Consider the following 115,343-nt stretch of genomic DNA (forward strand, 5'->3'; position numbering starts at 1 on the left):
TCATCTGGACTCCACACAAGCCCGGCATGATCACGCGGTGGCCGCTTCGCGTCGCGTCACCACGCCGACCATCACGAAGTCCGGCTGTCGTACTAGGAGCCAGTTGCGGGAGGTATCAATTTGCCAGCGCTGAATCTATAGTCGGGACTGGGGGTGCTGAAGTGTGCGTCCCGTGCAGGTGCGAGGTCCCATGAACCAGCAGGGCGACGACACGACTCGATCTATCACATCGGCATCACTGTGTGTTGATTCGGGCCCCGCGCTGGGCACGATCATTTCCGTGCCCGTGGAGCCTTTAATTCTCGGCAGGACCGGCGGCGTATCGTTCTTGCGCGCCGATCCTGAGGTCTCCCGCCGGCATGCGCAGGTTCGAGCTACCCGTGATGGGCACATCGAGGTCGAAGATCTGGATTCTGCGAATGGAACCTACGTAAATGACAAGCGCGTGTGGCAAAGCGTGCGCCTCAATGATGGTGACACCCTAATAGTCGGGTCTACCCATCTGACGGCGCTGTTGCCTCAGCGGACGATTCACGGCGTCGACTGGCTTGCGGAGGGGCAACGGCTGCTTGAAGGCGCTCAGCCAGTCGCGAGCAGGCAAGCGTTCAGCCGGGCACTCAGCGACTCAGGCGATCCCGCCGGCGCCCACTACGGGCTAGGAATGGTCGCATTGGTCGAGGGTGACGTGGCCGCCGCCGCGAACTCCTTCAGATCGGCACTCACGATCCACCCTCGCCACAGCAACGCGCTTTACCAACTTGGCGCGATCGCGGAACGGCAGGGCGACATCGAGGCGGCTCGGCAGCTGTATCGGTCCGCGATTGAGGTGAACGCATCGCATGCCGGCGCGCAGTCCCGGTTGCGGGCTCTCGGGCTACCCGCTGCGGTGCAGTCTGGCCCTCCGCCTGCCGAACAAATCAGCATCGATCCCATCGAGCCCGGGGTCCTTAGTCTCCTGAAACAGGACCCGAGCCTGATCTCACGGCAGACGGTGGAACTAATATCTGAGCTGGAGGACGAGGTCAGTCCGAGATTCGCAGCGTATGTCGGCAGATACTTCGTCCAAATCGGCTGCGTTGCCGCGCTAGGGGGCATCCTCGCTGCCTTCGTGCTCGCTGACCCCTATAACGGTGGGGGACACTCCAGCGGTCTAGAAGATTCCAGCGGTTCGGCAGGCGGGCTATTCGTCGTAGCCCTATTTGTCATGGCGGCCGTCGCTTTAGGTTGCTACGCATTGGTAAAGACAACGCGTGTGCGTATCGCACAAGGCCGTCTCCAGATCGAGCGCGGCATCCTTCACAGACGTCTCGATAACGTTGACCTCTGGCGAGTCCTTAACGTGAATCTGGACCGCACGCTCGTTAACAGGCTCACGGGCGACGGAACGCTTGAATTTACGCTTTCGCTGGACCAGTCGGACGAGTCCCGGCGCGGACGAAAGAATGACCGAATTGTGAAGGTCACCGGAATCGCGGAAGGTAAAGATCTGGTAGAGCTGCATCAAAGGCTGCTGAACCTCACCTTTCTTCTCCGTGGAAATCCCATCATCAAGGGCATCATCCAATGAACCACCGCTCTCAGAACCGGATCCCTCGGAACGGCAAGGACGCGCGCTCAAACAGAGAGGGTGACCGGGCTTGCGTCGGGTCCCGAGCCGTTGCTCGTCCGTCAAACTCCTCTGAACTTGACGTTCCTGATTCGCGGCAACCCCATCATCAATGGCATCATTTAGTAGGAGGCGTGGGCCGGTGCTTGAGAACAACGATCTTGCTTCGGAGCTAGGACCGGCGAGCGATCCCGTAGCCGAGGCTGCGCGCGCCGACGTAATCGCTGGAGTGCTCGCCGAGATTGTGACCGAAGTGGCGCAGGAGAAGGCCCCACCAGGCGCGAAGGTTGTGGTAGGAATCAAATCGGTCGAGCACGAGATCGGGTATGGACGCGATGAGGCCCTCTATCACTTTGAAGGTAGGGCCACGCTTATCCCCCTCGCTCCCGGGCGGCTGGATGGTGACGTCCCGCCGCCCTCACCGGCAGTGCCTCTGCTCCCCTCTCCGCACGAACTGGAGGAACTTCGTGAGCAAACATCCCTCCTGCCGCAGGTTACGGATCAGCCCGCCAGTCCCCCTTCACAAGAGGCGCCCATCTACGGCGTTCCGCAAACTGTGACGTTCTGGTTCGGCGGTGTCAACTTGCGGACTGGCGAGATGTTCTCAACTCCTGAGGCGCTCGAAAAAGGGGTCGATGACCTTGCCGGCCGGTTCGTGCCCAAGCTACCTCTTGGACTTGAGTCCCCCTTAGTGGAGCCGCAGGACTTCTTTTCGCTGGGAAAGGCGCTGAACAGCGGAAAAGACATCGCTGCCGCGGTCGCAGGCGCGCTGTTTCGGGAAGGCATGCAGAAGTTGGGTGAGGATTCCATCGAGGCATGGGGCAAGAACTGGTTCGGCGCCAAGCCTGAAGGACGCGCACCGCTCGATCGGCACGACGTTGATGCGGTCAAGGTTCTCGCGGACGTGGTCAAGGCTCTGCGTGAGTTGGGTGAGGACACTTTCAACGAAGCCGCTAAGGAACTACGCGCATCCCGAGAGGAGAGCGAGGCACCCGAGGACAGCATCCCCGCCCCCGCCCTGGTGAGTACCCCGACATGGGTCACAGACGCAGAATTCTTCGGACCATCCACGCCCGAACCGACCGCACCCACCGACACTCCTCCAGACCCGTCTCCCACCCCCGCTGGTTCACAAGACCGTGCACCACAACGCTTCGACGTGGCAGAGGAGGTTCGCCAGAACGAGCTGAACCTTGAGGTAGAGGCGAATCGGGAGTTCAATCTCGTTGAGACTGCAGGCACACCCGGCGAGGCGCAACCGGGTGTGCAAGGCTCGGAAGGCGTCCCGATGGGCTTTGATCCGTCGGGAGGGGCGCCCGATGCGATGGGAAGTCCTGTGGGGCCGATGGGCTTTGATCCGTCGGGAGGGGCGCCCGATGCGATGGGAAGTCCTGTGGGGCCGATGGGCTTTGATCCGTCGGAAGGGTCGCCCGAGATGTCAGAGTCGTTCAATCAAAGCCCTTCGGATGCGCTCCCGGGGACCGAAGCTGGTGCCGATATGAGCGGCGACTCACCGGCCGGTGCCGACGCGGATTGAGCCTGCGAGTCCGCAGCATCGAGGACCACGGTCGCCCACGGCAACGGCTCCCGCGCAACGCTGTTCCACCGAGGAGGTCGGCCGCCCGGCACGCCGCCGACGGCCGGCAACATGACCTGTGACCAGCGCGCTGACCTGCATGTTCTTCCTGTAGGGAGGCGGGACTCGAACCCGCGGCCCAGGGATTATGAGAGCTGTGAGGATCATGGCGTGCTGTCCCGGATCGCGGTTTGACCCGTATGAGAGCAGAGCGCAGTGTCCTGGCTTGGATCTGTCGGCTGTGGTGCGGGGCAGTGCTTGCCGTCACCGGTCCGGCGGGGCGTGTCCCAATAGGGGCCTTGCCGTGAACAAGGCGCCATCACAGCTTTGACCGCCCCTGCCGGCCCGGTGTTGGCCATCGTGTGCCCGTACCGAACAGGAGTCCGACAGCCGTGACCAGCATGCCTCAGGCGGTAGCGACCGACCAATCCGACACCTGCGCCGAGGAGGTGGTGCTCGGAGTGGATACCCACAAGGACACGCATGTCGCCGCCGTGGTGACGGTGCTGGGCGGGGTGATCGAATGCAAGGCTTTCCCCACCACCACGGCCGGGTATCGGAGTCTGCTGGCCTGGGCGCGCGGCCTTGGCCTGGTGCACCGAGCCGGGGTGGAATGCACCGGCTCTTACGGTGCCGGGCTGACCCGCTACCTGCTCGGCGAGGGTGTCGAGGTGGTGGAGGTCAACCAGCCTGACAAGGCAACCCGCCGTCGACGGGGCAAGACCGACACCATCGACGCCCAAGCCGCGGCGCAGGCAGTGATTTCCGGTCGCGCCACTGCGACCGCGAAGACCTGCGATGGGCCGGCGGAGATGACCCGGATGCTCAAGCTGGCCAAGGATTCCGCGGTTAAGTCCCGCACGCAGGCGATCAATCAACTCAAGGCCGTGCTGGTGTCGGCCGACGCCGGGCTGCGGGACTCGCTGGCCGGGCTGAGCACCCCGATCTTGATCCGCCGCTGCGCGGAACTGGCCCCGGCCGATCGCGATCACTGTGCCGATACTGCGGGCGTCGCCCGCTACACCCTGGCGCTGCTGGCCGAGCGCATCCACCGGTTGGCCGAGGAGATCCGCGAACTGAACCACCGATTGACCACCGTCATCAACGCACACAGGCCGCAACTGCTCCAGCGGGTGGGCATCGGCCCGGACAACGCCGCCGCCTTGTTGATTACCGCCGGCGATAACCCCGACCGGCTCGGCAGCGAGGCGTCCTTCGCCGCCCTGTGTGGTGCCAGTCCGGTCGAGGCGTCCTCGGGGAACACCCAGCGCATGCGCCTCAACTACGGCGGCGACCGGCAGGCCAACGCCGCGCTGTATCGCATCGTGCTGACCCGGCTGCGCTGGCACGCCCCCACCCGCACCTACCTCGAACGCCGCCTCACCGAAGGCAGGACCCGCCGCGAAATCATCCGCTGCCTCAAGCGGTACGTCGCCCGCGAGGTCTACCCGCTCCTGCGGCCAGCTCCTGCTGTCGAACACGCGGCTCAAGCGGCGCCATGACCACTTGACGAACATAGGGGCATCCACGCCAGTTGTCACTCCGGTTGACTTCAGGCTGCAGGAGTACAGGACTCGGCCGCTCTAACCGGCTCTGTCCACTCTCTTAGACGCGATTTCATGGCACGAACCATGGCACGCGATGGCGGTGTGGTCCGATGTCGAAGGCGAAACGGCCGGCGAGGAACAGCTGGTCGACGCTCGCGGGAGTCAGCGACCTATTGGCCAACCAAGGCCTAGCACTGGCCGCCCCAGGGTGGCCAGTGCTGACGTGCACCGATGAGAGACAACCTCGCATCGGCGTACGTCGTACAGCGGGCTACTTGGCTGCAGCGATCGAATCCCGGGTGTGCTGCGCACCTTGTCGACCGGTCCGGTGTCGCAGGCTCCCACCGAGGCGACTCGTCTGTGCGCCACAGGGTGGCTCGGTCGCCGGCGTTGTTCGCAGCTCCTCAAGCCGGCAGTGCGGGGCCGGTTGGTCCCGAGATTGCAGAGCGCTGTCGAGTCCGTCAGCACGGCCCGGGCAGTCTTTGCGTGAAGCCCACATCGCAACAGGCGTGGGCCACGGACACTGCGTCGATGTCGCTGCTGGACCATCGATGTATTGGGCCATGGATGATTGCCCGTCTTGATGCCGATCGCGACCTGAGTCTCGCAAATGGGCACCGTTCTTCACCGGCGGCGTCTTGCCCTTGACACTCTCTGCAGCTTGGGCGGACCCTCAAGTAATGCGGGAGTCGCGGCCCGATCGCACCTGACCTAGCTGCGCTTTCGCGGGGGTGAGTTTTGCGATGACCGTACTCGCGAGTCATGTTTACTACTTTGAAGTGGGCGCCGGCGTGTGGCGGGGGAACTTTACGTTCCACGTAACGTCCTGGCGACGCCTCACACAGAGTCGTGTCGGACTCAAGCATCAACTGCTTGTGTTAGCAATGCATGTCACCCAGCGGATCGGTGGCGCGGCTCGTCTCGATTCCACCATCCTCCCGCAGCCAACGGAGGGTGAGTTCGGTGTCGCAGAGAATACCGTAAAGATCTCTAAGCTCGGCTTCCCGCTGTACCTGCTTCGGGAGCGTTACCTGCTGTCCGGTGACGGCGTCGGAGTCACAGTCGAGGCAGCGGAACAGTTCGGTCCGCTGCCTCGATTCATGACACGTACCTTCGTCTATCAGGCGGAGATTCGCGATGGAGGAATGGCGTCGATCTACTTCATGCCATTGCTGGGCGACGAATGGACGGCGACGTATCACGTCGGTTCGGACAGGAAGACTCTCAAGGGTGACTTGGTTTGTGACTGGGCGAGAGCAAAGGAGGTCGCGCAGCGTGTGGGGGGCGACAGTACGTGACGAGTCTCCAGAATCAGTCCGCTGCGGAGAGGGTCGCGCTGATACGAGAGAGACTCGTTGACTATCTCGCCAGGTACGAGCAGGCCCACTATCCAGAAGCCGTCTTCGCCTACGAGTATCTACTACTGACGAAGAAGCTAGAACTGGCCCTCGCAGAGGGAGAACCAGCCTTCCTCGATCCGCCATGGGTAGCAGACCTCGCCACATCCTTGGCGGCGGAGTACTTCTCAACGATGGACGCGATCGATCGTTGGGTCGCGTCCAGTGGAGACAGCCGACAGTCGAAGGTGGTGCCTAACGACCTGCCCGAGGTCGTCCCTGAGCCGTGGCGCGAAGTGTATGTAGCCTCAAGGGGTAGTCGTTCATACGTTCTTGAAGATGCGCTGTTTGCGATGATGGCGCACATCTCGTATGACCTTCCGATTGCCCTGCTACACATGGCCGATCGCATGGACGTGAGCGTGCACATCGCGGACTTCCATCGAATGAACGACGTACTCGGGACAGCGATAGACGGAATACAAGATGACCTCGCATCTCGGTATTCATGGGCATTGGCAGATCTGGACCTGTTGTTCACCGGTCAGGACGAGTTGTTCAGCAACTATGGGATCCGGTTGTCACGTGGAATGGCGTGGTACAACTTTGAACGGCTCACTGACCCGCTGGCCCGCGCGGCCGCAGAGGAGTCAATCAAGAGAAGCACAGGTGCGCTCATTAAGCAGCTGCGCGAGCCAGACGACTGGAAGCTTCGCATGGCGCTACGCATGGCCCGTCTCCTGATTCCGGAGAGGCGGCAGTGGCCATCACGTCCTCTCAAGTGACCGGTACCAGAAGCGCCGATGGGCGAAGGCCTCGGCCCGGGAGCGATCGCAGCCGGGCAGGATCGTCGCCTTCGGCCCTGGAGGCGAGGTGTGGTATCTAGCGGTGGGGCGGTGGGATGGAGGCGTGCCTCGCGTTCTTGGGCAGAATGGCGTCGGGAGCACATCCCATCGAGAAAGGGAATCATGGCCGAACCCGGCGTGACCCGCGTTGCCGTCTACATCGACTTCGACAATATCGTGATCTCGCGCTACGACCAGGTGCATGGTCGTAGCCAGTTCCAGCGTGACAAGGTGCGGGCGTTCGACCGGGCGGAGACGTCGGCCGAGCCCGACATCGCAGACAAGCTCAGGCGCGCCACGGTCGACATCGGCGCAGTCATCGACTTCGCCTCATCGTTCGGCACGCTCGTCCTCACGCGCGCCTACGCGGACTGGTCAGACCCCGTCAACGCCGACTACCGCGGGCAACTGGTCAGCCGCGCAGTGGACCTGGTGCAACTGTTTCCCGCCGCCGCCTACGCCAAGAACGGTGCCGACATCAGACTGGCCGTAGACGCGGTAGAAGACATGTTCCGCCTCCCGGACCTGACCCATGTCGTGATCGTGGCCGGAGACTCCGACTACATCGCCTTGGCCCAACGCTGTCGACGCCTTGGCCGCTACGTCGTGGGCGTGGGGGTGGCCGGATCGACCAGCAGATCGCTCGCCGCAGCCTGCGACGAGCTCGTGACCTACGATGCGTTGCCCGGTGTCATACCCATCGACACCGCCCAGTCGGCGACCGAACAACCGGAAACCCCCAAGGCCGAACCCGACGGGCGGGCCGGGACCTCCTCCCAACCCGGCTCGCGACGTACCAGGCGCCCGGGCGCCGCGGTGCCCAACGAGGCCGATCCCGACTCCGAAGACCCCCAGCAGTTGGCAACGAGTCTCCTCGAACGGGCGCTGCGCCTGGGACACGAGAAAGACGACGCAGACTGGCTGCACAGCTCCGCGGTGAAGAGTCAGATGAAGCGCATGGACCCGTCCTTCAGCGAGAGGGCACTCGGCTACCGATCGTTCTCGGACTTCGTGAGGTCACGGGAAGCCGTCGCCGAACTCGACGAGACAACCACCGCACGGCTCGTACGGCTCAATCCGACGCTGGCCGAGCGGTAGCGGATGACGCAAACCGGACCAACGATCTAGGCCAGCGACGCCTCGCCGCCACACGAAGGCGGCCACACCCACGGTCGCTACCCCCTGCGATCGAACATCCGACCGCTCGAAGGCCTGACCTGCGGATTAAAAGCCCGACGGCCGTTGCCACAGCGGTCGACTTCAGGCTCCGGGAGTTCGTAGCCTGACCCGATCTGACCCCTTTGCCAACACTATTTGACTCCAGTTGGCCCCACGACTGGCCCCACGTCATCGGCACCTGGCGAGTACTCTCCCACCGACGTGGGCAGCTCAGCACGGTGCCGATAGCCGCCGCTATGTCCTGGGTTCAGCACAGGTTTCCATGCGACTGAGGCGGCGGATGGGGTGAGCCGACCGCCGAGTCGAAGATGATGTTGGTCTTCGCGTCTTTGTGCCTGCGCTCTTTCGAAGTAGCAAGCCTGTCTGGTTGCCCTCGGCTTGGTGTCGTTCCAACCACCTCAGACTTCTAGTTGGTGGCTCGCGCGGGGCATGGTTTCGTGCCGGCCTGGCGCTAAGGCTCGGCCGGCCTTCAGAGTTCGCCGCCGAGTGCATCGACGAGACCCTCTCGGGTCACGCCGAGGCGGAAGAGCAGGTCAGCGTCCGCCTCGTTGTCAGGGTCGATCTGATCTGGCAGCTGTCCTGCGATCGAATCGGCAAGGTCGGGTCCGTAGGCGCGGCGAATGATCGCAAGCGCCTCGGCTTTCGTGTGAATCGCCATGGCTCCTCGCTTTCAGAGTCTTGGACGTGATCGCCCACCTACCATTCGACTCCTCGGCGATCTCAACGGGAAGCCGTGTGGAGTCGACCTCGGCGGCCGACTCATCGCAGTCATCCTGGCGTCCAGCTGTGGCGACGCCACCTGTCTGCGCATTGGTCAGCCCTGCCGCTCTCGCGCATGGCTCGTCGCCCACTCGAGCGCGTAGTCGGCCACTTGCTCCCAGCCAGGCTCGACACCGGTGAAGTGCGAGCGGTCCGGAAACTCGTAGGTCTCAGTCAGCGCCTCGGAATTGCGGTACTTCTTCGCGTTCGAACGGATCACCGAGGGCGGCATCAAGTGGTCTTGGCCGCCAATGATGAACAGCAGCGGAGCACGGTCGTCCAGGTCGTAGTCGACCCAGGTCTCCTGGTGACCCGGCTTCCAGTTGGCTATCAGGCCGTACGCCCACACCCAACTGCCGGGCGCCGGGATGTGGAGAAGGTCGTATGCCGCGTCGGATTCCTCCCGGCTAACCGTGTTGGCAAAGGCATAGTGGAACTGCTCCTTGGTGAAGCCCACCGCGCGGTGCCGGTTGGCCGGGTTCTTGAGGACCGGGAACAGGGACTTGATCTGGGACGGCGGGTTCACCCGCACGCCCTCGGGTGGCGCCGAGTCGATCACCACGGCGGCCGCGCCGATGCCGCGGTTGACCAGGAGTTGGGTGAAGGTCCCGCCGAACGAGTGGCCCATGATGATCGGCGGACGTTCCAGGCGCTCGACCACCTCGCTGAGATGGTCGAGCGTTTCGGTCACGGAAGCCTCGGCGATGATCTCGGGCTTTTCACGCAAGGCCTCCACCTCGATCTCGAATCCGGGGTACGACGGCGCGATGACTTCATGTCCCTTCGCCCGGTAGTACTCCACCCAGCGGTCCCAGCTTCGGGCAGTCATCCAAAGCCCGTGGATCAGCACGATCGGCAAGGCATTGCTCGTCTGCTCGCTCATGATGCTCCTTCTGATGGGGGATGCAGCCATCGTCGAACCCTCGGGCAGCGGTCGCAAGACTCCGCAGGGATCAAGTCGCGGCCCAGAGAGGTGACCCTCGGCTCGTCGGATCCGCCAGCCAAGGGCGAAGAATGGATTATGAGCGGTACGCGGTGACGGCGCGAGGCGCACTCATCACGGCGGCGATGCGTCGTACGACGCTGACTTATGGCGAACTCGCTATGGCTTTAGACCTTCCCGACGACGTTCCGCTACCGCATCACGTCAACGGAGTTCTACGCCGTGTCTCTGCAGAGTGCATCGCGCGGGGCGAGCCATCCTTAGCGGTGATCGTCGTCAACCGCCAGACTGGCAAACCCGGGGAGGAGCGGCGGGCCCTTCAATTTGCGATTGACGTGATCAAACCGGGCGGCGCTGTCAGGGCAGGCATCGGTTGCCCGACATCGTCGGCCGCGAGCGACCATCCAACGAGCGATGGGCGCTCAGCGAACACGCAGGAACGGAGGAACGACTACTCCCGCCACGCCAGAGTCGAGGTCCTGAGGGCCGCGTCGGCAACACGCATAGCGAACTCGGTCTTGAGTGCCGCACGGGACGAGTCAATCCAGTCTTGGATCTTCCTCGCGCCGACATCGCCGTATTCCACGGCTTGGATCAGGCACTCCAGCTTGTCGGCGTCCTTCGCGCAGATCGCTTCGATCGTTCCCTGGGCCTCGTATTCGGCCACGGCCTCAATGACCGATTGGGCCGAACGGCTTGGCAGACCAGCGACTTGATCGGCCGTGATCGCCTCGTTCGGCCGGGCAGTCACGTATGGCTTTGCGCTGTGGGGGATGTCGCCGATGCGGGTCTCCTGGGAGTCGTGCCACAGCCCGAGATAAGCCGCGCGGGCGGGATCGCCTCCTTCCTCCGCGGCGATAAGAGCAGCGAGTTGGGCTACGCGGAGGCTGTGTTCGGCGACCGACTCGGGGTCGCGGATGCCGGCGTGCCACCAACCCGAACGCCGAAGCCGTTTGAGTACGCCCATCTCGTAGGCGAACGCTGCGGTTCCTGTCGCGTCCTGGTCGTACGACTCGGTCATATGATCGCCCTTCCTTGCTAGCGGCCGGCCAACTGAGCCGCGAACCGTAAGTTTGCCAGTTCCGTCCGAGCGTGGCGGCTGAGGGCCGGGGTGTCGGCCTGCTCGATGACCTCGAACATGCGATCGCGGAGGGTCGCGCTGGACTCGAGGAGGTCGCGGCGAGCCATGACGAGGCCCAGCAGGCTGTGGATGTTCATCTCGGCGTTCTTCGGATCGGTGAGGTGGCCTGTCAGGTGTTCGATCAATCGGCGGCCTGACCAGAGGTCGGACCCAGCGGTCAGCATCGCCTGGTCGTCGGGGTATGTCTCGGGAATCTCACCCAGCCAGTACGCCCAGTACGTGAGCGTGCCAAGGAGTTGCTTGTTCTCCGTGAGCGTTCCCTGGATGAAGTGACGGATTGGTTCCGGGTCTCCCTGTCGAGCCAGGGCCAAGCTAGCGGATCGTGTCGCGATGCCGCCCGGGACGTCGCGGAGGTCTACTGCTCGGATCGCGATGCGTCCGTGCTGGTCTGCGAGCCATGTGGCTGAGGAAGGCCGGTTGTCGAAGCCCAGCATGTAAGTGGCCTGCCGGCGGATCAGTTGGGTGCGGTCATCGGCTGCCTCGGCAGCAACCAACATCTGGTCGAAGAACGACCGTTGTTGGACCGAGGTTAGCTGAGGACGGTCTGCGACAGGTCCGCGCGACTTCGGCAAGGGAAGGTCGCGGACAACCGATGGCACCACACCCGTGAAGGGCCAAGTTGCGAAGGCGACGAAGTCCCGGCGGTGGACGGCGTGGCCGAGCGGGTTATCTCGCACCGACATCAGTGTCCCGCCCGCATTTATGCAGGTGGTGAGAAACTCGTCAGCCTCGACCGCCAGGGGCAACTGCGAGACAGCCCCCACTGGTGCGCCAAGCGAGGCGAGGGCGCGTCCAAGGCGAAGCAGATCGGAGCCCTTCAACGCGCAGAGCGGCCTGCGCCCGCTCTCCCAACCTTGAATGGTGCTGTCGTCAACGACCAGCTGTTCAGCCAGCTCGACCTGAGTTAAGCCGAGCGAGCCCCGGAGCAGCTTCAGTAGAAAGCCTGCAACCGCCCCGCTCTCCGGGCCTTCTGGGAAACCCTGCACCCCAGTCAGAGTTCGCGCTCTCACCACCGCGTCAGCTGCCTCCCCGATTGTGCTGGCGGACGGTTGAACCCGCACTAGCAGTCAGTTCCTCGCTGGTCACCACCAGTATTCACTAGTTCGTATGGAAGCAGAGAGCAACAAGAGGGGGTGCGAGTGTCATCCGCGGTGGTTGTCGTTGGTTTGCAGACGTTCCTCGACAACCGCGAGCCGGCGTTCGAGGTTCTCTACGGTCTCGCGTAAGGCGATCAGTTCGTCTGCCGGCCGCTCCGTCCCGGCGGCAGCCACGAAGACGCCCCGTCCCTGCTGTGAATACACGAGGCCTTCGTCCCGCAGCAGATCAACGGCCTTCTGCAAGGTCATGAGCGCCACACCCCACTCGCTGGCTAGCTCGCGGCCCGAGGGGAGTCTGACCCCGGGGGCAAGGTCGCCAGACCGGATCGCCGCACGGAGCCCGTCAGCAACCTGCACGTAGGGCGGTCTGGGGTCGTTGATGTCCACCGTCATATCTCAACGGTAGTCGACCTAGATAACTAGATCGGTCTACAGGCGAAGTCTTGCACGCCCAAGTGACCTAGGTTAACCTAGGTCAACCTAGTTAACTCTTGATAAGGAGAGCCGCAGTGAGTGAAGTCACGAAGCCCAGTGAGGCCATCAGGAAGTTCCTCAGCGTGGCTGCAGCCGCCGAGGTGCTCGGGCTGTCCGAGATGACCCTCTACCGGGTGATCCAGGCGAACTCGTTCCCGGCGGTCCGAGTCGGCCGCAGGTTGTTCATCCCGAGCCAGGCCCTCGACGACATGGCCACCGCGGCTATCGCCAGTGGGGGAGTTGTCGATGCGGCCGAGTGGCGGCCCGCGCAGGTCGCGGGATGAACCGCGGAGCCGCGCAGCAACAGCACGAGATTACGGACCGGCCCCGCACGGGCGCCAACCAGAACAGGGCCGGTTCTCCCATCACTCAGGTACGAGTTCGAGAGGTCTACAGCATGACTGACGCAGATCCCGCCGGCACGGACTGGGTGCCGAGGCTTGGATCGTTGCAGGTGCCGCCGCAGCGCGCGGCGCTGATTCGTAGCTTGTTCGAGTTCGCGGCGTTCGTGGCAGATCATCCCGAGTTGCCGCTGCCAACGGTCAACGCGCTGATGATTCCTGGCGGTGAGCGCTTCTCCGAGGGCATGCGAGAGGTTGAAGCGACCGCCACGGCCCTGGGTGTGACCCCGGCCCTGGCCGCCGATGGTGCCTACGTCGCGTCGCGGAGGATCGGTCTGGTGTGGGTGCGGTGTGTGGTGAGGCCAACCCCGTACGGAACTGATCGTGACGAGACCTTGAATGCGCACGCCAGCACCGGGCGGCTCGGTCACCGGACCGCGGCGGACACCGCCCGCGAGTACGGCGCCGGAGGTGCGCGATGAGCAGCGGCACGGAGCTTGACCTTGCATGGCGGATGCACGACTCGGCCGCTGCGGCGGTTGACCGGGCCGACACGAAGGCCGGTTTTGCCGCGACGGTGGAGACTGCTGCGGCGGCGGTGGTTCTGAACCTGCTGTCGCAGGCGCACGGCGCGCCGCTCGCGGTGCGCGTGCTGTTCGGCTTGTCGTTGGTGGTGCTCGCAGTCGCGTTGACCGCTGCGATGCTGGTTGTCACTCCTCGCTTGCATGCCCCGGGCGACACGCTGGTGCCGGGGGAGTTCTTGTACTTCGGTGCCGTGCGGCTGCGGTCGATTGACCAGCTGCGCAAGCATCTGGCTCCGAAGAACTACGGCGAGACGGTCGCGGAGCCGTGGGAGGCGATCAGCCACCAGGCCAAGCGGCTGTCGGAGATCGCGTGGGCCAAGCACCGGCTGGTGCGGGTGTCGTTCACGGCCGCTGGGGCCGGCGCTGTTCTGGCGGTCGTTGCGGTGGTTCTGGGTGGTGGTTCGCGATGAACCGGCGGCCGACTGCTCGTGAGGGTGTTGTCATGCCGAGGTTCGCGGCGGTGTCGGTGGTCGTGACGGCGGCCGGTTTGGCGCTGGCCTTCGGCGCCCAAGCGCCACTGGCCGTCCAGGTGGGTACGTGGCTGGCGGCCACTGGCGGCGTCGGGGTCGCGACCTCGGCGCTGCTGTTCTGGCGGGTCGGTCCCGGTCTGCTGCTCGCGCTGCCGCTGTGGCTTGGACTGGCCGGTGCAGTCGCGTCTGCGACTGGTGCGCCGGGTGACGCGGGCCGGTGGCTGATCGCCGCGGGTTTGCTGGCGGGTGCGTCGGTGTGCCTGGTCGCGGTGAATCGCCCGATCGGCGGCGGCCTCACGATCGCCGGGTGGTCGCTCTATGCCGGGCTCTTGCTGCGGGCTCTGCCGGAGCAGGTCGGCGCGCACAGGTATTGGTGGCTGCTGGTCGCGGCCGGCGCTCTGATCTGCACGGTCACGGTGGCCCAGGTGGTGATGTCGCGCTCGAGTTCGCGGGGTTTGCTGCGACGGCTTGGCCGGGCCGGTCGCGAGACCGATGGCCTGGCGTCGATGTGGGACGTATGGTGCGGGTCGTCGGCGCGAGTGCTGCGGAAGAAGGCCCCACAGGTCCGGCCGAGCCTGGCGGCGGTGTCGCGATGGAAGCGCCGCAACGTCGCGTTGACCCAGCTGGGCGTCAAGATCGCCCGGGTCGGGCTCATCGGCGTGTGGTCGTCCGCGGAGGACCACACGATCACCTTCGGTGGCCCGCGCAAGGGCAAGACCCAGCTGATCATGAACTGGGCGCTGGACGCGCCCGGTGCTCTGATCACCACGTCGACCAAGCTCGACGTACTCGCACTGACGTACCGTCGCCGGTCGCGGCGGGGACCTGTGTGGGTGTTCGACCCTTCCGAGGTCATCCGGCCCGCCTCGAAGCAGGCAGACCAGCTGGAGGCCGACGGCGTCACCTACGTGCGGTTCAACCCGCTGGTCGGTTGCGAGAACGCAGCGGTCGCGATGGACCGCGCCGCGGACCTGATCGACGGCATCGGCCGGTCGAAGAACGACGGGCAGGGCGAGCGGTGGGACGGGTTCGCCAAGCAGACCCTTCAGTCCCTGCTACACGCCGCCGCGCTCGGCGCGTACTCGATGTACGACGTGCAGCAGTGGGTCGCGCACCCGTCGGAGGCCGCGGAGCGCGCGGTGTTGTACGAGCTGAAGGACGCCGGCCCTGCGGCCGCCGGCATGCATCAGGAAGCCAAGCAGTTCTTCCGCAACAACCCCAACACGCAGTCCAGCATCAGCACGACGATCATGCCCGCGCTGAGCTGGCTGTCGGTTCCGACCGCTGCCGCCTCGGCCGCGGCCGGTGGGCAGCAGTTCGACGTCCAGCAGTTGCTCGACCAGACCGGCACGGTCTACCTGATCGGCGCGGAGGACAAGAAGACCGCGCCGCTGGTCACCGCTCTGACTGCCCAGATCGCTCGGCAGGCCAAGGCGATCGCGGCCGGGATGCCGGGCGGGCGGCTCGACCCGTTCCTGTCGATGGTGCTCGACGAGGCCGCGCTGATCTGCCTGATCCCGCTGGACCAGTGGTCGGGCGACTTCGGCAGCCGCGGGATCTGCATGCACATCGTGGCCCAATCGCGGGCGCAGATGCGAGAACGGTTCGGCGACGCCGCGACCGGTGCCTTGCTCACCAACACCGGCACGAAGATCGTCTTCGGCGGGACCGGTGACGCGGAGGATCTGCAGTACTGGGCAACGCTAGCCGGCGAGCGCGAAGAACCCGCGATCACGAAGGACCGGGGGACCGGTTCGCGTTCGGAGAGCACCCGCAAGACGCAGGTGCTCACCCCGGGCCAAGTCTCGCAACTGCGGTCGAGGCAGATGCTGGTCATCGGCAACGGAATGCCGCCCGCGATCGTGAAGGCGCGCATGTTCTACCAGCGGTGGGACGTGCGCACCGAGCGGCTCGCCCGCAAGGCCGAGCACGCCCACGCCCGGGTAGCCAGGTTCGCGCACTGGGTCGGTCAGCGGCGCCCGATGCTGGCCGTGACGCGGACCTCGACAGCGGTCGAAGACAGGCTCGGCGCGTGGATGGTCGAGCAGTTCGGGTGGATGCTCGCCCCGTTGACCGGTGACGCCCAGGTCGCCGCCGGCGGCGAGGTCATCGAGCCCGCGCCGACCCGCCGGCGACCGACCCGCGGCGCCGCGCTGCGGCGTCCCTCGGGCGTGCTCGCTCGGCTGGAAGCGGCCGACCCGGTCCGCGAGTTCGTGGCCCGGCTGCGCCTCAACAACGCCATGTGCAAGGCCCGCGCCGCGCTGGCTGCGCGCACAGACCGCCCGGTGGACCGGGAGGTACGCCGATGAAGTGGCCAGCAGCAACCAACATCCAACCGTTGACCGGCACGGTCGTGACCATCTGCGGATCGACCCGCTTCCGCGCCGACATCGCCCGCGTGAACCGCGAGCTGACGCTGGCGGGATACATCGTGCTGGCGCCCGGTGTCTTCGCCCACGACGGCGACGAAGTCACCGACCAGGACAAGGCACGGCTCGATCGACTGCACCTGGCCAAGATCGACCTCGCGTCGTACGTCTACGTCGTCAATCCCGGCGGGTACGTCGGGGAGTCGACCCGCCGCGAGATCGACTACGCGACCCGGACCGGCAAGCCGGTCTGGTACCTCACCGGGGCCGTCTCATGACGGGCCCTGGCGTGGAATGGGTAGAGCTGTGGGACGGCCGCCGCTGGCCCGGACGGGTCCGCGACGGCGTACCGGAGTTCGGTTTCGGGATGGCGCCGCCGGGGCTGTCGACCCGGCGCCAGCTGCGGGACCGCGGCCTGTGCCGAGGCGGGCAGGAACCCTTCGCGCGGCTGGTGTGGAAACGCGACCGCCGTTTCGCCTGGCTGTACGTCGACGCACACGCCAAGCCGAAGCGCACCGCAACGGACGCCCAGTTGACGGCGGTCGGCAAGGCGCTCGCGGCACGGAAGCTGTGCGCCGAGTGCGGGCCGGTCGACCACTTCGTGCGCACGACCGACCAGCTGTGCGGCGACTGCCACGAGGCCGGAGTCACACCCCCCGGCGACGAGGCCGCGACATGGCGGGTCCTGCACGAGTGGCAGAGCGACACCGACGCGAGCGACGACGTGGCCCCGGCGGTCGACCGCGCCGCCGAGGCCGCCGCCCGCGCCGCGGCGCAGACCCGGCACACCGAGCAAGCAACAGACGACGCCACGCGGGACGAGCAATTGGCCCGCTGGCACCCCGACGACCACGCCGAGCACGGCTCCGGCGACGACGACCACACCGGAGCGGATCGCTTCGGCGCGATGGAGGCAGGTGCGGCATGACGACGAACTTTGGGGCCGCAGGCAACGAACTGCGGGCGCGGTGGAACTGCCAGGAACTCGCCGACCGGTACGGCCTGGACGCAGTCCCCGCCTACGACCAGGACGGCAGCGCGACCGGCTGGATCGCCGTCGACCCAGCCGCACTGGAGGACCATCTCTACGCCTACGCCGAGGAAGGTGACGAGATCGACGACGGCCAGGGCGACGGCGCAGAGGAGGACCAGGAGTGAAGCACACCGATCACGGCGACCCTGAGCAGACCGCGAAGAAGGCGGTTGCGGCGCTGGCCCGTACCGTCGACCAGCTGTCGCGCGATGTCCAGGCGCTCAAGGGCGGGATGCAGCAGACCGCGGCCAAGGCCGAGGTGACCCGGCTGGCCGGCGTGGTGACCGAGCTCGGCGAGACCGTCATGCAGGTCACCGGCCACTCCGGCGGCCAGAAGACCGCCGACGTGGAGCCAGTCCGGTCGTGGCTGCGGCTGCCCGAGGACGAGGCCGCTGCCGAGACGGTGCTGAGCGAGCTGGTGCCGTGGCTGCAGACCGTCTATCTGCGCTACGGCGACGCGCGCGAGACGCTGCCGCCGTGCTGGCTGTGGCATCCCGACATCGTCGAGGAGCTGCTGTGGCTCATGGACGCGTGGACCTCTGCGTTCTACGGCCCGGACGCGTCGCTGCGGCTGGTCGGGGACTGGCACGACCGGCAACGCCCCGGCGTCATGCGACGGGTCGGCATCTACGCGGGCGGCTGCGACCTGCCGACCCACCGCGACCACGCGGGGGAGACCGCGGCCGTCGTGCCGCTGATCGACGACCTTGACGGGTTCGTCAAGTGGTGGGCCGCGGACCGCGACAACAACGGCCCGGAGCCCACGCGGGAGCAGATCCAGGCCGGTCGCCGCGGCGGCCTGGCCGCCGTGCCGGACCAGGACGGAGGCTACCGATGAACACCTTCACCAACCTGCTCGACGCCCTGACCCGCGGCGAGAGCCTCACCGCGCCCCAGAGCGCGGTCGTTCTCGCGACGGGGCTGATGACGGTCGCTGCGGTTGCCGGCTTGGCGCTGATGATCCACCGCGCGACACGTGCTGTTGCCCGAGGTAACTGGACAGGTCGCCAGGTGCTGATCGTGCTAGCGATCCTGGTGGCGTTCACCGTCGCCGGAATCGGCGGTGTGCAGTCGTTCCGCGCCGTCTCGGAGAAGTTCGACAGCGCGCTGGTTCCGCTGGTCGCCGACGGCATGGTGATCGCCTGCACCGCGCTGCGGCTGGCCGCGTTGACCCGCGGATGGCGGATCCCGGGCGCGCTGCTCACGACCAACGTGTTCATCGGCGGCACCGTCAGCTTGAACATCGACGCCGCCAACGGCCAGGCAGACAAGGCGATCGCGCACGCACTCGCGCCGCTGGCCTACGCGGTGCTAGTCGAGATGCTCGCGCACATGCTGCGGCTGCACCTGAAGCTGTCGCAGCCGGCCCGGGCGAAGCTGTCGGCGCTGACCTGGTTCACCTCACCGGTCATCACGACGCGGGTCTGGTTGCACCTGTCCCGCACGGGCGCGACCGACCCGGTCCAGGCCCGGGCGCTGGTCCAGCAGGTCGTCCGCATGTCGTCGCGACTGAACACGATCTGCCCGAGCCGCCGCGGCTTCCCGCTCGACTCGGCACGCGCCGCGCGGTCGGCGGCGTTGCAGACGATCCGCGACGGCCTCCTGACCGCAGGCGAACTCGCCGCGCTGCTGCCGACCACGGGCCGGATGACCGCAGGGGAGCTGCTGGCGATCGTCGATTCCGCGGCCCTCGGTCTGGCCGTCGACGACCAGCAGTCGCGGGCCGAGTTTCCGGCCTGGCTGGTCCTGTACCTGCTCGCCGCACACCGCGACCAGATCGACCCGACTCCGGTCGACTCGGCAGACGACGAGCCGGGCGAGAACGCCGAGCCCGAGCTTCTGCCTGCGTGGGCCGTCGGGTACGTGTTCGGAGCGCTCCACCAGCAGAGCCTCACCCGCACCGTCGACGAGCAGAGCACCCCCACCAGTGCACCGCTCCAGGCCCGGAACGGTGCACACGCACCGCACCACGACAGCCGCACCAGTGCACCCACGCCAGTGCAGCCCGCACCCCGCTCCGGTGCACCTGCTCCGGTGCAGCACTCGACCTCACCGGAGCAGGCCGGTGCATCGGTGATCAGTGCACCTGTCGCCGAGTCTGCACAGAGCGGTGCGGGCGGTCGAGGCAAGCGGTCCGACGAGAGCTACGTGGCTGAGTTGCTGGAGCTGTCGCGCACCAAGCACGGCGGCAAGGCGCTCACCCAGCGCCAGATCACCCGCGAGACGGGTGTCGGGTTCCCGAAGGCCCGGCGGCTCGCCGAGCTCGCCGGGTGGGTCGAGCCCGCCGACGGCGTTGCTTCCGGCGCACCCGTCGTCAACGACCACGACGACACGACCGGACCCGATGCCAACGGCAACGACCAAACCCCGGAACAGCACAACACGACACCAGAAGAAGCCCGCGAACTCGAAACGAGCAGCAACCGATGAAGCACACCACCCAGCGGCACCCGATCCACAGATCAAGCACCCGGATGAGGACCATCCAGCAGTCAGTAGGCACCTACAGGATGAAGAACCTCGATACACACCATTGCATCACGATCAAGTGGAGTCCTCACTCCGTTTGGACCGGTGGTCTCCGCGTGGCCCGGACAGCGGTTCCGCCCGCCGCCCCGCGGCACGGTACGGCGGGCGGTGGTGCCGCGTGATGAGCGTGCACGCCGGCCACAGCGCCGACTACCTGACCGGCGCGGTGGCGGCCGGTCGGGAGAACTACTACACCGGCGCTACCGCCGCCGGCGAGCCGCCCGGCCGCTGGTACGGCAGGGGTGCGGCGGCCCTCGGGTTGCAGGGCGAGGTCGACGCGCAGGACATGAACGCGCTCTACGAGCGCTACATCGATCCGCGGGACTCGCGTTTCCGCGACCCGGCGCTGTGGGACGAGGCCGAGAACCTCGGCCACACCGGCCGCGCCTACAAGACCGAGGCCGAGCTGTATGCGTCTGCACTGGCCAACGAACCCGGTGCAGACGCGGAGCGCCGCGAGCAGTTGCGGGGCGAGGCGGGCCGGAAGGCGCAGAAGAACGTCGCGTTCCACGATGCGACGTTCTCGGTGCAGAAGTCGGTCACGGTGCTCCACACCGCGTTCGAGGCCCAGGAGGTGCGTGCCCTGCGGGCAGTGCAGCAGGCGCGCAGTGCACTGGACGAGGCCAGGGACAGCGGTGCAGGGGCGGCAACGGTGCACCGGTTGGAGCAGGCAGTGCACCGCACCGAGACCGAGGCCGCGACCTGGACGCAGCACCGCAAAGCGGTCGAAGCTGCGATCTGGGCGGGCAACAACGCGGCCCTGGAGTACCTGGCCGACAAGTCCGGATACGTCCGGATCGGCCACCACGGCGGCGCGTCCGGCCGCTACGCCGACGCGCACGACTGGACGGTGGCGTCGTTCTTCCAGCACGACTCACGCGATCACGACCCGCAACTGCACATCCACAACGCGATCCTCAACCGCGTTCAGGGTGCCGACGGCAAGTGGCGCACCCTGGACGGGCAGGGCCTGTACAAGTACAAGTCCGCCGCCGGCGCGGTCGGTGAGCGGGTCATGGAGCAGCACCTGACCCGCTCGCTCGGGGTCGAGTTCAAGCTGCGACCCGACGGCGAGGCCCGCGAGATCGTCGGGGTCGACCAGTCCGTGATGGACCTGTTCAGCTCGCGCCGGGTCGCGATCACCAAGAAGACCGCCACGCTCGTCGCACAGTTCCGCCAGCGGTTCGGGCGCGAACCGAACGCGCTGGAACTGGAACGGATGCAGGAGCGCGCCACGAAGGCGACCCGGCGGGCCAAGTCCCACGACGGAGAGACCGCAGAGGCACGGCTGGACCGGTGGGACCAGGAGCTGCGCGCGGAGGTCGCCGGAGGACTGGCCACGGTCGCCGACCAGGTGCTCGCCAGGCGACAGCGCCAGCAGGACCCGACCCGCTTTGACGAAGACGAGGTGCTCGACATCGCGCTGGCCTCGGTGCAGGACAAGCAGGCCGAGTGGCGCGAGGCCGACCTGACCCGGGCGATCAGCCTCGCCCTGCCCGACGCGCTCGGCGAGCTGGGACCCGAGGAGATCACCGAGCAGCTGGAGCGGCTGACCCGCAAGGGCCTCGATCGCGCGGTGCAGCTCGGGACCGCCAAGCCCGGCGCGGACCAGTTGCCCGCCGAGCTTCGCCTGGCCAACGGCCAGTCCTCCTACGAAGCGCCCGGGCGAGCCACCTACGCGACCGCGGGACACCTGAACGCCGAGCGGAAGCTGGCCCGCGCAGGCTACGAGCGCGGCGCGCCCTGCATGGCCGAGCAGCAGGCCCGGGCGTTCGTGAAGGATCTCGCCGCGATGGGTCTGCGGCTCGGCGACGACCAGGCCGCCGCCGTACGCGGGATCTTGTGCTCCGGTGCCACGACCGAGGTTCTGATCGGTCCGGCTGGCACCGGGAAGTCCCGCGTGGTCGGCGCCCTCGCTAAGGCATGGGCCGACCCCGTGCCGTGGCACGGCGTACCGCGGCGGGTGGTCGGGTTGGCGTCGTCGCAGATCGCAACCGAGGTCCTAGCCGCCGACAACGTGCCGGCGCTGAACGTGTCGCGGTGGCTCGCCGCGCAGCAGCGGCTTGCCAACGGCGCCTATGCCGCTGCGGATCGCCAATGGATCGTCGGCGAAGGGGACTTGGTGGTGCTCGACGAGTCAGGGATGACCAGCACACAAGACCTCGCGGCGATCCGGGAGACCTGCGACCGGCTCGGCGCGAAGTTGCTGCTCGTTGGCGACCAGCGCCAGCTCGCCGCCGTCGGCGCCGGTGGCGGCATGGATCTCGTCACCAGCCAGGCCCTCACCCACGAACTGACCGAAACCCGCCGGTTCGACAACGCGTGGGAAGGTCCCGCGTCGCTACGGCTCCGGGCCGGTGACGAATCCGTGCTGGCCGAGTACCACCGCCGGGGCCGGATCATCGACGGCGGCAACGTCGAGCGCGCCGAGGCACTCGCCGGGGACGCCTGGCTGTCCGATCGCATCCTTGGATTGCACTCCATGCTGCTGGTCGACACCAATGACCAGGCCGCACGCGTTTCCGCGCAGCTGCGGGCGCGACTGGTGTCACTCGGAATGGTCGGCGACGCCCGCACCGTCCGACTCGGGATGCAGGGCACTCGAGCTGGAGCCGGCGACATCATCCAGGCCCGTAAGAACGACCGGAAGCTCGCAGGGCAGTCGGGGAATACGCGCGCGGTCATCAACCGCGCGCTCTATCGCATCGACGAAGTCCTGCCCGACGGCGGGCTGCGCGTGACGCCGCTCGAGACCGGGTCCACCGGCGAAGTGCCGGGCGAGACGATGATCCTGTCCGCCGGATACGTCGCCGAACACGTCAGCCTCGGCTACGCCTCCACCGTCCACGCGGCACAGGGTCTGACGGTCGACACCTCCTACGGTGTGGTGACGTCCAGCACGTCGCTGAACTCGCTGTACGTGCAGGCCAGTCGCGGCCGGTCGATCAACGCCGTGTATGTGGTCACGCAGTCCGCGCCGCGCGACGCCGAGCCCGGCGAGACCAGGCGGGCGCTGCACCGCTCGCCGCGCGCGGTGCTGACCGAGATCATGGACGCCGCCGCCGAGCACCGGCAGCGATCGGCCACTGAGGCCCGCGACGCGTCCGCTGCCGAAGCGGTCCGGCACCGGACCCCGGCCGAGTTGCTGGCCGACGCGATCGGCATGGCCACCGCGACCCGGGCCGCGCAATGGCTCGACCGGGCCGCCGCAGACGGGGCGCTGACGGTCAAGCAGCGCGCCAAGCTCGCCGCCGAAGCAGGCGCGGCGACCCTGACCGCGTTGCTTCGACGTGTCGAGCTGGCCGGACACGACCCCGAGGCGGTCCTGTCGGACGCGATCAGCCGCCGCGATCTGGGCAACGCACGCGAGCTGTCCAACGTGATCCACGACCGGATCACCAAGACGACCCGGCTCGACCCGGTCGGTGCCACTTACAGCGAGCGGCTGCCCGCGGTCGCCGACCCCGCCTGGGGCGACTACCTGGACCGTCTGGCCCTCGACGCCGACACCGCAGCCCGGGACCTGGCGTTCGATCTGGCCGAAGAGCAGCCCGCGTGGCTGGTCGAGCAGCTCGGCGAGTGCCCGGACGATGACGCGGACGCCGCCGAGGCGTGGATCGGGCGAGCCGCAGCGGTCGCCGGCTACCGCGACCTGGCTGCCTGGGACTCCGACACCAACGCGATCGGCCCGGCGCCGAACGCGGGCCAGACCGAGGCCTACGCTGCGTGGCGCGCAGCGTGGGACGCGCTCGGCCGACACGACGATCACCGGGCTGAGGCGGAGATGACGGTCGGTCAGCTCCGGGTCCGGGTCGCGGCCTACCAGCGCGAACAGGCATGGGCGCCGCCCTACGTCGGCGAGGAACTCGCTGCGACCCGCCAGGCCGCCGACAAGGCCCGGCAGCAGGCCGCGCTGCGCGACGCCGAAGCCGAAACCACCAGCGCCCACGAGGCCCGTGAACGCCTGCGGGCCGAGGCCGACGACGCGCGAGCACTCGCGAAGGCCCACGACGCACTCGTAGCCGAGCTGGCCGAGATCGACGAGGCCCGCGCCGAATGGCTCGCCCACACCGCCGCGACGAGAGATGCGGCTGCCCGCGCCCGCTCCGAGCTCAAAGAGCGTGGTGTGCAGGTCGTCGATCGCGCCGAGACCGACCACGGGACGACCTCGGCTGAGTGGCTGGCCGCCGAGCGCGAGCACGACGACTGGAGAGTGCTCGGCGAAAACGACCTGACCGAGGTCGCCGACGCCCGCGATCGCGACACCGCCACCGCACAGCCAGGAGACGAGTTCGTCGAGGCCGAACTGGTCCACGACCAGCTCACCGCCGCCGAGGAGGGCGGCGCGGTGCAGGTCGACGAGATCCCCGACGCCGAGGTCGTCGACGCGCACACCGACGACACCGGCCTGACCGATGCGGACGACGAAGCCACGGAGCAACTCGAGGCGCAGGCCCCGGCGGACCTGCGCACCGTGGCTTCAGCCGAGCCGCGAGTACTCGAAGCCGACGCCCTGCGCGTGCCGACCGCCGACGAGACCGCCGAGGCGGTTCGCCGCGCGCAGCGTGCCCTCATCGAGGTCCGCCAGCGTGACCAGGCCGACGCCCGGCGCGCCGCCGAAGAAGCCGCACGGCGAGACGAAGAACTCGCCCACTGGCACAACGACGACCACGAACAAACCCAACTCGACGCGGAACAGCCGCTCGAACTCACCTGACCCAGGAAGGACGATCACCATGCCGAACGAACCATGGCTCGACGAACTCGTCAGCAACGTTTTCAACGACCTCGCCCGTCGCCTACCCGGCGGCGACGTCGAACGCCCGCGCGACCTCGCGGTATTCCACGAGCGCCTCGATGAGCTGCGCACGCTCGCGGAAACGACGTCCGACCAGCTCCGCTCCGACAACTACGCGTGGCTGTGGCGCACCATGGGCGACGAACTTGGCTTCGTGGTCGACGACCTCGGCCGCGGCCGGATCACGCCCGAAGACCTGTCCGCAGCGTACGAGCAGTGGAGCGAGCTGGGACGCAGCTACGTTCGCACGATCACCGACAACGGTGACGCCGACGCCATCTTCACCACCGCGCCGTCCACAGCCGAACTGGCACACGACAGCTCATCGGACCATCTCGGCGTCGACCCGATCAAAGCCCACCTCGAGCAGCGCCGAGCCGAAGCCCTGGCCGCCGGCGATCCCTCCCGCGCGGACGAACTCGAGCACACCCTCGTCATGATCGGCGCGACCACCAAGGACTTTGCGTGGCTGGCCGCGCAGAACGAGCAGCCTGAGACCGACCTTGAGACGCAAAGGTCGAGCGAACGCGCGCGATTGCACTACGCGATCCACGAGTACGCGTTCCAGTACGACATCGACGTGCCGCACGGAATGCTCGACGAACTGCCTGCAGGCAGAACCCCTCATTGGCTCCGCGATGACGACGATTTGGAGGCCGACACTCATCCTCTCAACGCCGACGCCAGTGACACTGACGAGGTCAACACCCAAGAGGCTGGGGTGGGTGGCGAGGACCGGCGCTCGTCCACGGGTGCTGCAGACGAGACGTGGCCGAGCGCGGCCGAGGTCGACGACAGTGGCGGCGACCTGACTGATGAGGACATGCGCGGTTTGACTGCCGAGTTGGCCGTCGACCCCTACGACGATGTCGTGTGGGGCGGCGTCGTGATGAGTCGCGCCGACCTGGATCTCGAACTCGAAGAGTGCACCGAGTTCGGCGACCTGGCGGATGCCGCCGATGTCGCAGTGGACGACAGCACGATCCAGTCCGAGACCACCGGGGCGCCCGGCCAGGCACCTAATGGCGATGCGGTGACGGCAGAGCCGGAGCTGCACGACTCAGCCGGCACTGACGAGGTGTCCGCCGCGGTCGAGACCTCGGCGTGCAGCGTCGCGGTCAGCCGCGCATCGGCAACGGTCGAGACTGCGGCGTTGGTCGTCGAAGAGGCCGCGGGCAACGACCGCGCCGACCAGTTGGCTACCTGGCATGACGACGACCAGGCCGCACAGCGACAGGTCGAAGACCAGGCCAGCAAGGCCAGCACCACCATCGGAGACGGCACGGCGCGCTGACCCGCCGTGCAACGGCCCGCCCCTGCGGGGGCGGGCCACCCCGGCACAAGTGCCGGGCAAATCCCTTCTGCGGCTGAGGTTGGTGGGCGGCTACCAGACCGGCCCCCTCCACCCGAAGCGGTTCCGAAAGTTCTCGCCTGATGGACGGCGGCGCTTCGCTATTTCCTTGTCCACCAACCGAGAACTTTCGGAACCGCTTCGCGCGGAGCCTCTAGCCGGTCCGGTAGGCGGCAGTAGCCGGCAGGCCCCAAAGGACGGGGCTGCCGCCACACAAGCCCACCAGCGGGCAACCAAACGGACCAGTCGCAAGGAGACAACCGTGAACAACCGGACCCAGACATCTCACCTGGACCTCATCGAACCCGTTGCTGCGTGCAACGACACCGGATGGCCCGCACACCGTGACGTGACACCGGCACCCCAGCCGATCGCGAACGGCAAGGTCGTGAGCATCTGCTCGTGCGGCAGGAAGTTCGTTGGTATCGACCCTGACCACGCGGACTGGCAGCTCAACGACCACATCGACAGCACCAACTAACCCACCGGCACGGGGAGCGTCGTGGTGAAGGACCACGCACCCACGGCGCTCCCCGCACCACTCCTTGGAAGGGAGATGCACTGATGACTTTGAGTATGACGGATCTGTTCTGCGGTGTCGGTGGTTCAACGTTCGGCGCGACGCTCGTGCCGGGTTTCCGGGTTGCAATGGCCGCCAATCACTGGCCGCTGGCCGTGCAAAGCCACAACGCCAACCACCCCGACACCGACCACGACTGCGCCGACCTGACGCTGGTTGACCCGCGCCGGTACCCGCGCACCGACGTGCTGTGGGCGTCACCGGAGTGTACGAACCACTCGCAGGCCAAGGGACGCAAGCGCAACGTCGACGCGATGCCCGACCTGTTCGGCGAAACCCTGCCGGACGAGGCGGCCGAGCGGTCCCGGGCGACGATGTGGGACGTTGTGCGGTTCGCCGAGCACCACCGCTACGCCGCGATCGTGGTCGAAAATGTCGTCGACGCCGCGCTGTGGGTGCTGTGGCCCGCGTGGCGGTCCGGGCTCGACGCCCTCGGCTACTGCACCCACGTGGTGTACCTCAACTCGATGCACGCCCAGGCCGGGGGACTTCCGGCGCCGCAGTCACGCGACCGGCTCTACGTGGTCGCTCACCAGCGCAAGACCGGCTGCCCAGACCTGAACCGGTGGACCCGCCCACTGGCCTACTGCACCGGCTGCGACCGGCAGGTGCGGGCGATGCAGGCATGGAAGAACCCCGAGCGTGTGTGGGGCCGATACCGCGCCCAGTACGTGTGGCGCTGCCCGAATGTCGACTGCCGCAATCAGGTCGTCGAGCCGGGGTGGCTTCCGGCGGCAGCCGCGATCGACTGGTCGCTGACCGGCACACGCATCGGTGACCGGACCAAGCCGCTGGCCGACAAGACGATGCAACGCATCCGCGCCGGACTTGACCGCTACGTGCGCCCCGAGCTTCTGATCCCGGTCGAGGGCCGCGACGGCAAGACCGCCGCGTCGGCATGGGACGCGATGCGCACCATGACCACCCGCAACGAGACCGGGCTGCTGGTTCCGGCCGGGGGCACGTGGAACGAGACCGCGACACCGCTCAGCGAGGTCATGCGGACCCGCACGACGACGGAGTCCGAAGCGCTGGTGATCCCGCTGCGCAACAACAACACGACCAAGCGCGTTGCCGAGCCGTTCGACACGTTCGCGGCCAACGGCAACCACCACGCCCTGCTGATGCCCTACTACGGCAACGCCACAACCAGGGAGACCCGTGACCCGCACGGAACCTTCACCACCCGCGACCGTTACGCGCTGATCATGCGCAACAACGGATCCCGCTACTCCGGTGCAGAGATGTGCACGCCTGCCACCGAGACACTGAGGACGCTGACCACCGCCGGTCACCAGTCGCTGCTGGAGGCGCACAGCGTTGCGGTCGAGGACTGCCTGTTCCGGATGCTCGAACCGCACGAAGTCTCCGCCGGTATGGCGTTCGCGCCGAGCTACATCGTGTTGGGCAACAAGCGCGAGAAGGTCCGCCAGCTCGGCAACGCGGTCACGCCACCGGCAGCACGTGACCTCCTGGCCGCCGTCGCTGAATCCCTCGGGCACGAGGTCGCCGATCAGACCGCTGCCTGAATCCCGACCCTGGAGGGGGCACTGCACGTGCCCCCTCCGCACCACCCAAGCGGAGGAAGAGAAGCATGAATGCCACCCACAGCTCGACGAATAGACCCACGAAAATCTGTCCTCAAGGAGGCCCTCCCGACCGGCTCGCGCGTTCGGCGCACTGGCACGCGGCACGTGGCCTGGCTGTGTTCCCGCTGGCCCCGGGCGGAAAGGTGCCAGCGGTGGAGGACTGGCCGCATGTCGCCACGACGGACCCGAACCAGATCACGCAATGGTGGAGCGAAGCGCCGTACAACATCGGTATCGCCACCGGCCCGTCCGGGCTGCTGGTCATCGACCTAGACCGCCCGCGTACGCCGGACCAGACCCCGCCGGCTAATGTCCACGGGCCGACATGGGGGCGCGATGCACTCGACGAGCTCGCAGCCGAGGCAGGGGAGCGGTTGCCGAGGACATGGAGCGTCAGCACATCCAGCGGAGGTCAGCACCTGTACTTTCGGCAACCCGCAGATGTGGAGCTGGGCAACAGTGCCGGGCGGCTGGGCTGGAAGATTGACACCAGAGGTCACGGAGGATACGTCGTCGCCGCCGGATCGGTCATCCGCGGCCAGCGCTACCGCGCCGACGTGATCCGCCGCCCCGCAGCCCTACCCGAGTGGATCACCACCGCCCTCACACCACCCCCACCAGCAATCACCGACCACACGCCCCGGCAAGCGTCCGCCGCCTACGGGCTGGCCGCGCTGTCCTCCCACCTCGAGAAACTGCTGGCCTCAACCGAAGGTCACCGCAACGACGACCTCAACTGGGCCGCCTACGCCCTCGGACAGGTCGCGGCCAGAGGTGCGATGGAGCCGCAGACCATCCGTGACGAACTCCTGTCCGCCGCCGGACAGATCGGCCTCGGCCGACGCGAGGCAGAACGCACGATCGAGTCCGGACTTGCAGCAGGTCTGCGCAGCGCCAGGCTTCGGCACCTATAACTAGTCGTCGGTCAGCCGCGCGTCGGGTGTCGTTGGCAACGTGGTGAAGTACTCGGCGGCTGTTGCCGCTGCCTTGGCTCGCATGTAGGAGGCGAGGTGCTCGCTGCGAAACAGATAGCGGCCGCGGGCGTCTTGGTCTGAAGGGATCAGGCCGGCGCGGGCGAGCTGCCTAACCCGATCGACTCCAAGGCCGAGCACCTCTGCAGCACCTCGGGTATCAAGCTGCCCGGCCCGGCCGAGGGAAGGCGAGCCCGGTGGGGGTGGCGGGTGTTCCTGGGCGTAGCGCTCGACCTCAGCCTGAAATACTGGCCACTTCGGATTCGAGAACGATCTGAGCTCGCCAGCGGCGATCAGGGCGCGAACGAAGCTCGGCGAGCGGCCCAAGAGACGCGCTGCGACCGTCAGCGAGATCGCTGGTCCTCGTCGCTGGGCGGCCTCGACCGACTCACGGCGAAAGTTGGGACGAACGTACCGACCGCGGGTCTCGAGTTCGCCGCGGTCGACCATGCGGAAGACCGTCCGCCGACTGACGCCGAGAATCCGTGCGGCCTCGGCGCCGGAGACCCACGCGTCACCAGCGGCAATCCCGCTCTGCATCGGACGACGCTGCGACGACACAGCCAGCTAGCATGCCACGACTGCGACAAGATTGCCCACCAACGCTCTGCGGTCATGGATCCGGCTTGTCGCCGCAGATTGTTTGGCTGGATCACTTGATCCAGAAGCGCGTAGGGAGCTCGATGGTCTGTACGTCGGACCAGCTGTCGCCGTCGATGGTGACTTCGCAGCGCAGCCGGACGTCCTGTCCCTCGGCCGCTGAGGCGTTGGTGATCCACAGCCCCTTGGTGGCGCTGGCACCGGCCTTCAGCGCCGACAACGTCACGGCTTCGCCGAAGTTGAAGACCTGTTCGTCCGGGCTGGCGCCGAGGCCTTTGATCACCCGGCGGTCCCATCCGTCGACGAGGCTGATCGAGCCGGAGTCGATGTCGCGGTCGCAACTGAACTCCAGCGGATAGCCCTCCTCGTCGCTCGGATCATCATGCAGCAGCAGTGTGATGTGCGGTTTCGCTTGGCGATGCCAATCGGCGTACTGGATCTTGCGCGCCTGTCGGGCCTCTTCCAGCGCCTGGTCCGCGATGCCGTTGGCGCGACTGTTCTCCTCGACGGCGCTCGAGGCGATGCTGTTCGCGGCCTCGGCCGCGGCGGCAGAGCGCTGAGCCTCAGCCAGGGACCGTCGGGAGATGTCGTTGGCCTCCGCCGCTCGGCTATTGGCCCTGACGGCGGCACGCCAGGCCAGTACGGCGGGCACGAGGCCAATCAGGGCGCCGGCCAGCGCGCCAATCATGCCGTCCCACAGCTGCAAGTCTTCCATCCGGCCAGGGTGGGGCATCACTGCGGTTTGAGGCCAGCGTGCGTCCTGATGAGCCATCGATGGAGGCGGCGATGGGACAGACTGATCCTTCTGTTGGATGGGTGCCTGGTGGAGGATCATTGCGCCGGAAGAACAACGATGTGATCGGAGGGATCCGTGGCCACCGAAATCGAGGGGCACGCAAGTGACCTGCTCGAAGCGCTTTACGAGGCAGAGAGGGCCGGGACGGACGAGGACGAGGCGATCGCCACCTACCTTGAGCAGGCCGGTCTCGACGCCGCGTCGTACGGCTTCACCGTGGTCGACTTCCTCGCCGATCACGGCATGGTCGAGCGACACCACGGGTTTGGGAAGCCGCGTGGGAGGAGCACGCCTGCGGGGATGCACGCAATCCAGAAGTTGCACGTCGATCGCGCGAACCCGAAGATCCGGGCGGCCGCGCTGCGCACGGAGATGATCACCTGGCTCGACTCCCAGGAGGAACGGGGCACCGAACCGACCAGCTTCCAGGAGTTCGCCGACAGCCTAGAGTCCGCCGAGGACGGGGACTCGTACAGCGAACGGGAACTGCGTGGCGCTGCCGAGTACCTCCAACGCCACCAACTCACTGAGTCGGTGCATGTCGAGGAGTCATCAGAGGGCTGGATTCGACCGCGGCTGACTGTCGAGGGCCGGGAGTGCATCACCGACCACGCCGGTGACGTGGCCGAGTACATCCGCGAGCGGCGAGGCGGTGGGCCGACGACCCACCACAAGACCACCGTCCACATCAGCGACAACAACGGCAACCTCGTCATCAATGGGGACCGGTTCACCCAAATTACAGCGCCGGTGTCGATATCGCCGAGCTTCTCGACTTCGCGGGCGGCGTTCGCCAGATGCTGCCGGTGCTCGGACTCGAGGCCTCGGCGGCGGGAGACCTTGCAGAGCTGGCCGATGACCGGCATGCCGAGGCCAGTTCACCAGCGCCAGACCGTGATCGACTGCGTCGGCTGGTCAAGCGGCTGCTTGTCGGTCTCAACGATGCCGCCCCAACGGTCGCGAAGACGATGCTGCTCGCGGCCGGAGAAGCTGCGCGGAAGGCAATCACCGGCGGTTGAGCACTGCCGGTCGCCGGCCCGAGGCGGCTTCAGAGCGATGTGTCGCCGCGCCTTTGGATAGGACGGCGATGGATGGCGCGGTCGCGCCGTGCTCGGCGGGCGCGGCGGACCAGCTCGATCTGGTCAGGGTCGAACCACCATTGACCGTCTTGGAAGGCTGCGGGCAGCTTCTCTTCGGCGGCGAGCTGGCTCACGTAGGGACCGGTGAGGTCAAGGTGGTGTGCGGCCTGCTTGGTGTCGAGGTAGCCCGGCGGACCGGCGGGTCGGCGGATCGACCATTGACTATGCGTGCGGGCGATGGCGGCGACGTCGGCTGGGTAGACCAGCGACTTCGTGCCGGGAACGAGCGGCAGGTGCCCGTCGGCCACGAGCTCCCTCGTGGCCTCCAGTGATCGGGACAGCTTGCGGGCGGCGTCTTTGAGGGAGATGGGTTCGCCCTTGGCGTGGAGGGCTTCGACTTCGGACAGCAGCAGGGGCCGGAAGTTGTTCGCTGGCCCGTGCCGCGGCAGGCGTCCTTGGGTTACGAGCCGGCGGACCTGCACGACGGTCTTGCCCAGGACGGCTGCGCCCTGGGCCAGCGAGATTCGCGGGTCGTCGACCATCCTCGGCTGCCCGAGCAGCGGATCGACGGCCGGTTCGCCGCCGTCAGAGTCGCCGGTCATGTCACCGACCCCGGGCACCGTGGCCGCGCCGCGTGGTCACGACGCGGGCAGCGGGTCGAGCAGGTGCGGCCCGTTGTTGCGGCGCACGTCGTTGACGGCCGTCGACACAGCATAGATTTCGAGGCCGACCGGGGGAGTCATGAGCGGGCGCAGCTCGTCGGCCTCTTTCACGTTCGGGTCCAGCCACTGTGTCCAGTTGTCGGCGCTGACTGCCATGGGCATCCGGTCGTGGATGCGGCCGATCTCGTCGGTCGCGGTCGTCGTAATGATCGTGTACGACCACAGCAGCGCAGCGGGGTCGTCCTCGGGCAGTGACTTGTCCTTCCACACCTCGTACACGCCGGCCAGCGCGAGCGCGGAGCCATCGGTGGGCCGGAACGCGATCGGCTGCTTCAACGGCTTCTTCGTCTTCTCGCTGATCTGGTCGGTCTCGAACCATTCGTAGAACGCGTCGACCGGGATCAGGCAACGGCGCGACTTGAAAGCCGCCCGGAACGCCGGCTTCTCATGCACCGTCTCGGACCGGGCGTTGGCCATCCGGTTCGCGATCTTGGCATCTTTCGCCCAGAACGGCACCAGACCCCACTTGAACAGCCGCAACTGCCGCACCGGGTCGGCATCCTTCGGACCATCCGACGGGGCCCGGGCGATCACCACCGGCGCGACCTTGGTCGGCGCGACGTTGTAATCCGGCCCCTTCAGCTCGGCCGCGTTGTCCTCGTCGACATCGAACTGTTCGAGCAGCCTCGCCCGGCTGGAAGTTGACGCGTAACGACCACACATGGTCCAAGCCTGCCACGGGCAGCCGTTCGCAGGTGCGCGATCACGCAGTGCAACTGTGGTTGGCGGTGGGTACCGGTGCTGAAGGCAACTACGTTCGACGGAAGGAACGACCTATGTCTGAGGCGACGTCGAGCCGTCACAGTGGCGAGGAATGGACCGAGGACGACGTCAGCAACTGCGCGACCTGGCTGCAGGCAACACCCCCGTCGGTGTCATGAGCGTGCGTCTCGGACGGACCGAGGACGCAATCCGGTCCAAAGCCCAGACGGAGGGCATCGCGCTGTCACCGCCGAACCGGTCGCCGTACGGCGACATGAGCTGAGGACCAGGCGCATGCTGGTGCCGTGGCCGGACAGTGGCGGTGCGGGAAATGCCTCGGGGCGAACGTCCCGGAGCACCACCGGTACTGCCCTGAGCGCGATCCGGCGCTCACCGTGAAGCGAGTGGTGATCGTCGTGTGGCCGCCTTTCCACCGCCCCCGGCGCGGGATCGGTGATGGCCACGGCACGCCGGCGCACTGAACCGCCGGTACGGATTCCGCTAGACCTGGCGGGACCGGTCGAGCTTGCGCTGGCCCGCTCGGTCGACCAGATCCCCGGCCCGCATGCGTTGCCGGGCGGCTCGCGCTACGAGGTGAAGTGGGACGGCTACCTTCACTGAACAAGTCAACCGATGGCCTGCGCGCCTGAGGTACTGATGGTGGGCCGATCCGCGGATCAGGTCCTTGAGGTCGTCGGCAGAACCATGAAGCTGACGGAGGATCAGTCCCTCGCGATCGACAAGCTGCTCCGCCGGCCCGGGCCCGCCCTCGATGTAACCTCGGCGATCATGAGGACCGTAGAGCTGCCCCGCCAAGTAGTGGATAGGCTGGATCGAGCCTCGCGGTTCTGCTCCGCTTCGGCGGGATGTGACAGAGTGTCTCGGCCGTGAGGTGGTTGGATGAGGGATCGCCCGCAGCGATCGCCGAGGCGCTGAGGCAGGTCGCGCCCGCGCTGGGCGAGGACTCGATCGCCGTTCGGGAGTCGGCGAGCGAGGATGACCCCTTGTGGTGGTCAGCGAGTGCGGTCGTGGGCGAGCGATTCGTCGCGAAGTTCGCGTGGTCACGTCCTGCCGCGCTCCGGCTGGCGTACGAGATCGCCGTGCTGGAGGCGTTGGCGCGCGAACCGGCGATTCCGTTTCTGCCGGACGTGGTTGCCAGCAGCACCGATCCAGTGCTCTTGGTGACCAGGCTGGTGCCGGGCAAGGCACTGTTCGACGTCGTGGATTCGCTTGACCGGGACGATGTGGGTCGCCAGTTGGCCCACTTCATGGCGGAGTTGAACCATCCGGTGACCCTGGAACGCGTCGAATCCGTAGTCGGTGACGTTCCGCCTGTATCGCTGCAACCTGTAGCGACCGACGCTGTGCGCGCCGGGTTCGGGAAATGGGTTCGTCCGGATCAGCGTGCCGCTGTCATGCGGTGGTGCGACTGGGCGGACGACGTGCTGGCGACGCCGCAACGGAGTGTCCTGGTGCACGGTGATCTGCATGGCGGAAATCAGGTCTGGGACGGCGGAGACCTTCGCGTAGTCCTCGATTTCGAAACTGCCGGACTCGCCGACGCCGAGTACGACCTGCGGACTTTCCCCGGAACGGGTCCGGGTATCGAGTTATTGACCGCCACCATGCGCCACTACCGGCAGATCACCGGCCGCGAACTGGTAGCTGAGCGTGTGATGGCCTGGCATCTGCGCACGGCCCTCAGCGATGCACTTTGGCGCAGTGAAGCAGGCGTCCCGCTGCCGGATCACCGAACACCGTCAGCCTGGGTCGATGACCTCGCCAAGCGATTCACCGCATTGGGCATCAACCCGGATGTGCTACCACCTGGGACATCGTGAAGCAGCCGTGATGACAGGTCCTAGCGAGGTCGACACCCTTACCGCCAACTGATCACTTGATCCGGCCTGCCGCCGTCGCCAGTTGGTTTTCGGCCTCAGCGCGCCGCTGCCGAAGGTGCTTCAGCGACTCCTCCAAGGCCGCAACTTCGCCCAGCCAGGCCCTGTCCTGTGCCTCGGCCAGGCGCGCTTCGGCGTTGCAAGTCATCTCCTCAATCCGGGGCAGTTGGGCGGGGTCGACGCGCAGGAACCGGCACCGGCTGCAGGCGTGCTCGTGCACGCACGGTGTCCCGTAGGGGCGGTGGCAGTCGCCGAGGGCGACCTTGCGCAGCAGGAAGTGCTGCTCGAACTCGTCCCATTCCTCCCCGGACGCCGGTCGCAGCTCCCCGAACGGGCGCAGGGCGCGGCGGCGTTCGATGAAGAACTGGTGCGCGGCGATGACCTCGTCGGGGAACACGGCGGTGTAGCCGCGGGTGGTGTCGAGGTTGAGATGGCCGAGCAAGGTGGCGGCGATGTGCAGCGGCAGGCCGCTGGAGACCATCTCGGTTGTGAACAGCCGCCGGAAGTCGTGCGGGGTGAACCGGATCGGCTGCCCGGCATCGGACAGGCCTGCATCGGCGGCAAGCTCGCCCAGGAGGCGTCGCACGACGGCGTAGGAGATGACTTCTTGGCGGGTGCCGATCCGGCGTGCGAACAGGTGCGGGAACGGTTCGCCGTGGATCCGTTCGTGCGGGTCGTAGCGCACCGACAGCGGCACGTGCGCTCCGCCGGCCTTCGCGCGGCGCTGCACCGCGAGCAGCACCGTCACCAGCTCCGGGCTCATGGGGATCAGGCGCTCGGCGTCGGTCTTGCTGGGCACGATGTGCAGCAGCGGCACGAGCGTCCCGGTTGTTTGCGAGGTGTAGTGGCGAAGCGACAGTTGGGTCAGCTCGAGCAGCTCTTCGATCCGGACGCCGGTGTGGCGCAGCGTGTCGACGATCGCCCATGCCCAGAAGCCGTCGGATTCGGCCTGGGTGACGTTGACGACGCCGTACTGCAGCCGGATCGCCGGCCCGGAGGGTGCTGGTGAGACGAGCTCGGCGCGCAGCTCGCTGGCGACGTCGCGCGGCGGCCGGGCCCGCGGTTCCGTCCGGCGAAACGTCGCCCCGTCGACGGTGAAGATCTCGCCCGGGCCGGCGGCCAGGGTCGCGGCGTGGAGCCGCTCGGACCAGTCCTTGCGCCGTGCTGCCTCGGCCACGAGCGCTGGCAGCAGCGGCATCAGCATTCGAGTGCGGCCCTGGGTGCGGGATTTCTGTTGGCGCTTCACCTTCGAGGCCAGCTTCGACTCACGGCGGGCCACCGGACAGGGTGCCACCCAGCTGCCCCAGCGGACCGGTTCGTCGTGTGACCATTCCGCCAGATCCCGGTAGAAGCCACGGACTGCGAACAGGATCGAGTGGATCTCGCGCCGCGGCAGCCCATCGGTGGTGACCGCCAGCCGCTCTCGCCAGGTTGGCTGCGGAGGTTTCGTCCGACACCGCTTGTTGGCGAGTTCTGACACCGCCGGGCACGTGTCGGTGCCGCGGATGTTGGTTTGCGTCGACACCGCTTCCGCGCCCGACGGGTGTCAGGTTGTCCGCTGCCTTGTGGCTTGGGCCAGACGGTAGGAGTCGGTGCCGGTCTCGAGGATGGTGCCGCCGAAGGTGAGTCGGTCGACGATGGCTGCACATAGCCGGGGGTCGGTGAAGGTCTTGGTCCAGCCGCCGAAGGACTCATTGGACGCGATCGCGACCGAGGCCTTCTCCTCACGCTCGGTGAGGACCTGGAAGAGGAGTTCCGCGCCGCGGCGGTCGAGTTGCATGTAGCCGAGTTCGTCGATGCACAGCAGGTCGACGCGGCCGTAGCGGGCGATGGTCTTCGCCAGCGTCATCTCGTCGGCGGCCTCGACGAGCTCGTTGGCAAGCTGGGTCGCCAGGGTGTACTTGACCCGGTAGCCGGCCATGGCGGCCTCGGTGCCGAGTGCGATCAGCAGATGGGACTTGCCGGTGCCGGAGTCCCCGATCAGACACAGCGGCTGTCCCTTCTGGACCCATTCGCACTTGGCGAGGGTGTGGATCACGGCGGGATCGATGTTGGGGTTGGCGTCGAAGTCGAAGGCCCGCAGGGACTTCTCGCGGGGGAACTTGGCGGCCTTGATCCGGCGTTCGGACCGGCGTCGGGCGCGATCGTCGCACTCGGCAAGCAATAGTTCGGCGAGGAACCCGCGGTAAGACATCTGCTCACGCCCTGCCCGGTCGGCGTAGTCGGTGAAGGAGTTGCGGATGGTGGGCATTCGCAGCATCCGGCACGCTTGGTCGATCGCGGCGTCGGCTGCTTCTTCGGTCATTCCACGGCGCTTGGTGGTCACGGTGCGGCTCCTTCGTTCGGGGTGTCACGTCGGCTGGCCAACAGCTGGTCGTACTTCTCCACGCTCGGCAGCGGCCGAGTGTCGGCCGGGATGTGGGCGCGGAGCCGGCGCTCGGTCAGCGATCGCACGGCAGGGATCTCGCCTTCTCCGCGTGCCCTGTCGCCGCTCATCAGGGACTGGTGGTCCGCTGTCGTGTCGTCGGCTCCGCCATCTGCTGTGTCGTTGTACTTGCGCGCTTCCAACGCGACAGCGTCCGCGGTGAGCGCGCCTGCACGCAGCGCCGTCGCGAGTCCGGCGACGACGTGGTCGTGTGGAAGGTGCCGGTGCATCATCAGGACCTCAATGAGGGCACGGGTGCCGTCAGCGTCACCGTGGGCCTTGCAGGCCGCGGCCCACCAGGCGTCGTGAACGGGCGTGAACCGCCCGGATGCCCTGGCCTGCTCCAGCGCTTTCGCACCGGGTAGCGCGCCCGGTTTGCGGAGGAGGACCTCGAGATAGTGGTCCAGGTCGACCCGGGTCGAGCCCTTGGTCATGAGCCGTTCGTGGCGGGCGATCTCGGTCCTGCCGTCGAACACGACCAGGTCGCTGGCGTTCAGGAGCACCCGGGCTTGACGGCCGACCATGCGCGCGGGCACGGAGTACTTGTTCATCCGGACCGTGACCTGGGCGTACCGGTCCACGCGCGGGGTGAACCAGCGGCCGGTCTCGAACGGCTCGGTCGGAAGGGGCGCGAAGAGTGGCTGCTCGGTGGCGAAGTGTTCCCCGACCGTGCGGGCGCGGGACCCGATCCGCCGGGCGTCGTCGGCTTCGTCCCAGGCGTCGACCATAGCGTCGAGCTCGGCGAGGGAGTCGACTTCTGGGATGGGGACGAGGTGGTTGCGTCGGAACCAGCCGATCTGCCCCTCGACGCCGCCCTTCTCGTGCGCACCTTGGATTCCGGGCTGGCAATAGAAGGCTTCGATGCCATAGTGGGAACGGACGGCGGTCCACCTGTCGGCCTCGACCCGCTGGCGGGAGAACCCGATCACGCTCGCGACGGCGGCCTTGAGGTTGTCGTAGCGGATCTTCCCGGTCGGCACCCCGCCGAGCACGTTGAAGGCGTGGACGTGACCCTCGAAGAAGGCTTCCTGCCCAGCCGAGGCACTGACCCTGTGCACGGCCTTGCCCGAGTAGGAGAGCCGAAGGCTGAACAGCGCGCAGGTTACGAGCTCGCCGCGCAGGCGGATGGCGACGTCGCCGAAGTCAACCTCGGCCTCGCGGCCCGGGAGGTGCTCTTGCGGGATGAACGCGTTGGCAGGTTCCCGTCCGACCTCGACGCGAATCTCACGGCGTCGGGTGGCGACGTACTCGCGGACCATCCAGTACGACACCACCCCGGCCCCGTCATGTTCGTCAAGCAGTCGATCGAAGATCCGCTTCGCCGTGTGTCGCTGCTTCCGCGGCGCGTCGAGGTCCGAGCGCAGCCAGTCGTCGATCACCACTCGGTACGCGTCAAGCCGTGAGCCGCGTTTGGGCGGTTGCTTTCTCTCCTTCGGCCATGCAGATTCCAGCGCCGCTGTCACGGTTCGGAAGCCGACGCCGTGCTTGCGCTGCAGCGCGCGGTTGGACATCCCAGATCGGGCATCCCGTCGGATCGCCGCGTACAGGTCGACCCGGGAACGCGGCTGCGTCATCGGTGGCACTCCTGACGTGAGCACGCCATGAGCACGCCGTGGGCACGACTTTCGGCACCGGGCCACCGCCCGGGAACGGTGACCGCATGCGACCACAGCCCGGAATCACTGGCCCTACCGAGGTGCCTGGTCATGTGCTGCGCAGGGCTTCGGTGGGCGGTACTGAGTCGGCCCGGAGTGGAGGGTACGACCGACGACGGAGCCGATGAGCAGCGAGTAGGCCAGGTCGAGTCCCACTGAAGCCCAGGTCAGTACGACGGCCCGGCCTTGCGTGGTGACGAAGACGTTGGTGACGAGCACGCCCAGGATCAGGCCTGTGATGCCGCCGACGACATCAACCTCGACACCACCTGTCCGCCCCGTGTCCCTGGCGCGACGAAGATCTGCTTGCGCGGTGCCTAATCGGTCTTCCCGCAACACCTCGCAGGCCCCTCAGTGTTCGCTGCTGAAGAACCGTAGCAACAGCGGGCCGACGGTCTGTGGGTCGACGACGTGATCCGGCCCCTCGAGGGTCTCCCGTTGAGCGTGGGGTAATTGGTCTGCAAGCTCGTCGGCTGCGCGGTCGAAGAAGTCCGAGGGCAGGCCTGCCATATAGGGGACCGTGATCGGTCCTCCGGTGGTGACCAGGACCGGTTGGGTGACCGTTGCCAGTCGATCGGCCGGCAATTGGTAGCGGTTGAGGAAGACGCTGTCGTGGACCAGCGTGGGCGCGAGGGCGACCGAATGCGCCCAATGCGCCGTCTGCTTGCCTGCCGCTTTCCTGGCCGCGATGTTGTCGTCGGAGGCGCCGCTCAAGCGCATGAACAGTTCGAGAACCTCCTCGTCTCGCCCGGCGTCGAAGGCGCGTCGGGTGTCCGCGACGTACTCCTCGAATCGCTGGCGGATGTCGTCCCCGACCGCGTAGGGCACCTCCCACACGGCGATCGTGTCGATGGCTGACCCGGCCGCGGCCGCTTCCAGCGCCAGCGCGCCACCAGAGGACGCCCCGAACAGGTGTGCCGAGCCGCCCGCCTCCGCGATCAACGCATCCAGGTCCTCGATCTCCCTCTCCACGGCGTACGGCTCGGTGAAGCCGCTCGCGCCGCGTCCCCGACGGGCATAGTTGTAGACCGTGAAGTGCTCGGCGAGAGCCGGCGCCAAGGGAGCGTTCTCCACCCCCTCGTCGAGTGCTCCGCCCACCAGAATGACGGCCGGACCGCTTCCCTTCCGGTCGTAGGCGATGGTGGTGCCATCGTTTGATGTCACGCGAAAGGCCATCTCGTTCATCTCACATCTCCGTTCGAGAGGTTTGTCTCAGCGCCTGAGCAGCGTGCCGACGACGGCCTCGGTGCGCGACCACCGCGTCCTTGCGATCACGGCCGCCACGATGAGTAAGGCGAGCGGCAGCCAAGGGCTCTGCTCGAGCACGAACTGATCGGTGATGACAGCACCGGTCAGCAATGCCGCCAACCCGAGACTGGCCAGGCCCGCCAGAGCCGGGATCAGAAGTCCAACCCCTCCCGCGACCTCCAGCGCTCCGACCAGGTACCGGAGCCACTGGCCAGCCCCGATGTCGGCGAACATGTCCACCATGACCGGGTCGCCGGCGAGCTTCGAGATTCCGCCGCCGGCGATTATCGCCGCCAGCACGACGTGCAGAATCCAGACCCCGATGCTGCTCGCCCGCCCGGGCGTGTGCGCAACGGTTTCCGAGTTTTTCTTGGGGATGGTGCTCATTCGGCTCTCCTTGTCGTGTCCGGGTCTGGTAGCGGTGATGGCTTTGGCCGAGTGGGCCGGGTTGTCGGAGTTGATTTCGACCAAGTGCTCGCGGTAGCGGCATCTACTTCTTGTTGCGGTAGAGGACCATGGTGATGGGACCGAAGACCGCGACGAGAAGTACGGACGAGACGAGCACCCAGCCGATTTCCCCGGCGGGCACCGAGCCGTCCATCAGGCCGCGTACCACGGTCGCCAGGTGGGTGATCGGGTTGACCTCGACGACCGCCTGCATCCACCCGGGCATCGTCTTCGGGTCCACGAAGATGTTGCTCACGAACGTCAGCGGGAACATCACCATCATGCTGACCCCCGCCACCGAGTTCGGCGTGCGCAGGATCAGGCTGAGCATCGTCCACAGCCACGACAGGCAGAACGAGAACACCAGCAGCAGCACCACCGAGAGCACCACGCCGACGGCGCCACCCTCCGGCCGGAACCCTAGGACCAGTCCAAGCGTGATCACGATCGCCGACCCGATCGAGTAGCGCACCACATCGCCGAGCAGGGCGCCGACCAGCGGCGACGGTCGCCACACCGGAAGTGACCTGAACCTGTCGAACACCCCCTTCTGGATGTCGGTGTTCAGCGTTATGCCGGTGTTCATGGTGATCATGACGTTCGCCTGCACCAGGATCCCGGGCAGCAGGAACTGCAGGTACTCCTGAGTCGACCCGGCGAGCGCGCCACCGAACAGGTAGGTGAACATCAGTGTGAACATGATCGGGAACATGGTCACGTCGACGAGCTGCTCCGGGACGTGTTTGATCTTCAGCAGAGCGCGCCAGCCGAATGTCAACGAGGTGCGCACCGGGCCGGGGCGAGACGGCCGCTCACCGGCCAACAGCACGCTGCGCAGCGCGTCCTCAGTGACCGGCGCCGACCCCTGCTCCGCGGACGTGGCGGTCATGCGGCATCCTCCTCGGGTGTCTCCTCGGCGGCGTGTCCGGTCAAGGTGAGGAACACCTCGTCCAGGCTCGGCTGACCGAGCGCGAACTCGGTGACGTCGATGCCGCTGCGGGACAGCTCGGCCAGGGAACGGGCGACCCGCTCGGGGTCGGAGATCCGCGCGGACAGCGCGGCCGGGTCAGCGGACGGCTCAGCCGCCACCTCGAGGACGCCGGCGAGGACCCGCTCTGCCTCGGCCCGCTGCTCGGGCGCACGTAGCCGTACGTGCAGCGAGCCGGCGCCGACCGATGCCTTGAGCTCGCCGCTCGAGCCCTCGGCGATCACCTTCCCGTGGTCGATCACCGCTATCCGGTCGGCCAACTGGTCGGCCTCGTCGAGGTACTGCGTGGTCAGCACCACGGTGGCGCCCTCGGCGACCATGCCCCTGACGATCTCCCAGACCTGGTTCCTGCTGCGCGGGTCGAGCCCGGTCGTGGGCTCGTCGAGGAAGATCAGTTCGGGGGTGACGACCAGGCTCGCCGCGATGTCGATGCGCCTGCGCATCCCGCCGGAGTACTTCTTCACCTGCCGGTCGGCCGCCTCGGCAAGACCGAACGCGTCGAGCAGGTCGGCCGCCCGCTCCCTGCCTCGGCGGCGTGAGTAGCCGAGCAGCCTGGCGAGCAGCAACAGGTTCTCCACCCCGGTGAGGTCTTCGTCGACCGACGCGAACTGCCCGGTAAGGCCCACCCTGCTCCGCACCGCCCGGGCGTCACGCACGACGTCGTAGCCGAGCACTTGCGCCTCTCCGGCGTCGGGGCGCAGGAGCGTGGCCAGCATGCGGATCGTGGTGGTCTTGCCCGCCCCGTTCGGACCGAGCACGCCGTACACGCCCCCGGCGCTCACGGCCAGGTCCACACCGGCGACCGCGTGGGTCGTGCCGAAGCTCTTCTTCAACCCTCTCGTCTCGATCGCGAGCTTTCCCATGGGTTCGATTCCTTCTCTCGGCGTTGCGAACGGATTGGTGAGCTAGTCAAGTTTGACTACTTGGCCAGAGCAGACAAGGACGAAACGTCTAGTCAAGTTGATTAGACGCGCATCTTGAGGTGATCGGGGACCGTTCGCCACGAACCCGGATCATCGGCCATGGCGTAGGCGCCCTCAGACAGTCGTTTGCTCAGGCTCTTCGCCCACTCCAGTTCGGTGCGTGCCTGTCCCGCCCACAGTTCGGCCTGATCGCGGACGTGCTCGGGGGTGTCCCGATTGGGGTGCTCCCGCCACTCGGCCTGCACTACGAGCTCCGCTTCCAGTCGCGCGACCCGCTCGTTAACCTGCGCGATGGCATCTGTCCTGGTCAGCATGGGCAACATGGCGATGGACGCGTTGAGCATGTCCGGGTCGTGGGTGCGCCGCAGACCGTCGCGGACCAGTTCGACCATCTCGTCACGTCCCCGAGCTGTCGCGCGGTACAGAACGCGCTCCGGCCCGGAGTTGCCCGGCTCGGCGTGTTCGGTGAGGAGGCCATCAGCCGCCGCCTTCTTCAGCGCGTGATAAATCGAGCCGGGCTTGATCTTGGCCCAACTCTCCGCACCCCAGCTCTGCAGTTCGGACCGCACCTGGTAGCCATGCGCGCCGCCGGAGAGGTGCACGATACCGAGTACCAGGAGCTTCGTCGCCGACATGCGCCCACCTCCGCTCAACCCTCTCGTCTCGATCGCGAGCTTTCCCATGGGTTCGATTCCTTCTCCCGTGTTGCGAACGGATTGGTAGAGACTAGTCCAGTTTGACTACTTGGCCAAAGTACACGAGGAAGAAACGTCTAGTCAAGGTTGATTAGGCGCGCATCTTGAGGTGATCGGGGACCGTTCGCCACGAACCCGGATCATCGGCCATGGTGTAGGCGCCCTCAGACAGTCACTTGCTCAGGCTCTTCGCCCACTCCAGTTCGGTGCGTGCCTGTCCCGCCCACAGTTCGGCCTGATCGCGGACGTGCTCGGGGGTGTCCCGATTGGGGTGCTCCCGCCACTTGGCCTGCTCTACGAGCTCCGCTTGCGCGCCCGCCAGGGTGGTGTCAACTCCCACCAACACTAGGGTGCCCTCCTGGTCCGGGTGGTGTCAGCACTGACCTACAAACGGTGCTGGTGGAGACCTCCAAAGCCACCAGGTCGCGGCTGTCACCGGAGCGAGCCGCAGATCCTTCTGATCCGGGTTGATCTGCAGCACCTCCCACCAGAACAGCCGCGCAAGCCGGTAGGCCAGGCCTTGCAGTGACCCGTAGTCCATCCCCGCTTTGATCTCGCTGAGGTAGTCGACCAGCACGTCCCGCACGCCCGAAGGCGGGATGCCGTACCGGTCGACGAGCGTTGCCGCGGAGTGCTGGCGGGTGTTGCCTTTGGCCGACCACGCCGCCCGCAGCGTCGCCGGCTCACCCGCGAACGGGCCCAAGGCGACCATCAGCTCCCACGCCAGGTGCTCGCGGCGGTGCCGCCCTGACGTCTTCACGACGTCGGCATAGTGGAGCAGTTGCTCGCCTTCCAGCTGGTCCAGGCGCCGCCCGGTCCGGATCATCACCCGCGACAGGCAGCCCTCGGCGTCGAACTGGTGCCGCAGCAACGCGTCGCGGTAGGTCGGGAGAGCCCGAAGCCGTGCCGCGGCCTCGGGGTCGTTGACCGTCAGCATCTTGGCCGGCAGGTGCGCACCGGCTCGCGATTCCAGCTGCCACCCGTACGACGGCCGCAGCACGCGACCGGCCATCAACGCGTTCGCCGCGTAGCCGATCTTGCGCTGCAGGGCCTCGTCCGAGCCGACCACCGCGCTGCGCCAGGCCCGCGGTGCCGAGTCTGCGCCGCTGGACAGCCACCGCTCTTCCCAGCTGTCGCCGGGAAACTGCTCCAGCCACTCCAGAACCCTGCGGATTGCCGGCCGCACGGGCTTGATCCGGAACGAGTCGCCGAGGTGACCCAGCACGAAGCCGACCGTCGCGTCCCGGTCCAGCCCCTGCACCAAGTGGCCCGCAGCGTCGCCGGGCAGCAGCGGTGGCGGCGACCCCAGGTCGTAGGCGCGCGTCTTCACAATCCGGCCGTTGGCATCGACACGAGGATCTGGCGCGACAGTGCCCAGCGACAGCAGTTTGGTCGACGGCCCAGCGGCCTTGCGGGTCTGGTTCGCGCGACGCCGTGACTCCAAGATCGCCTTACCGCCGCCCCGAGCTGCGCTCTGGCCCGTCACGCGCCGATCCCCAGCAGCTCCAGGACGGCCGCGGCGTCGTAGGCCGGCCCGATCACCGGTCCGTCGACCCGGGGCCGGGCGTAGTGTTCGAGGACCTTTCCGACGAGCTCCTCCAGGCGCGGCTGAGCGTAGATCTGGGTCGTCGTCACGCTCACGTGCCGGAGGACCGTCTGCACGTCGAACAGCGTGAACGCCGGATCAGACAGCATCCGCGCCGCCGCGGTGTGCCGGAAATCGTGCAGGGTCCAGTTCGAGCCCAGCGCTGCGTTCGCGCGCTGAAGCACCGCCCGGGCGGCGTGGTATGTCAGAGGGCGTGGCGTTCCCTGCCGGGTCCACCACACTGGGCCACCCGGCGTGACGGGCGGTCGTTCTTCATTCAGATAGAGCGCGAGCCAGACGAATGAGTCGACGCTGGCCGGGATCGTCTCCCGCAGGCGGCTGCCCTTGCTAGTCACCGTGATCGTGTTCGCGCCCGCGTCCACATCGCCGTCGTGCTTCAGCCCCACCAGCTCGCTCGCACGGGCACCGCTCGACAGCCAGAACGACACCAACGCGCGGTCGCGGTGACTGCGAAGCGTGCCGAACAGCGCTTCGGCCGCCTCGTCGGGGATCGCCCGCCACACCGGCCGAGGTGTCTTCTGCCGATACGTGGCCCGCCGGTGTACCACGAAGTTCTCCATCGGATTGTGGTGCGCATGCAGCCGCTCGCCACCGCGACCGCGCTGCGCCGGCACCGGGTTCACCAGCGGTCCAGCATCAGTCGAGCAAGCCCACTCGTAGAAGCCGAACAAGACACTCAGCTGATGATTGATCGTGCGACTGGCGTACGTCGCCGCAAGCACCGGCTTGCCGGTCACCGGGTTCACCGAACCCGGCGGCGGCGCGTCGGGCCGGCGCCGGACTCGCTGCGGGTTCGGGGCCTGCTGCAACCACTCGACGAACGACCGCACATCCAGCCGCTCTGCCCGCTCCCACGGCGTGTACTGGCGATGCAGGAATCTGAACCAGCGCAACAGATCGAACGCGTAGCTGCGCAGCGTCGCCGGACTGCAATCCGAAGCCGCCAGCTCACGGAGATACCCCGACGCCGCCACATGCTCGAGCTCGGGGAACAACACCCGCCACCGCAGACCCGACTCAAACCCCACCACGCGACCCGGCTCAGCAACTGGCACGCCACACCCTCTCCCGACACCTGCGGTAGCACCAACTGATGCTCAGAAGAGTTCAGTCAACTAGCCGGGTCGCCGTGGTACGCCGTGGCAGCACGGCGCGGTTGTGGACCCGTAACCGCAACGACATCAGCGACCGGTTCCCCGACATCGTCGCCGCCGCAGAGAAGCAGCTCCCCGACGGATCGGTCCTGGACGGTGAACTGGTCATCCTCGGTGCAGACGGCCGGCTCAGCTTCGATGCTCTCCAGCAACGCCTCGTCACCAGCCCGGCCAAGGCCCGCGCCAAGGCAGCCCAGCTACCTGCCGCCTACGCGGCCTTCGACCTGCTGGCGATCGGCGGAGTCGATCTACGCACGCAGCGTTGGACAGCTCGCCGCCAGCGACTTGAGCAACTGGCCGCAGGCTGGGCGCCGCCGCTGCAACTGACTCCCGTCACCAGCGATGTCGACGACGCGAGGCAGTGGTTTGAGGTGCTGCCCGCCGCGATGGGAGTGGAAGGGCTCGTCGTCAAAGGCGCCGCCACCCGCTACACCCCCGGCCGCAGAGACGCCTGGGTCAAGGTCAAGCACCGCGAAACCCGAGAGGTGATCGTCGGCGGCGTTATCGGCCCGATCGATCGTCCCGAGGTGGTGATCGCCGGCCGATACCGGGCCGGCGAGCTCGTGATGGTGGGGCGGACGGTGCCGCTCAGCGTCGCGGATTCCCACCAGCTCGGCGCCGTCCTGCGTCCCGCGACGCGCGGGCATCCGTGGCCGGACGAGATCGCGTCGGTGCTCTGGGGTGGCAAGGACTCGAAGAAGCCACTGACAAAGGTCCGCCCTGACGTCGTGGTCGAGGTCCTGGCCGACGCAGCGATGCAGGCCGGCCAATGGCGCCACGGCCTGCGGTACGTACGGTACCGAGCAGACATGCAGCCAGACGACGTCCCGACACTCTCTGAGCCCAGCGAGGCTGGCTGATCATGGGCCCCAGACGGACCGCGGCGCTCGACCAGTGGCTTGGGAGCTGCCAGCTCGCGCCGTTCAGGTATGTCTGAGCTTGGAGGGCCACACCTGGTGCTCTGGATCCCACCAAAGCACGTGGAACACGTGGTCCACCAGAAAGCCGTACAAGCGATTCTTGCCGCTCAGTTGGAATCGAACAAGCTGGGTGAGGTCTGCCCTGTTGATGTCCGTCAAGCGCTTCTGTGCGTGCGCTGGCATCTTCTCGACCTCGTACTGCTTGGCCAGGATGTTGTCTGGAGCTAGCAGCTCTTTCCAGGTCATGGACTCGATGTTGCCTAGTTTGCCGAGCACCTCGATGAGCTTCGCCGTTTCCATGCTGTCAAAACACCAGTCGCCGTCGTGATCGACGTCGGCGAACGCCCAGTGGGGCTTGCGCTCTCGCCATGCTGGATCATCGGGGTCCGCGAGGCGGCGGGGCTGCTTGTCCGCCGCAGGTGATTGGTATGAACCAGGCTTCTTCGTAGCTGGCGCGTATGGTGCGGATCGAGGTTGCTTGTTGCCCTTGCCGCCTTTATTGCCGGGCGCCATCGGTCAGTCAGTGCTCGCGGAGGTCAGGCCGTCGTAGTACTCGTGCATATCGGCTTCGAGGATTTCCGCCGATGACCACTCTCCCGGGCGGGCGTGCGCTCGCTCGCGAGCTGCAATCCAGGGACCCTCACGATGCGTCAGCTCGCTGAGCTGGTGGGCTGTCATGGGTGCGTAGTAGTCGAGGACTGCGTCGATGGACTCGCGCTCGCCTTTATCGAGCTGCTTCGGGTCACCGCTCGGCCACTCCGAGACCGTGAACAGGCCACGGTGATTGCGGTATAGATCCCGAACCACCGGTCCGTTCGCCCAAGCCTCAATGCGCTCGGAGAAGAGGGAGCGCTCTTCCCACACGAGGTGCCAGGCTTTCGAGTAGTAGACCAGCTTCTCAAGCTTCATAGCGCTCATGCCACCGAGGCGATCGAGGATGTACGCCGCTACATCATGCGCAGTAGCCATACTTACCCCCTTCTCCGACCGCACGAGTTATCCACAGGTTGTGCACAGGTTCCCCACACGTTGTCCACCGTAGCGCACGTCCATGCCACCGACGACCGCGAACGGCTTGGCGCCGATCACGTTGTTGCGTCGATTGGGCGCGATGGATACAGTCTATCGAACAGGTGTTCGATTGTCGACCTCATGCGATGTCCACCGTACCCGCGCTCATTCCACGGAGCGTTCGGGCTTGCGATGCGCATTTGCGCGTCGGGACCACTGGGTGGCCCGCTGGTCGGTCCCGATGATCGGTTGGCGTATCGGCTGGCCGCTGGACGAGTTTGTTCACTAGGCTGACGCGGCTCGCTCACCTCATGAAAAGTGGTCGCCAATGCTCTCCGACGCCGAGCTCCTTCTGGGTCTGGGCCGCCACCTGTCGGCCTACGAAGTGTCGCCCTCGCATGCTGCCCTCGACTCGTTGCAGTTCGCCGGCCAGGTCTACGAGTTGGCGTGGCGCTTGCGGAACTCCCAGGTCTCCACCGGCAATCGGATCGAGGCGATCGCCATCGAGGCCCGCGTCGGAACGCGGCAGCTTCACCGCGACGTTTTGCCCACCATGGAGCAGCTGGGCTGGGTCGAGTGCCGCCGCGACGCAGAGAACCGGCTGGTCAGCGTCGAGGCACTGATCCCGCCGAACGAGGTCCTCATCGCCGACGCGTCCCGGCTCCTGGACATCCTGCTCGTCAGCTCTGTCCAGCGCGCGGCGCTCGAGCTCATCCGCGCCACGAGCCGCCAGCCTCTGCCGGTGGAGGCCGCCATCCAAGCCGCGATCCAGTGGGGCGAGGAGGCTGCCACCGCTGCGCTCGGGCACCTGGAGGCGGTCAATCTGGTGCGCCGCATCGAGCACGAGGTCGATCGGCCCGTGGTCTTCAATCCGAACATCTGGACCAACGACCAGCAGGCGGCCACCGCCGCACTCCGGGCTCAGGATGCACGCGCGAGCATGGAGGTCGGAGCGCTGTTGGAGGAGATCGCCGTCGCACCGGGCATCCCGGAGAAGCACGTGACCTCGACCGAGCAGCGTTGGATCGACTTCGCCGTCTCGCAGGGGCTGGTCGAGAGGTCGATCGTACAGACCTCGGATGGGTCTGAGGAGAGATTCTTGTTCAGCCCACACCTGAAACGCGACGCCTTCGGCACTGCGCTCACCGATCCTTCCGGGCATGTGCGGCAGTTGGTCGGCAGCATGATCTACGCCTCGACGTTCGCCTCATGGAAGCTGCACAGCCCGGGAGGGTTCCTGTACACGCTGATCCGCGACGGCGAGGCCGGCAACGTCTCCAACATCGGGACCGACTATCCGATGCTCGAGACGGCCGGCACTATCCAGGTCGTCCCAGGTGGACGCTCCGGAACGTTCCGGATGGTCCTTCTTCAGTCCGACATCGCCGAATCCGCGCTGTCGATCATCGACTCCCGCGGGTCCACGAACCGAGGTGATGCCGGCAGCCTGCAGAACCTCGGCGACCAGCGGAGCTACAGCCACGTCGAGCGGGAACGCGCGAAGATGGCTTCTGTGGCAGATACCGACGACCGTGAGGCAGCCCGCCTCATCGCTGCTCTGCGCGACGTCGCCTCAGGAGGTGCGTTCGGTGTCTGACGACGAGGTACCCTTCGATGACGTCCAGCCCACCACCGGCACGCCGGCCGAGGCGACGCCCGCCGACGAGAAGGCGGCGGAGACGGTGCAGGGGTCTGCTCAGCAGCGAGGCGGCGAGCAGGCCGAACCGTCGGCGCCGCAGATCGCGACGGAGACCGCCACGGGAACCGACGTCGCCAAGCCGGTGATCGGGAATACGCCCGGTCCGGGCGAGACCATTGCGGCTGATGGCCCAGCGGACTTGGCCCCGGGACCCGGCCCGCTCAAGCGCCTGGCTTCCCCGACCTCGACCGCCCGGGGGCCCGGACGCAGCCGGGGCCGCAAACGCTCAGGCGGAGGGGCCGCTGCTCGGGCTGAGGGTGGTGACACGGACCAAGCCGCCGATCCGGGCGGGGACCTGGAGCGGCGGGTCGGCCGCACCGAGTTCAACGACGGCGCGCTGGTCCGGCTGCGCGTGCCTATCCGTGTCGATGCAGACTCTGGCCGGGATGTCCTCACCGACATCGACGTCCTTGCGGTCGACGTCGATGGGCGGTTGCGGATCTCGCGCTCCATCCTCGAGTGCAAGAGCGGCAAAGGCCAGGCCGGCGAACCCGACCGCCTCCTGTGGCTCGCCGGGTTGCAGCGGTTCCTCGGCTTCGAGCGCGCTGTTCTCGTCCGCCAGACGGTCTCGCGGCGCGGTCGCGGGCTGGCGCGCGCACTCGGCCTGCGAACCCTTGACGTCGCCACCCTTGCCAGTCGTGAGGCAGCGCATGCATGGCTGCCCGAGCGGTTCGGGCACGTCGATGGCGCCGAGTGCCTCGCCGCTGAAAAACGCACCGATACCCAACTCAAGGGCCTGGGACACATCCCGCCTGATCTGGTCGCGTTCCTCCGATTCGACGCGCTGCGCTCGGTGCCACACCAGATCCTGCGTGCTGTTGCGTCGCTAGGCCGTGCGGTCGATGGAGGCGGCGTGCTGCCGAACCCGACGCGGGTGGTGCTGGCGGGTCACGCCCTAGTCGTGCTGATCGCGGCTGCGCTCGCGGACGCCGGTAAGCTCGATGAGATGTCATCGGCCGACTTGCTCGAGCGGACCAGGCGTGCACTGGTTACCGGCAACCCGGAAGACGAGCAGGTCCTGTCGATCCTGGGTCGGGCCGATGCGCTGGTGGCCTACTCCCTGGAGCGGGTGCACGCCGCCTACCGGGAGGCCGGCGCCAAGCGTCTGAATGTCGACTTCCCCTCGCTCAAGGCGACCGTCACCACCCCGCCGGGGTGGGCGCCGCGGTACATCGATCTGGTCGAGAAGCTCCGCGCGAATCCCGCTGTCGCGCGGCAGATGCTGCAGACCACCGAGCTTGCGGTCTTCGAGGCGCTCGTCGGCGGGCAGGCCCACCGGGCCCCCGCCTTCGACCACCTGTTCACCCAGGAGCACCGATACATGCTCAACGTGGCCCGGCGGTGCCTGGAGGACGTCGCCGGCGTGGCAGTCGCCGACGCGCTGACCCCTGCACTTGACCTGGACTTTTCCCGCGGCGCCCTGGCCCGGGGCGACCGCGACGCCGCGCCCAAACAGAGCTGATCCGGCACCGCGCCCGCTGCGCCGCGTCACGGCTGTCTCGGTTTGGCTTGGAACCGTGAGGGTGCCAAATCCGCACAGAACGAGCTCAGGACGAACAGATGGCCAAGTCGACACAGCATCAGCACGTAGTGCCCAGGGCGTACCTCCGCGGGTTCGCCGACGCCACGAAGCATGTTGTCGTTTGGCGTCGCGGTCAGCATCCGGAGCACCGGCTGCACATCTCAAATGTCGCGGTCCGCAAGGGGTTCTACAGCTTCTCGATGCCCGGCGGAGCTAAGTCCGACGGCATCGAAGCCTGGCTGGACAGGAGCATCGAGTCCCCCGCGGCTCCGGTCCTGAAGGCGCTGTGCGCGACCACCGGACCGCTGCAAGGGAGCGGCGAAGCCGGCGTCCTCGCCCGGTTCGTCGCCGCTCAGTTGCTTCGCACCCCGACGGTGGCCGGGCACATGCGCGACATCGACGAGCACCTGCGACCGTTCCTGTTCACCCTGGAACTGCTCAAGGCCGAAGGCTTGAACGCCGCTGATCTGAGCGCCGCCGAGATGTACCAGTGGCAGATGGCCGGCAGACAGATGGCGGAGACGCACGGCACGCTGGGCGACGAGAACTCCCGGCTGCGAACCATCATGCGAACCTTCGACGGGTTCGCCGCCGCGCTGTCATGCCGCAGCTGGACGGTACTCGCGGCAACCGATGACCTGCTGATCACCGGCGACGCGCCGGTGGCCACCCTAAACCCCCTCCAGAGCGGCTGGAAGGGACTGCTGCCGGCCGGCGCTCCGGTCTTGATGCCAATCACGCCGACGCGACTGCTCGTCGGGGAAGAGCATCCGCTGGGCCAGGACCACATCCTTCGACCCGAGCTCGCGCGGGCCGTGAACGAGGAGGTCGCGGCGAACGCCGATGATGCCATCATCAAGGCCCCCTCGAGCAGCTGGCCGACATACCTTGACCTCGCGTCGGCGCCGCCGAAGCTGCCACCTCCCAACATCACGATGGAGCCCTCTCAAGCACCGCCGACGCAGCTCACCTACCCGGCTATCAGCGACCCAACCGTCAAGGATCTACTCAAGCAACTCGGCGCCTGAAGCAACTGAGAACCCGGTCACATGCAGGTCAGGCAAGCCCTCATTGGCCATCCTGCGAGGCTAGTCCTGTGTCGGGCCAGCGTCTGCTGGGGGGAAGCGGACTAGAACATAAGTTCGATTAATGTCATGATGTGGTCATGGTTGGACGCTTCAATGTGCGACCGGGCGACGGGGTCACTGAGTGGCTGGTGTGGGACAACGCCATGAACGGGCACCGCGGGAGCGGTCTGTCGCAGGCTGAGGCAAATGAGGTCGCCGCAGACCTGGAGTTGCAGTACGACGTCCACGGTGCGCGCGACGCGGCGAACGTCCGGCGAGTCAGCCCACCGGTGCCGGTCGATGCCTTCCAGCGCGCCGGCGTGCTGGATGCGTGGGTCCTCGAAAGCGGCCGCTGGCTCGGCCGTGTACGGCAGCCTGATGGGCGGATCGCCTGGATCGACCAGGATGACCTCCGCGCGACGCCCAGGAGCGCGCAGGCTCCCTCGCAACAGGAGGAGGCGAGCTGATGCCAGGTCCGTTGCGTGAACCGGTGATAACGCTGGTCGGCGGTCCAGGGGACCGGCAGGTCTTCTATGTCTCCGACTGGGAGGAACGACGCCTGGCCGCTGAACGGATGGGCCGAACCGCGGGCGAGTTTTGTGGGTGGCCGCTTGCCTACCAGCCCGAGACTCACGGGAGCACTCGTTGGGTCTGGATCGGTGGAGAGCGGTGGCCGAGGAAGCCGTTAGCCGGCCAGGCGGCCTAAACCTCGAACGGGTCGCGGACCAGGGCTAGCCGGCGAGCTGGTCCGGAACCTCGATTGGTGGACGCCCAGAACGCCGCCAGGTCCATGCGAACGTGGCATCCACGCCAGCGACGTAGCCCGGCAAATCAGGCCACTCGCGACCCCGAAGCGCCATGACCTCGGCCTGCACAGCCTCCTCCTCGATCAGCTCCTCGATCGCCAGCGTGTGCACGCGCGTGATCGGCGACAGCGCCAGGCCGCCGCGCCGGCCGTTGACCGGCACGTCGTACGTCACGTCAGCATTCGCGATCCACCGGCAAGCCGACACGACGCCAGTCACGAAGCCCTCTTCGCGGCCCTGCTCCTTCAGTGCGTCGGCTCGTTGCTCGGCCGCCAGCCACACCCGGGCGAAGTCCCGTACGCGCACGCCGCGCAGATGCTCACGCCGAATCCGGTCGAAGTCATCGCCCCTCAGCTCCATACCACAACACGATCCCACCGCGCGCCGACAGTCACCAGATTCCGGTACAGGAACATCAATGTTGTGTACAGTTCTGTACATGAGCCACACGTTGCCGATCTCGGAGGCCCGAGGACAGCTCGGGGCACTGGTCCGCCGGGCTTCGGCCCGGCGGGAGCGGACCACGATCACCGACCACGGCCAGCCGGCTGCGGTGATCATCAGCGCCCAGGAGCTGGAAGACCTCGAAGACCAGCTCGCGATCGCCCAGTACCAGGCAGAGAAGGCGACCGGCCAGCTTCGGACGGTTCCGCACAGCGAGGTTAGGCGCCGCCTTGGCATGAGCCGGGCGTGACCTACGAGATCGTCTGGAGCGAACGAGCGCTCGACCAGGCCGCCGGGTTCCTTGCCGACGATCCCGAGGGTCTGGCGCAGCTCATGGCCGCAGTCGACATGCTGGCCGACGAGCCGCGTCCCGAGGGAACCGCGGAGTATGGCTCACCTGACGTACGACGGATGCACGTCGGTCGGTACCGGGTTCTGTACGACGTGAACGACGCCACGGTGACCGTCGTAGTCATCCACGCCGGGCGTACTAGCTGACGCTCGCCGCTTCTGCCACCGCCGGAACGGCAGGGAGCACAGACCACAGACCACAGACCACTCCTCGCGGCTGCCCAGCCGTATTTGGTCGGCGCAAGCAGACAGGGACCTCCGGGTGGCCTTCCGACGTACTCGCCCCGGAACCGGGCATGGGCGGTGCATGACGGGTGCTGCGCCGGTGGCCGGCACCCGGGGGTCGCTACAACAGGATGCACCCTGAGGCCGTGCCCAGGATCGAGGTATCCACAGGCGCCTCGAGCTGGGCTCAGCCCGGTTGGCCGTGGTCGTGCGGTGTCGTAGCCAGGCGTCGTTCCAGAGCACGCAGCCGCTCCGTGTCGAGCGGCTGAGTGGCCTTCAGACCCTGACGGGGCGCGGTTGCCCACGACTGTGCGCGTTCGTACTCGCGGCCGGTGAAGACCTCCGCCAGGAGGGGCGCCGTACCCGAGGTCCGCAGCGGCCTGGTCGGCGAGCTTCTCCTGGACGCGAGCGGCCCACGGCACGACGAGCGGCGCGAGGAAGGGCGACAGCATGAAGACCACGTAGTGGTTGAAGCCGAGGAAGACCCACACGCCCAGCACGCCGATCAGCAGGAACCCGATCACGACCTTGACCAGGAGCGACAGCACGCGATGCCTGAGGCCGAACAGGATCGCCTTACCCATCAGGCGAGCGGGCAGGGTGAGCCAGTACAAGAGCAGCCACAGCACCCGCGGGATCGCCAGGCGGTGTGCCAACTCGTGCGCGAGGACCGCCTCCAGGTGCCGGGGCGGCAGCACGTACACGGCCCAGCTGGTCACCGCGACCGTCGTCCCGGCCGTGGCTGGTGCGGTCGCCTCCGGCCCTCGTGGACCCACACCCGATACCGGTTCGGATCAACGCCGGCCGCCGTGCACACCGCCCACCAGGCCGGCCCAAGACGCTGAGACTCCAGCGCTGACGGAGATCGGAGCCGGTACACCTTCCGCGCCAGCAGATCCTCTACGCGCGGGTGAGCGATGACCACAACCGCGGACAGGACCCAGACCGCGAGACCCACCCAGTACAAGGCGCGGTTCGGCACACCGAGGAACTGAATCGAGAGCCAGCTCCTTCTCTGCACTAAGGGGTGCTGATCAGCCCCGGCGCCAGGGGGCGAGGTCGGCCAGCATCTGGGCGGCTTTGGGCGGGGTGATGCGGTGCCGTTCGATCAGGATGCCTTCGGCGATGGCGATCGTTTGTCGTGGTCGAGGTCCATCGTGCGGACTACTCCCTGGGCGAGGGCGGTTTGGGTTCCGCAGAGCCTCGTCCTAGGGCGGTGGAGCCCAGCGGATCCCCGTGTCGTCGGTGGCTAGTCCTGTTCCCGCCGCTCTTCATTGATACGCAGAGCTTCGGCGAGTTGGTCTTCCAAGATGATGATCCGACAGGCGGCCTCGAGGGCGGTGCCTTGGTCGACGAGTTCGCGGGCGCGGGCTGCCAGGCGGAGCTGGTAGCGGGAGTAGCGGCGGTGGCCGCCCTCGGAGCGTTGCGGGGTGATCAGTTTCGCCTCGTCCAGGCTCCGCAGGAACCCTGGCGTGGTGCCGAGCATGTCCGCGGCCCTGCCCATCGTGAAAGCGGGGTAGTCATCGTCGTCGAAGCTGGCTGGCCCGGTTGTCGGGGTTGAACTCATCGGGGTCTCCGTGTGCAGGTCTGGGGTCATCGAACCTCCATGCCGAAGGGCCCCGGTGCCGAAGCACCGGGGCCCAGGGGTTGTGGATTGGCACCATCTACCGGCCGTGAGGTCGGCCTTGCATGTCCGCAGCGCGCCACGTGAAGGCTGTCACTGCGGGGATCGCTGAATGCGTAACCGAAGACCACCTTCCCATCTGATGGAACTACGGCACCCGCCCGGCGAAGTACTGGCACTGGCGGGCGATCCGACGGTGTAATCCCTTCCCTTCTCTCTCGAACTACAACTGCCTACTGCTACCTCAACTACAAACAGCTACTGCTACTGCTGGTACGGAACTGCGCACTACCTACTACGAACTTCAACCGCTGACTACAACTGCGACTGCAACAGCTACTTCTACTTCCATCCGTCAGGCCTGGAACCCCTTCCAACCACTGGCTCCAGTGACTCTGACCGGATCCTGGCGTGAAACCCGAGCCCTTTCACTGATCGGCCCGGCGGAGTCCGCCGTCCTTCCTACTTCACAATCACACTCTTGGACAGATCGGTAGCTGTCCACGTCAGCTTCGCTGTTCTTCTCTGTCAACACGAGGAACACTACACACGTCGCCGGTGAATGTCTAATCCCATCACCACAGATATTGAGGGTGTCGCGGGAGAGGTTCGAGCTGCTGCTAGGAGCCAGGTGGCGTGCCTGCTGTGCGGTGAGGTCATGGGGTCGGGATGGTGGGCATGCCGAGGTTGACTGCGCGGCGGGCCTGGGTCCGTTTACCGCGGAGGAAGGTGAGGGGTGAGGTCGATACCCTCGACTTGGCGCTTCCAGCCTTGGGTTCTCGCGTGATGCCGGCGCTGGAGTAGGTCAGTCTTCGCGGCTGGCCGCATCGACCATCAGCCACGGCAACGACTCCTGCCGGCCAACTACAACAGCACCCACCCGAGGAAGGGCGACGCGCCCCACCATCAACTCACCGCACGAACGCAGCTCCCCAGTAACCACGTTGCAGGTCATCACGACGGCCCGCCCGCCGAATCAACTCGGTAGGGCCATTCGTGCAGTTAACTGACCACCAAACCATGGCAGAGTAAACGCCACCTCGACCCACGCTGACGACTTCACTTCCCGGATGAACCGCGGCAGTTGAGGACTCTGGGGAGGAGAGATCGAGGATGGTCGCTGGGTCGTCGGCATCGGACGGCCGGCAGGCTGGACGGCCTGTGGAAGTGGCGGGCGAGCTACTGGAGCAGGCGGGGGGTGGCGGACGGGTAGTCCATTGGTCCCCGCGCCCGAAGTATGACGGTTGCTGTGGGCATCGTTCATCCCGGCACGGTAACCACAGGCCGAGCCGCCGATCCAGGGATTTGCAGCTTGTTGCCGAGCTGGATCCGTGCGGCACTGGATCAGTCAGGTACGTAGGGCGATGCGCACCGATATGCCGCCCGCCGCGTGGCATCACTCGTGGCACAAAACGTCGGATACTCCTGGGGAATCTCGCGTCTGCTGCGGGCGACCGTGTTACCAAAATCGCTCGTAGAGAGCAGATGTGACGCCGACGTTCCTTCTCGTAATGAGCAGGTCGTCGGTTCGACCCCAACTGGAGGCGCCGCGTCTGACGAGCGAAACGCCGGTCAGGCTCTTCCTTCCCCGCTGCCGTGGTGCGAGCGGGCTTGTCATTGCTGCATGGCCAGGCAGCCGGAGGCAAGGGCTGGTCGGGGCGCGATGCGAACCGTCCACCTCCTCCTTGAGCACGTGCCACTCGACTCGTTGAACGGTTGCTAGACGCGTTGTTCGGCGAAGTCGATCTCGTCGAGGCGTGCAAGGCTGCCGCATACATACTTCGCGCGGGTGAGCGCTACGTACAAGACGCAATGCTCAGGTTCTTCGTTCGTGAGGCCGTGTGCCAATCTCGTCTCATCAGCCCGGGTCAGTACCACTCCAACTCGGGGCCATTCGCATCCCTTCGCCTGGTGCACGGTGAGCCCGGGAATCAAGTCTGAGCTACTTAGTCGTGCGCGGAGCATCTCAATTTCCTTGACGCGTTCCGCCTCCTTGCTCTCCTGAAGGCGGTTTGGACGTGAGCGGGGGCTCAAGTCATCGACAGCGTCGCGCAACATCTCGAGAGCGTCCGAAGCGCTAAGTCCCTCAATCAGTCCTGTGAGAATTGGACGCAGCAGTTTGCGCTGCTTCTCCTCGAGTCCTTCTTCGACTATCCCGAGGTGCACCAACGCGGACTGTCGCCCGAAGGACGTTCGGCCGAGTTTTGCGCGGGTCACCTCGTCGAGCAGTAGGTTCAGTGCCGCGTCGGTTCGATTGCCAATCGTCCGGAACGCGAGCGGCAGCACGTTCTCGCCGACAGTCCACAGCATGTCCCAGCGCCGACCAAGGGCTACGTCGACCGCTGTACTTGCCGTCGGCGGAACGGTGACCGGCTCGCCTGCTCGAAGCTTCGTTGCCAGCTCGAGGGTTTGGTCGGTGGCGAAGCGGAATGAGTGGAGCAGTTCGTACGGAATGAACGGATAGGTTGCAAGGAGCTTGGAATGCACCTTGTCTGGCGTAGCGCCGCGCCAGTCGTACAGCGCCTGCCATGGGTCGCCGACCACAGTGAGCGTGGCATCCGCCGCCGCGACCGCTCTGCAGACCCATATGTCGAGCTCGTCGGCGTCATAGATCTCGTCAACGATGACGTGACGGAAATTTGCTGCGAGCCAGTCCACGATAGCTTGCTTGACGCCCGGAACTTTCACAATCGCCGACCGCAATGCCCGACGGACGTCCTCGTGACTGGCGATGCCGCTTGCGAGAACCTCTCGATGCGGTCCGACTCGTCCGAACCCGTACGTCGGGGCTGCGATGCGCTCACTTCGGCTGTCTACACTGCCTGCGGCGTTGCACCCGGCGTAGCGGCGGTAGCTGCCCGCAGCTAGGAAACGGTAGTCGCCGTGGATGCCGCGGAAGTCGTCGATGACATCGAGGCGCTTGTGACCGCCGGGCCAGGTCACCAGGCCAAGGGCGAGCAGATGGTGGAGAACCCGGACGTGGAAGTCGTCGAACGTTGTCACGAGGTTCGGCAGCTCGACGATCTTGTATCCCCACCGGGCGACGATGCGTGAGCGCAGCTCGCCAACGGCCGACCGGGCAAAGCTCAGCCCAAGGACGCCGCGGCGGCCGTCGCTGTCTTTATGGTGCAGGTAGCCGAATCGTGCGGCCGACACGGTCGTCTTCCCGGACCCGGGCCCGGAGATGATATTGACCAGCGACGCATCCGACGCCGCCGCCAGCACCTGCTCGTCGGTCAGGCGGAACGCCATCAGACGCTCCCGTCGTCCGCGACCGCGTCGTCCTCCTGCTCTTCGCCAGCGGTATCGCCGTCGCCGTCTGCCGCCTCAGGCTCCGGTGCGTGACCGGACCACAGCCAGTCGAACAGCTCTTTCAGCTGCTCGGGAACAGTTACCACGTCGGAGTTCTCGTCGGACAGAGCAGCAAGCTCGAACGCGAACTCGCCCTTGAGATTGCGGTTCTTCTTCTCACGAAAGAACTCGTCGACGTTCATCGCGGTGGGCTGTTCCCCAAGGTCGGCGCCGCAGCGCTCAATCGCCTTAGTTACGAGGGTCTCGTTCCCAGCCACCAAAGTTGGTTCGAGCGTCGGCTTGGACCAGAACCATCGGACGTGGTCGGTGGCGGCAAAGTTCTGGTGCCATGACGGCGGCGTGGGCTCGGGCATCGGATCACCGGGATTCTCGGGCCGGGCGTCAGTGTCGGAGAGAACAGCGACCTGGGCGGCGAGCTCGTGCTCCGGCTGCGCCAGTAGGTACACGGGCCATTCGCCGATGCGGTTCCCTATGGGCACGACCGAGAGCGCGTCGATGAACGCGAGCTTCGCCTGGTCACCCGCCGCCCATGCGCGGCCGAACGCCCGCAGCAGTGCGGCCTCGGTAATGCCTTCGACAAGCACCAGCCGCTCGGCGAAGAGCGCTCCGGACCGGCTGGCATCCAGGTGGAGCTCAGTCATCCGCCGAATCTTCTTCCCGAGCTTCTCCTCCCACGGGATGTTCGCAATGAGCCTGGACACGACACTGTCGGTCCGGTCGCGGCGGACCACGACCATCTCGTTCGGCTTCGCTGCGGCGACAATCTCACCGGCGTGGGTCGAGACGATGACCTGCAGGTCCGGGCGCGTGGCGACCGAGGAACGCAGGTACCGGATGAGGCCGTGCTGGAGCTGTGGATGCAGGTGGGCTTCGGGCTCCTCGATGAGGAGGGTCGCGTGGAACAGCCGTGGATAGAAGGAGTCCTGCTCCTCTGTTGCTGCCTCCTCTATCGCGTTCATTCGGGCATGGGCGGCCTCTGGAGTGTCCTGAGCGGGGTCCGTTTGGCCGTCCAGGGCTGGTTCGCCGCCGTCTTCTGGGGCTGTGGGCGCTGGGCTCAATACTGGGTCGGGTATCCCGGCCAGTGTGACGGCGATGTGCAGGAGGTTGACGTACCCGAGGCTGGACGCCTCGAGGCGCCGTGCGTCCTTGATGCTGGCTGTGGCTGCGAGCAGCAGTTCGAGGACTCGTGCGAGGTACTGGTCGTCAACGCGCTGGGTGCCGACGAACGCATGGTGTTCACGAACGCCGCTGGTCAGAATGCGCAGGTTGTTGGCGATGCGGTCCTGCACCTCGCGGACCAACTTCTCCACTGTCAGGTTTCCCAGCAGATCCTCGGCCGTGCGGCGAACACCTTCGAGCGTGCCGGCCGACGGATTCCGCTTCTGCTGTGCGCGTAGCAGTTCCACAAGGACCGTGGCCTCTCGCCGCGACAGCTCATCGACCGGGTTCCGGAGTGCCGGCAAGTACACCAATCTGGTGAGCTCGTGTCCGTCGACGGTGGAGTCGATGTCTGTCGCACGCAGACGCCCGAGGGAACGTTCGAGCGTCCGCTTCCAGGTCGGAGCACCGCCACCGGTCGAAACTAGGTACTGGCCCAGTGCTCCCTCGGGCTGTCCGGCAGCCTCCAGTTGGTACTCGATGGTGACCGAGCGGGGAGCCGGCCCGAGGACCGACGCGTCCGGAGGTGTCAGGCGTGGGAACCGTTCGCGATGAGCCCAGTAGATGGAGTCGTTGATGGTCGTCTTACCGACGCCGTTCGAGCCGACCACCAGGCTGAACCGGCCAGGGAATTCCACCGCCACCGGCGAGTTCGCAGCAGCACGGAACCCTTCAACTGTCATCTTCCGCAGATGCACGTCACCCTCGCTTCGCATGTCAACGTAATCAGGTCGACTGCACCGTGAACGTGCGCCGCCAGTAGGTCAGCGTAGATGCAACCGCCGCGGCCAAACTTGCCCCCGGACTTGGTGCTGTTCGTGGTGCGTGCTTGTGGCAATCGATGCCGCGTCGGGCGGCTCCCCGGAACCCCGTCTTCACCGCGTCCAAGCCAAGCGGCGGTCTGACTACTCGCAAGAGCCGGTGTTGCATCTTCTGAAGGCAACCGTTCATCCACTGCCGTCGTCCACAGGTTCGGCGTACGGTGGCGCTAAGGGGAGGAGACTCTTGTGAACGACGACGCGAACCAACCACCCATGAAGGAGTGCCCGTTCTGTAAGGAAGAAGTAAAACGAACGGCTATTCTCTGCAGATATTGCGGGCAACGTTTACCTGAAGAGCGTGTTTCTCATGGCGGAACCTGCCCGTTCTGTAGGGAGCAAATCCAACCTGAGGCAATCGTCTGTCGATACTGCCGTTCGGACCTGCGGTCGACAGAGCCTGGCGGTGAAGTGGGCACGCGTGCTCCATCGACTCAACCTGGCAGCACAGGCGGCTGCCGCGGCTGCAGCTCCGCTGGGGGAGATCGAGCGCACGAAGTGGCCTCCCGCGCATGGTGGGGAGGTACAGATAGGGGTCCGTTCCCCGGTCTCTCTGACCTACCCGGACAAATTGGAGGGGAGTATGGCGAAAAGCCAGAGTGCATATCGCGCTGGCAATGTGAGTACATAGGAACATTCTTCACGCGCTGCTGGCTCGAGAGATGCTGTTACAGCCCAGTAACGGGCAATTGGAGTTGCATCAAGGTAGTCAGCAGTTATTGATCGAAAGATCTGGAGCTGGAGCTACGCGACGACGCCTATGTCTTCTCCCTCGCCCCCGACGGTTCCGCACGTCTGATCCCAGATTCCGTCGGGCAGCGATACCGCAAGCTGGTCGAGCGTCTGGAGATCAAGACCACCATCCACAAACTCCGCCGCTACTCCGCCACCGAACTGATCGCGGCGGGCGTCGACATCCGCACAGTCGCCGCCAACGTGCGCGCCATTCGAGCCCGCCGGCAGGAGCGTCAGGAGGATCTGGCCGCCGAGCGGGGCTGGTCTCGCCCCGTCGTGGGAGACCTCGAGAATGGGCGCCGCCGGGTGACAGTCGCGGACGTCATAGCCCTCTGTCGTGCGCTTGACGTGGATCTCCGTGAGCTGCTGCGCGGTGTGGATGACGACGGCCTGCGGGTCCTCGGCCTGGACCGCCGCCGCACCTAGGCCTGGCTTAGAGTCTGGTCACCTGCAGTCGATGGTCGGCCGGCTGACGCCACCAACACGGGGCTAGCGATTCGCGTAGCGATGCCACGGTGTGACGCCCACGGCTACTCGCGTGGCGACGGCGGATTTCTCAGGAGTCTCACTCGCTGCAGTTAGGCAGACGCAACGGCTTCTTCCAGCTCCTCAAGCTTCTTCCGGATCCGCACCTTATGCTCTTTCGACGTGCGGTTGCCATCAAGTTGCTTCTCCAACGTCTTGCGTGCATTGTTCACTAGCCGCCGCTCGAGATACCGGCTGGCCTGAACCTCGAGGTAATACAAGGCACAAGCCGACGCCGCCTTGACTGACCTCAACGCGAGGGTGGCGATCGCTCTGTCAATGGCGCTGTCAATGAACCGCAGCCCTAACATGCCAAATCAGACAGCACAGACGCTCGATTGTGCAGGGATCCAGGCGTGAGACAGCCTGGTCTGTGCGGAGCGTGCAACTTTTAATCCGCAGCGTCGGCGTTTGGCGCAGTGGCGGGTTCGCATTGTCGGGTCGCCGGTCGCTGAGCGGCGACACGGGCGTAGCGCCATCCGCTGGCATCCGACCAACGCAGGAGCGCGCAACGTCAGGTGCCGTTGGGCAGGCCAAGCCAGATCTCGGTGATCCGTGGGTCGACGACAAGACCAAATTCCAAGCTAGGCGACGAAGATGCGACCGACACTCGTCACTAGGACCGTGCGCATGCGATCGGGTTCGCCATGATGGGTGGTTGTGAGGGGACATCGACTAAGTGGACTTTGGTACGCCGTAGTGGGGATAGCCACGGTCGGGGTAGCGGTGTGGGCGGTACTCCGAGTGGAGTTCGGGGACGTCGACCCGCTGAGTGCTGCGATCGGCTTTGCAGCGCTGTTGGTCGCGATCCCGGGGATGGTCGTGGTGATGCGGGGTTGGCGGCGGCAGCATTTAGATACCGCGGTACTCACTGAGCAGTTGGCCGGCGAGGTGGGGAAACGCGAAGACCGGGCACGCCTGCAGCTACTAGGCGATCCGAGCCGCACCATCGACCTGCGGTTCGACTTCCGCCCGGCGCCCGCACACAATGCTGCGGGCGCGGCTCCCAAAAGCCGGTTGGGCGAGGTGGCGGCCTACTACTGGGAGCTGCAACCGCGCAGGATGGTGATCACCGGTGCGCCGGGCGCAGGCAAGACCGTCCTGGCGATCGAGCTGATAATGGCGTTGCTGGCAAACCGCATGCCGGGGGATCCGGTGCCGATACGCCTGACAGCATCGTCGTGGGATCTGAACGCCGGACCGTCAATGCAGCCATCTGCTGCTACGCAGCAGATGAAGAATTGGGTGACTGCCCACCTAGTCGAGGCATACCGCCTGCCGCAGCGGGCCGCGCAGGCGCTAGTGGACGCCGGCCGGGTTCTGCCGGTGGTGGACGGGCTCGACGAATTGGACCCCACCGATCGACCGGGATATGCGTCGCGGGCCGGGCAGGCACTGCAGGTATTCAACAGCTACCAGCGCTACAGCAACAGGGCGGAGCTGATCGTGACCTGCCGCAGCGGGCACTATCAGGCGCTGACCGATGACCTGGCCTGGGTTCAGGACGCTGCACGGGTCGAAATCCGCCCAGTGAGCGGAGTACAGGCCCGCAAGTTCATCACTGCCCGGGCCGTAGACGCCAAGCGGTGGCAGACAGTCCTGGAGACCATCAAACGCGGCCACCCGCTCACCTTCGGACTTGACACGCCGTGGCGGCTGGCCCTGGCTCTGACCGTCTATGAGCAACGAGACAAGAAGACCGGGAGGTTCCTGCGGAACCCCGACGAGTTGACCAACACTCGGCTGGGCACCTCGGACGCAGTTCGCGACCACCTGCTCGAGTCGTTCATCCCCGCAGCCTTCCGCAACGCCGGCGACCAATCACTCGACCCCGCCCAGGCACATCGCTGGCTGGCAGTCATAGCCAGCTACCTGAACCACAACACAACGAGCGGCCGCGGCGTCGGCGGGCGGCAACTGTCCGGCACCGACATCGTGCTACACGAGTTGTGGCCGCTAGCCGGTGTCCGCCGCCCTCGCATGGTGTTTCCGGCTCTGCTTGCCGTGGCCTGGCTTGTCGGCTTCCCGATAATGCTGAGTCCGCTCTCCACCGAGTTCTCCGCAGATCTGGTGCTGGCGCTCGGGCTGCCGTTCCTGATCGCTTTCCTTCTCGGCTGCCTGTCGTACTCCGAAATCTGGCCGAAACCACACCGGCTGGTCCTCACACGACTGCACACCGCACACGGTCGCCGCGAGTTCGCGGTCGGGCTCGCGGTGGGGCTCGTGGCTGGCCTCGTGGCTGGCCTCGTGTTGGGGCTGGTGGCCGGGGTTGGGCTCGCCGGCGGGCTCGCGGGCGGACTCATTTGGGGGCTCGTACTCGGGCTCGAAGAAGAAGCCGACCTCGGGACGCCGGAGCCGCGATCGATGGTCCGTGACGATCTCGTGATTGGGCTAGTACTCGGGCTCGCCTTCACGACCGCGATCGTGATTGCGATCGCGGACTGGACTGGACTGGGCTGGTTCGCGCTCGGGGTCGCGGTCGGAACGGGGCTCGCGGGCGGGCTCACGTTCGGGCTCGCGGGGTGGCGTTACGTCGCGCTGCTGCTATGTACCCGCAGACGTGGTGAGCACTGGCTGCCCTGGCGACTTGGCCAATTCCTAGACGCCTGTTACCGCGCTGGCATCGTTCGGATCGCCAGCACCGGCTACCAGTTCCGTCACCGGGAACTGCAGGACTACCTGGCCCATCACCCGCTGCCCGCCGCTGACCCGTCATCAGACGGGATCCAAACCGGTGGACAATCCTCACACCACTAGGCACCCGCCACATCGAGAGCTCGGACCATCAATCTCGAATCTGCGAAGCCGCTGGACTGTGCGCAAAGAGTCGATCGATTTTCCTGAACGGGATGGCCTGGGCGAAAGCCGACTACGCTGCTGAGAGTGCGACTAGCTACGCGGTGACCGATGCCCTGTCGCGTGACACGGTTCATGACGCGAACTGGAGTCAACTCGTGCTGGTGGAGCTGTCCACAGTGCCGATGGAAGCCACTCCTGACGCCTAGAGATGGCAGAGTTAATGCCATCGCGCAGCCTTTTAATCCGCGGGTTGTGGGTTCGAGTCCCACGGGGCCTACAAAACCCCAGGTCAGAGAGCTGACCTGGGGTTTCGTGTCTTTGTGGCCCATGGTTTACCCCACGGTTTTGTCCTCCGGACCAGCGTTGAGAGCCCTCTCCAGAGCACTCGCCGCGGCCGGATTCTTCGCCTTCCGACCCATGTACACGTCCTGTGTCATCGACGGCCGCGCGTGCCCGAGCTGGTCGGCGATCTGCCGCGCGCTTTGCCCTGCGTCGTCGAGGATCGTTGCCGTCGTCTTCCTGAACACGTGGGACGTGAGCCACGAGAACGCGTCAGCCTCACTCGGCGCCGAGGCTTCATCGACCAGGCGGAGTAGGGTCGCCCGCTCCTGACCGCGCAGGCGGTACAGATCCAGCAGCGCCGCCGCATCCTCTCGCGTGACCTTGAGCCGTGCGCGCTCGATCAGGCTGATTCGCGAGCTGGACCAGCCGAGGCGCTTCGTCACCTCCGGTTGCGTTATGCCGGCGTCTCGCCTCGCCTTGCGCAGTTGCTCGCTCAGCGCCCGCCGAACCTCATCACCGATGGGAGAGCGCGCCTTCCGTAGATCCCTGTTGACGTTGGATGGGTCACGGAATCCGCCACGCGAGTCAGGAAATACCGCTTGTTCCAGCCGAATGCCCTGTGCCGCTCTGGCCAACAGCATCGAGAGACACCAGGAGGGCACGACCAACACGCGCTCACCTGCACGGGACTTGGTACGCGTTCGGATCAGTCCCTCACCCGTCACCCGAATAATCTGGTGGGTGATTTCGATCTCGCCTGTCTGAAGATTCACCTGTGGCCACAGCAATCCGAGCGATTCTCCGATTCGGACGCCTGTCGCGAGCATGAACGTGGTCAGGTCTGGAAGGTCCGCCCGTACAGCAGCAGGATCCTTGCTGATCTGAGCAAACCAGGCCTCCCGCTCAGCCTCCGTCAACGCTCGGGGCCTTCTCTTTGGCTGTCCCTCGATCCGCTCAACATCGCGAACGGGGTTGACCGGTAGGGCGCCGTACCGAACAGCCAACCCCAGGATGCCGGAGATGATGCTTCGACAGCTCCGTGCCGTGGCCGGCCCGACCTCGTCGCGGATTGCACAGACCACCTTGTCAATGAGCGGGGTGTTTATCTCGCCGAGACGGACATCTCCCAGCCCTGGCAGGAGAGTCCTATCCAGATGGCACCTGTAGGTGTCGAGACTCCCAGCAGAACGTCTGCCGTCCTTCACCATCTGTCGGAACTTCTCAAGCCACAGATCCGCAGCAAGCGAGAACTTGTCTGACCCCGTGAGCTTGCTGCCCCGACCGCCGTTGCGACGCTCGATCAGCTTCTCCTGCAGGTTGTCTCTGCAGCGGTCTTGCTCGATCCGTTGTCGACGGCGGGTGAAGACTGACCCTGTAGCGACGGCTGAAAGTGGACCCCCTGCGTGACCCTGTGAAGGGTGATGACAGTGGAGGACTGGGCTGAGATCCGTCGGCTGCACAGGTCGGAGGGGATGGCGATCAAGGCGATCGCGCGTGAGCTGGGGGTCTCGCGGAATGCTGTTCGTCGTGCGCTGGCGCGGGACACGGCGCCGAAGTATGTCCGAGCCTCGAGGGGTTCGAGGGTTGATGCGGTCGAGCCTCGGATCAGGGAGTTGTTGAAGACGACTCCGACGATGCCGGCCACGGTGATCGCGGAGCGGATCGGCTGGCAGCATGGCTTGACGGTGCTGAAGGATCGGGTCGCGTGCTCCGTCCGCACTATCTGCCGTCGGATCCGGCGTCGCGGACGGAGTACGGGGCTGGGCATCGGGTGCAGTGTGATCTGTGGTTCCCGCCGGCAGTGGTGCCGTTGGGGGCTGGTCAGGCAGGGTCGCCGCCGGTGCTGGTGATGACGTCTGGTTACTCGCGGATGCGGTGGGCGGTGATGATCGCGTCGCGGCAGGCACCGGACCTGATCGCCGGGCACTGGCAGTTGCTGCAGAACATCGGTGCGGTGCCGCGCGAGCTGGTCTGGGACAACGAGTCCGCGGTGGGGTGCTGGCGGCGCGGCAAGGCGACGCTGACGGGCGAGTTCGAGACTTTCCGCGGCAGTCTGGGCATCGGGGTGCATTTGTGTCGGCCCCGCGACCCGGAGGCCAAGGGCCTGGTTGAGCGGAACAACGGCTACTTCGAGACCTCGTTCCTGCCCGGGCGGACGTTCACCGGGCACCAGGACTTCAACACCCAGCTGGCCGACTGGTTGGTGCTGGCCAATGCCCGGCATTCGCGTCGGATCGGCTGTGCACCGACGGCACGGTGGGCCACCGATCGGGCGGCGATGCTGGCGATGCCACCGACGGCTCCAGCCGTCGGGTGGTCGGTGCGGGTCCGGCTGCCGCGGGATTACTACGTGCGGATCGCGTCCAACGACTACTCCGTCGATCCTGTGGTGGTCGGTCGGTTCGTCGAGGTCGCAGCGGACCTGACTACGGTCACCATTACCTGTGGCGGTGTGGTCGTGGGCAGGCACAGGCGCTGCTGGGCCAGACATCAGACCATCACCGACCCGGCCCATCGAGAGGCCGCGAAGCGTCTTGCCCACCACGCCGCAGCAGCCAGGGACCAAGCCACCAGCACCGGGCGGCCAACCGGCGCTGAGGTCGTGGTGGAACGCCGAGACCTGTCGGTCTATGACGCCTTGTTCGGCCTAACCAAACCGATCGGGCCGACCGGGACCCGCGTCGACGGCGAGGTGGCCTGATGGCAACCCGTGCGAGCTCGTCGGCCAAACCCGGCACAGTCATCAAGGCCGAACGAGACCTGACCAGTGAACTGTCGTTCCTGACCAGGGCGTTGAAGGCACCGACCCTGCGCGAAGCCGTCGGTCGGCTGGCCGAACGCGCCCGGGCCGAGGGCTGGTCGCATGAGGAGTTCCTGGCCGCGTGTCTGCAACGCGAAGTCTCAGCCCGTGAGTCTCACGGCGGCGAGGGCCGGATCCGGGCCGCCAGGTTCCCCGCCCGCAAGTCCCTGGAGGAGTTCGACTTCGACCACGCCCGCGGACTCAAACGCGACGTCATCGCCCACCTGGGAACACTCGACTTCATCGCCGGCAAGGACAACGTGGTCTTCCTCGGACCACCCGGCACCGGCAAAACCCACCTCGCCACCGGCATCGCCATCCGCGCCTGCCAAGCCGGCCACCGAGTCCTGTTCGCCACCGCCGCCGAATGGGTCGACCGGCTCGCCGAGGCCCACACCGCAGGCCGGCTCCAAGACGAACTCCGCCGGCTAGGCCGCTACCCGCTGCTGGTCATCGACGAAGTCGGCTACATCCCCTTCGAACACGAAGCCGCGAACCTGTTCTTCCAGCTCGTCTCCTCCCGCTACGAACGAGCATCCCTGATCGTCACCAGCAACAAAGAGTTCGGCCGCTGGGGCGAAGTCTTCGGAGACGACACCGTCGCCGCCGCGATGATCGACCGCCTCGTCCACCACGCCGACGTCATCGCCCTCAAAGGCGACTCCTACCGCCTCAAAAACCACAACCTCGGACGGATCCCCACACCGACCGACGACCAACCATGACAACCAGCAAGGGGTTCACTTTCAACCGCCGCAAAGGGGTTCATTTTCAACCGTCGTTGACATCCGTACGCGTCGACCTGTCGAGTGCGCCCATCGAAGTCTCTGAAGTACGCCGTTGACCGGTAGCCGTCCGCTTTGCCCTTCTCGTTGGTGTGCGTGATGTAAGTACGGAACTTGCCCCAGGTGCCAAGCGGCAGAGGCTTTCGCGCCATCTTTGGGTTAGTCATGGGCGAGAACGGGGAGCAGACACCAGTCGAGGCCGTTCGCGCCGGTCCAGGACAATTCCTGCTAGCCGCAGAGACAGTCCGATCCACCACGGTTTTCCGTGTCGGAGACGAAGTCTTCGAGGTCGCATCCGATCCGATACCGGTCGGCAGCGGGAAGTACTTCGCAACTGTAGAGATCAAGTCCGGTCCGGGCACCGGGCGCAGGTTGACGGCCCAGCTCCAGGTCGGCCGTCGCGTCCAGTAGCTGGCGAGCTGTCCCAGGTGTCCCACTGTCTCAGACAACACTCCGACCTGCGCAAACGCCTGGGACAGTCCTGAGCAGACCTGTCCCAGCGCGACCTGATGACTCCCGGTGGCCCAGCCAGCAGGCATTGGGAGGGGCGCCGCGTCGGAAGGCCACCGGGATCGCATTCCGGACCAGATAGGGCGTCGGAGCCACTCGTGAGGTCCGGGCGGATGCAATACCTAATTGGTCGTCTTTAGCGCTCGAAACGCGGAGGGCAAGCAGGAAGAACGAGCTGCTGGGGGGCGCGGGAGGTCAGCTGGATCAGGCTAGGTTGCATGTCGACCGTCGCTAGCCAGTTCAATTCGCCTTCCTTTGGATCGCGAAGCACGTTTTGCCAGTTCTCAGAAACAGGAGACGGATCGCAAAGCTCCCGGGTCGTCGTTTGGGCGGGCACCCGTACAACCTGCTTTCGCACAGGCGTCAACAGAACGAGTTCGTCCGCGTCACGAGTCAGGACGAACGCCGTGAAGGCTTCTTCACCCTTGGGCTGAATCTTTTCGAATGGCATCCAGAAGGCAGTAGGGAACGACAGAATGACCACGGCCCAAGCCATTGCAAGCGGAACCACGAACCGGAAAGCACCTCCGCGCCCCATACCGTAGTCGAAACCGGTAATCTTCATCAACTTTTCCACCCCATCAGCGGAGAGTCCTTGCACGAGTACATATACCTCTGGCGCCGCCTCTTTGACTGAACGCTTGTAGTGCCACTGCGCGAAGGTCGGCACCCACCAGTCTAGGAACAACAAGGGCACGACAGCAGGAACTGTTAGCACAAGGAAGATGATGAAATAACCCCATGGGACAGTTGTAATCAATACCGCGAAACCGAGTCCGTATGCGATGGATGCATAGGTCGGCTCAATAGCGAGCTTCGCGTTAAGCTTCTTTATAAACCAGGACTTGATCTTTAGGCGGGACCATGCCGCGACGACAACCCGAACCATGACAGCAACGAAGAACACGATCGGAATCGTTGATAACAGAATGCGACTAAGCAGCCCGACCGGATTGGTCACGCTAAGGACTGCAAAGAGCGTGCTCCGCTCATACTGTACGCGACCAGCGATCTGAAGAATCGCAAAGAGTGGCGCGCCAAGCGTTATGACGAGCCCCAGATGATCGGTCAGAGCAAACCGCTTCGGTGGTGGTGGCGGCGGAGCATGCTCTCCGGTCGCACGTCTCTCCCATCGCCGCCGTGTGGTCAAAGTCCGACGCTTCATAGCGCTGCCCCGTCTCATCGCTCAAGGTCCTGCTACACAACATCGCAACTCGCGGGTCAGTGTTACGCGAGCAGGCAACTGGCGCCTCCCAATGTCTGTCTGCGGGATGGTTCACGCGGGGGACATTCGCGGCCGTGAACCGACAGACGACAGCTGGAACACCGGGGTGTTTCAGCAGACTCTTCAACCTGAGCGCATGAGAAGCCCGGCCGAACCACAACGAGCCACGCGCGTGGCAGGGGTCTCAAAGTGGGTCTCATCCGTACTCGTCCGTTGACGTTCGCCAAGGTGCACTGCGTCATCTGGGCTAGCTCAGACACTGATTTCCATCCACGTTGAACATCGAATTGCCGTCTTGGAAAGCGTGTTGGGCACGGCCGACGACAAGCGCGCATCTCGTCTCGTCTGGCCTCCCCGTGCTCAGGCGAACGGCGAATTCGGATCGAGGCGGCGCAACTTGTCCTGCAACTCGATGTAGAGGAGGTAGTCCGGGGTTGCGCTCTTCGAGGTCTGCACGCCGCTGGCCCGTAGACGCCGGATCTCGTCTTCCAGACGACGGACCTTTTCGTTCGGACCTTGTACGACAGTCGGTGTGCCGACGGCCGCGGCGCTCCGGATGCTGGCCGGCCGCACAACTACGTTCCAGCCAGAGATCGCGGGCTTCGATCCAGTCCACACAATGTTCGGTTCTGGGGGCACAGCAGACTCGTTCCCCTGCGCCGCCTCGTAGCCAGCGCGCCACGACGCGCGGATGATGTCCTCGATCTGTTCGCGTCGGGCGAAGAGGTCGTCTGCTTCTGCAGCGAGGGCAACATCCGCGTCGCTGGCCGTGCCTGATGCACGCGCAACATCCGCACTGGCGGTGATGGTCGCGCGACCTTCGAGGTGTGCACTTCCGGTGACGGTGCTGGACTCCCCGTCGACATCGGCCGGTTTGTCGGGTCCAGCGGTGATTGCCTTTGGCTCCGGTCGCCCGAGCACCTCGGGCACCGTCTCGCCCAGCACCTCGTTGGCCTGCTGGTTCGCGTCCAGCTCGACGGAAACGATGCCAGCCTTGGCCTTGACGATGTTCGAGATTCGCTCGCCGATCTGACCTCGGAACAGAATCATGAACACCAGCGCACAGGTCAAGACGACCAGCGGCCATCCCGCCGCGGCGACGCTGTCGTTGATGTGAGCCCAGATCTCGCTGCCGTCCATGACAGGCAGTCTGTCGTACCTGTCCGGTCAGGAAGCCCGCGACCCGCACGGCCGTCGGCAGGGGCCGGAATCGATCCTGCTCGATGGCCTCTCGAACGACTGTGTACTGCGCTTCGCCGCCGTTGCTGTGTTCCAGCCCCCACACGGAACAAGCTGGAACACAGCGGCATCGTCGCGGGCTCGCAGCGGGCTTTCGGCGGTCGGCTTGCCCTGGTTCCGCCATCAGGTGGCGGTTCGATGCAGTTTGCGCAGGTCAGAGCCACGCAGAGGCTGGTCTGTAAATCTGTCGGCGTATACCTAAGCGGGTTTGGACCCTGCACTCGCCATCATCCGGACGCGGCAGGGCGCCTGGGCTCTTGACCTGCAGCCGAAACCGTACCGAGGACACTTCAAATAGCATCGCGATGATCGAAGTACATGCGGCGACCTAGTCACTCTGGCTTTCAGTTGTGTGCGTCTTCTTGGATGGTCATCCTCCGCGTCCTCGTCAGGGCGGACATGCCTAATCCAAATCGGCGACTACCCACTGGCTACGACTTGCCGCAAAACCGCGATCGCCACTCCGACTCCGATGGACTCAGCGACGTTCAGAACCCACTTTCCGACCCTCTTTAAGTTCGCACGGACCTTTACCTCATCGCCCTCGGTGGCGGCGTCTTGGGCGGCTAACAGCGCGGCCACCGCCCTATCTCTTTCATCGGGATCCACATCCGGAACCTGCCTTACCGCGGCCCGAAGTTGTTCGAGATCCTTAGCCAGCTTCTGTGGGTCAACCTCAGACTTCCCGTCAAACTTGAAAAACTGTATCGAGTCGGCACGCACCTTTCCCTTTGGGCCAGAGATCACTGATTGCTCCGCTTCGTAATGGTCGTTAGGCATTGCTTCCTCCCGAATTGATTCGCCCCCGGGTTTTCACCGGCTTCCCGCTCGTAAATCTGATGCGCTGGGCCTTCACACTTGGCCGATTGCCGACAGCCGCAGCCTGCCCAACGCTGAAGTTGTTGATTTCGACCCACTCGCCACGAGAGAGTTTCTTGTCAACTTTCTCGTAGATGAACTTCACATCATCCTGGCTAGCGCCAAGCAATATAAGCGAAACCAGGTGAAATAGTTCACGCTGATGCTCGAGACCCTTTGGCGCAGGAAGACTCATGGCCTCGAGCAACTGAATCCTATGGAGATCGAATGCGACCTCTACTTCGACGCAGTACGAGTGTGCGCATGAAATAGAGACGCGATAGGCGGCGACGGTGGTAGAGACCAGCAGCACGACTAGGCCCAAGAGAGTCAGTCTTGGGGCCGAGGGTAGGAACATGCTCACAAAAACGAAGGAGCTAACAACCGTTAATAGCACTGCCAATCGCACCCAAAAATCTATCGCTCCCGACTTGGCATCCACCCGCTTCTCCAGTCTTGTGGGCAATATCGGCGTGAGGCGCGGCAGAACCACCGTGGCATCCATGCCGTAGCGAGAGTTCAGCCTTTCCTCCGCCGCTTTAAGCGTATTGCTCAATCTTGTTGCCGTGATGTTTTCTATCCCCCGAGGATACGACGAGGAAAACTCGAGCATTGACGCCCGAAGCCATTCTGTTTCAGATGTGGGTTGCCTGCCAGGACCTGAATCCAGCGCCTCCTCCTGAAATTTTCTGGCTCGGTCGCGCAGGCGCTCGTAGCGCCGAACGTGTCGACGGATCGCAAACGCTCTAACCCTCGCAGCTGTCCTGCTACGCGCCGGCCATTCGCCTCGCAAGTATCGCGCCCCAAATGAAACGATTGCGTCAAGCGATAGCCATGTTATTGCGATGGCTGGCAGTAGGGTCGCAAGCTCAACTGGTGCAAGCCTGCTTAGATATCCATCGAGGGTCCGGCTGTCCAAGGTCGCATCTACATAGATGACTGCGGCGATACTGGACAAACCTGTCGCCAGCCGACTTCCGGTCAAGTACCAGATCATCGCTCCCCCACAGCCATCCGCCCCATCACTCAGTGTGCGCCACTGTCAGGCCCATGTACACATTGGGGCATCGCATGTGGCCTAACGCGGTTCTGCGGCCGATCGCGAGCACACCTGGACCTACTCGAGACGGAGAGGGCACTGCGGCCAGGCGTGGCCGTCAGGTGCATAGTGCAGTAAGGCCATGTGTCGAGGGCGCCTGTATGGGGGCACTGAACTCCACTGTCGCCACTAGCAGGAAGACGGTGATTACCTGGGCCATGGTCGAGAAGTACGTCAGTTCTGCTGCGCTAGTCTGATCCATCGCCGCCCCCCAAGGCCTGGTCACCTTCACGTTTCAGACTGGCCTGCATTGCGCCAGAGGTCTCGTCGTACCCTGCCTCCGTTGCTGAGAGACGCGGCAGCTACCCGGCGACCTGCCATCGACCTAACCCGGCCTCGGCTGGCCCACCACGGGATACCCCATGGTTTTGGACGGGAAGCGATCGGAAGTGTCGGGCGCAGACAGCATGCCTGACCGCGCATATGCGCAGGTCGGCGGGCCGGTTGGGATCTGACGGGAAAGGTCGCGAGACAGCCTGGGGGAATCCGCGGGTTGTGGGTTCGAGTCCCACGGGGCCTACCAAAACCGCAGGTCACGGCCAACATGACCACAGCAGCAACCTCCTCAGCCCAGCTTTTGCCACCTTTTGGCCGTCCGAGCTGTCGTCGGGGCCGGTCCCCAGCACCGCCTTCAGGGCCGCGACGGCCTGGGCGTTGCTGATCTTCCGACCGAGGTACCCGTCCTGTGTCATCGAGACACGGCTGTGCCCGAGCTGGTCGGCGATCTGCCGCGCCGAATGGCCGGCATCGTCCAGCAACGTCGCGAGTGTCTTGCGGAAGTTGTGTGACTTGACCCACTCAAGCGACTCGATCTCGGCCCTTACCTTTCGGAGATCACGAAGGGTGTTGTTCGGGTGCCGGAATCCGCCGATGCTGTCGGGGAAAACCGGCCAGTCGAGCTTCACACCCGCTGCGAACCGACGCCGGAGCATGGCCAGAGTGCGCTGAACGATGAGGAGGTCCTCTTCGGCTTCTATCCCGTGGTTGAGCGGGAAGTCGCGATCGATGGGAAAGAGATGCCCATCTTCGACGCAGTAGGGGACACCGTGCTCTTCCATCATTCAGTGACCGACAACGATCGAGTTGCCGGCTCGCAGTACGTCGACCAAGCGCGCAGCTGGTTCGAAAGCGTCTGGGGCACCATCAGTCGGACCCACACGCCGTGACCGGCGAATCCCCTGCATCTGTCGTCCGCCGTACCCAAGCCGTGCTGCTGGACTTCGATGGTCCAGTGTGCTCAGTGTTCGCGGGATACCCAGCGACGCAGATCGCAGAAGAACTCCGGGCGCTCATCCAGGACGCGCTAGGTCACCTGCCTCAGAGAATCCTCGAGGCCAGCGGCCCGCATGAGGTTCTGGCAGCGTCGGCACCCTTCGGTGATCGTGTCTGGCGACAAGTCGAGGACGCCCTCCAGGCCGCCGAAGTCAAGGCTGTGGAGAGCGCTACAGCGACCCCAGGGGCTGATGCATTCCTCAGCGCCTGCAGCGTCTCAGATCGTCCCGTCTCGATCGTCAGCAACAACTGTGAGGCGTCTGTGCGCGCTTATCTCGATCATGCTGGTCTGGCTTCGCGGATCCAGCACATCGAGGCGCGAGATCCAGTTCACGTCGATCGGATGAAGCCGAGCCCGTTTCTGCTCGAGCGAGCAGCTGGAGTCCTTGGAGTCGATCCCGCGCAGACGGTCCTTATCGGGGACCAGATCAGTGACGTAAAGGCTGCGATAGCCGCACGTGCTGGCAGTGTCGGCTTTGCCAACAAGCCAGGGAAGTCCAATGACCTCGCGGCAGCGGGCGCAGACGCTGTCGTCGAGGACATGAACGATCTCGCAGTGGCTGTTGCCGAAGCCTCGTAGCTGCACCTCAACCGGCTTGCCAATGCGCCCTGTGTCGTCGACTGTCGAGCCTGGCCAGGATCAGTCGTCGCCCCAGTCCGATGGTCGCCAGCCCGTGAGGTACTTGTCCGCAAGGTTAATGACACTGGTCAGCTCGTCGTCGGCAGATCCACGCACTGTCTCGATCGCTCGTTTCACTTCCTCCTCTCCACCAACTACCTCTACGAGCAGGTCCCAGTTCAGGCGAGTGGTCCGGCGCACTGCCCGATTCCCCATGGCCTGGCTCTGGACAACACTTCGGGAGTCGAGAAGTAGCGCCCTAGCCAGCGTGGGACTGCTGGCGTCCGCCTGTACGACCTGCCCAGCCTCGAAGTTCTTCGGTATGTACAGCAGACGGAGGATGTCCTGCTCCTGGGCGAGTTCTTCCGGCGACGCGGATTCGATCTGCGACCGGAGCGTGTTCTCCAGCGATCTGGCATCGACTTCAGACACGAGCTTGTGTCCAGCGCCCTCTCGATGTCCGACCAAGGTGATGAGTTCGAGTCGCGAGCTCAGCGACGTCACCTCGACGAGTATCTGCGTAGTGGCTTCCATTACCTGCGCAGGGGAGTCGAGGCGGCGCAGCAGGCGCAATACAACCCTGGCAATTACGACACGACCATTGATGAAGCCGAACATCCCACGTGGGCGATCCGGCAGCTCGGGCAGCAGGTTGAGGAGTACCCGAGAGCCGGGGACAACCGCGGTCGGTGGATAGTCGGCCTCGAAGGCCTCGAGCGCGGAAATGACGTCTTCTAGCTCAGCGGGATTCAAGCTCCGCAGGAGTGCCTCCAGGGAGGCCTGATCGTCAAGGACTTCAAACGCCTGCTCCGCGGCGTCAAATGCCCGCAGCTCTTCGTTGGTCGAATGCTCCAAGTAGAGAGCGAGTACATCAGGGTGGGCAACCCGCCGCGCCTTCAGCCAGGTAGAAAGCCAGGACGACCCGTAGGTGTTGCTCTCGATGTGCCGGCGAGCCGCCGGAAACAACCGCGAAATCGCTGCCCGAACGACATCGGGATGTGATGCGCCGGCGGCAACGATCGCTTCGACCTCGGCCTTCAGGCTGGGATCGTTCTGCCCAGTCCCGAAGTTCGAAGAGGCAGTGGTTAGTCCGTCGCGGCCTGCGACGATCGCGCTGAACATGTCGGGCAAAAAGACGCGGATTGCCTCGAGGCCCATCAAGTCGACCAACTCGATCTGCGAGCCTAACGTCCGCGCCTTGGCTCGCACTGCGGCGCAGTACCGGTTGACATCCCTCAAGTTCGTGATCAATGGGCGGATGATCTCCATGAGCACGTCGGGCCAGATGTCAGTGTCGAAGCGATCGGTCGCGTCCAGACCTTCGAGTGCGTCGTCCAAAGACTCACCAAGTACGCGCAGCATCGACGAGTTCGCAATGACGGGAACATCGACTCCGAGTTGCACGATCTTCTCAAGGTAGGAACGACCGTCGAATCCGGACTGCGTCAAGGCCGCTTCGACGCGGCCTCGGTCGAACGCCAGAAGGTAAACCACGTTCGGAAAACTAGCCGTCAGCCGCACGAGCTTGAAGATGTCGCGGATCTCTGAGGATTCGAGTCTGTCGATGTCGTCAATGACGACAACGATCGGACGATCGAGTCGCGCCAACTCCTCCGCGAGCTTGTCCCGCTGCTGTGCGACGCTGCCTTTCTGCTTCTCCTGGTACGCCCGGAGCGCCTTGGCGCTGCCACGGACACGCTCAAACCAGGCACCGAACACCGGTATCGCGGACGCTGGACTGAGGAGATCTCCATAGGTGTCCACGACATCTGCGATGGCGGCGATCTTACGCCCTTTGAGTCGCATCTGTGCTGAAAGTTCGCGAAAGAAGGACTCAACGAGTTCATTGGTCCCTGAGAAAATCCAGGGATTGAACTCGATGATGGGGAGGGCCGGGTCGACCTCGAGGCTATCGCGGATCATGTTGACGATCGAGGTCTTGCCTGAACCCCACGGCCCGACAATCCCCAGGACATACCCTTCCGAGGCGTCGAGTTCACGGATGTTTGCAGCGACGCTCCGCGCGCCCTCCCGTCGTTGCAGGCGGTCTTGCTCAGCATGCTTGATGGGGTTGTCAGCGAAGTTCGGCACCACGTCACCTTCTCATGTAGATCCGAGGACGAGCCACTTCGCCTGACACGTTTCTCTACGTCTTCAAGACGGGCCCCTCCAGGGCCCGATTGCGCGCGGCCACCACAGGGCGGGACGCCTGCCCGCCACTCCGCTTCGCTGCGTTCTGGGCGCGTCCCTTGGCTTGGCGCGCAGGTGCCAACAGGGTGCCGGGGCGAAGACAGCAGAACTGGCCATCAACGATCGACACCCTGCCGACGTACCACTTGTTCGATTGGCCGGCTACCTGTTGCGCGTAGCCGCGGTTGCCTGCCGTCTGACCGTAGGCTCCGCATCGCCCCGCTAGCAATCATGGAGAAGTGCGGTCCGACCCGGCACGCGTCAAGGGTGCCTCCGGCATCGCAAGCGAGCGAGCAAGCTCGCCCCTTGACCCGCACCGCACCGGACCTGAGGTCGGCAGCTATCGGGGCGATGAGGAGGACTGCCCGCGCGCTTTGACACGTAACCGTCAAGTATGCGAAAGGTCCTCTCCGAATGCAGTGTCTAAGAGCAGATTCTTCGACTTAGACAGATAGTAGGTTCGTTTGCCCGGCAATGCGACCGCTGCCACTACAGGGAATCGCTGATGGTAATCCTGATACTGGCCAGGCTGTAAGCGCCAGGCGCCCTCTTCGTCGCTGACTTGAACAAGCGGCGTCCCGGAGACCAAAATATCATACTGGTCTATAGCGCCGGCATCAGAATCGTCAGATACGGTGAAGGTGAATTTGGCTTGGTCTCCAGTATGGCCAGCCGCTCTGTGGCCAGCAATCTCGACCCATTCAGAGACTGGTCTAGCGACATGGAAGTAGCCCTTGACCGCTGTTTCACCCGGGATCTCTTTCGGGCCGGGATTTTGGATCAAAGGACCCTGTCCGGGGACGATCTCTGTCCAGTACTCACCTGCTGCGACGACTACGGTACGCGGGCTGTCGTTAAAAATTGAGAATGCGACCCGTACGCCGATCAGATGGTTGCGATCTTTGGGCAAGCGGTACACCACATCCAACCTGAGGTCGGGCGGTTCGCCGAAGTTATCACTACCCCCTGTGACTATGATTATGTCAGCATCGTGAGGTGGCCACCTAACAGAATGGCTCGCAGTCACCTTCAACCATTGAGTCCCGGCATCGATTCGAGACTTGACGCTTTCGCCGATCAACTTCCGCGTATGCCGTTCCTCAATTCGCGCAACCTCCAATACCTCCTGCGACAGCGACACGGCTAGGTTCGCCGCAATGACTGCCTTCGCCGAAGCCTGGGCACTCTTTCGTGTTTCCCAGGACTGCCACCCCACTAAGATTGCAGCACACACCGCAGCAACTGCGGCTACCCAATCGGGCCACGCCCCCATCTGGATCATCCCCCACTCCTAGGCTCGTAGAGGACATGATCTCTATACGAGCGACTCCCGCCTAGGGACCACGTGTATCGATGTAGTGACCCTGGTGCAGACTCCACCGCTCTGTGCCCACCTCTCTCACCACCTCTTTGGACGCGAAATGCCACCAAGTGACGCCAACTGCTGCTGACTACAGTCTGTGAGAGTTCGCAGGTCAGGTGGCAGATTTGGCAGTCAGCGCACACGAACGGCAAGCGTGGATTCCCAATCCGCGGGTTGTGGGTTCGAGTCCCACGGGGCCTACACCACGGGGCCTACTGGCATTGACGTGCATGTTTGTTCAGGCTGTCCACTTGGCCACGACGTCTGTCAACGGGTAGGCATGATCCATGCCTCCCGAGCGGCGCGGGCGCGGGCACATCCGTCGGGGCGGCAACTCCATCCGGGTGATGGTCACGCCGGCGTAGACCCTGTCACGGGCGACGACTCCTACTGGTGGAGTCGACAACGGATGAGAAGCAAGTCGATCGGATCCAGATTCGGCTGCAGGCCAAAGTCGACCGCCAGATGAACGCCCCTGCTTGGGTTCGGTCCGGGGAGGTAGTCGACCGAGCCGTTTCTCTTTCAGTGGTGGAGGACGTCGGTGTTCTCGGCGGCGCCCCATCCGTGCCAGCGCTCCACCTCGATCCAAGCGCTGACTCGCCGACGCTCGCGCTTTGGGTAGGGCATTCCGAGGTACTGCCGCGCCAACCGATCCGCGTCGGCCAGCCCGGCGTCGTCGCGGATCTCGACCACCCGGCCTTGGACGCTGAGATGGGTGTACCAGGTGTCGACGTCGAGAACGGTCAGCGTCACGCGTGGATCATTGCGCAGGTACTCGAGCCGCTTGCGCCCTTCGTCCATGTTGACCAGGAAGCGGCCGTCGTCCCAGAGGTACCAGGTGGCTACGGAGACCGGCTGGCCGTCCGGCCGTACCGTTGTGATCACCGACGGGTTCGGCTTGGCGAGCAGCTCACGGATCCGATCGGGAAGTGGTGGCTTCGACAACTGCTGCACTCCTATCTAATGCGCTGAGCACGCCGTCCCGGCGGCGAGCGCGCGAACTGCGAAGGATGCCGTCACGGCTTGCAGGCGAGGACCGCGCCGTTCGCGCCGGGAGCCTCGAAGGTCATGGTCTGGACGTCCACGAACCCGGTGGCATGCAACCATCGCTCGTACTCCGCCGCGGTGTAGTTGCGCCCCACCGTTTCCACCAACATGTTCAGGCTCATCAAGGCGGCGGCGGGTGGCCCGGTCTTCTCGTCGTTGACCAGCAACTCGCTGATGACGATCCGGCCGCCGGGTGGCAAGGCCGCGAAGCATTTGCGCAAGATTGCCAGGTCCTGCTCTGGTGTCCAGTCGTGCATGATCATGGACAGCAGCACTACGTCATGGCCTGCTGGGAGCTCGGGATCGGCGAGGAAGTCGCCCGGGGTAACCGCGATGCGGTCCTCGTAGCCTGCGGCCAGGATCTTCTTCGAGGCGATCTCGCAGACCGGCGGCAGATCGAACACCGTTGCCCGCAGGTTGGGGTAGCGCCGGGACAGCTCGATGTCGTAGGCCCCCGAGCCGCCGCCAACGTCGAGCAGGGCGGTGGAGGCAGACAGGTCGACGTGTACGCCGAGTTCGCGCGCGGTGAGCGTCGACAGCGAGTGCATCGCCTCCCAGAACAGGGCCAACAGCTCAGGGTCCTCGCTGTCGAACAGGTGGGCCTGCTCGTCGGGGTTCCAGCTAGTCGGCCGATTGGTTCGCACCGCCTCGGTCATCCTGCTCCAAGCCGGGTAGAGCCTGCGGTCGAGCATCTGCACCCAGCCGCCGAAGTGGTGAGCCTTGCCGGGCACGAGGAACTCGTCAGCCAGCGCGCTGTTGACGTAGCGCCCGTCCCGGCCCTCGAGCAATCCGATGGACGCGCACGCGGTAACCAGCAACTCAACGGGCCGCTGGCCGGCTCCCAGAATCTCGGCAAGTTCGTCGATGGTGCGACCGTCGGTGCCGGACAGACTGGCGAAGAGGTCCAGCTCGTATGCGGCCGCGAGCGCCTTGAACGACCAGAAGCCGATGGACAGTTGCATCAGCGGTAGAGGCGAGACCGTGGGGTCGTGGTCGGCAACGCGCGGCCCGACCGCTGCGTTCGTCCCGGTCGGATTGGCCACGGCCTGATCACGGGTGTTATGCATGAATTCTCCCTTGCTCACGTGGTGCGAATCCCGGATTCCACCGTCGTCCGAGCCGCTGTGTCGATCAACGCGAACCTGTGCAACACTCGTGAAGTGTGGCTTAACGATGGGGGTCGCAAATGCTGGAGCGCTATGAGCTGGAGGCGTTCCTGACACTTGCCGAGGAGCTGCATTTCGGTCGAACCGCCGAGCGGACGCACGTGTCCACGGCCCGGGTCAGCCAGACGATCAGGAGCCTGGAGCGCCGTGTCGGCGCGCCGTTGTTCAACCGCACCAGTCGCCGCGTGGAGCTGACCCCGATCGGGCACAGGTTGTACGAGGACCTGAAGCCCGCGCGGGAGATGATCGTGGCCGGGTTCGAACGGGCGGTCAGGTCGGGCCGGGGCATCAGCGACACTCTGCACGTCGGCTTCGTAGGTGCGGCCGGAGGCCAACTGCTGTCGGGGGCCGCCGAGCTGCTGCACGCTCGCCAGCCCGGCTGCGAGGTCCTGGTTCGCGAGGTGCAGCTCGTCGATGCCGTGCCGTTGCTGCTCGGCGGTGAGGTGGAGGTGCTGCTGACCTGCTTCCCAACCGAGCGGGACGACCTCCACACAGGACCCGCGCTGGTGACCGAGGCACGGATGCTCGCAGTGCCGTCCGGACACCCCTTTGCCAACCGGCGGTCCGTCTCGGTCGAGGACCTCGCCGGGGTCACCGTGCTGCGGACGCCCGATGACCTGCCCGGCTCCCAACCGTCGCGCCAGCCCCCTGCCGAACAGCCGATCGAGTCCAGTCCGGCGGCCGGGTCCTTTCAGGAGGCCCTGACCCTCGTCGGTGCCGGCCGGGGAGTCTTGCCGATCGGCGCCCACATCAGGCGCTATTACATGCGCCCCGATGTCGCCTATGTCCTCCTAGAGGATGCACCGCCGGTGCACTGGCGCCTGATGTGGCGTGTGGACGGTGCCACCGCCCGGGTCCGGGCCTTCGCCGCGGCCGCACACGACCTGGTGAGCAGCGCTGCGTGAGCGCGAGCACTCGCTGGCGGCCGTCCTCGGACACCACCTCGACGGGGCGGATTTGCCGGCCAAGCCCGAGCGACTGACGGCAGAGAGAGGCGCGCTCTCGGGGGCCTGAACCTGGGCTGCGCCTAGGCGCCGCTGATCAGTCCGGGCGACCCTTGCGCCGGCGGCTGATCGCGCGCTCGGCCTCTCGGGTCGCCTCGCGCTCAGCTAGCGTGTGTCGCTTGTCCCAGGTCTTCTTGCCGCGGGCCAGGGCGATCTCGACCTTCGCGCGACCGTCCTTGAAGTAGAGGGTCACCGGGACGATCGTCAGCCCGCTCTCGTTGACCTTGCGCTCGATCTTGTCGATCTGGGCACGATGCAGCAGCAGCTTCCGCTTACGGCGTGAGCCGTCGTTGAACCAGCGGGCTTGGGAGTACTGCGGGATGTGCACGGCGTGCAGCCAGATCTCCCGGTCCTCGACAGCGGCGAAGCCGCCGACCAGGGACGCCCGCCCGGCACGGAGTGCCTTCACCTCCGCACCTTGCAGCACGATGCCCGCCTCCCAGGACTCGCCCAGGTGGTAGTCGTGGGCAGCCTTGCGGTTGCGCGCGACCACGGGTTCGGCCTCGGGTTTCTTCACACGGCAATTCTGCCCCGACAGCCTGACAGCCTGACAGCCTGACAGCCCGTCAGCCTGGCGTCTCCAGAGGCCGAGTTCGCGGCGGGGACCGTGCTCGACTTCAACGGGGCTCATACCTTCGCAAGTAGCCGGGCTTCGTCCCACAGGCTGCGGTAGGCGACCGACGCAGGGGCGGTGCGGGCCCAGGCCACCACCGGGGCGCGGCGTACACCCATCTGCTCGACGACCGAGGCCATCGGGATCGCGGTGCCCGCGACGTCTTGGTGTTCCTTCGGGAGTTGCTCGGACAGGTCGCGGTGCAGCCGGCGACGGCGGTCGACCATGGACAGGAACGCGAGCAGGTCTGGCGCAGGCCCCTTGGCCTCGGCGATGAACGACCGCAGCTGGTCGAGCGTGCGCACCGACAGCGGAGCGGGCACCAGCGGAGCGAGGATCAGGTCCGCGGCGCGCACGATGCCCTCGGACACGAGCGACACGCTCGGCGCACAGTCGAGTACGACGACGTCGTACTCGTCGGCCATGCTGTCGAGGAGCCGGCCGAGGCGGCGGGTCGGCTTCTTCTGCGCGTCCAGCAGCAGGTCGAGGTTGCGGTAGGAGAAGTCGGACGGCAGCAGGTCGAGGTTGTCGAAGTCGCTCGCTTTGACGGCGTCGCGGAGGTCACGCTTGCCGGAGACGAGCGCCTCGCCGCCGCCCTTGACCTTGGGCCGGATCCGGAACAGGTACGTCGCACCGCCCTGCGGATCCAGGTCCCACAACAGGACCCGGTGTCCGCTCTCGGCGGCCAGCCAGGCCACGTTCGCCGCCGCGGTCGTCTTCCCGACACCGCCCTTGATGCTGTACGACGCGACGATCCTCATCGGCTGGTCACCATCCTTGCGTAGAGACGCTGGTTGTGTTTCCGGTTGAACCGATGCCAGCGGTCCGCCACCTCGGCACGAGCGGCGTCCTGACGAAGCTGCAGGTGGTGTTCGATGCGACCCATCGCCATCAGCGTCGCCGGGGGCGTTCCGGCCTTGGCGAGTTCGACGGCGTACTGGTGGACGCTGATGCGTTGGGCCTCGGCGTCCTGGAACTCGCCGAGGATGTCCTGCAGGAGCTTGAGCTCACTCACGGCCTCGCTTCGGGCGTCGGCGCCGTACAAGCTGCTGAAGAACTCGAGCAGGTAGCGCAGCTCCTTGCAGCGCTTGCGCAGGTCGTGCACGGCTTCCGCCGGAGAGGCGTCAGTGATGGCGTCGCCGCGCTTAGCGACTCGCTTCCAGGCGCGGCTCAGCAACTCGTCGGCGACCTCGATCACCGGGCGCTCGACAGGCTCCGGGACCGTCAGCTCACGTTGCCATCCGTCGAGCAGCGCGGCGAAGCGTTCGGACCGCAGTGCGCGGTTGAGTACGGCGTGCGCCCTTGTGCAGTGCCGCGTGAGCTGCTCGTGGAACGGTTCGAGCTCGCTCGATGCGGACACGCGGCTGACCAGGTCGTCGAAGCCGAGCAGGTACACGTCGAGGTCGCGGCTCAACGAGGTCTGATCGGCGAGCCACTTGAGCTCGACGGCGTACCTCGCCCGGATGTCCTCGTCGATCGTTCCGTGCGCGAACTTCAGCACGGCTCGGGTACGGCGCACCGTGACACGCAGATCGTGGAGGAACTCGGTGTCCAGTTGGCGAAGCGTGCCCTCGACGTTGTCGAGGACGATGGCTCGTAGCTGCGTGAGCGTGCCGGCGAACGCCTGGGTGGCCGGGATTCGCGGGATGAACTCCAGGTCGGGCTTCGACCGGAAGCTGCGCGGATCGAGACCGGCGGCCCGGAGGACCGACTCGAAGAGCGGCTCCTTGGCCGGCCCGAACCCGGGGATGGCGTCCAGCGTCCGGCACACCTTGGCCGCGTCCTTGTCGTAGCCGCGGAGAGACTCGATCCTGGCCCGCAGGCCGACGGCCGCGCCGTCCCGGACTGTTGTGGGACCTTCGACGACGATCCGGGCGACGGTCTTCTGCTCGGGGCCGAGCACCGAGAGCCCCTGAACAGGACCGCTCGCGACTACGCGCGACAGCAGCGCCCGCACGCCGATCAGTTCGAGGACGCGGTCTCGCGTCACACCCTCCGGAAGGGAGTGCGCGGTGACCGCTGTACGGCCGGTCGGCTGTCGGGAGATCCGCTGCCCTTCGAGGTCGCTCAGCACGAGCCACGACTCGCGCTTCCGCACGTGGTGCTCGAGCAGCAGCCCTGCCCGGAACAGCCGCCAGTCATGCGTGTCGAACCAGACTTTGCGCTCGGTGTGGTGGACGTCGACGCGCACCGGCAACGCGTCGGTCAGCACTTCGATGCACGACGGTCCGACCGCCTCGTCGACCACGAACTCAGCCGCCACCCTCGACTCCCGGAAACGCGACGTGAACGATGAATGCACGCAGGTATGTCTCACTCCAGTGAACTACGGCATGCCCCTGTCGCGATGCGGGCGCGCGCACTACCGGTCTGCCGATATTCGGTCAGCAGGACCACCCGGCGCGACCAGAGTCCTGGTCGCGCATCGCATCATCACTCCGCCTGCCGCCGCCTAGCGGACGGTTTCTCCGGCCACCCCACTGTACCCATAGGTACAGTGGGGTGGCCGGTCCGTCAGCTGACGGTCAGGATCTTGTTCGCGGTGAACGCCTGGGCGTGATCGGCGTCGCCGGGAAACCAGACGCGGTAGGCGATCTGGCCGCGGATGGCCGGCTTGATGCCGAACGCGTACTTGCCCGAGGTGCTCAACTTCACCGAGGCGATCGACTTCCACACCTTGTTGGAGTACTGCTGCAGATAGACCGGGTGGCCGTAGTGGGCCGGGGCTACGTACCCGCTGAACGCGGTGGCCTGCCCGAGCCGGATCGTCGCCGGTGACAGCGTCGCCGAGATCGTCGGCGCGACCTGCACGGTGATGTCCGGGGTCCGCGTTCCCATCAGGTTGGCGTTACCGGGGAAGGTCATCATGAGCACCGACGACACCGTGGGCTTGTAGGTGTAGCTGACGGTTCCGGTCGTCGTGGTCTTCAGGGCCGCGAGCAGCTTGAACGTGGACGAGTTCTTCGGCCGCACGTAGAGATTGACCGGCAGACCGGCGTACGCCAGGTTGTCGATCATCCGCAGCGTGCTGCCCTTGATCGTGATCGATCCGCCGTAGCTGATCGCCGTCGACGTCGTACTGATCCCGGACTTCATCCCGAGCAACGACTTGACCGCGGGCAGGCTGTAGTGGCCGGCGCGATCCTTGACCCAGGCGGCATACGTGTAGGTGGCCCCCTGCGCCAGCCCGGTGTTCTTCACGGCGGTCCCGGTGCCCGCGTAGACGAGCGTCCCGGTCGTCAGTGTCGGCGCCTTGCCTCCGGCGTTGCGTCGTACGATCACCTGGTCGAGGTCCGGTGTCGGCGGAATCGTCCACGCCAGGTTGGCCGCCAGGTACGCGCCGCTGCCGGTGAACGTGGTCAGCTTTTGCGGGGCCTGGTCAGTCGTGAGGAAGACGCTGCTCCACCGCAGCAGGTTCACGTCGGCGCCGGCATGCCGCACGCCGTTCACGTCGATCCGGTACGGCGTGCCCTCCAGCAGCGGACCGGTCGGAGTGATGACCACACTCCGGGTGCTCGGGTCGTACGCGCCGAGCGTGCTCGGCACCACCGCGCCGGTCTTTCCGTTCAGCAGCCGGACGGTATTGGTGGAGATCGAGAACCCGTCCATGTCCCGGGCGAACGTCACCATCGGCGTCGTGGCCACCGCGACGTCGAGGCGGTTGTCGTCGGGATAGACGTTGCGCACCTGATAGGCCGGCGGAACGTCACCCGGGTTGAGGGTTCCGCCCTCGCCGTAGCTCAGGGTGTACGGCCGGGTGTCCCGGGAGCCGTTGTCGTTGCGCACGGCAATGAAGACGTCGCCGGCCGGCGCCGCCACCGTGGTCTTGGCCACTTGCGGGCCCCAGATCGGCCACCCGGTGCTCTCGTCGATGTCCGGGTACGCCTTCACGGCCGAGCCGAGCCCGTTGAGGTTCGTGTCGTACACCTCGACCCGCGGGCCGAAGTTCACCGAATACATGTCCTCGTTGAACTCGGGGCCGGTGAGGATCACCTGGAGTGTGCGCGACGCGTTCGGCGACACCCGGTACCAGTCGACCTCACCCTCGGTGTTGATCGTCGCGCTGATCGTGCCCGGCGACAGCGGGACCGCGCGGGCGGGCTGGTCGTTGCCGTCCGGCGGGAGAACCGGGAAGTCGGTCGTAGTCTTCCCGCCGAGGGCCGCGTACGCGTCGACGATGCCGTGTCCGTAGTACCGGTCGATGCCGCGCGGTCCCGCGTCCCGCGCCAGGCCCTCGAGCCGCTGCGCGACCTGCGCCGGTGTGAACGACGGCCACTTGTTCCTCACCAGGGCCGCGATCGCGGTGACGATCGGCGCCGAGCAGGAGGTGCCGGTGCAGTACCAGTACGGCTCGTAGCCTGACGGAGTCAGCGCCCGGGAGCCGGTGCTGAGGATGTCCCAGCCCGGAGCCGCGATGTCGACCCAGTCGCCGTACGAGCTGAAGTCGGTCAGCACGCCGCCGGCGTTCGTCGCCGCGACGGCGATCGCTTCGGGGTACGACGCCGGGTACTGCTTCGCGTCGGTGCCGTCGTTGCCGGCCGCAACCACCACCACGACTCCGTGGTTCACCGCGTTGATCACCGCGTTGTGCAGGACCGGGTTGTCACCGGGGCCGCCGAGGGACATGTTGATCACCTTGGCGCCGTGGGCAACGGCCCAATCGATGCCTTCGGCGACATCCGCGTCATAGCCCGAACCGTCGGCGCCCAGCACCTTGACCGGCATCGCCTTCACGTTCCAGCCGACACCGGCCACCCCGGCGCCGTTGTTCGCGCCCGCGGCGATGATGCCGAGTGTCATCGTGCCGTGCCCGTTGTCGTCCACCGGGTTCGGACGGGTGCTGGACACGGCGTTGTACCCCGGCACCAGGTGGCCGACCAGGTCCGGGTGACCGGCGTCGACACCCGTATCGAGGACCGCGACGATCTGGCTACCGGTCGACTTGGACACGTCCCAGGCCTGGGGTACCCGGACAGTGTTCAGGTACGTCTTCTGGTCGGTGCCGTAGTACTCGTCGTTCGGTACGGCGGACACGTGGCGCTTGTAGTTCAGTGACGCAAGCTCGACCGTCGGCTCGGCCTTGACCTTCTTCAGCAGCTCGGGCGCGGACAGAGAACCCTTGATCTTCACGACATTCGAGCTCACCGAGTCCTCGGAAGCACCGAACTTCGAGACCGCGGCCCGCCGAGCCGACGACGAGGTCTTGGGCTTGAACTTCACCATCACAGCGTTGGGCTCGAACTCGGCCTTCGCGGTGTCGTGAGGCGCGGTGAACGGCGGACGGTACGGCTCGGGCTCGGCTGCGGACCCGGACGAACCGGTCACGACAACCAAACCACCTGTGACCAGGGCCGCGGGCACGACCAGACGCAGCAGACGGGCAGGACGGGACAACGATGACCCCCAGGAATTCGGGCGGGAACGGACCGCAGCAGCGGCCCCAACGCTCATCGCGCCCCCACCGGCGGTCGTTACGTGCCCGGCCAAAAGTCTTACATAACAATCGTGGCACTGACCGTGATCGTCGCGCTCATCGTCTACGGCCGTCAGCAGCAGTTGCAGCTGCGAATGGTGCTTGAGTTGGTCAAGAGGCCGTATAGCGGGCAATCACGTCCACGCAGCGCCGGAACTGGGCCGGCGAAGCAGGGTTCTTCCAACCGAGCTTTTCGAGTGTCCAGTCGATGGCGAAGGCCGGCGTCAACCCGGCATCGGCCGACTCGGGATCAGCGACCCGCGCGTACCCGCGGCGCACCAGGTCCAATCGGTCATGCAAGGGGTCGCCGGCGTCCACCTCCCATTGGGCGAGGTCGTACGCCGGCGAAGCAGGGCCGGCGAACTCCCAGTCGATGACGCCGACGACCGTCCCGTCGTGAATCAGGAGGTTCTTGGGGCAGAAATCGCCCTGGACGAGCGAGAACGGGGGCGCCGGACGGGTCGGCACCTCTTGGCGCAGGAAGTCGGCACCGCGCTCGACGACCGCGGCTGCCGCCGGGCCGAGTCTTTCCCTGACGATGCGTGCGACCCGGGTGACTTCGCGCTCTTCGGGCAACCGCAGCTCGTGCCGGATGCCTCGCTCGTCGTCCGGGACCACGCTGTGCACCCGTGCCAAAATCTCACCGGCGTCCATGACCAACCGCTCGAGATCCGAGGCAGGCAGTTCGCCGATGAGCTGCTGGAGCGAACACCCCGGCAGGAACTGCTGGATCGAGAAGGACAGCAGTTCACCGTCGTGATCCAGGTGCTCGAGGCCGAGCACCTGTGCTGTCGGCACGCCGACGTCACGTGCCTGCGCCATAAGGTGCGCCTCGTCGATGAACCACGGCGTAGGCTGACGCGCGATCCGGACGACCACCGCGACATCGCCGGCAAACTCGGCGCGGTAGGTCTCATTCATCCCGCCACCGGCGAGGGGAACGAGCCGCTCGACGCCGCGGCCGCAGACTGACCGCACCACCGAGTCGATGATCGGGCGAGGGGTTGTCACCATCGCCCAAGTCTCGTTCAGCGATCCTGACCGGGCCACCCAATAGATTGTTCGACTACTCCCGTCTGTCGACGTGGGCCACGTCAGCCGGCTGGATGTCCGAGTCAGCACGCCTCGAGCACGAAGAAGATGAAGCTGATGAACCTCGCCGGATGCTTCAGCTCCTGCGGACGCAGTTCGCTCGGCGTGTCCGGGGCGATCGGCGGCTCGCTGACGACCGAGATCCGGAAACCTGCCTGCCCAAGCTGACCGGCAAGTGCTCCCGGTTCCCACCGCCGTTGCCAGAAGCGGTTGCCCGGCTCGAGCCATTAATCCGCGGGTTGTGGTTCGAGTCCCACGGGGTCTAGTCGCCGGAGTGGCCCCAGAACGTGATCTCAGTGGGAACGCCGTGCTCGTCGTACAGGACGGCGCAGCGACCAACCCAACGGGCTCGAGGCAACTTGTCGTCAAGCTCGGCAGTATCGGATCGGGTTGGTCGATCCGTACCGATTGCAGCTCGAACCTCATCGGCGGTAGCCGGAACGATCGTGCCCCGGTCGTACCAGTCCCGCGGCCGGTCAGGGTCGACCACTCGGAAGACATCAAGGATGGAGTGCGTCCCCTCCTCGCGAACGTACTCGTCTTCGAACAGGTCCTCCAGCCGCGCCGGCCGGGACAAGCGGTTGGCAGGCGAGCGATACTCGCTTTCCCCGTACCACCAGTACTTGCCAGTGGAGAACACCTGCTGCCGCAGGTCCTGCAGAGCTTGGTTGAGATCCTCCTGGTAAGGAACGAAGTAGCTCCACTCTGACGCACCCATGCATAACTCCCTGCTAGCTCGACGGCGACCTGAGCAACGCAGCGCGACACTACAGGCCAAGCGCTGCACGAGCCCGACCGTTGGCCCCGCTGTAACGCCGAGGCCGCCATGGCGATGGAAGGAGCGGGGGCCACCTGCCTGATCAGGTTGGCCAAGGGGGAGATTCGCGATGATGCGGTATGCCCGTACAGCAGCGATGCTGCTATGCGTCAGCCTGATCGGGCTGACGGGCTGCGAGGACGACTTGGGCGCTGCGGGGCCGACACCGCAGGCCAAGACCACAGGAGCACCGATCGGCAACGGTGCGAGTGCCAGCACCGCGGTGGGTGGGTTCAGGGTTACGGTCCCTGCCTCTTCAGTCAGCGGGCCAGGCACGCTTACGGCCACAGAGAATTCGGCCTTGCCGACCGCCGCAGCCGGTCTGAAGCGAATTGGCTCGGGTGTGCATGTCGACCTCGGTGGAGCTGGTCTCAAGGGCCTCGCGACAGTCTCGTTCGCGGTACCTCCGCAATGGGACAAGAACCTGATCCCAATCATTGCCTGGCAGGACGGTCGCGGCGGCTGGCGGTGGCTTCCGACCAGCTGGAAGCCGGGCCAGACGACGGCGACCGCGCAGACGGATCATTTCTCGGACGGCTTCCTCGGCGGCCTCGATGTCGGCGCGCAGGCCAGGGAGGCGGTGAAGCAACTCGGCACCTGGTTCACCGGCCGCTCTGGGGTCGCCCAGCCAACCTGCGCAGGACAGGACGCCGCGCGCGCGAAACTCAAGATCAGCTCCGGCAGCGGGGACAGTGTGAAGTGGTGTCTGGGCACCGAAGCCGGGAAGACCGTGCTCAAGATCGCGAACAATCGCATCACCTATACCGAGATCAGCTATCCCAAGACGTGGAAGGTGATCGCGGGCCAGCGCTTCGGGGTGAGCCTCGACGCACTCGCCGAGTTCGCAGCAACCACGGCCGCGACCGCGTTGGGCGGGCCAGGTCGGGAAACGATCCTGGTGCAGGGCGGCAAGACCGTGGAGTTCAGTCTGCCGGCGGACAGCGACGCGAAGGTGATCGCACAGATCAGCTTCTACTCGTGGGCTTTGCAGGCTCTGGGTCTCGCGCTCGACATCGAGACGAAGATCGCGAAGCTGGCCGGCATAGAGCTCAAGAACAATGGACTCGATCGCCTGATCCGGATCGTCACGAACCCGGGCAAGCTCGATGAGTGGGGGAAGGCAGGCCAGGACTGCCTGAAGTCTTACACCGAGCAGTTCACCAGCGACCTGACCAAGCCGGTCGAGTTGGGCGACACGGCACTGAAGATCTTCAATTTCGCCGGCACGTGCGCGATCGCCATGGGAGCTGTGTCAGCGAGCGAGTCCGGTCCGCTGATCTTCCCCGCCAGTGTGCTGCTCGAGGCTGTCTCCGCCGTCGTGAGTACGATCGTGAGCGCAGTACAGCTGCTCGTCTCCATCACGCGGGAGATCTGGGACTCGATCGCGAGTTTCGGCGGTGGCGGCAACCCCGTCTACATCATCCGATTCACCCCGAGGTCGACCCCGACCATCGTGGTCAAGATCGACCCGCTCAACGACGCCGGCGCAGCCAAGCCGGAGTACGCGGTTGAGGCCGTCGATTCGCTGCTGGAGTGTTCGCCGTACGTCTATCCATCGCCGTCGGCCGTCAGCGGCAACATCTATGCCTGCGGTAGCACCGCATCGAACACAGACGTGTGCTGGATCGAACCGGGAGCCGATCACGCCTTCTGTGACGTTGCTCCGTGGGACAAGACGCTCAGGCGCTTCACCTTGAACGAATGGCCTGTGGCCCAGGTCAAACCCCTTCGTGATCCGCGGCCGTGGGGCCTCGTTCTCGCCGATGGAACACGGTGTCTGCGACGCATCGGCGGGTCCTGGTCAGGTCGGCCGGACGGCTGGGTCGGCTCCTACAGTTGCGACGCGAAACCCTTCGTCGTACTGGCGGACCCGGAGAACGAGTACAAGGACATCGATAAGTCCCGCCCGACCTGGATCGTCCGAGTCGGTGAACTCAGCGACAACACCAAGACGCTCCCCGCCCCGCGCCCGATGGCAGTAAAGACGGCGTACTACGCGTCCCGGGGTTAGCGGGCCGTTGGCGATCCGGCCCAGAGCAAGTTGTTGCAAATCAGAGGTTGGCGACCAGGTCGCGGGCGGTGCGACCGGCACCGATGAGGGTCGCCGAGGCCGGCCCGGTCCAGTCGCCGTACCCGATCAGCTGGAGACGTGGTTCCTTGATCGCCCGGCTGCCGTCCGTGGGGATGAGACCATCTGGCCCGCGCAGGCCGAGGGTCGACAGGTGACTGAGCTGCGGGCGGAAGCCGGTGCACCAGATGATCGTGTCGAAGGACGACTCGGCGCCGTCGTGCCATTGGACGCCGTGATCGACCAGGCGGGCGAACGGTTCGCGAGCATGTAGTACGTCGCGGTCGCGCGCTTCTCGAACGCTGTCGACCATCACGATGTCACCGAGACCTGCAACGCCGCCGGTGTCGGGTTCACCGAGCTGCCGTGCTCGGTGGCGCCTGGTGGCGAGCTCGAACAAGACCCGGCCGTCGACGTCGTCGGGGAGGAAACGAGGCGGTCGGAGCGTCACCCACGTGGTCTCGGCGACCAGCGAGATCTCGGCCAGGATCTGAGCGGCCGAGTTGCCGCCGCCGACGATCAGGACGCGCTGATCGATGAAGTCGGATGGGCGCCGGTAGTCAGCGGTGTGCAGTTGCCGACCGGCGAACGATCCCGGGTACGTCGGGACGAACGGCCTGGACCACGTTCCGGTCGCCGAAACCACCTGCTCCGCCAGCCAGTCGCCGTCGCTGGTGTGGACGACGAGGTGCTTGTCATCGCCGCGACTCACCGAGCCGACCGAGACAGAGCGTCGTACGTCGAGCTCGTAACGCTTCTCGTAGTGCGTCAGGTAATCAACGACATGGGCCGCCAACGGGTAGCCACCGTCGCCGGTCCACGGCGGCATCATCCAGCCGGGCAGGGAAGAGTATTGGGTCGGGGAGAAGGTCCGCAGCGTCGGCCACATCTGTGCCCAGGCGCCGCCGGGCTGTGCGGCCGCGTCGAGGATGACGAAGTCCTCGCCGGGGTTCAGGCCGGAGCGGCGCAGGTAGAAACCAGTGGCCAGACCGGCTTGACCGCCACCGATCACCACCACCCGCGCCTCACGTGGCTGGTCTTGAAGCACCGGATTCAGACCGCAGCGGGCGTCGGGACCGACAGCAGGGTCGACAGCCAGGTCAGGCGCTCGGGCAGCGGCCAGTAGTAGACCCACGTGCCGCGGCGCTCGCAATCGACCAGCCCTGCCTCGCGGAGGACCTTCAGGTGGTGGGAGATTGTCGGCCCGCTGACGTCGAAGTTGGGCGTGATGTCGCAGACGCACACCTCTTGACCGGCCGAGGCGATGATCGACATCAGCCGCAGCCGGATCGGGTCGGCCAGCGCCTTGAAGACGGCCGCGCCGTCTGCTGCCTGCGCCGGGTCCAGGGCAGCCTCGGAGATCGGCGTGCAGCAGGTGTTGAGTACGACGAGCTCCTGTTTAGGCATGCGTCTATCTTGACTCTTGTCGAATCAGGAGGCAAGCTTCGTGATTAGATGAACATCTAGACAGCACGGAGGATGATCGTGACAGAGCCGGTGGTAGTCATCGGAGCGGGCCCAGTGGGACTGGCCGCAGCAGCACACCTGGCCGAACGCGGGCTCGAGTTCCTCGTGCTCGAATCCGGGCCGAGTGTGGCTGCGGCGATCGACGAGTGGCGGCATGTGAAGCTGTTCAGTCCGTGGCGCTACGACATCGACGGTGCTGCTCGCCGTCTGTTGGAGCAGACCGACTGGATCGAGCCCGACCTGGACGTGTTGCCGACCGGTGGTGATCTGATCGACTTCTACCTGGCGCCGCTGGCGAAGGCGCCGCAGTTGGGTGATCGGATCCGGTATGGCGCTCAGGTGGCTGCGGTGACTCGGGTCGGGTTCGACCGGGTCCGGACGGCGGGTCGCGCGGAGGCGCCGTTCCTGGTGCGTCTGGCCGATGGTGAGGAGGTGCTCGCCAGTGCCGTGATCGACGCGGCGGGTACGTGGCGTCGGCCGAACGTTCTCGGCGGTTCCGGGATCCCCGCCCGGGGCGAGGCCGACGTGACCGACGCGATCTCGGCGGCGTTGCCGGACGTGTTGGTGCGTGACCGTGAGCGCTTTGCTGGTCGGCGTACGGCCGTTGTCGGGGCTGGTCACTCGGCGGCGACGACGCTGCTGGAGTTGGGTGAGCTGGCCGCGCAGGAGCCGGGCACCGAGGTGTTTTGGGTGGTGCGCGGCGCCGACCAGGCCCGGACCTACGGAGGTGGCGCCGGCGATGAGCTTCCGGCCCGCGGTGCGCTCGGGATGCGGCTGCAGAAGCTGGTGCAGTCGGGGCATGTGGAGCTGGTGAGCAGCTTCCGGATCGAGGCCGTCGCGCGTACGGCGGATGGTCGGGTGGAGCTGGCGGCGGGGGACCGGACGGTGGTCGTGGATACCGTGGTCAACTCGACCGGTTTCCGCCCCGACCACGACATGGTCGGCGAGCTGCGCCTGGACCTGGACCCGATCTTGGGGTCGACGCGTGCGTTGGCGCCGTTGATCGACCCGAACCAGCACTCCTGTGGGACCGTCCCGCCGCACGGCGTCGACGAGCTCGAGCACCCCGAGCCCGGGTACTACGCGGTGGGTGCGAAGTCCTACGGTCGGGCGCCGACGTTCCTGCTGGCCACCGGCTATGAGCAGGCGCGGTCGGTGGTGGCCGCGCTGGCGGGTGACTGGGAGGCCGCGCGTGATGTCCAGCTGAACCTGCCCGAGACCGGCGTGTGCTCGTCGAACCTCGCCTACGGCGACTCGACCGACGAGGCCGCGGGCGGCTGCTGCGGCCCCGCGCCGCAAGCCGTCGAGGCGCCGGCCGGGCGCGGCCTGGCGACCGGTATCAGCGGCGGTCTGCTGACCGTCGTCGAGGCCAGGCCGACCACGCAGTCCAGCTGCTGCGGCTGATGACGTCGAATCCGGGTCTGGTCGAACGCCCCACCAGGGCGACGGCCAGATCCGGTTCGCGACGTCTGGTGGGTGCGCTCGCCGTCACCCAGACGGTCGGGTACGGCGTCCTGTACTACGCCTTCAGCGTCATCCTCGGACCGATGAGCCGAGACCTCGGTATCTCGAATGCCGCCTCCGCAGGCGCACTCACGATCGCCGTCCTCGTCACCGGCCTGCTGTCAATCCCGGTCGGACGCTGGCTGGACGCCCGAGGCGGCCACGTGCTGATGACCACCGGGTCGGCTCTCGGCGCGCTCGCCGTACTCGCGTGGTCCCAGGTTCAGACGGCCGCGCAGCTGTACGCCGTCTTCGCGCTGATCGGTGTCGCCTCGGCGATGGTCTTGTACGAGCCGGCGTTCGCGGTGGTCGTCGCGGTCACTGACCCGGCGCGGCGGGCACGGGCTCTGCTCGGCATCACCTTGGTTGCCGGTTTCGCCAGCTCGATCTTTATCCCGCTGACGGGTCAGCTGGTCGCCAGGCTGGAATGGCGCGCCGCGCTCATCGTGCTCGCGATAGGTCTTGCAGTGATCACCGTTCCGCTGCACGGTCTCGCCCTGCGGCACACGACACCTCGCGCTGATCAGACCGATCGGCATCGGCGCGCATCTCCTGCCCAGGTCGTGCGCGACCCCGCCTTCTGGTTGCTGGCCGCGACATTTGTGTTCCACGGCGCAGCGCTGGCCGTGATCGCCGTACACCTGGTGCTGTATCTGACCAGCCTCGGCCATCCAGCAGCGCTGGCCGCCGCACTGGCCGGCCTGCTCGGGCTGCTGTCCGTCACCGGCCGGGTGGTCGCCACACTCTCGACGCGATGGTTGCCGATGGCCACCATCGCTGGAATCATCTTCATCGGACAAGGAGTGGCGATGTCCATGATGCCGCTCGTCGGGCGGCATGTAGCGGGGACGATTGCCTGCCTGGTGTTGTTCGGGCTCGGCTTCGGCGTCGCGTCGATCGCGACGCCCGCAATCCTGCTCGACCGCTATGGCGCGGCCGGATACGGCACGATCGCGGGCACTCTCGCGGCGCCGGTCCTGGTCGCGAAGGCGTCGGCACCGCTCGGTGGCGCACTACTGGCCTCCGCAGTCGGGTACCGCCCGCTCGTTCTGCTGGTCGCGGGCGCCTGTGGGCTGGCCGGCGTACTTCTTCTGCTCGTGCGTCGTACCGGACAAGAAGTCGGTCGTCGTGTCGGTTCACCGGGGCGGCTCCCCGGCCCTACCTTCCTGCAGGACGGCCGGTAGCGAGCGCTTTCACGACGTACTCGGCGTCGCGTGCCACGCCACGCAGCGTGTTCGACGAGAAGGATCGCTGAAACTCCACTCCGAGGTAGGTCAGGCCCGAGTGCGTGAGTGAGATGCCGCGCCGGTGGAGCGGCATGCCGGTGGCGTCGAGTGCGCCGAGGTCCTTCAAATAGGGCAGATTGGGGCGGTATCCGGTCGCGAAGATGACGCTGTCGATGTGCTCCCGGGTGCCGTCGGTCCAGAGGACCTGGTCGCCGTCGAATCGGGTGAACATCGGCCGCTGATCGAGCAGCCCTGACTCGAGTGCGTTGGCGTAGACGCCGGTGTCGAAGACCAGCGTGCCGCGGACGAGCCTGCTCAGCACGGATGGTGGCAGGAGATCCAGTCGGAGTGTCTGTAGCCAGTAGTGCATGTCGCGGCCGCCCCGGATGTCCTAGTGGTGCCGTGACTTCGGTTGCTAGTCCAGGGCACTCAGGCGTTGCTCCTCGGTGTCGCGCCGTTTTCTGACAGCGGCGGCGTTGCGGGCCGCCTGGCTGAAAGCGCGTTGCAGGCGGGCGGTTTGCCTGCGTGCTTCGCGGAGCGTCTGCCGGATCTGTTCGAGTTGTTCGTTCAGCCGGGCAAGGTCGGCTTCGAGATCGTCGATTCGGTGCTGGTGTGCATCGAGTAGCTCTTCGGCGTGGACGCGGTCAGCCTCGGCCTGTGAGTAGTCGGCTTCGGCCTGGTCACGGCGTTTCTGTTGGGCGGCTCGGCGCTGCTCGAGGGTGCGATCGATCGGCGAGCGGCCCGCACTTGGTGCCGTGGCGCGTTGCGTGACCTTCGGCTTCGCGGACTTGCGAGGAGGCTCAGGGCGGCGTACGACGCGGGGCCGCATTGGTGCGAGCCGGGCGGGGTCGCCGCTCTCGTCCACCACGCCGAACCCGACATGGCGCAGGGCACTGGTGAGCTGCCCAGTCCGCAGCAGTTGCGCGGCGGCGGGGTCGACCAGCGCGGCGTCGAGGGTCTCAGCGAGCCGCTCAGCGGTCTGCGGTGCGATCTGGCGCCCGCCGGCCGCTTGGTCTCTCGCGATCCGCACAAGGTTGCGGACCAGGTCGTGTCTTTCGCGGGTCAGTTCGCGTCGCCGGGCACTGTCCGATGACAGGTAGGTCTCGCGCAACTGCTCACCGAGTTGGGTCAGGGCATGGATGCCGTCGGGATCGGCGCGGACGAGCTGGTTGGCCAGCCACGCCGACACCGTGGGCTTTCGCAGCGCCGCGATCATCGCCGCCGCCCGTACGTCGCCGGCGTCGCGGACTACTCGCGCGAGTTGGTTGCGGGCACCGATGAACTGTTCGGGGGGCAACCCGAACAGTTCAACAATTGCCGCATCCGTGTCCACGTTTCAACCATGCGTGGGCTGAGCCAGTGTCGGCAACGCCTATCGCGTGGCCCAGCTCGCCCGCTACCGCGAGGCCGGCTCGGCGGGGTCTCACGTGTGTGCCGGTAGCAACAAACGGCATCCGGACTGACGACTCATTTTGATACAAGGGGTCACCGCATCCTCACCGGCCGGCCCTTTTGTAACGAATGCGCGATTCCTTACAACCAAACGGAACGTTCGATACATCTATCTAGTGAGTCCGAGGGAACCTCTTGGGCCCCGTCGGACACAGAGGGGATGAAACCACCAACCGCACAGTCCTTGGGCACCGCCCTGTCTCGGTACCGGTATAGTCCGTAATTGTCAAGACCGTAGCGAGACCAGGTGGAGGAACAGAACCGTGCTTACCAAGTGATGCCAGACCGGATCTAGCTATTCGACGATCGGCCAGCAACCGCCCCGAAGCTCTCCTGGCCGAGCGATTTTGTGAGGGGCGTGGGGGGCAACACCGTGGATCGGAACACAGACAGACGCCGAGTCGACCAGCCGGCGCCCAGGGGGAGCGCACCGGCCACCCGGGACGGGATGCCGCCGCGGCTCGACGCGCCCGTCCGGCTGCTGGTAGGCCCGGCCAACTTCGCGGGTCAGGGCACCCGTTGGGCACGCGCGCTCGAGGTGCGGGTGCCCGACGCGTTGGCGACCTCGTTCGCTTTCTTCAGGGGAGTACTCGACTACCCGGTCGACTACGGCGTGCCGGCGCGCACGTACCGGCGCAACCGTCGATGGCAGCTGAACTTCTACAACCACGTCGTGCGCAACTACACGCACGTGCTGATCGAGGCGTCGCGGCCGATCTTCGGACCCTTGCACGGACCGGACGCGTCCGGCGACATCCAATACCTGCTCACCAAGGGTCTGCAGCTGGGGCTCATCGCACATGGCTCCGACGTCCGCATTCCCAGCCGGCACGTCGAGACCGAGCCGTGGTCGCCGTTCCCTGACCTCGAGGACGAGAGCGTCGAGCTGCTCGAGCGCAACGCCACCCGCGCTGTCGAGCTGTTCACGTCGTACCCGGGTCCGGTCTACGTCTCCACGCCCGACCTCCTCGACTATGTCCCCAATGCTGCCTGGTGCCCGGTGGTCGTCGACGTCGACAGCTGGCGCAGCGACGCTCCGGTGCTCGAGCACGAGAAGCCGGTGGTGGCCCACGCGCCCAGCAAGTCGGCCATGAAGGGCTCCGAGCTCATCGACCCCATCATGGAGAGCCTGGCCCAGCGGGGCCTCATCACCTACCGCCGGGTCGAGGGCGTCGACCCTGCGGATATGCCGGCCGTCTACCGCGACGCCGACATCGTCCTCGACCAGTTCCGCGTCGGCAGCTACGGCGTCGCCGCGTGCGAGGCCATGGCGGCGGGCCGGATCGTGGTGGGCCACATCGCCCAGCACGTCCGCGACCGCGTGACCGCCGACACCGGGCTCGAGCTGCCCATCGTCGACGCGACCCCGGACACCATCGAGCAGGTCGTGCTCGACCTCATCTCGAACCCGGAGCGGGGCCGCGCGGTCGCCGCGCGCGGGCCGGCCTTCGTCGAGCAGGTGCACGACGGCCGCCGGTCGGCCGAGGCGCTGTCCGCGTTCGTCGAGCAGCCGAGCACGGTGCCGGCTGACTGGAAGCCGTCCTGGATCCGGCCCAAGGTTGTCATGATGGCCGGCAACGACATCGTCGTCGACGCCCGCGTGCTCAAGTACGCGCAGACGGTGGCCAACTGGGACCTCGACGTCACCTGCATCGGCATCCCCGGACGCAAGCTCAGGGGCGCCCGCCAGTTCGGCAAGGTGCAGGTGTTGTGCCCGCCCATCCAGTCGAAGGTGCTGGTGACGGGGTGGCGCAAGCGGCTGGCCAACGTCAAGGCCAACCTCAAGCCGTGGTTCAGCACCGAGGCCGAGTACATGCTGGCCTACGGCCGCTGGCAGTACGCGAGCCGCGAGCTGCGCGGCGACCGCGGCCGCGACCGCCGCGACCGCGAGCGCATCGGCGGCGAGTCCGGCTCGTCCGTGCCGGCCCAGCGGTCCCCCCTCGACCGGCTGCAGCGGGCGGCGCGCTGGCGGTTGCTGCGGCTGCACCGCGCCATCCTCCACGCCCGCGCGTACTTCGTCCGGCGGGCCAAGCGCCAGGTCGACCTCACCGACCTGGGCATCGGCAAGCGGCGCGAGCGGCTGCTCGCCCTCTACCGCCACCTGCCGTCGGGCCGCTGGCGGCGGGTGATGCCCGAGTTGGTCGACCAGGAGCTGACGCTCGGCCCGCTGCTCGACCGCCTCCAGATCGAGGTCATCCACGTGCACGACGTGTTCATGCTCGGCATCGCGGCGCGCGCAGCGCATCGGGCGGCCCTGGACGGACGCACCATCAAGATCATCTACGACGCCCACGAGTACATCCCGGGCGTGCCGGTGGTGGCCCCGCGCCGGGTCGCCGCCTACAGCGACCTCGAGCGCGAGTTCATCCGCGACGCCGACCGCGTCATCACGGTGTCCGAGCCGCTGGCCCGCTGGCTGCAGCGCGACCACAAGTTGGCCAGCCTGCCCGACGTCGTCCTCAACGCGCCGGTCGAGCCGCCCGAAGACGCCGAGGTCAAGGGTCTGCGCGAGCTGCTGCGGCTGTCCGAGGACGCCCCGCTGCTGGTGTACGGCGGCGGCGTCAACCGCGCCCGCGGCGTCGGGACGGTCGTCGAGGCGATGCCGCAGCTGCCCGACGTCCACCTCGCGATCGTCGCGCGAGCCAACTCCGTCACCGCGGAGTTGCTGGCCCGCGCCGTCGAACTGGGCGTGGGCGACCGCGTGCACCTGGCGCCGTTCGTCGATGCCGAGGTCGTGCCGCTCTACCTACGCTCGGCCTCCATCGGCCTCAGCCCGCTGCTGCACGCGCCCAACCACGACATCGCGGTGACGAACAAATTCTGCGAGTACATCGCCGCGGGGCTGCCCATCATCACCAGCGACACCCCGGCGCAGGCCGACCTCGTCAACGAACTCGACCTCGGCGCCGTCTACACCGCGGGCGACGTGGACAGCCTCGTGCAGGCCGTCTGCAAGGTGCTCACCGACCGCGACCGCATCGCGAAGCGCATCGCCGACGACCCCCAACTGCTCCACCGTTTCTCCTGGGCCGCACAGGCCGAGGTCATCCGGTCGGTGTACGCCGACGTCATGGGGAAATTGCCCGACGCAGCATGGGCCCCCGGCGCCACCATCGTCCGTCAACTCCTCCCCGGCCCGCCGGAGCCGCCGGAGACGAAGTGGCGCGCCCTCACGCAGAACGCGGCGACGGGCTCCGAGCGCGACCAGAACAGCCCGTTGCCGGCATCAGACACCGTTGCAGCTAACCCGCCTTCGGCCCGACGGTTGTAGGTGCGGACTTTTCCGACTCGTCAGACCTCGTAGCGCAGGAGGACCACGCCATTGTCGAATGGGGTGGCATCGACCAGCTTCAGGTTCCGTCGATCATCGAAGAGGTGCGTTCCCTTGCCGCGGGACGCCGGGCAGACCAGCATCCGAACTTCGTCGACGACGCCGGCGTCCAGCAGGGAGCGCATGAGTGTCAAGCTCCCCCACAGCCAGATGTCCTTGCCGCTCTGCTCTTTGAGCTCCCGGACGGTAGCGGCCGGGTCGCGCGTCACGGTCGCGGCCGGGAAGTCGCCCCACGGCGCGTCATCCAGCGTCGACGAGGCGACGAACTTGGTGAGGTTGTTGAGCTTCTTGCCGTACTCGCCCTGCTCGTCGGCGTACGGCCAGGAGTCCTTGGACTGGTTGTAGGTGTTGGCGCCGAGAATCATCGTGTCGACCGAGTCGATGAAGCCCATCAGGCTGTTCTGGAAGGGGTTGTCAGTGACTTCGTCGTCGAACGGTTCCCCCGACACGAAGCTGAGGCCACCGTCCTCCTCGGCGACGATGTTGTCGACGGTAACCCACTGCTGAACGATGAGTTTTCGCATGGCTGTCCTTCCGCTCCGTGGCGATGGTGCGGCCACACCGGCCGCATCACCTCTGAGACGGAGCCGCCACGCCGGTCTCGACATCCCGGCCACAACTCGTCGAGGAAATCTTCGGCGGAAGCGCTGGAGCACGAACTAGGTCTCGACATCCGCGCCGCTGTTCATGGCCCGCGCATCCTGCAGGCGGTCGCCGACCGGGGCTGGAGGGGTTCGGTCAACCACCGGTCGACGGCAAGAGACCAGTACCCGCATAGGTGTGGTGCGATTCGTCCGTCCACTCAGCCGTCGAGCACCTCGCGTAGCCGGGCGGCAAACGAGTCCGGGTCGCCGGTCTGGCCGTACTCCCCGCCCAGGAAGCCGCCGTGGTGGCTCGGGAACCTCGTCGGCTCAACCCCGAGGGCCTCGGCAACGGCGATCGTGGCGCGTTGCGTGATCAGACCGTCCGACTCGGTGCCGTACGCCAGCACCACCCGGGTCGGGGCAGCCTTGATCGCGTCGTAGTCGGGCTCGTATCCAGTGGTGTTGACGATGTGGCCGTGACCGAGCATCGGATCCCCCCGCGAGCCGTCGTCCTCTGTCGGCAACCCGAACTGGGCCGGGTCGGGAGCCGGCCGATCGGTCCAGTCGGCGGGGACCTCGCCGCTGTGCATGGCCAGGCCCAGGAACTTGGCCATCCCCGGACCCAGGCCATCGCGCTCGTACGTGTCCCGGACATCCTGGATGGCTGCGAACGCTGCCTCGCGGTCGGGCAATGCCGAGACGAACGGTGGCTCGTGGGCCACGAGGGTGCGAACCACGTCAGGATGCGCCGCGACGAACGCGAGCATGTTCACAGCGCCACCGCTGCTCGCCAGCACATCGACAGGGCCGGGACCCACGGCGGCCTGAATCAACCGGTGGATGTCGTCGGCATGGGTCTCCGGCGTGGGATCCGCATCGGTGGTGAGGTGGCTGCGCGCGCTCTGCCGCGGGTCGTAGGTGACCACGGTGCGGTCGGTGAAGTAGCCGGCCAACGTCGTGAACCCGGCGGCGGCCATCGGCGCAGCAACCATCACCAATGGGGTCTTGTCCGCATCGCTGCCGGGGCGGATGTCATAGGTCAGTACGGCGCCCGGTGCGTCGATCGTATGGGTCGTGGCCTCGGTCATCTGGATCTCCTTCGTCCGCGTCGGTTCCATACTGCCCCCGCACCGCGCGGCCCGCCGCCGAGGCCCATCCCGGCGACGACGCTAGCCGGGAGCCCGCCCGCGAACTGGACTACCGACTGTGCTGCCTGCCGCGGACCATGCGGATCTCCCGCACCCCGCCCTCGACCTGGGCCGTCCCGTCGGCAACGAAGCCGTGCTTGCGGTAGAACGCCTGCGCACGAGGGTTCGGGTCGGCCACCCACAGCGCCACCGACTCCTCCGGATCGACGACCGCCTCCAGCAGCGCCGGCCCAGCACCCGTGCCGTGGTCGGCCGCATATACATAGAGCACATACAGCTGCCTCGCCCACGTCGACCCGACGTCCAAGGGCGGACCTGACATGGCGATCCCGATCAGCTCGCCGTCCCGCTCGGCGACAGCCACGCGGTTCTCGCGATAGCGCTCGTCGGTCAACGCAGCAGTCCAGAACCGCTCCCGAGCCGCCAGGAAGCCTGGGTCGTCGAGCACCGCGTCCGACATGAGTCCCCGATACGTCTCCTGCCAGCACCGCACATTCACGCGCGCCATCTGTACGACGTCCTCGACCCGAGCCGGGCGAACAGTCAGCGAGGAACTCACTGCCGAATCGTAGGCCGCCAAACGCCAACCGCCGCACCGGTAGACATCTCGAGCTGTGCAGGAGGATCGCCTCCGCCGCCTGATCCGACCTCAACCCTGCCGGGACATCCGGACCTCGAACTCCGACTCGTCGTAGCCGCCGCTGTCCGGATCGACTGCCATCCTCAGGTCGCCTCCGGACAGGTGTGTGAACACCACGGTCCACGGGTTGCACCCCGCGCCCTGGGGTGTGGGGGCAAAGCGCATCGTCAGCCGGGAGTCGGTGGCGTCGCTCACTGCGAGCGTGCCGTTGTAGCAGGCTGAGGTGCTGCCCGCCAACTCGGCCTTCTGCAGCTCCTTGCCGAGGGGGGCCGTGAACACCGTTCCGTCGGCCCTCGCGCCTTGCCACTTGCCGTCGAACGACTCTGGGATCGTCTTGGCGTCGACGGCCTGATCGAGCACCCTCCACGTGACCACACCACCCACGAGCAGGGCGGCTGCCGCCGATGCGGCCACGATCACCCGTCCTCGGATCGTCCCCGGCCACCAACGCCGCCAAGACCGTGGTGTCGGTGTGGTGTGACCCGGCGTCGTTGCCGTCGGCGGGCGTCGGGTCGGGCTGGTCGCCCCGGCGGTGTCGGTTGGTCCTGTCTGTGGTGCCGTACCGGTGGCGTCCGAGGGCGCGGTGTTGGGTGACCCGGCGAGGACGGCCGACGCCGAGGCCGCGACGGTGCGGCTGTCGTCGTCGGCCAAGGTCTCGAGGGCCTGTCGGGCAGCCAGGGCGAGGCCTTGGTGGCGGCCGGACAGCAATCGGGCCAGCTCGCCCACCGCGCCTGCCCGGACGCCGGCGAGCGGGCTGTCGATGGATTGCTGGAGCTCCGGCGGCAGCGCGGCCGGCTGGGTGAGCGGGGTGTTGCGCCGGGCAATGACCAGGTCGCCCTGGACGCCGAAGGCCCACTTGCCGGGGTTCTGGTGTGGGGTCACCTCGCGAACCGCGTCGTAGACGTAGTCGTAGAGCTCGTCCAGGTCGACGTACCCGTCCTGGTCGCGGTCCGCCTCCCCGGTGCTGAGACCACGCACCATCGCGGTCGTGAAGACCGAGGGAACCGGATCGCCGGACTCGGTGAGCTCACCGCCCTCGAAGGCGTACTCGACGGCTCCCGACGCCGTGATCACCGCTCGCCCGCGCCCGCCGAAGCGTTCCTCGAGATCCATCACCTTGGTGGCGCGGGCCCTCATCCCGCGATCGAAGGCTCCGGCGTAGCAGCAGTCGAGGAACAAGACGATGCGGTGCGACCGGCTGTGGGTCATCCGCCGGTTCACGAAGTCGGCGGCGACCGCGGTCGCGCCCAGGAGGCGGAGCCGGGTGTTCGTCATCGCGAAGTACAGTTCGCCGTCCTGGTCCTTGATGCCATGGCAGGAGAAGTGCAACAGCAAGAGGTCGTCGGGAGAGCGGTCGGTCAGGAACTCCTCGACGGCCTCATTCACCACGTGGGCCGGCTCGTTCAGCAGCGTCCGGACATCGAAGCCGCCGATCTCCGGGTCGCTCAACACCGCCGCCAGGGCGTCGGCGTCCGCGGCTGGAGCCCGGAGTTCGCTGAGCCCCGGGTCTTGGTACTCGTTGCTGGCCACGATCAACGCGCTGCGGCTGCCGCGGGCCGACTCGAGCCAGGGGCCAACAGCCATGCTCTCAGTGTGTCGTCGGGCCGCCCGGATGGGAAGGCGACCGTCGAGCGCCAGCCCGACAGACACGCCCTGTCAGTTCGGCCGGCGGACGTACGAGATCTTCGCCGGCTCTTGGGGAGCAGGCATGGATCCGGGAAACCCCGTCGGAGAGGCGTTGAACACGCGGCCCAAGTACGTCGCCTCGACCACGCTCACCGACTCGCGATGGGCAGGCACGACCGTCCTGTCCGGTGACGTCGCGGCTGCTGTCGGCGAGCTGAGAGCCGACCCGGGTGGTGAGCTCCAGGTGTGGGGCAGCGGCACCCTGATCCGCTGGCTGCTCGACCACCGACTGGTCGACGAGATTGTCCTGCTCACCTATCCCGTGGTCGTCGGCCAGGGCACACGGCTCTTCCCCGCCACCGGCCCGGACATGGGACTCGATCTGGTCGACGTGCAGTCCACCCCGAAGGGGCTAACGATCCAGACCTACCGCACCACCGGTCGCCCGCAGTACGAAACGGCCTGAAGCAGGTGACGTTGGTGTCCTACAGGCGCACTCGGCGTCTGGATGGTCGCGGCCTCCGGCCTCGACGTCGCGCGGTCATGGCTGCGCGATTCTGGGAGGTTCCAGGTGGCGCTCCGAGGCCAAGTGCGTGAAGAGGGCGCGGTTGTAGGAGTTCATCTCGGGCAGTTCGAGTGGGTCGTAGAACCTGAGGTCTGTGGTCTCTGGGTCGGATATGTCGAGGTGCCCCGACCACGTCTCGGCGCGGTAGGTCAACGAGATCACCTGGCACTGGTGACCGTTGGGGTAGACCAGGAAGCATTCGGGACCCGAACGTGCTGACAGCAAAGTCAACTCGCCGGCGACGAGGCCGGTCTCCTCACGAAGCTCTCGACGCGCGGCCTCTTCGAGTCGCTCACCTGGTTCCATGGCGCCGCCGGGGATGCACCAAGTCTGGTCGTCGGAGCGCTGTTGGAGCAGGACCCGCTGCTGGTCATCCCAAACAAGCACGCCGGCCGCCGCGACCACCAGCGGTTCCTTTCCGACCAGTGTTCGCATTCGCTCCAAGTAGGGTGCTCTGCCGTCGTCGCCCACGATCGCAGGATAGGCGCGGCGAGACAGTCCTGCAGCTGTTGCAATGCGTCAGTTGGTGAAGGCCTCGGGGGCGACACCATCGAGGAAGTCGGCTGACGCGTCCGCTCTGATTCGTTCCTGCGTTTCACTTCCGATGCCTTGGGCAACAAAGTTCGTCGAGTCAGGTGGTGGCTCTGCCGAGCTGCGCAAACGTCTGCTTGATAAAGGAGGCGGCGGTCGGATGCGTCACGAAAGTGAGTCGGTGGGTGGGAAGTGGGGCTGTGCCATCGACCGGTGCGTTGCGGGGGTGGTTGGATCGGAAGCATCCGGGAAGGCCGGGTGCTGACAATCCTGCTGTGGGGGGAACTGCGGTGGGTTGGGGGGAATTGTGCGTTTGATTTGTGCTGCGCTGGGGGCTGGGGTTTTGGTGGTTGCGGCTGGGGGGTGTGGATCGGGTACGACGGGAGTGGCGGAGCCGGCGGCGATTGTTAGTAGTCGGGTTACGCCGACGCCTGACGGGCCCACAACGTCGACGCCGGCTGCGACAGCTAAGCCGACTGTGGTCAAGCCGCCTGTGGTGAAACCGTCGAAGGTGACGGTCAAGAAGACGGTGGTGGAGGTTCGGGTTATTGCGTTCAAGAAGAGGACGGTGACGGATTCTTCGCTGGCTAAGGGGGAGAAGGTTGTCACGACCACGGGAGTCAACGGGTCGCGGCGGTTGATTTATGAGGTGACGTTCGTTGACGGCGTACAGACGGCTAAGGAGTTGCTGAGGGATGTGGTTGCCAAGCAGCCGCGGACTCAGGTGACCGCCGTCGGTACGAAGGTCGAGGAGAGCGAGTCGTCGGAGTGCGATCCGAATTACAGCGGGGGCTGTGTGCCGATTGCCAGTGATGTGGATTGTTCGGGTGGGAGTGGAGACGGGCCGGCGTATGTGCGCGGCCCGGTCACAGTTGTCGGGAACGACGTCTATGGCCTGGACCGCGACAAAGACGGTCTTGGTTGTGAGGACTAGTTGGGGTTGCGGCCTAGGTGGGCGAGGATCTGGGCCAGGGGGTCGGTGCCGGAGTACGGGATGTCGGGGGCGAACGGGGAGCCCGGGGTCAGGCGGAGGTCGCCGGTGGGGACGACGTGAGCGACGGCTAGGGCGGCGTCCAGGACCTCGGGGGTGAAGGTGACTGTGGTGCCCAGGGTCTTGGCGACGTCCCAGGAGTGCACGACGTAGTCGATGAAGTGGAAGCTGATCGCCTGGTGGCCGGGGAACGGCTGGTCTGTGCCGAACTCGGGGAGCGGGAAGAGGCGATCCGCGACGCCGTCCTCGGCGAAGGCGGTCAGGACGTGTTCGGCTGAGTCGATGTAGGCCTTGACCGGGTCGTCGCCGAGGTCGCGGAGTTTCCACACGGCCTCGTTGCCGTCGCCTCGGGAGGCGGCGGCGAAGCCGTTGTGCTGGGTCGCCATGTGGGCGAGGAGGCCGTAGAGGGTCCAGGCGCGGCAGGGGGTCGGCTTGGAGAGGTCGGCGTCGGTGACACGCGCGACCAGGTCGATGCTGGCCTGAACGGCTTGTGCGTCGAGGGGTACGTAATCAACAGTAGGCATCTGCTGATCATATGCGCGAGCTTATGATTGCGCCAGTGTTATCTTCCGTGATGTGAGCCCGGAGGATGAGCGCCCCGACCTCGCCGCGATGCTGGCTCCGTTGCTGCGGGCACTCATCGCGGTGGAGTTGCCAGTGCTCGCCGAGCACGACGTGTCCATGTGGGGATACTCCGTACTGACCACGCTCGACGACACGCCGGTGCGCACCCAGGCCGCTCTCGCGGACGCGATCGGGGCCGACAAGTCGCGCATCATCGGCACCCTCGACGAACTGCAGGACGCCGGCCTGATCGAGCGGACGCCGGACCCGAACGACCGCCGCGTCAGATTGCTGTCGATTACGCCGAAGGGCCGTCGAGTACGTCGCTCCGTCCGCAAAGACATCCGGGTGCATGAGAACCGCATCCTCGAAGCCCTCCCACCCGCCGACCGTCAAGCCTTCCTCCGCTCCATCCGCAACCTGTACGACGCCCGCTGAGCCCCGAGCCTCCATCGGGGGATGGAAGGGGTTCCCTCGGGGGAGTGATCCGCGGGGTAGGTGAGTCGGGTCAGGGTGGAGGTATGGCGATCGCACGTGTGGGGGAGTTTCGTCGGGATGCGTCGGTGGGGATGGGGTGGGTGGCTCGGGGCGCGGTCGGGTGGGCGGCGGCGTACGGATGTTTGCGGGTGTGGTTCGCCACCGGTCATGCACCGGACTGGAAGTTCCCGGGTGGCGACCTGCTGGTCCCGGATTGGGTGGCGGTGGGGGGGTGCGTGGTCAGTGCCGCGACAGTCCTCGCACTGCATAGACGACCGAGCTCCCGGCTTCTGATCAGGGCGCTGTGGGCAGTCGCGGCCGGCTGGGTCGCAGCTGCTGCGTTGGCGCTGCTCGATGTCGTTGGTGGTGTGCTGCCCGGCCTGGGGATCCCGTTCGATTGGAAAGGGATGGTGAGCAGGTTGGCCGCCCTTGGAGGAGCCGCGCTTCTCGGCCGGACTGCCCTGACCTATCGGCGGCGGCTCGGTCCGGGCCGGTCGCTAGAGGCGATCCCCATCTGGGCCGTGATCGGCGCGTGGTCCGCGGTTGCCGGTTGCTTGATCCGGTTGGCCGCGCAAGCAGTCGTCGGGTTCGACACGCCGTACGGCGCCAACCTCTCGCTGATCCTGTTCGAAGGCGGCTTCCTGCTCGCCGGGATTGTGCTGCCGCTGCTGCTGGTCTATCGCGTCGGCCGGTTCTTTCCGCGCTGGATGCTGTTGCTCCCCGGCGCCGGCCTCGGCGGGGGCATCACGGCGTACTTCGGTGTCGGCCTGCTCCAGATGATCGCTGCCGCAGTCCAGGGCAAGCCCGTGTACGGCGACATCGGTCTGCCGGACGCCTTCTTCTGGGTAGCCGTCCCGGCCTACGTCATGTGGGGCGTCGGCCTGGCTGTCGCGACCTACGGCTACTACCTGCGAACCCGGAAACCCGCCTAGCAAACAGCGGTACGACGGCGCAACCGATTCGTAGTGTGATCTGAAAGTCACGATGCGTTGAACCCAGCACTCGGGTGAATCGTTCGGAACAGGCGACGACCCCTACACCTCGAGGAGTGAGGCCATGAAGGTGCTGGAGCGCTATCAGAAGCAAGTGATCGCCGTTTTCCGGATCGTGATCGGGTTCCTGTTCGCCAGTCACGGTGCGGCCGCGTTGTTCGGGGTACTCGGGACCAAACAGGTCGAGGCGTTCGCCTGGCCGTCGTGGTGGGCGGCCGCGATCCAGTTCGCCGGCGGCGCGTTGGTGCTGGTCGGGCTGGCCACCAGGTACGCCGCGCTGCTCTGTTCTGGATCGATGGCGTACGCCTACTTCACTGTTCACCAGGTGGATGCTTTGCTTCCTGTGCAGAATGGTGGCGAGAAGGCGGCGTTGTTCTGCTTCGCCTTCCTGCTGATCGCGTTCCTCGGCAACGGCGCCTGGGCGGTGGAACAGCGAGCAGCACCCCGAAGTGCAACAGCCGCAGCGGAGTGATCCCGGCCGGGACCGCACGATGCACGACAGAGCAGGAGCGCCGATGGCCGATGACCGGGCGGCGCTGCTGCGCGAGCTGCACGATGTGCACGCGCCCGCGTTGTGGCGATTCGTGGTCCGGCTGACCGGCGACGACCGGCTGGCCGAGGATGTCGTGCAGGAGACCCTGCTGCGGGCGTGGCGCCGGCCGCAGATCCTGACCGAGGACGAGGCGGGGGCCCGGGCCTGGCTGTTCACGGTGGCGCGCAATCTCGTCATCGACGACCGGCGCAGTGCCCGGGTCAGCCGCGAGGTGGCCAGCGGCGACCTGCCGGAGAATCCCAGTGCCGACCACGCGAACGCCGTACTGGACGCGTGGCTGGTGGCGGAGTCGCTGGCCCAGCTGTCCGAGGAACATCGGCAGGTGATTGTTCGTGCGTACTACGGGCGTCGTACCGTCACTGATATCGCCGAAGAGCTGGATATCCCGTCGGGCACCGTGAAGTCGCGGCTGCACTACGGGCTGCGGGCGCTGAAGCTCGCGTTGCAGGAGAGGGGGGTGACAAGCCAGTGAGCGATCCTTACAAGGAGTGGGACGCGGCCTATCTGCTGGGGGCGTTGTCGGCGAAGGATCGGCGCGCCTACGAAGAGCACCTACGGACCTGTGACGAGTGTTCGGCCGAGGTGGCGTCGCTCGGCGGCATACCCGGGACGCTGGCCGCGCTGCCCGACGATCGCGCGCTCGCGACCATCACTGCCACCCCGCCGAACCTGCTGCCCGGCCTGGTCCACGCGGTCCAGCAGGACACCCGCAAGCGGCGGGTCAAGTTCGGCATGGCGATGGCCGGGATCACGGCTGCGGCGGCCGTGGTCGGTGCGCTGGTGGCGATCCCGCTCAGCCGCGAGGAGCCGCAGGGCGACTACGTCGTACTCGCGCAGACCGTCGCCAGCAAGCTCTCCGCGGACGCCCGGCTGGTGCCGGAGCGCTGGGGTACGACGATCGAGATCAGCTGCCGGTACGACGAACTGGCCACCCCGAGCGAACGGGCCCGGGGCTACGAGCTGTACGTCACGGACACGTCCGGGAAGTCCCAGCTGATCGCGAGCTGGACCGCGGCACCGGGTACGACGGTCAAGCCGGCCGCGACCACGAAGCTGCAGCGCAACGAGATCCGGGGGCTGGACATCCGCAGCTCGGAATCCGGCCGGATCCTGCTCGCGGTGCACTTCTGACGCTGATTGTGCCCGCCCGGACACTGTCCGCGCGGAATCGGTTGCAGTCGGCACGATTGACTGCCAGCCGCTGGGGCACCTGAGGGGTCAAGAGCGGTGGTCGCTCGAGAGGCCGTCGATCTAGGCCCCGGTGTTCAGGGACGTGCACCGGGGTCGCTCAACGCCCGGACGCCAGCGTTCACCGGGGTCACTCGACGCGCGGCCGTGGACGTTCACCGGGGGGCAGTCGACGCCCGGCCGTCAACGTTCACCATCAGCGCGGCGGAAGATTTTTCCTTCGATCGTGTAACACTCGCGCCGTCACCAGCGATATACCGTGTGTAACGCCACTGAGGATCCCGTCCCAGGTCGACCGCCCGAAGGGCCTGGGGCGGGGTTCTCGTTCGTCGAGAGGCGCCCCGGACGCGTTACGCACGAAGGCCCCCGGTTGCAGTACCGGGGGCCTTCGCGCTGGTATCCCTCCCTACGCTATGACGCTTGTTCGCTCTGTCGGTGCGACTCCGGCAGATCGATCCGGTCCGCCGGGAGGCGTTCCGTCCGCTCAGTACCGTCGTCACCCTCGTACTGCACCAGACCAGTCCATCCCGTCGCCTCGTGCTCACGGCCGATCAGCCAGCCGGGACGCCACTGCCCGTCCACAAGGACGATCACATGGCTGGGCAGAGGCAGACGGGACACCAGTTCGGTGCCGGGCTCGAACTCAGTCATGGCCGAAGGTTAAGTCGTTTCCGCGCTTGGCGCCTCCCGTGAGCGTGTTTACTCACGGTCTTCTCAGACTCTGGGCAGAAGTTCGCGTACGACGCCGACGGGCAGCCCGAATTCACGCACCGAACCGGTCACCTTCAACGCGCGGCCGCCGGGGATGTGGCTCACCCACCCTTGGTGCAATGCATGTACACACAAGGCTGCGCCGACCGCGCCGGCCAGATGCGGTCGCCGCTCGGTCACGTCCAGACACGAGCGCAGTGGGGGTCGTCCGCGGCGCGTCTCGACCACAATGCCGAGATCTTCCAGCCAGGCCGAGCCTTCCGGCGTGAGCATGACGCCTTCCGACCAGTCGATCAGGCCACGCTCTGTTATCGCATCCGCCAATGCGACACCGAGTTTCCCCGCGAGGTGGTCGTAGCAGGTCCGTGCCCGCGCGAACGCGTCCCGCTTGCTCACCGCAGCCAGGCTGTTCAGAACCTCGGTACGACGAGGTGCGAGCGCCGCGAGCCCTTCGATCAGCTCGGCCGTCTCCGGTCCGGCGAGTTTCAGATAGCGATGCCGCCCCTGCCGCATCTCGGTCAGCAACCCGCCATCGACCAGCAGGTTGAGATGCTCGCTGATCGTCGGTCGCGACACCTTCGCCAGCCGGGCCAGCTCGGTCGCCGTCCACGCCCGTCCGTCGAGCAGCGCCAGGCAGACCGTCGCCCGGGTGGCGTCGGCCAGCATCCGCGCCCAGGCGGCCAGCTCCTGCCCCTCGGTCTGCGAACTCATCCACGTCCTCGCTTCGCTCCGGGCGCGGATGAGGCACGAGATGCACAGTGTTTGACGATGACCTCGCTTCGCTCGCTCATGCATCCCATCATGCCGTTCCGACAGTTAGGCGCCCGCCGAAGTGATCGCGACCTAGCGTCGGAACCTATGACGCACCTGACGATCGAACCGTCCATCCTGTACGTCGGTACACCGGTCGCCCTGCTCTCCACCGAGAACGGCGACGGCACGATCAACCTCGCCGCGATGTCGTCCGCCTGGGCGCTCGACGATGTCGTCGTCCTCGGACTCAGCGGCTCCGGTCAAACCGCGCACAATCTGCAGCAGCGGCCGGACGTCGTGATCAACTTCCCGTCACCTGCGCAGTGGGAGGCTGTTGAGCGACTCGCCGGTCTGACCGGTCGTGATCCAGTGCCGGAACACAAGCGGGCGAGGTTCCGGTACGAGCGGGAGAAGTTCAAGGCGGCCGGGCTGACACCGGTCGCGTCCGAGCTGGTCGGTCCGCCGCGAGTGGCCGAATGCCCGTTGCAGTTCGAGGCGTCCGCCGTACAGGTGCAGTTTGATGCTGCTGGCAACTTCTTGATCGTCCAGGCGCGTGTGCTGCGGGTGCATGCGAACGATCGGATCGTCGTGCCGGGGACCTCGTACGTCGATCCGGGGGCGTGGTCGCCGTTGCTCTACAACTTCCGGCACTACTTCGGCCTCGGTCCGGAGTTGGGGGAGTCGTTCCGGACCGAGACGCCTAGAGGAGCCGAAGCCGATCGACTTCTTCGTCGCTGAGGACGACGTCGAGAGTCGCGAGGACGGACGGGAGATCCTCGGCCGCTACGACGCGATGCGTGGTGCGACCGTCGGCGTAGTCGGTCGTGAGCTCGTCTCCGATCAGGCGACGGATGACGCCGTCGGCGACGCGCATCACCACCGGCCTGCCGGTGAAGGGGGAGTCCGGATGGGTCGAGACGTAGTGGTGGTAGACCTCGTAGTCGATCGGGCGCACCGGCTCGTCGTTGGACGCGTGCTGCGGGATCCAGCCGTCCGGGGTCTGCTTCGACAGGGTCCACACGTCGCCGTCGGCGGTCAGGCGGTGGTCCCAGCCGCCCTGGTCCACGACCACGCCGTCCTTGAGCGGGGTCGGGTAGAGCTGACCGGCGCCGAACCCGACATCGGCGAGGAACTCCTGCCCGTCGACACCGACCTTGAGCAGCCCGTGCGTGCGTGGTCCGGACTTGTGCGGTTGCACTCGCGCTACTCGTCGTTCCACCTCGAACCCGAGTCGCTCCAGCGCGGCGCCGAACAGCAACGTGTGCTCGTAGCAGTAGCCGCCGCGCTGCCGTCGTACCAGCTTCGCCTGGATCGCGTTCAGCCCGATCCCGGGGTGCGTGCCGAGGATCACGTCGATGTTCTCGAACGGGATCGCCAGCACGTGCGCCCGGTGCAGACTACGCAAGCTGTCCGCGGATGCGTCCACCCGCGGATGCCCGATCCGCTCGAGGTAGGCGTCAGGGTCCAGTTCTTCGATCTCCCACATGACGCCTACCTCAACACTTCCAGTTCACTTGAGGTCAAGCTCGGTGAACAAGGTGAGCTGGATTCCGCCCGGCGTCTCGAGCCGGGCGTTGAGCGAGTTCCACGGGGTGCGGGTCGGCTCGGCGATCACGGTGGCGCCGGCGTCGGCCAGCTTCCGCGTGGTCTCGGCCGCATCGTCCACCTCCAGTGCGACCCGGTACTTCCCGGCGACCCGCCGGCCGACCTCGACCTCGTCGATGTAGTCGGCCTGATGCGGATCCGCGATCTCCAGCGTCGCCCGCTCGACGTCGAGGATCATCACCCGCCCGTTCTCCGACGAGTAGGACTCGCGCTCGGGCAGCCCGAGCACATCCCGGTAGAACGTCACCGCCTCGTCGTAGTCGTCCGCCGTCACGACCAACCGCAGTTCCTTGACCGTCATGCCTTCAGTATCAGTCCTCCTGCTGCCAGGCCAGGTTGATCTTCGCCTCCTGGAACCGCCAGCCGTCCGGGGTCCGCACGGCTGTGTACTTCAGCCGCAACCCGGTCCGATGGTGCGGTGCCTCGCCGTCCCGGTAGAAGAACGCGAGCTGATTGGCCGTCGCGTCCGCCCGATCCCCGTCGACGCTGATCAGCACGTCACCATGCACATGCTGGGTCGGCCCGTCGTCGGTCTCCCGCACGAACGCGATCACGTCGTCGATCCCGCGAATCTCACCACCGCGGGGTGACCGCACCACCACGTCCTTCGTGTAGATCTGCCGGAGGTCGTCCGGCGTCCCCTCGTCCAGCACCCACGCCAGCCGCGCGAACAGCTCCGCGACCTCCAGCCGATCGGCGATCTCGCTCATCATCCATCCTCTTTCGTTGGTTACGCCAACATTGCCTGCACCAACTATAGGCACAGCTTGTTGGCGCGACCAACAATTAGAGGCGCGACACCTGGTAGTGCGTGATCAGCCAGGTGTCGCCGGCTCGACGG

Annotated in this window: 109 protein-coding genes and 1 pseudogene (1 of these 110 running past the window's edge); 51 read left to right on the plus strand and 59 right to left on the minus strand. The window is 66.3% G+C overall.

The window, feature by feature from the left end; translation table 11 throughout:
- Positions 1–190 precede the first annotated feature (190 nt).
- The 6 genes from EV652_RS08620 to EV652_RS08645 all read left to right on the plus strand — a co-directional run bounded on the left by EV652_RS08620 (position 191) and on the right by EV652_RS08645 (position 8,009).
- Positions 191–1,567: an FHA domain-containing protein gene (locus tag EV652_RS08620; RefSeq protein WP_132208513.1), complete on the plus strand. Its 1,377-nt coding sequence runs from the start codon at positions 191–193 to the stop codon at positions 1,565–1,567.
- Positions 1,568–1,748: 181 nt separating this feature from the next.
- A complete protein-coding gene (locus EV652_RS08625) occupies positions 1,749–3,143 on the plus strand; it encodes a hypothetical protein (RefSeq protein ID WP_132208514.1) in 1,395 nt (464 codons plus the stop codon).
- A 440-nt stretch (positions 3,144–3,583) separates the two neighbouring features.
- Positions 3,584–4,684, plus strand: a complete 1,101-nt coding sequence (locus EV652_RS08630) for an IS110 family RNA-guided transposase (RefSeq protein WP_132209139.1) — start codon at positions 3,584–3,586, stop codon at positions 4,682–4,684.
- A gap of 788 nt (positions 4,685–5,472) precedes the next feature.
- On the plus strand, positions 5,473–6,027 hold the full coding sequence (locus EV652_RS08635) for a hypothetical protein (RefSeq protein ID WP_132208515.1): 555 nt from the start codon (positions 5,473–5,475) through the stop codon (positions 6,025–6,027).
- The gene (locus tag EV652_RS08640; RefSeq protein WP_132208516.1) at positions 6,024–6,851 is read left to right on the plus strand and encodes a DUF5995 family protein; all 828 of its coding nucleotides are present in this window, start codon (positions 6,024–6,026) and stop codon (positions 6,849–6,851) included. Before EV652_RS08635 ends, EV652_RS08640 begins: the two co-directional genes overlap by 4 nt.
- A 183-nt stretch (positions 6,852–7,034) precedes the next feature.
- The gene (locus EV652_RS08645) at positions 7,035–8,009 is read left to right on the plus strand and encodes an NYN domain-containing protein (RefSeq protein WP_132208517.1); all 975 of its coding nucleotides are present in this window, start codon (positions 7,035–7,037) and stop codon (positions 8,007–8,009) included.
- Positions 8,010–8,559: 550 nt separating this feature from the next.
- Here EV652_RS08645 and EV652_RS08650 read toward each other — a convergent pair.
- The 5 genes from EV652_RS08650 to EV652_RS08670 form a co-directional block, all read right to left on the minus strand.
- Positions 8,560–8,748 carry a hypothetical protein gene (locus tag EV652_RS08650; protein WP_132208518.1) on the minus strand — a complete coding sequence of 63 codons (189 nt, stop codon included), beginning with the start codon at positions 8,746–8,748 and terminating at the stop codon, positions 8,560–8,562.
- 156 nt (positions 8,749–8,904) lie between these two features.
- Positions 8,905–9,732 carry an alpha/beta hydrolase gene (locus EV652_RS08655; RefSeq protein WP_132208519.1) on the minus strand — a complete coding sequence of 276 codons (828 nt, stop codon included), beginning with the start codon at positions 9,730–9,732 and terminating at the stop codon, positions 8,905–8,907.
- 511 nt (positions 9,733–10,243) lie between these two features.
- Entirely contained in the window at positions 10,244–10,813 is a 570-nt protein-coding gene (locus EV652_RS08660) for an HD domain-containing protein (RefSeq protein ID WP_132208520.1), read from the minus strand.
- 17 nt (positions 10,814–10,830) lie between these two features.
- Positions 10,831–11,919 (minus strand): helix-turn-helix domain-containing protein, encoded by a 1,089-nt coding sequence (locus EV652_RS08665; RefSeq protein WP_242001653.1) that lies wholly within the window; start codon positions 11,917–11,919, stop codon positions 10,831–10,833.
- 156 nt (positions 11,920–12,075) lie between these two features.
- A complete protein-coding gene (locus EV652_RS08670) occupies positions 12,076–12,423 on the minus strand; it encodes a GntR family transcriptional regulator (RefSeq protein ID WP_132208522.1) in 348 nt (115 codons plus the stop codon).
- A gap of 116 nt (positions 12,424–12,539) precedes the next feature.
- Between EV652_RS08670 and EV652_RS08675 the strand changes: the two genes are divergently transcribed.
- The 14 genes from EV652_RS08675 (at position 12,540) to EV652_RS08740 (ending at position 29,062) form a co-directional block, all read left to right on the plus strand.
- Positions 12,540–12,788 (plus strand): helix-turn-helix domain-containing protein, encoded by a 249-nt coding sequence (locus EV652_RS08675; RefSeq protein WP_132208523.1) that lies wholly within the window; start codon positions 12,540–12,542, stop codon positions 12,786–12,788.
- A gap of 113 nt (positions 12,789–12,901) precedes the next feature.
- The gene (locus EV652_RS08680) at positions 12,902–13,327 is read left to right on the plus strand and encodes a hypothetical protein (protein WP_132208524.1); all 426 of its coding nucleotides are present in this window, start codon (positions 12,902–12,904) and stop codon (positions 13,325–13,327) included.
- Positions 13,324–13,839 (plus strand): Pycsar system effector family protein, encoded by a 516-nt coding sequence (locus EV652_RS08685; protein ID WP_132208525.1) that lies wholly within the window; start codon positions 13,324–13,326, stop codon positions 13,837–13,839. The genes EV652_RS08680 and EV652_RS08685 overlap by 4 nt, the downstream gene beginning before the upstream one ends.
- Before the next feature lie 32 nt (positions 13,840–13,871).
- Positions 13,872–16,208 (plus strand): type IV secretory system conjugative DNA transfer family protein, encoded by a 2,337-nt coding sequence (locus EV652_RS08690; RefSeq protein WP_158441119.1) that lies wholly within the window; start codon positions 13,872–13,874, stop codon positions 16,206–16,208.
- Positions 16,205–16,546 (plus strand): hypothetical protein, encoded by a 342-nt coding sequence (locus EV652_RS08695; protein WP_132208527.1) that lies wholly within the window; start codon positions 16,205–16,207, stop codon positions 16,544–16,546. Before EV652_RS08690 ends, EV652_RS08695 begins: the two co-directional genes overlap by 4 nt.
- Positions 16,547–16,557: 11 nt before the next feature.
- Positions 16,558–17,196 carry an RRQRL motif-containing zinc-binding protein gene (locus EV652_RS44525; protein WP_199238083.1) on the plus strand — a complete coding sequence of 213 codons (639 nt, stop codon included), beginning with the start codon at positions 16,558–16,560 and terminating at the stop codon, positions 17,194–17,196.
- Positions 17,193–17,426, plus strand: a complete 234-nt coding sequence (locus tag EV652_RS08705; protein WP_132208528.1) for a hypothetical protein — start codon at positions 17,193–17,195, stop codon at positions 17,424–17,426. The genes EV652_RS44525 and EV652_RS08705 overlap by 4 nt, the downstream gene beginning before the upstream one ends.
- Positions 17,423–18,139, plus strand: a complete 717-nt coding sequence (locus EV652_RS08710) for a hypothetical protein (protein ID WP_132208529.1) — start codon at positions 17,423–17,425, stop codon at positions 18,137–18,139. Before EV652_RS08705 ends, EV652_RS08710 begins: the two co-directional genes overlap by 4 nt.
- Entirely contained in the window at positions 18,136–19,731 is a 1,596-nt protein-coding gene (locus tag EV652_RS08715; protein WP_132208530.1) for a DUF2637 domain-containing protein, read from the plus strand. The genes EV652_RS08710 and EV652_RS08715 overlap by 4 nt, the downstream gene beginning before the upstream one ends.
- 220 nt (positions 19,732–19,951) lie before the next feature.
- Positions 19,952–24,547 carry a MobF family relaxase gene (mobF, locus tag EV652_RS08720; protein WP_199238084.1) on the plus strand — a complete coding sequence of 1,532 codons (4,596 nt, stop codon included), beginning with the start codon at positions 19,952–19,954 and terminating at the stop codon, positions 24,545–24,547.
- Positions 24,548–24,566: 19 nt separating this feature from the next.
- Positions 24,567–25,922, plus strand: coding sequence for a hypothetical protein (locus EV652_RS08725; RefSeq protein ID WP_132208532.1), 1,356 nt, complete (start codon positions 24,567–24,569; stop codon positions 25,920–25,922).
- Positions 25,923–26,241: 319 nt separating this feature from the next.
- Positions 26,242–26,460, plus strand: coding sequence for a hypothetical protein (locus EV652_RS08730; RefSeq protein WP_132208533.1), 219 nt, complete (start codon positions 26,242–26,244; stop codon positions 26,458–26,460).
- Positions 26,461–26,543: 83 nt separating this feature from the next.
- A complete protein-coding gene (locus EV652_RS08735; protein WP_132208534.1) occupies positions 26,544–28,088 on the plus strand; it encodes a DNA cytosine methyltransferase in 1,545 nt (514 codons plus the stop codon).
- Positions 28,089–28,153: 65 nt separating this feature from the next.
- Positions 28,154–29,062 carry a bifunctional DNA primase/polymerase gene (locus EV652_RS08740; protein WP_132208535.1) on the plus strand — a complete coding sequence of 303 codons (909 nt, stop codon included), beginning with the start codon at positions 28,154–28,156 and terminating at the stop codon, positions 29,060–29,062.
- Here EV652_RS08740 and EV652_RS08745 read toward each other — a convergent pair whose 3' ends face one another.
- Positions 29,063–29,659, minus strand: coding sequence for a helix-turn-helix domain-containing protein (locus EV652_RS08745; protein WP_132208536.1), 597 nt, complete (start codon positions 29,657–29,659; stop codon positions 29,063–29,065).
- 112 nt (positions 29,660–29,771) lie between these two features.
- Positions 29,772–30,434 (minus strand): hypothetical protein, encoded by a 663-nt coding sequence (locus tag EV652_RS08750; RefSeq protein ID WP_132208537.1) that lies wholly within the window; start codon positions 30,432–30,434, stop codon positions 29,772–29,774.
- A gap of 156 nt (positions 30,435–30,590) precedes the next feature.
- On the opposite strand from EV652_RS08750, the gene EV652_RS08755 reads away from it, so the two are divergent.
- Positions 30,591–31,595 (plus strand): hypothetical protein, encoded by a 1,005-nt coding sequence (locus tag EV652_RS08755; RefSeq protein ID WP_132208538.1) that lies wholly within the window; start codon positions 30,591–30,593, stop codon positions 31,593–31,595.
- Here the strand turns inward: EV652_RS08755 and EV652_RS08760 are convergent.
- Together EV652_RS08760 and EV652_RS08765 are read right to left on the minus strand one after the other, a co-directional pair.
- Positions 31,564–32,196, minus strand: coding sequence for a hypothetical protein (locus EV652_RS08760; protein ID WP_132208539.1), 633 nt, complete (start codon positions 32,194–32,196; stop codon positions 31,564–31,566). The two genes, EV652_RS08755 and EV652_RS08760, sit on opposite strands and share 32 nt — an antisense overlap.
- A 36-nt stretch (positions 32,197–32,232) precedes the next feature.
- Positions 32,233–32,979, minus strand: a complete 747-nt coding sequence (locus EV652_RS08765) for an SOS response-associated peptidase (protein ID WP_132208540.1) — start codon at positions 32,977–32,979, stop codon at positions 32,233–32,235.
- Positions 32,980–33,130: 151 nt separating this feature from the next.
- On the opposite strand from EV652_RS08765, the gene EV652_RS08770 reads away from it, so the two are divergent.
- The 3 genes from EV652_RS08770 to EV652_RS08775 all read left to right on the plus strand — a co-directional run bounded on the left by EV652_RS08770 (position 33,131) and on the right by EV652_RS08775 (position 34,859).
- On the plus strand, positions 33,131–33,301 hold the full coding sequence (locus tag EV652_RS08770) for a hypothetical protein (RefSeq protein WP_199238085.1): 171 nt from the start codon (positions 33,131–33,133) through the stop codon (positions 33,299–33,301).
- Between the two features lie 173 nt (positions 33,302–33,474).
- Positions 33,475–33,639 (plus strand): hypothetical protein, encoded by a 165-nt coding sequence (locus tag EV652_RS43975; RefSeq protein WP_158441121.1) that lies wholly within the window; start codon positions 33,475–33,477, stop codon positions 33,637–33,639.
- Positions 33,640–33,914: 275 nt separating this feature from the next.
- Entirely contained in the window at positions 33,915–34,859 is a 945-nt protein-coding gene (locus tag EV652_RS08775) for a phosphotransferase family protein (protein ID WP_199238086.1), read from the plus strand.
- A gap of 52 nt (positions 34,860–34,911) precedes the next feature.
- Here the strand turns inward: EV652_RS08775 and EV652_RS08780 are convergent, their stop codons facing one another.
- The 12 genes from EV652_RS08780 to EV652_RS08830 form a co-directional block, all read right to left on the minus strand.
- Positions 34,912–36,195 (minus strand): tyrosine-type recombinase/integrase, encoded by a 1,284-nt coding sequence (locus EV652_RS08780; RefSeq protein ID WP_206752083.1) that lies wholly within the window; start codon positions 36,193–36,195, stop codon positions 34,912–34,914.
- Positions 36,196–36,462: 267 nt separating this feature from the next.
- The gene (istB, locus tag EV652_RS08785) at positions 36,463–37,242 is read right to left on the minus strand and encodes an IS21-like element helper ATPase IstB (RefSeq protein ID WP_132208543.1); all 780 of its coding nucleotides are present in this window, start codon (positions 37,240–37,242) and stop codon (positions 36,463–36,465) included.
- A complete protein-coding gene (gene istA / locus EV652_RS08790; protein WP_132208544.1) occupies positions 37,239–38,915 on the minus strand; it encodes an IS21 family transposase in 1,677 nt (558 codons plus the stop codon). Before istA (EV652_RS08790) ends, istB (EV652_RS08785) begins: the two co-directional genes overlap by 4 nt.
- Positions 38,916–39,029: 114 nt before the next feature.
- A complete protein-coding gene (locus EV652_RS08795; RefSeq protein ID WP_132208545.1) occupies positions 39,030–39,335 on the minus strand; it encodes a hypothetical protein in 306 nt (101 codons plus the stop codon).
- A gap of 12 nt (positions 39,336–39,347) precedes the next feature.
- Positions 39,348–40,160, minus strand: a complete 813-nt coding sequence (locus tag EV652_RS08800) for an alpha/beta fold hydrolase (RefSeq protein WP_242001654.1) — start codon at positions 40,158–40,160, stop codon at positions 39,348–39,350.
- A 48-nt stretch (positions 40,161–40,208) separates the two neighbouring features.
- On the minus strand, positions 40,209–40,715 hold the full coding sequence (locus tag EV652_RS08805; RefSeq protein ID WP_242001655.1) for a DoxX family protein: 507 nt from the start codon (positions 40,713–40,715) through the stop codon (positions 40,209–40,211).
- A gap of 19 nt (positions 40,716–40,734) precedes the next feature.
- Positions 40,735–41,580 (minus strand): ABC transporter permease, encoded by an 846-nt coding sequence (locus tag EV652_RS08810; RefSeq protein ID WP_132208547.1) that lies wholly within the window; start codon positions 41,578–41,580, stop codon positions 40,735–40,737.
- Positions 41,577–42,542, minus strand: a complete 966-nt coding sequence (locus EV652_RS08815) for an ATP-binding cassette domain-containing protein (RefSeq protein ID WP_132208548.1) — start codon at positions 42,540–42,542, stop codon at positions 41,577–41,579. The genes EV652_RS08810 and EV652_RS08815 overlap by 4 nt, the downstream gene beginning before the upstream one ends.
- Positions 42,543–42,643: 101 nt before the next feature.
- Positions 42,644–43,237 carry a PadR family transcriptional regulator gene (locus EV652_RS08820; protein WP_132208549.1) on the minus strand — a complete coding sequence of 198 codons (594 nt, stop codon included), beginning with the start codon at positions 43,235–43,237 and terminating at the stop codon, positions 42,644–42,646.
- 232 nt (positions 43,238–43,469) lie between these two features.
- Positions 43,470–43,637 carry a hypothetical protein gene (locus EV652_RS43980; protein ID WP_158441122.1) on the minus strand — a complete coding sequence of 56 codons (168 nt, stop codon included), beginning with the start codon at positions 43,635–43,637 and terminating at the stop codon, positions 43,470–43,472.
- 33 nt (positions 43,638–43,670) lie between these two features.
- Complete coding sequence (locus EV652_RS08825) at positions 43,671–44,783, minus strand: hypothetical protein (RefSeq protein ID WP_132208550.1); 1,113 nt, start codon at positions 44,781–44,783, stop codon at positions 43,671–43,673.
- Positions 44,780–45,958 (minus strand): tyrosine-type recombinase/integrase, encoded by a 1,179-nt coding sequence (locus tag EV652_RS08830; protein WP_199238088.1) that lies wholly within the window; start codon positions 45,956–45,958, stop codon positions 44,780–44,782. Before EV652_RS08830 ends, EV652_RS08825 begins: the two co-directional genes overlap by 4 nt.
- Before the next feature lie 38 nt (positions 45,959–45,996).
- Here EV652_RS08830 and EV652_RS08835 point away from each other — a divergent pair, with 38 nt between their 5' ends.
- The gene (locus EV652_RS08835; RefSeq protein WP_132208551.1) at positions 45,997–46,917 is read left to right on the plus strand and encodes an ATP-dependent DNA ligase; all 921 of its coding nucleotides are present in this window, start codon (positions 45,997–45,999) and stop codon (positions 46,915–46,917) included.
- Between the two features lie 63 nt (positions 46,918–46,980).
- On the opposite strand, the gene EV652_RS08840 is transcribed toward EV652_RS08835, so the two are convergent.
- Together EV652_RS08840 and EV652_RS08845 are read right to left on the minus strand one after the other, a co-directional pair.
- Entirely contained in the window at positions 46,981–47,490 is a 510-nt protein-coding gene (locus EV652_RS08840) for a hypothetical protein (RefSeq protein ID WP_132208552.1), read from the minus strand.
- Positions 47,491–47,493: 3 nt separating this feature from the next.
- Positions 47,494–47,886: a Panacea domain-containing protein gene (locus tag EV652_RS08845; protein WP_199238089.1), complete on the minus strand. Its 393-nt coding sequence runs from the start codon at positions 47,884–47,886 to the stop codon at positions 47,494–47,496.
- A 430-nt stretch (positions 47,887–48,316) separates the two neighbouring features.
- Between EV652_RS08845 and EV652_RS44530 the strand changes: the two genes are divergently transcribed.
- The 4 genes from EV652_RS44530 to EV652_RS08865 all read left to right on the plus strand — a co-directional run bounded on the left by EV652_RS44530 (position 48,317) and on the right by EV652_RS08865 (position 52,743).
- The gene (locus EV652_RS44530; RefSeq protein WP_199238090.1) at positions 48,317–49,585 is read left to right on the plus strand and encodes a hypothetical protein; all 1,269 of its coding nucleotides are present in this window, start codon (positions 48,317–48,319) and stop codon (positions 49,583–49,585) included.
- Positions 49,578–51,149 carry a hypothetical protein gene (locus EV652_RS08855; protein WP_132208554.1) on the plus strand — a complete coding sequence of 524 codons (1,572 nt, stop codon included), beginning with the start codon at positions 49,578–49,580 and terminating at the stop codon, positions 51,147–51,149. The genes EV652_RS44530 and EV652_RS08855 overlap by 8 nt, the downstream gene beginning before the upstream one ends.
- 98 nt (positions 51,150–51,247) lie before the next feature.
- Positions 51,248–52,237, plus strand: a complete 990-nt coding sequence (locus EV652_RS08860) for a DUF4238 domain-containing protein (protein WP_132208555.1) — start codon at positions 51,248–51,250, stop codon at positions 52,235–52,237.
- A gap of 137 nt (positions 52,238–52,374) precedes the next feature.
- On the plus strand, positions 52,375–52,743 hold the full coding sequence (locus tag EV652_RS08865; protein WP_132208556.1) for a hypothetical protein: 369 nt from the start codon (positions 52,375–52,377) through the stop codon (positions 52,741–52,743).
- A gap of 264 nt (positions 52,744–53,007) precedes the next feature.
- Here EV652_RS08865 and EV652_RS08870 read toward each other — a convergent pair whose 3' ends face one another.
- A complete protein-coding gene (locus tag EV652_RS08870; RefSeq protein ID WP_132208557.1) occupies positions 53,008–53,442 on the minus strand; it encodes a hypothetical protein in 435 nt (144 codons plus the stop codon).
- A gap of 79 nt (positions 53,443–53,521) precedes the next feature.
- On the opposite strand from EV652_RS08870, the gene EV652_RS08875 reads away from it, so the two are divergent.
- Positions 53,522–53,776 carry a type II toxin-antitoxin system Phd/YefM family antitoxin gene (locus EV652_RS08875; protein ID WP_132208558.1) on the plus strand — a complete coding sequence of 85 codons (255 nt, stop codon included), beginning with the start codon at positions 53,522–53,524 and terminating at the stop codon, positions 53,774–53,776.
- Complete coding sequence (locus tag EV652_RS08880) at positions 53,773–54,024, plus strand: type II toxin-antitoxin system RelE family toxin (RefSeq protein WP_132208559.1); 252 nt, start codon at positions 53,773–53,775, stop codon at positions 54,022–54,024. Before EV652_RS08875 ends, EV652_RS08880 begins: the two co-directional genes overlap by 4 nt.
- 1,327 nt (positions 54,025–55,351) lie before the next feature.
- Here EV652_RS08880 and EV652_RS08890 read toward each other — a convergent pair.
- The 3 genes from EV652_RS08890 to EV652_RS08900 form a co-directional block, all read right to left on the minus strand.
- Positions 55,352–55,669 (minus strand): helix-turn-helix domain-containing protein, encoded by a 318-nt coding sequence (locus tag EV652_RS08890; RefSeq protein WP_132208560.1) that lies wholly within the window; start codon positions 55,667–55,669, stop codon positions 55,352–55,354.
- A 1,776-nt stretch (positions 55,670–57,445) separates the two neighbouring features.
- Positions 57,446–58,978, minus strand: a complete 1,533-nt coding sequence (locus EV652_RS08895) for a UvrD-helicase domain-containing protein (RefSeq protein ID WP_132208561.1) — start codon at positions 58,976–58,978, stop codon at positions 57,446–57,448.
- A complete protein-coding gene (locus EV652_RS08900) occupies positions 58,978–60,879 on the minus strand; it encodes an ATP-dependent nuclease (RefSeq protein WP_206752084.1) in 1,902 nt (633 codons plus the stop codon). The genes EV652_RS08895 and EV652_RS08900 overlap by 1 nt, the downstream gene beginning before the upstream one ends.
- A gap of 351 nt (positions 60,880–61,230) precedes the next feature.
- Here EV652_RS08900 and EV652_RS46130 point away from each other — a divergent pair, with 351 nt between their 5' ends.
- The 4 genes from EV652_RS46130 to EV652_RS43990 all read left to right on the plus strand — a co-directional run bounded on the left by EV652_RS46130 (position 61,231) and on the right by EV652_RS43990 (position 65,279).
- Positions 61,231–61,737 (plus strand): double zinc ribbon domain-containing protein, encoded by a 507-nt coding sequence (locus EV652_RS46130; protein WP_369410010.1) that lies wholly within the window; start codon positions 61,231–61,233, stop codon positions 61,735–61,737.
- 213 nt (positions 61,738–61,950) lie between these two features.
- Positions 61,951–62,175: a helix-turn-helix domain-containing protein gene (locus tag EV652_RS08915; RefSeq protein WP_132208564.1), complete on the plus strand. Its 225-nt coding sequence runs from the start codon at positions 61,951–61,953 to the stop codon at positions 62,173–62,175.
- Positions 62,176–63,018: 843 nt separating this feature from the next.
- Positions 63,019–65,031, plus strand: coding sequence for an NACHT domain-containing protein (locus EV652_RS43985; RefSeq protein ID WP_158441123.1), 2,013 nt, complete (start codon positions 63,019–63,021; stop codon positions 65,029–65,031).
- A 92-nt stretch (positions 65,032–65,123) separates the two neighbouring features.
- Positions 65,124–65,279 (plus strand): hypothetical protein, encoded by a 156-nt coding sequence (locus EV652_RS43990; RefSeq protein WP_158441124.1) that lies wholly within the window; start codon positions 65,124–65,126, stop codon positions 65,277–65,279.
- 126 nt (positions 65,280–65,405) lie between these two features.
- Here EV652_RS43990 and EV652_RS08930 read toward each other — a convergent pair whose 3' ends face one another.
- Positions 65,406–66,815: a tyrosine-type recombinase/integrase gene (locus tag EV652_RS08930; protein ID WP_242001656.1), complete on the minus strand. Its 1,410-nt coding sequence runs from the start codon at positions 66,813–66,815 to the stop codon at positions 65,406–65,408.
- On the opposite strand from EV652_RS08930, the pseudogene istA (EV652_RS45155) reads away from it, so the two are divergent.
- Positions 66,774–68,056 (plus strand): annotated as a pseudogene (gene istA / locus EV652_RS45155) (IS21 family transposase). The gene EV652_RS08930 and the pseudogene istA (EV652_RS45155) overlap by 42 nt on opposite strands.
- Positions 68,056–68,880: an IS21-like element helper ATPase IstB gene (gene istB / locus EV652_RS08940; protein ID WP_132208567.1), complete on the plus strand. Its 825-nt coding sequence runs from the start codon at positions 68,056–68,058 to the stop codon at positions 68,878–68,880. The pseudogene istA (EV652_RS45155) and the gene istB (EV652_RS08940) overlap by 1 nt, the downstream one beginning before the upstream one ends.
- A gap of 706 nt (positions 68,881–69,586) precedes the next feature.
- Here the strand turns inward: istB (EV652_RS08940) and EV652_RS08945 are convergent.
- The 5 genes from EV652_RS08945 to EV652_RS08965 all read right to left on the minus strand — a co-directional run bounded on the left by EV652_RS08945 (position 69,587) and on the right by EV652_RS08965 (position 74,932).
- Positions 69,587–70,411, minus strand: a complete 825-nt coding sequence (locus EV652_RS08945) for a hypothetical protein (RefSeq protein WP_132208568.1) — start codon at positions 70,409–70,411, stop codon at positions 69,587–69,589.
- A 624-nt stretch (positions 70,412–71,035) separates the two neighbouring features.
- Positions 71,036–71,815: a hypothetical protein gene (locus EV652_RS08950; protein WP_132208569.1), complete on the minus strand. Its 780-nt coding sequence runs from the start codon at positions 71,813–71,815 to the stop codon at positions 71,036–71,038.
- 519 nt (positions 71,816–72,334) lie between these two features.
- Positions 72,335–72,694: a hypothetical protein gene (locus EV652_RS08955; protein WP_132208570.1), complete on the minus strand. Its 360-nt coding sequence runs from the start codon at positions 72,692–72,694 to the stop codon at positions 72,335–72,337.
- Complete coding sequence (locus EV652_RS08960) at positions 72,687–73,769, minus strand: hypothetical protein (protein ID WP_132208571.1); 1,083 nt, start codon at positions 73,767–73,769, stop codon at positions 72,687–72,689. Before EV652_RS08960 ends, EV652_RS08955 begins: the two co-directional genes overlap by 8 nt.
- Before the next feature lie 635 nt (positions 73,770–74,404).
- Entirely contained in the window at positions 74,405–74,932 is a 528-nt protein-coding gene (locus tag EV652_RS08965) for a site-specific integrase (RefSeq protein ID WP_132208572.1), read from the minus strand.
- Between the two features lie 146 nt (positions 74,933–75,078).
- On the opposite strand from EV652_RS08965, the gene EV652_RS08975 reads away from it, so the two are divergent.
- Entirely contained in the window at positions 75,079–75,723 is a 645-nt protein-coding gene (locus EV652_RS08975) for an HAD family hydrolase (RefSeq protein WP_158441125.1), read from the plus strand.
- 60 nt (positions 75,724–75,783) lie between these two features.
- Here the strand turns inward: EV652_RS08975 and EV652_RS08980 are convergent, their stop codons facing one another.
- From EV652_RS08980 to EV652_RS08995, 4 genes are all read right to left on the minus strand, one after another.
- The gene (locus EV652_RS08980; RefSeq protein WP_158441126.1) at positions 75,784–77,853 is read right to left on the minus strand and encodes a KAP family P-loop NTPase fold protein; all 2,070 of its coding nucleotides are present in this window, start codon (positions 77,851–77,853) and stop codon (positions 75,784–75,786) included.
- Between the two features lie 487 nt (positions 77,854–78,340).
- A complete protein-coding gene (locus EV652_RS08985) occupies positions 78,341–79,234 on the minus strand; it encodes a hypothetical protein (RefSeq protein ID WP_132208575.1) in 894 nt (297 codons plus the stop codon).
- 603 nt (positions 79,235–79,837) lie between these two features.
- The gene (locus EV652_RS08990) at positions 79,838–80,260 is read right to left on the minus strand and encodes a PPOX class F420-dependent oxidoreductase (protein ID WP_132208576.1); all 423 of its coding nucleotides are present in this window, start codon (positions 80,258–80,260) and stop codon (positions 79,838–79,840) included.
- 71 nt (positions 80,261–80,331) lie between these two features.
- Complete coding sequence (locus EV652_RS08995; RefSeq protein ID WP_132208577.1) at positions 80,332–81,429, minus strand: methyltransferase; 1,098 nt, start codon at positions 81,427–81,429, stop codon at positions 80,332–80,334.
- A 119-nt stretch (positions 81,430–81,548) separates the two neighbouring features.
- Between EV652_RS08995 and EV652_RS09000 the strand changes: the two genes are divergently transcribed.
- Positions 81,549–82,433 carry a LysR family transcriptional regulator gene (locus EV652_RS09000; protein ID WP_132208578.1) on the plus strand — a complete coding sequence of 295 codons (885 nt, stop codon included), beginning with the start codon at positions 81,549–81,551 and terminating at the stop codon, positions 82,431–82,433.
- Between the two features lie 136 nt (positions 82,434–82,569).
- Here the strand turns inward: EV652_RS09000 and smpB are convergent, their stop codons facing one another.
- The 6 genes from smpB to EV652_RS09030 form a co-directional block, all read right to left on the minus strand.
- Positions 82,570–83,049, minus strand: coding sequence for an SsrA-binding protein SmpB (smpB, locus tag EV652_RS09005; RefSeq protein ID WP_132208579.1), 480 nt, complete (start codon positions 83,047–83,049; stop codon positions 82,570–82,572).
- A gap of 110 nt (positions 83,050–83,159) precedes the next feature.
- Positions 83,160–83,906 (minus strand): ParA family protein, encoded by a 747-nt coding sequence (locus EV652_RS09010; RefSeq protein ID WP_132208580.1) that lies wholly within the window; start codon positions 83,904–83,906, stop codon positions 83,160–83,162.
- Positions 83,903–85,408, minus strand: a complete 1,506-nt coding sequence (locus tag EV652_RS09015) for a CHAD domain-containing protein (protein WP_158441127.1) — start codon at positions 85,406–85,408, stop codon at positions 83,903–83,905. Before EV652_RS09015 ends, EV652_RS09010 begins: the two co-directional genes overlap by 4 nt.
- A 251-nt stretch (positions 85,409–85,659) precedes the next feature.
- Positions 85,660–88,470, minus strand: coding sequence for a S8 family serine peptidase (locus EV652_RS09020; RefSeq protein WP_132208582.1), 2,811 nt, complete (start codon positions 88,468–88,470; stop codon positions 85,660–85,662).
- A gap of 259 nt (positions 88,471–88,729) precedes the next feature.
- On the minus strand, positions 88,730–89,632 hold the full coding sequence (locus EV652_RS09025) for a phosphotransferase family protein (RefSeq protein ID WP_132208583.1): 903 nt from the start codon (positions 89,630–89,632) through the stop codon (positions 88,730–88,732).
- A 340-nt stretch (positions 89,633–89,972) separates the two neighbouring features.
- Positions 89,973–90,428: a hypothetical protein gene (locus EV652_RS09030; RefSeq protein WP_132208584.1), complete on the minus strand. Its 456-nt coding sequence runs from the start codon at positions 90,426–90,428 to the stop codon at positions 89,973–89,975.
- Positions 90,429–90,828: 400 nt separating this feature from the next.
- On the opposite strand from EV652_RS09030, the gene EV652_RS09035 reads away from it, so the two are divergent.
- Positions 90,829–92,538 carry a hypothetical protein gene (locus tag EV652_RS09035; protein ID WP_132208585.1) on the plus strand — a complete coding sequence of 570 codons (1,710 nt, stop codon included), beginning with the start codon at positions 90,829–90,831 and terminating at the stop codon, positions 92,536–92,538.
- A gap of 40 nt (positions 92,539–92,578) precedes the next feature.
- Here the strand turns inward: EV652_RS09035 and EV652_RS09040 are convergent, their stop codons facing one another.
- Together EV652_RS09040 and EV652_RS09045 are read right to left on the minus strand one after the other, a co-directional pair.
- Positions 92,579–93,643: an ArsO family NAD(P)H-dependent flavin-containing monooxygenase gene (locus tag EV652_RS09040; protein WP_242001657.1), complete on the minus strand. Its 1,065-nt coding sequence runs from the start codon at positions 93,641–93,643 to the stop codon at positions 92,579–92,581.
- A gap of 5 nt (positions 93,644–93,648) precedes the next feature.
- On the minus strand, positions 93,649–94,002 hold the full coding sequence (locus EV652_RS09045) for an ArsR/SmtB family transcription factor (protein WP_132208586.1): 354 nt from the start codon (positions 94,000–94,002) through the stop codon (positions 93,649–93,651).
- A gap of 72 nt (positions 94,003–94,074) precedes the next feature.
- Here EV652_RS09045 and EV652_RS09050 point away from each other — a divergent pair, with 72 nt between their 5' ends.
- Together EV652_RS09050 and EV652_RS09055 are read left to right on the plus strand one after the other, a co-directional pair.
- On the plus strand, positions 94,075–95,466 hold the full coding sequence (locus tag EV652_RS09050) for an FAD-dependent oxidoreductase (RefSeq protein WP_132208587.1): 1,392 nt from the start codon (positions 94,075–94,077) through the stop codon (positions 95,464–95,466).
- Positions 95,466–96,749 carry an MFS transporter gene (locus tag EV652_RS09055; protein WP_132208588.1) on the plus strand — a complete coding sequence of 428 codons (1,284 nt, stop codon included), beginning with the start codon at positions 95,466–95,468 and terminating at the stop codon, positions 96,747–96,749. Before EV652_RS09050 ends, EV652_RS09055 begins: the two co-directional genes overlap by 1 nt.
- Here EV652_RS09055 and EV652_RS09060 read toward each other — a convergent pair.
- Together EV652_RS09060 and EV652_RS09065 are read right to left on the minus strand one after the other, a co-directional pair.
- Complete coding sequence (locus EV652_RS09060) at positions 96,724–97,161, minus strand: NAD(P)/FAD-dependent oxidoreductase (protein WP_132208589.1); 438 nt, start codon at positions 97,159–97,161, stop codon at positions 96,724–96,726. The genes EV652_RS09055 and EV652_RS09060 overlap by 26 nt on opposite strands.
- Positions 97,162–97,206: 45 nt before the next feature.
- The gene (locus EV652_RS09065; RefSeq protein ID WP_132208590.1) at positions 97,207–98,124 is read right to left on the minus strand and encodes a BAR domain-containing protein; all 918 of its coding nucleotides are present in this window, start codon (positions 98,122–98,124) and stop codon (positions 97,207–97,209) included.
- 492 nt (positions 98,125–98,616) lie between these two features.
- Here EV652_RS09065 and EV652_RS09070 point away from each other — a divergent pair, with 492 nt between their 5' ends.
- Positions 98,617–101,514, plus strand: coding sequence for a glycosyltransferase (locus tag EV652_RS09070; protein WP_132208591.1), 2,898 nt, complete (start codon positions 98,617–98,619; stop codon positions 101,512–101,514).
- 20 nt (positions 101,515–101,534) lie between these two features.
- On the opposite strand, the gene EV652_RS09075 is transcribed toward EV652_RS09070, so the two are convergent.
- From EV652_RS09075 to EV652_RS09090, 4 genes are all read right to left on the minus strand, one after another.
- Positions 101,535–102,098, minus strand: a complete 564-nt coding sequence (locus EV652_RS09075) for a dihydrofolate reductase family protein (RefSeq protein WP_132208592.1) — start codon at positions 102,096–102,098, stop codon at positions 101,535–101,537.
- A gap of 278 nt (positions 102,099–102,376) precedes the next feature.
- Positions 102,377–103,246, minus strand: a complete 870-nt coding sequence (locus tag EV652_RS09080; RefSeq protein WP_132208593.1) for an alpha/beta fold hydrolase — start codon at positions 103,244–103,246, stop codon at positions 102,377–102,379.
- A gap of 109 nt (positions 103,247–103,355) precedes the next feature.
- Complete coding sequence (locus tag EV652_RS09085) at positions 103,356–103,865, minus strand: GNAT family N-acetyltransferase (protein WP_199238094.1); 510 nt, start codon at positions 103,863–103,865, stop codon at positions 103,356–103,358.
- A 90-nt stretch (positions 103,866–103,955) separates the two neighbouring features.
- Positions 103,956–105,530, minus strand: coding sequence for a caspase family protein (locus tag EV652_RS09090; protein WP_132208594.1), 1,575 nt, complete (start codon positions 105,528–105,530; stop codon positions 103,956–103,958).
- 124 nt (positions 105,531–105,654) lie between these two features.
- Here EV652_RS09090 and EV652_RS09095 point away from each other — a divergent pair, with 124 nt between their 5' ends.
- Complete coding sequence (locus tag EV652_RS09095) at positions 105,655–106,038, plus strand: dihydrofolate reductase family protein (protein ID WP_242001658.1); 384 nt, start codon at positions 105,655–105,657, stop codon at positions 106,036–106,038.
- Between the two features lie 75 nt (positions 106,039–106,113).
- Here EV652_RS09095 and EV652_RS09100 read toward each other — a convergent pair whose 3' ends face one another.
- The gene (locus EV652_RS09100; protein WP_132208596.1) at positions 106,114–106,608 is read right to left on the minus strand and encodes an NUDIX hydrolase; all 495 of its coding nucleotides are present in this window, start codon (positions 106,606–106,608) and stop codon (positions 106,114–106,116) included.
- A 571-nt stretch (positions 106,609–107,179) separates the two neighbouring features.
- Here EV652_RS09100 and EV652_RS45160 point away from each other — a divergent pair.
- Complete coding sequence (locus EV652_RS45160) at positions 107,180–107,602, plus strand: G5 domain-containing protein (protein WP_158441128.1); 423 nt, start codon at positions 107,180–107,182, stop codon at positions 107,600–107,602.
- On the opposite strand, the gene EV652_RS09110 is transcribed toward EV652_RS45160, so the two are convergent.
- Complete coding sequence (locus tag EV652_RS09110; RefSeq protein ID WP_132208598.1) at positions 107,599–108,183, minus strand: TIGR03086 family metal-binding protein; 585 nt, start codon at positions 108,181–108,183, stop codon at positions 107,599–107,601. The genes EV652_RS45160 and EV652_RS09110 overlap by 4 nt on opposite strands.
- Before the next feature lie 52 nt (positions 108,184–108,235).
- On the opposite strand from EV652_RS09110, the gene EV652_RS09115 reads away from it, so the two are divergent.
- The 5 genes from EV652_RS09115 (at position 108,236) to EV652_RS09135 (ending at position 111,376) form a co-directional block, all read left to right on the plus strand.
- The gene (locus EV652_RS09115) at positions 108,236–108,661 is read left to right on the plus strand and encodes a MarR family winged helix-turn-helix transcriptional regulator (protein ID WP_242001659.1); all 426 of its coding nucleotides are present in this window, start codon (positions 108,236–108,238) and stop codon (positions 108,659–108,661) included.
- Positions 108,662–108,744: 83 nt separating this feature from the next.
- Positions 108,745–109,632: a hypothetical protein gene (locus EV652_RS09120; protein ID WP_132208599.1), complete on the plus strand. Its 888-nt coding sequence runs from the start codon at positions 108,745–108,747 to the stop codon at positions 109,630–109,632.
- 124 nt (positions 109,633–109,756) lie between these two features.
- Positions 109,757–110,164 carry a DoxX family protein gene (locus tag EV652_RS09125; RefSeq protein WP_132208600.1) on the plus strand — a complete coding sequence of 136 codons (408 nt, stop codon included), beginning with the start codon at positions 109,757–109,759 and terminating at the stop codon, positions 110,162–110,164.
- A 43-nt stretch (positions 110,165–110,207) separates the two neighbouring features.
- Positions 110,208–110,717 carry a sigma-70 family RNA polymerase sigma factor gene (locus EV652_RS09130; protein WP_132208601.1) on the plus strand — a complete coding sequence of 170 codons (510 nt, stop codon included), beginning with the start codon at positions 110,208–110,210 and terminating at the stop codon, positions 110,715–110,717.
- A complete protein-coding gene (locus tag EV652_RS09135) occupies positions 110,714–111,376 on the plus strand; it encodes an anti-sigma factor family protein (RefSeq protein WP_132208602.1) in 663 nt (220 codons plus the stop codon). Before EV652_RS09130 ends, EV652_RS09135 begins: the two co-directional genes overlap by 4 nt.
- Before the next feature lie 468 nt (positions 111,377–111,844).
- Here EV652_RS09135 and EV652_RS09140 read toward each other — a convergent pair whose 3' ends face one another.
- Both EV652_RS09140 and EV652_RS09145 read right to left on the minus strand, forming a co-directional pair.
- Positions 111,845–112,084 (minus strand): hypothetical protein, encoded by a 240-nt coding sequence (locus EV652_RS09140; RefSeq protein WP_132208603.1) that lies wholly within the window; start codon positions 112,082–112,084, stop codon positions 111,845–111,847.
- Positions 112,085–112,147: 63 nt separating this feature from the next.
- Positions 112,148–112,855 (minus strand): winged helix-turn-helix domain-containing protein, encoded by a 708-nt coding sequence (locus EV652_RS09145; protein ID WP_132208604.1) that lies wholly within the window; start codon positions 112,853–112,855, stop codon positions 112,148–112,150.
- A 147-nt stretch (positions 112,856–113,002) separates the two neighbouring features.
- Between EV652_RS09145 and EV652_RS09150 the strand changes: the two genes are divergently transcribed.
- Positions 113,003–113,635 carry a flavin reductase family protein gene (locus EV652_RS09150; RefSeq protein ID WP_132208605.1) on the plus strand — a complete coding sequence of 211 codons (633 nt, stop codon included), beginning with the start codon at positions 113,003–113,005 and terminating at the stop codon, positions 113,633–113,635.
- Here EV652_RS09150 and EV652_RS09155 read toward each other — a convergent pair.
- From EV652_RS09155 to EV652_RS09170, 4 genes are all read right to left on the minus strand, one after another.
- Positions 113,598–114,383, minus strand: coding sequence for an arylamine N-acetyltransferase family protein (locus tag EV652_RS09155; protein ID WP_132208606.1), 786 nt, complete (start codon positions 114,381–114,383; stop codon positions 113,598–113,600). The genes EV652_RS09150 and EV652_RS09155 overlap by 38 nt on opposite strands.
- Positions 114,384–114,407: 24 nt before the next feature.
- Entirely contained in the window at positions 114,408–114,803 is a 396-nt protein-coding gene (locus EV652_RS09160; RefSeq protein ID WP_132208607.1) for a VOC family protein, read from the minus strand.
- A gap of 10 nt (positions 114,804–114,813) precedes the next feature.
- Entirely contained in the window at positions 114,814–115,212 is a 399-nt protein-coding gene (locus EV652_RS09165; RefSeq protein ID WP_132209146.1) for a nuclear transport factor 2 family protein, read from the minus strand.
- Between the two features lie 76 nt (positions 115,213–115,288).
- Positions 115,289–115,343 carry the 3' portion of a YybH family protein gene (locus EV652_RS09170; protein ID WP_132208608.1) on the minus strand. It continues 305 nt past the right edge of the window, so the window shows 55 of its 360 coding nt (coding positions 306–360); its start codon lies beyond the right edge, outside the window — the gene reads right to left on this strand; the stop codon is at positions 115,289–115,291.

It is taken from the genome of Kribbella steppae (assembly GCF_004342025.1).
Taxonomy (GTDB): domain Bacteria; phylum Actinomycetota; class Actinomycetes; order Propionibacteriales; family Kribbellaceae; genus Kribbella; species Kribbella steppae.

Bases quoted from the DNA above. Each gene is read 5' to 3' on its own strand.
- EV652_RS08620 (WP_132208513.1), top strand. From the start codon at position 191: ATGAACCAGCAGGGCGACGACACGACTCGATCTATCACATCGGCATCA.
- EV652_RS08630 (WP_132209139.1), top strand. From the start codon at position 3,584: ATGCCTCAGGCGGTAGCGACCGACCAATCCGACACCTGCGCCGAGGAG.
- EV652_RS08635 (WP_132208515.1), top strand. From the start codon at position 5,473: ATGACCGTACTCGCGAGTCATGTTTACTACTTTGAAGTGGGCGCCGGC.
- EV652_RS08645 (WP_132208517.1), top strand. From the start codon at position 7,035: ATGGCCGAACCCGGCGTGACCCGCGTTGCCGTCTACATCGACTTCGAC.
- EV652_RS08650 (WP_132208518.1), bottom strand. From the start codon at position 8,748: ATGGCGATTCACACGAAAGCCGAGGCGCTTGCGATCATTCGCCGCGCC.
- EV652_RS08655 (WP_132208519.1), bottom strand. From the start codon at position 9,732: ATGAGCGAGCAGACGAGCAATGCCTTGCCGATCGTGCTGATCCACGGG.
- EV652_RS08660 (WP_132208520.1), bottom strand. From the start codon at position 10,813: ATGACCGAGTCGTACGACCAGGACGCGACAGGAACCGCAGCGTTCGCC.
- EV652_RS08670 (WP_132208522.1), bottom strand. From the start codon at position 12,423: ATGACGGTGGACATCAACGACCCCAGACCGCCCTACGTGCAGGTTGCT.
- EV652_RS08680 (WP_132208524.1), top strand. From the start codon at position 12,902: ATGACTGACGCAGATCCCGCCGGCACGGACTGGGTGCCGAGGCTTGGA.
- EV652_RS08685 (WP_132208525.1), top strand. From the start codon at position 13,324: ATGAGCAGCGGCACGGAGCTTGACCTTGCATGGCGGATGCACGACTCG.
- EV652_RS08690 (WP_158441119.1), top strand. From the start codon at position 13,872: ATGCCGAGGTTCGCGGCGGTGTCGGTGGTCGTGACGGCGGCCGGTTTG.
- EV652_RS08695 (WP_132208527.1), top strand. From the start codon at position 16,205: ATGAAGTGGCCAGCAGCAACCAACATCCAACCGTTGACCGGCACGGTC.
- EV652_RS08705 (WP_132208528.1), top strand. From the start codon at position 17,193: ATGACGACGAACTTTGGGGCCGCAGGCAACGAACTGCGGGCGCGGTGG.
- EV652_RS08715 (WP_132208530.1), top strand. From the start codon at position 18,136: ATGAACACCTTCACCAACCTGCTCGACGCCCTGACCCGCGGCGAGAGC.
- mobF (WP_199238084.1), top strand. From the start codon at position 19,952: ATGAGCGTGCACGCCGGCCACAGCGCCGACTACCTGACCGGCGCGGTG.
- EV652_RS08725 (WP_132208532.1), top strand. From the start codon at position 24,567: ATGCCGAACGAACCATGGCTCGACGAACTCGTCAGCAACGTTTTCAAC.
- EV652_RS08735 (WP_132208534.1), top strand. From the start codon at position 26,544: ATGACTTTGAGTATGACGGATCTGTTCTGCGGTGTCGGTGGTTCAACG.
- EV652_RS08740 (WP_132208535.1), top strand. From the start codon at position 28,154: ATGAATGCCACCCACAGCTCGACGAATAGACCCACGAAAATCTGTCCT.
- EV652_RS08745 (WP_132208536.1), bottom strand. From the start codon at position 29,659: ATGCAGAGCGGGATTGCCGCTGGTGACGCGTGGGTCTCCGGCGCCGAG.
- EV652_RS08750 (WP_132208537.1), bottom strand. From the start codon at position 30,434: ATGGAAGACTTGCAGCTGTGGGACGGCATGATTGGCGCGCTGGCCGGC.
- EV652_RS08760 (WP_132208539.1), bottom strand. From the start codon at position 32,196: ATGACCGGCGACTCTGACGGCGGCGAACCGGCCGTCGATCCGCTGCTC.
- EV652_RS08765 (WP_132208540.1), bottom strand. From the start codon at position 32,979: ATGTGTGGTCGTTACGCGTCAACTTCCAGCCGGGCGAGGCTGCTCGAA.
- EV652_RS08770 (WP_199238085.1), top strand. From the start codon at position 33,131: ATGGACCGAGGACGACGTCAGCAACTGCGCGACCTGGCTGCAGGCAAC.
- EV652_RS43975 (WP_158441121.1), top strand. From the start codon at position 33,475: ATGGCCACGGCACGCCGGCGCACTGAACCGCCGGTACGGATTCCGCTA.
- istA (WP_132208544.1), bottom strand. From the start codon at position 38,915: ATGACGCAGCCGCGTTCCCGGGTCGACCTGTACGCGGCGATCCGACGG.
- EV652_RS08810 (WP_132208547.1), bottom strand. From the start codon at position 41,580: ATGACCGCCACGTCCGCGGAGCAGGGGTCGGCGCCGGTCACTGAGGAC.
- EV652_RS08815 (WP_132208548.1), bottom strand. From the start codon at position 42,542: ATGGGAAAGCTCGCGATCGAGACGAGAGGGTTGAAGAAGAGCTTCGGC.
- EV652_RS08820 (WP_132208549.1), bottom strand. From the start codon at position 43,237: ATGTCGGCGACGAAGCTCCTGGTACTCGGTATCGTGCACCTCTCCGGC.
- EV652_RS08835 (WP_132208551.1), top strand. From the start codon at position 45,997: ATGCTCAGAAGAGTTCAGTCAACTAGCCGGGTCGCCGTGGTACGCCGT.
- EV652_RS08840 (WP_132208552.1), bottom strand. From the start codon at position 47,490: ATGGCGCCCGGCAATAAAGGCGGCAAGGGCAACAAGCAACCTCGATCC.
- EV652_RS08845 (WP_199238089.1), bottom strand. From the start codon at position 47,886: ATGAAGCTTGAGAAGCTGGTCTACTACTCGAAAGCCTGGCACCTCGTG.
- EV652_RS44530 (WP_199238090.1), top strand. From the start codon at position 48,317: ATGCTCTCCGACGCCGAGCTCCTTCTGGGTCTGGGCCGCCACCTGTCG.
- EV652_RS08860 (WP_132208555.1), top strand. From the start codon at position 51,248: ATGGCCAAGTCGACACAGCATCAGCACGTAGTGCCCAGGGCGTACCTC.
- EV652_RS08865 (WP_132208556.1), top strand. From the start codon at position 52,375: ATGGTTGGACGCTTCAATGTGCGACCGGGCGACGGGGTCACTGAGTGG.
- EV652_RS08870 (WP_132208557.1), bottom strand. From the start codon at position 53,442: ATGGAGCTGAGGGGCGATGACTTCGACCGGATTCGGCGTGAGCATCTG.
- EV652_RS08875 (WP_132208558.1), top strand. From the start codon at position 53,522: ATGAGCCACACGTTGCCGATCTCGGAGGCCCGAGGACAGCTCGGGGCA.
- EV652_RS08890 (WP_132208560.1), bottom strand. From the start codon at position 55,669: ATGAGTTCAACCCCGACAACCGGGCCAGCCAGCTTCGACGACGATGAC.
- EV652_RS08895 (WP_132208561.1), bottom strand. From the start codon at position 58,978: ATGGCGTTCCGCCTGACCGACGAGCAGGTGCTGGCGGCGGCGTCGGAT.
- EV652_RS08900 (WP_206752084.1), bottom strand. From the start codon at position 60,879: ATGACAGTTGAAGGGTTCCGTGCTGCTGCGAACTCGCCGGTGGCGGTG.
- EV652_RS46130 (WP_369410010.1), top strand. From the start codon at position 61,231: ATGAAGGAGTGCCCGTTCTGTAAGGAAGAAGTAAAACGAACGGCTATT.
- EV652_RS43990 (WP_158441124.1), top strand. From the start codon at position 65,124: ATGGCCTGGGCGAAAGCCGACTACGCTGCTGAGAGTGCGACTAGCTAC.
- istB (WP_132208567.1), top strand. From the start codon at position 68,056: ATGGCAACCCGTGCGAGCTCGTCGGCCAAACCCGGCACAGTCATCAAG.
- EV652_RS08950 (WP_132208569.1), bottom strand. From the start codon at position 71,815: ATGGACGGCAGCGAGATCTGGGCTCACATCAACGACAGCGTCGCCGCG.
- EV652_RS08955 (WP_132208570.1), bottom strand. From the start codon at position 72,694: ATGCCTAACGACCATTACGAAGCGGAGCAATCAGTGATCTCTGGCCCA.
- EV652_RS08960 (WP_132208571.1), bottom strand. From the start codon at position 73,769: ATGATCTGGTACTTGACCGGAAGTCGGCTGGCGACAGGTTTGTCCAGT.
- EV652_RS08965 (WP_132208572.1), bottom strand. From the start codon at position 74,932: ATGATGGAAGAGCACGGTGTCCCCTACTGCGTCGAAGATGGGCATCTC.
- EV652_RS08985 (WP_132208575.1), bottom strand. From the start codon at position 79,234: ATGATCCAGATGGGGGCGTGGCCCGATTGGGTAGCCGCAGTTGCTGCG.
- EV652_RS08995 (WP_132208577.1), bottom strand. From the start codon at position 81,429: ATGCATAACACCCGTGATCAGGCCGTGGCCAATCCGACCGGGACGAAC.
- EV652_RS09000 (WP_132208578.1), top strand. From the start codon at position 81,549: ATGCTGGAGCGCTATGAGCTGGAGGCGTTCCTGACACTTGCCGAGGAG.
- EV652_RS09010 (WP_132208580.1), bottom strand. From the start codon at position 83,906: ATGAGGATCGTCGCGTCGTACAGCATCAAGGGCGGTGTCGGGAAGACG.
- EV652_RS09025 (WP_132208583.1), bottom strand. From the start codon at position 89,632: ATGGTGACAACCCCTCGCCCGATCATCGACTCGGTGGTGCGGTCAGTC.
- EV652_RS09030 (WP_132208584.1), bottom strand. From the start codon at position 90,428: ATGGGTGCGTCAGAGTGGAGCTACTTCGTTCCTTACCAGGAGGATCTC.
- EV652_RS09045 (WP_132208586.1), bottom strand. From the start codon at position 94,002: ATGCCTAAACAGGAGCTCGTCGTACTCAACACCTGCTGCACGCCGATC.
- EV652_RS09050 (WP_132208587.1), top strand. From the start codon at position 94,075: ATGATCGTGACAGAGCCGGTGGTAGTCATCGGAGCGGGCCCAGTGGGA.
- EV652_RS09055 (WP_132208588.1), top strand. From the start codon at position 95,466: ATGACGTCGAATCCGGGTCTGGTCGAACGCCCCACCAGGGCGACGGCC.
- EV652_RS09060 (WP_132208589.1), bottom strand. From the start codon at position 97,161: ATGCACTACTGGCTACAGACACTCCGACTGGATCTCCTGCCACCATCC.
- EV652_RS09075 (WP_132208592.1), bottom strand. From the start codon at position 102,098: ATGCGAAAACTCATCGTTCAGCAGTGGGTTACCGTCGACAACATCGTC.
- EV652_RS09080 (WP_132208593.1), bottom strand. From the start codon at position 103,246: ATGACCGAGGCCACGACCCATACGATCGACGCACCGGGCGCCGTACTG.
- EV652_RS09090 (WP_132208594.1), bottom strand. From the start codon at position 105,530: ATGGCTGTTGGCCCCTGGCTCGAGTCGGCCCGCGGCAGCCGCAGCGCG.
- EV652_RS09095 (WP_242001658.1), top strand. From the start codon at position 105,655: ATGGATCCGGGAAACCCCGTCGGAGAGGCGTTGAACACGCGGCCCAAG.
- EV652_RS09110 (WP_132208598.1), bottom strand. From the start codon at position 108,183: ATGCCTACTGTTGATTACGTACCCCTCGACGCACAAGCCGTTCAGGCC.
- EV652_RS09120 (WP_132208599.1), top strand. From the start codon at position 108,745: ATGGCGATCGCACGTGTGGGGGAGTTTCGTCGGGATGCGTCGGTGGGG.
- EV652_RS09125 (WP_132208600.1), top strand. From the start codon at position 109,757: ATGAAGGTGCTGGAGCGCTATCAGAAGCAAGTGATCGCCGTTTTCCGG.
- EV652_RS09130 (WP_132208601.1), top strand. From the start codon at position 110,208: ATGGCCGATGACCGGGCGGCGCTGCTGCGCGAGCTGCACGATGTGCAC.
- EV652_RS09140 (WP_132208603.1), bottom strand. From the start codon at position 112,084: ATGACTGAGTTCGAGCCCGGCACCGAACTGGTGTCCCGTCTGCCTCTG.
- EV652_RS09145 (WP_132208604.1), bottom strand. From the start codon at position 112,855: ATGAGTTCGCAGACCGAGGGGCAGGAGCTGGCCGCCTGGGCGCGGATG.
- EV652_RS09150 (WP_132208605.1), top strand. From the start codon at position 113,003: ATGACGCACCTGACGATCGAACCGTCCATCCTGTACGTCGGTACACCG.
- EV652_RS09155 (WP_132208606.1), bottom strand. From the start codon at position 114,383: ATGTGGGAGATCGAAGAACTGGACCCTGACGCCTACCTCGAGCGGATC.
- EV652_RS09160 (WP_132208607.1), bottom strand. From the start codon at position 114,803: ATGACGGTCAAGGAACTGCGGTTGGTCGTGACGGCGGACGACTACGAC.
- EV652_RS09165 (WP_132209146.1), bottom strand. From the start codon at position 115,212: ATGAGCGAGATCGCCGATCGGCTGGAGGTCGCGGAGCTGTTCGCGCGG.